The organism is Streptococcus mitis, assembly GCF_946190275.1.
Taxonomy (GTDB): domain Bacteria; phylum Bacillota; class Bacilli; order Lactobacillales; family Streptococcaceae; genus Streptococcus; species Streptococcus mitis_DC.
Window position 1 is genome coordinate 1 of the sequence record NZ_CAMHZQ010000007.1, and the last position, 89,722, is coordinate 89,722.

Consider the following 89,722-nt stretch of genomic DNA (forward strand, 5'->3'; position numbering starts at 1 on the left):
ATTTTGAACAATAAGCGTCAGCTGAGAAAGACCAAATACGAAAAATAAGTAAGAGAAGACTGCACTTATTTTGAATAGAAGTTGATACTTTTTCATAGAAATCTTTTCCAATATGACCTCCCCTTTCCAGACTCTACTGCTGCAAAATTAAGAGAACAGTTTGCTCTTTTTAAGGCTAACCCGACTACTAGATAATAGATATATTAAAGCATTAAAGACAATGAAAATATGTCCATAGAATAAAATCAATCTCGCATCCAAACCAAGATAAAGTTTGACCATCAAAAAGATGAGCAAAAGAATTTGAAACCATAAGGTTTTTCCAAAAATAAATTTAAAGCGATTTCGAATGTCTACTTCCTTGATTTTTACCGCCACCCCTTTATTAGCAAGAAGGAAAACTCCTGCTTCAAACAAGCCACTGTAGAGAACAAGCCACCCAATCGATACATTAGAGATTTGTAAAAATGTCCCTAAAAGAATATTCAACATACTACTCACGAAAATAACAAGAAATAATCTGTATTTCATATTATATATCTCCATTCATTTATTTCACGAACGGTTTAAATAGAAGCTTCTAATCAAAAATTCTATCAGAAGAGGAAGATAAACTACTTTTTATAATACTTCAAGCCCCAAATGAGCAAAAGCATGATAAGCAAGCAGAGAATAGCACCAATATAAGCGATTAGTTGTTGGTAGAATTCTCCTGCTGTGATACCTCTATACAAACAGATAATAGACATAAAACCTGTCAAGCCAATATACATGAGTTGATTGGTTCTAGGACTAACCAAATCATCGTCTTCAAACTCTCTTATCCTCATTTCTCTAGTGAGGTAAACAGTGACCAAAATAGAAGCCAAGTTAATAACCACTAAAAGAAATTGGAAAACCAAGGAAAAATTTAAAAACTGACGAGATAGAAATAGATAAGTGGAGACAAGTAAGGGCAACTGACCTAGGAACAATCTCGCAAGGAAGATGTTCCGTTTTTTAGCAAGAAAAGTTTTCATTTCTTTGCTCCTTTCTTTTTCATGATAGCCAAATAAATCATCACTGCAATCACATAGGCTATGGTATAAAATAGTTGATACCAAGCACTCTCCCTAAGCGGATATAGAAAGATGGACATGATTAGATACAAGATGAAAATGACAAGTATTTGTTTCTTCATAAGATTTCCTCCTGAATCTTTGTTGAGCTAGAACCTTTACACTGCTAGTATAGCACTCATTTTGACCTTGGATCACTGAAATCATAAATGGTCATCAAAACCTCTTGAATTGTTAAAAAATTTAAAAAGCAAGCATGGAAAACATACTTGCCCTGGGGGAACTTGACAATGTGAAAATACAAAATAGAAAACTACTCACCCTCACTTCCGTATGTTCTCATATATTCTCATGATCGCAACAAGGATAGCAGCTGTCCCACTTGCCAAAGCGATAAGGGTAATGATAATGTTGAGGATTTCAGGCGTACTCCCTATTCTGTTGATAAAACGAAGTAGGGATATAACTGTCAACTGAATCAGGAGTATTGATTCTACTCTTACCATTGAAGTAAGTCTGTTTTCAACTGCATATAAAAAGACTGGTAGCATAACACAGGCTATAGCAATCACAAACAGATTGCTCCTTGTTTCTTCTCCCTTGTTCACCACGGAAATCATGAGAAGATTCGATGCTATGATCAACGTAGAACAGATGATAAAAAAGGATTTCTTATTCATATAGGATACCTCAAATAATATAACATCCAACTTATTAAAAGTCAGGCTGGATAAAGAGAAAATTTATCTGTTAGCTTCTGCAAATTGAAACATTGTTTTTGTATTCACGAGGAATACTTTTTTTATTTTCGTCCTGTTAGAATATCGTATGCTTGTACTCCATCAAGCAACCCCATTCCATTAGATAGTATGTTGTCTAACTCCTCCATCTTTTCATCTGAAAATGTTATTTTTCAGCGTTGATTACTTTTTCATAGGTTGCTATCGTCCTTGACAGCACCATCTTCCATATTCTTCTCCAAGTGACTTCTTTTTCCTTGCCATTTCTTACCCCTTTATTTTACATTTTTTTAGTTCTGATTGTTGTTTTTCTTTCTCTTCGTCTTCTTTTATTTTGTTATGTCGTTCTTTCATAGTTTCTAAAATAAAGAATGTGAAGGATATAGTAAATGGAGCGCCTACATATTCTATAACATACTTCCAATTCCCGAAGCATTGACTAAAATAAGAAAAGAAAGATACAATTATCAAATAGGTAACTAAAACTGCTGTCATTCCACGTAATTCTTTCTTAAATATTGCACGTACTGTACGACTCATTTTCTTTCTCCTTTTACTGTTTTCTACTTCCGCTAATACTAACTACTTACCATACTTTTTTACCTATACATCAACTACTATTTAATTCTCTAAAAGTGGTTAGTTTTCTCCTCTATAAGAGTTGATATTCCACTTTCGACTACAACCTTAACAATGTTAGTATACTACTATTCTTTGAAATTTTCCATCCAAATCATAAATAGTCATCAAAACATCTTGAGGCGTTAAAATAATCGAAAAAGAAAGCATTTCGGAAATACTTGACCTTTTATCATTCAGTTCATATACAGTTATAATCTTTTATATATAAAATAAATACACCTATCTTCTCACTCTTGTCTATAGGCAAATGTTAGCTATATGTTATTACAAACAAATAATATCATTGCACCTGTTTACCATCTATTTTTATTTATGAATTTTTTGTTTCACTTTAATCATTATAGAAGCCATAAAAAACGCGACAGCTAGCCGAATCAGTTGGTAACTTTCTTCCTCTCCTGTTTTCGGTAATAATTTTTCATTCGAAGTAATAGATTCGCTTACATAATCAGTCCCCTTAACATCAGTTGAAGGAGTTTTATTTTCTTGAGCAGCATCAAAAATAGGTTTGGGAGTTTCCAATTGATTCTTATTGTCTAACATTGCTAAATTGTCAGATTGAGTAGTTTTAGCTTTAGTAGTTGAGTTTGTACTCTCCTCTTTCCCACTATTTTCACTATTAGAATTGGAATTAGCATTGGATATTTTCATTTCGGTTCTTTTTTCATCACTCATACCTTTGCTGTCGCTTACAACTTTATCACTAATACTCATGCTGTCATTTCTGGTTTTCTCATCACGGACACTTTCAGTTACTGTTTCCTCAGAAGATTTCACTGTCTCCGTTTGCTTAGGTGAGTTTCTCGAGTACATATAATCATACACCTGTTGTGCAGTTGCTCCGCCACCAACCCATCCAGATATCGGATGTCCATTTTTTAAATACAAAATTGTTGGTGTTCCTGGAATACCGACTTTTTTAAATAGAAACTCTCTCGCTTCCCCATCAAAATCCTTACCATCCAAATCATAATATTCTAACTTCTTTTCAATCAAGTTATTAAATTCTTTCAATTCAGGAGAAAATTGACGACAATGAGAGCAAGTTTTTCTACCAAAATAAATAGTATGTTCCAATTGATCCTCTGTAAAAGATTGACGAACGGCTTCAATATCTATCTTTTTAAAGTCCGTAACATTCTTCTCATACTCTTCTGGGGTTACAACAGAAGGCTTATGCTCCACCTTTTCCTTAGCCGATGGCAAATCTGGTGCCACAAGAGAACTATCATTCGCCCGAATAGATGAAGTAGTAGGCTGCTCTTCTGCATATACAACACCCGTAGTAATAGATGCAAATACAAGTGGTACAAGTAATAGCGATTTTATCTTTTGATTCTTCATAAGAATACTCCTTTACATTTGTTATCTTTATCTTACCTTATTTAAGATTACAAATTCATATAAATCTTAAATGGTCATCGAAACATCTTGAATTGCAAAAAAAATCATTATAAAAGGGTAAGTATTTCGAAAACACTTATCCCTTTATACTTCATTAAGCTCTACTTTTTATAATACTTCAAGCCCCACATAAGCAGAAGCATGATAAGCAAGCAGAGAATATCACCAATATAAGCGATTAATTGTTGGTATAATTTTCCTGCTGTGATACTTCTATACAAACAAATAATAGACATCAATCCTGTCAAGCCGATGAATATAAGTTGATTGGTTCTAGGACTAACCAAATCATCATCTTCAAACTCTCTTATCCTAACAGTAACTAAGATAAAAACCAAGTTGATAATCACTCAAAGAAATTGGAAAACTAAGGAAAAATTTAAAAACTGACGAAATAGAAACAAATAAGTAGAGACAAGCAAGGGCAACTACCCTAGTAGCACTCTCGCAAGGAAGATGTTCCGTATTTATCAAGAAAAGTTTTCATTTCTTTGTTCCTTTTCTATCTAACAGTTCAAAGCACTGTATATAACCTCTGTTACGTAGCTATGTGACGTTATTTAAAGATTAAATAGATAAGAAAAAGAGACACGTAATAGTAGCATTCATTAAGCCATGTACAACTACACAGGAATATAGATTTCTTTGCTTTATATAAAGACAACCCAATACAAGTCCTGTCACAAGATGCTGAGAAATAATCTCTCCATCATGAGCAAATCCAAAAAGAACAGCTGAAAGAAAGACAGCAAAAATAGGAGAATATTTTTCTAAAGTTCCTAAAATGATTCCTCTAAAGAGCATCTCCTCCAAAAGAGGTTGAGTAAAAGCAGTTGACAACCAAAATAGAACTGTATAAAAGAAACCACTAGTTTCCAAATGTTGAAAAAAGCTCAAAGAACTTGTATTATCATGGGCTTTTCCAAGGACGGTAGTAAAAAATATAAAACTAACTACTAAAATTAGATTAGCCAGATAAGCAAAAATAATCCATCTCAATTCTACCCACTTGATTGGTAAGCGATCTAAAGTAGTCTCATCCCCCCATCTCTTAACAAGATATACAATAATTGTTAAACATATAAAGAAAGATAAAAAGTAGACACCTACACCGAATACTTCTCCTATCACTCCGTCATAAAATCGTCTCACAACAGTTAATGGTACAACTTGAATAGCAAAAGTAAGTAAAAAGCAAGTAAGCACTTTTATAAAGATAAAACTTATGTTCTTCATAGTTTATCCTTTCTTTAATGTCTAGATGATTTTTTAGCATTGTCCCCTGTTTGTAGATTTGCTAATTCCATCTATGAAACCACAAATTGATCCAAGAAGTTGGTCGTAATTAGGAATTAAGGAAGTCCACCAAGGCATTCCACCTCCTTGAACTTGTATTAGTTTTTCTGCACTTAAAGTTTCAAAATATTTATTTTTCATGATATTATCTCCTTAGATACACAGTGGGCACATCGCATGCAATCTTCTTTGATTTTCAACATACAAATCAAATCCATCTCTTACTAAACTACCTACTCTATACCAGAATCCGTATGAATTATCTCCACCTTCAACGCAAGTAAGCATTTCAGTATCCATAACAGAAAATTGTGATATCATTTTTGTATCCATGACAAATACTCCTTTTTAAAAAAACTAAAATAAATCAGAATAGAATCCTCATAATTTTACTATAAGTCTTACCAACTTAGTCCCAATTTATCACCAACCATACCTCCTAAGCATGTTAATCCACCCCCAATTGCACCAATGTGTGCTCCAACAAATGCACCAGCAAGTCCAGCTACTCCTAAAGTGGCCAAACCTGCTCCAGTTCCACCAGTTATAGCTCCCGTAATGACTCCTCCAATCAGTGCATTTTGACAATCAGTGGAGCTATACCCCCCTTCAACTTTCGCAAGCATTTCAGTATCCATAACCTCTAACTGTGACAACATTTTTGTATTCATGATGAATACCTCCTTTTTATTTTCAATTTGTTACAAAGTCTTAAATTCAATAAACAAATAGATTTTTTATAGTATCTTTTTGATTTTCTTAAAAAAGTATATACGTCTACTATCTTCTTAAAGGTAGCAGTACCTATTTTTTAGTCTAAGATTTCAATAATCTTGAGTATCTAAAATATCTTAATTTCGTTATTCTCCTTGCAATAAAAAGTTTTACTATACTATTTATTAACTTGCAGAAAGCAAAAAATATTAGTAAATAATAGTTTATAGTTAAGTTTTTTATTCCTACCAATCCATCAACTAAGTAAAGCATCAACGATTACATAAACTATTGATAATATAATTAAAATTTTGCTAACTATCTTATTCTCATCATTCTTAGATAACTTTGATATTTTGTAAGTAAGTAAATAAGACAGTAAATTAATAGCGATAATAATACTATATTTAAGAATCATAATCTTACAAAGAGGACATAATTCCTGAACCTACACAAATAAGTGTTGCTGCTCCCCCAGTTATCGGACCAGTCGCAGCAGCTAATAGTACTGCTCCAATACAACCACCGATTGCAGACCCTAAATTGCCTCCTCCACTAACTATTTCGAGTTCTTCATTATCCATAACAGAAAATTGTGACATCATTTTTGTATCCATGACAAATACTCCTTTTTTATTTTTAATTTTTGTCCTGTTGCAACTTTGACAAGTTTAGTATATCATCGTTTTTTAAAGTTTTTCATCCAAATCTTGAATTGTCATCGAAACGTCTTAAATTAGCTTTTTTATTTCAAAATCATCTCTATTTTTTTAAAGAAAGATGTGCTCTAAACATTTTTTGACCATTCAGGAAGTTTCAATGACGATTCAAGATTTTATAAAGCATGAAATTGTTTTTATGTCATAATAGACCTATCCACTATATGAAAGGAATTGCCTATGACTTCTTATAAACGTACATTTGTTCCTCAAATAGATGCTAGAGACTGCGGTGTTGCTGCCTTAGCCTCGATTGCTAAATTCTATGGTTCAGATTTTTCTCTAGCTCACTTGAGAGAACTTGCAAAGACCAATAAAGAAGGGACGACTGCTCTTGGCATTGTAAAAGCCGCTGATGAAATGGGCTTTGAAACAAGACCTGTTCAAGCAGATAAAACTCTCTTTGACATGAGTGATGTCCCCTATCCATTTATCGTTCACGTTAACAAAGAAGGAAAACTCCAACATTACTATGTTGTCTATCAAACAAAGAAAGACTATCTGGTTATTGGTGATCCTGACCCTTCTGTAAAAATCACCAAAATGTCAAAAGAACGCTTTTTCTCTGAATGGACTGGAGTAGCTATTTTTATAGCTCCCAAACCTAGCTATCAACCCCATAAAGATAAAAAGAATGGTCTACTAAGCTTCCTTCCTCTGATTTTCAAACAAAAATCTCTCATTGCTTACATTGTTCTCTCAAGCTTATTGGTCACTATTATCAATATCGGTGGTTCTTATTATCTCCAAGGAATCTTGGATGAATACATTCCAAATCAGATGAAATCAACTTTAGGAATCATCTCAGTTGGTCTGGTTATAACCTATATCCTCCAGCAAGTCATGAGTTTCTCCCGAGATTATCTCCTAACTATTCTGAGTCAGAGATTAAGCATTGATGTGATTTTATCCTATATCCGCCATATTTTTGAACTTCCTATGTCTTTCTTTGCGACACGTCGTACAGGAGAAATCATTTCACGGTTCACAGATGCTAACTCTATTATAGATGCCTTGGCTTCTACCATTCTTTCTCTTTTTCTGGATGTTTCTATTCTGATTCTTGTAGGAGGCGTCTTACTGGCACAAAACCCTAATCTCTTCCTTCTTTCTCTTATTTCTATTCCTATATACATGTTCATCATCTTTTCTTTTATGAAGCCTTTCGAAAAAATGAACCATGATGTCATGCAAAGTAATTCTATGGTTAGCTCTGCCATCATTGAAGATATCAACGGGATTGAAACTATAAAGTCGCTCACGAGTGAAGAAAATCGCTATCAAAATATAGACAGTGAATTTGTAGATTATTTGGAAAAATCCTTTAAGCTCAGTAAATATTCTATTTTACAAACGAGTTTAAAGCAGGGAACAAAATTAGTTCTGAATATCCTTATCCTATGGTTTGGCGCTCAATTAGTCATGTCAAGTAAAATTTCTATCGGTCAGCTGATTACCTTTAACACACTTCTTTCTTACTTTACAACTCCTATGGAAAATATTATCAACCTCCAAACCAAACTCCAATCTGCGAAGGTCGCTAATAACCGTTTGAACGAAGTCTATCTAGTCGAATCTGAATTTCAAGTTCAAGAAAACCCTGTTCATTCACATTTTTTGATGGGCGATATTGAATTTGATGACCTTTCTTATAAGTATGGTTTTGGACGAGATACCTTAACAGATATTAATCTCACGATTAAACAAGGAGATAAGGTTAGCCTAGTTGGAGTTAGTGGTTCTGGCAAAACAACTTTAGCCAAAATGATTATCAATTTCTTTGAACCCTACAAAGGACATATTTCCATCAATCATCAGGATATTAAAAACATTGATAAAAAAGTCTTGCGCCGTCATATTAATTACCTACCCCAACAAGCCTATATCTTTAATGGATCTATTTTGGAAAACTTAACCTTGGGAGGAAATCATATGATTAGCCAAGAAGATATTCTAAGAGCTTGTGAATTAGCTGAAATCCGTCAAGATATTGAAAGAATGCCTATGGGCTATCAAACTCAGCTCTCTGATGGAGCTGGTCTATCAGGAGGACAAAAGCAACGAATCGCCCTCGCTCGTGCTCTTTTAACTAAAGCTCCTGTTTTAATACTAGATGAAGCTACTAGCGGTCTTGATGTCTTGACTGAGAAAAAAGTTATAGATAATCTTATGTCCCTAACTAATAAAACCATTCTCTTTGTAGCCCATCGTCTCAGTATAGCCGAACGAACCAACCGTGTCATTGTTCTTGACCAGGGGAAAATCATTGAAGTTGGTAGTCACCAAGAGTTAATGCAGGCGCAAGGCTTCTACCAGCATCTATTCAATAAATAAGGAGAATGTCATGAATCCTAATCTTTTTAGAAGCGTCGAGTTTTATCAGAGACGTTACCATAACTATGCGACAGTGTTAATTATACCTCTTTCATTACTGTTTACTTTCATCTTGATTTTCTCCCTTGTTGCCACAAAAGAAATTACTGTTACTTCCCAAGGAGAAATCGCCCCTACAAGTGTCATTGCGTCCATTCAGTCAACCAGTGATAATCCTATCCTTGCTAATCATTTAGTGGCAAATCAAGTAGTTGAAAAAGGGGACTTACTCATCAAATACTCTGAAACAATGGAAGAAAGTCAGAAAACTGCCTTAGAAACTCAATTACAAAGACTTGAGAAGCAAAAAGAAGGACTTGGAATTTTGAAACAAAGCTTAGAGAAAGCGACTGATCTTTTTTCTGGCGAGGATGAGTTTGGCTACCATAATACCTTTATGAATTTTACTAAACAATCCCATGATATTGAACTGGGTATAACAAAGACTAACACTGAGGTTTCAAATCAAGCTAATCTTGCCAATAGCAGTTCATCAGCCATCGAACAAGAAATTACAAAAGTTCAACAACAGATTGGAGAATATCAAGAGCTGAGAGATGCTATCATAAATAAAAGAGCACGCTTACCAACTGGCAATCCACACCAGTCAATTTTGAATCGTTACCTTGTTGCCTCACAAGGACAAACACAAGGAACTGCAGAAGAGCCATTTTTATCTCAAATTAATCAAAGTATTGCAGGTCTTGAATCATCTATCGCAAGCCTCAAAATTCAGCAAGCTGGGATTGGAAGTGTAGCAACTTATGATAATAGTTTAGCAACCAAAATTGAAGTACTCCGCACTCAGTTTTTACAGACAGCCTCACAACAGCAACTAACCGTAGAGAATCAATTAACAGAATTAAAAGTACAGCTAGATCAAGCGACACAGCGCTTGGAAAACAATACCTTAACCGCACCAAGTAAAGGTATCGTTCATCTGAACAGCGAATTTGAAGGTAAAAATAGAATTCCAACGGGTACAGAAATTGCTCAAATATTCCCTGTCATCACAGATACAAGAGAAGTACTAATCACTTACTACGTATCTTCTGACTATCTACCTCTACTAGATAAAGGACAAACTGTAAGATTAAAACTGGAGAAGATTGGAAATCACGGCATTACCATCATCGGTCAACTTCAGACAATTGATCAAACTCCTACCAGAACAGAGCAAGGAAATCTCTTTAAACTAAGCGCTCTTGCAAAACTATCTAATAGGGATAGTAAACTCATCCAATATGGCTTACAAGGTCGCGTCACTAGTGTAACTGCAAAGAAAACATATTTTGATTATTTCAAAGATAAAATTTTAACACATTCTGATTAATTTTCAGATAACACTCTATAACCATTTATTATCTTATCAAAAAGGAGAATCATAACATGGATAAGAATCAAAACCTAACTTCATTTCAAGAACTAACAACTACTGAACTCAATCAAATTACAGGTGGAGGATGGTGGGAAGATTTCTTATATAGATTTTATGTAGTTGAACAAAGCAATACAAAAGGATCTAATCAACCAGTGCAACTATAAAAAATAATACCGAGAAACAAGAACTCTCGGTATTATTTTTTATCATTCTGTATATATACAGTAAACACCTGACGAAAGACTTGATTTTGACAAGTGGTATTTAGACTGGTATTGGGATGACTTTCCACAATTTTCATTACAGTATAGAGACCAACCCCTCTCTCCTCCCCTTTAGAACTTGCTCCAAAGGAGAAGATTTCAGAAATATCTATGCTCTCTTCTTTGATGGAGTTTTCGATGATAAAGGTCTCCTGTGCTCCATTTTTTAAAAAGGCGATTGAAACATGAGGTTGACTGGCCTCTGCACTGGCTTCGATAGCATTGTCACAAAGGATAGACACAATGGTTAGAAAATCAAGTAGACTCATCCCCTCGACTTGAATCTCCTCTGGAACTTCGACATTAAAGACAATGTTCTGATTTCTAGCTTTTATAAATTTTCCTGCTAGAAGGCTTTTGAGGGCACGGTCACGAACATTTACCAATCTTCCCAGGTCATATTTATTGTCCTGCAATTTTTCACTAGAATCCTTTAAGACCGAGTCGTAGACCTCTTTTATCTGCTCCATATCCTCCTCTTCAATGCCCAGACGTAAGCTGGTCAAGAGGTTGGTGTAGTCATGGCGAAAACTCCGTACCTCCTTGTAAAGTTCCTCTATATGCCGACTATAGCGTTCCATATCCCTGTAGCGCAAGGTCTGCTCTTGGTCCAATCTCTCATGGAGTTTGCCCTTCAAATAGGTATCCAATTTCTTGATAATCCCCATAAAAAAGAGTAGGTAAAATACTAGGATGAGATGGCGAACAGTCGTTGATTGAATCCCCTGTTCATATTCAAAGTAAGACAGACTTTGCATGACTAGAAAGTAGGCACCCATTATCCAGTTAATCTTAGTCAGGGACTTTTGAAAACCTGTATCAAGAATCTCCTTTCTCAAACTAGTAAAATCATAATCCAACCATTTCAAAAAGGCTAGAGAAATGAAGAAATTGAAAATTATGATACATAATCCAGTAAATGAGTAGTCATTATATACTTGCTCTTGCCCCAAAAATGGAAGCACAAAATAGGAGACTCCTCTATAAAAGAGATTCACCAATATCATTGGAAAGAGACCATAAAAGAAAAGGAGTTTTTTAGGAAGTCCTCTTAACAATAAGAAAGATAGACCTATACCGAATAAGGGTTCTATAAAATATGACATATAGTCACTCACAGCTAAAAATTGAAAAGTCGCAAAGAACGCCCCTAGAAGAAATTTTAGAAGAAAGGCCTTAAAAATTCTATCGAAAGTGAGACTAATTCCATCTACTTTAAAGAATATAACAATTTTTAGTCCATTAATAAGAAGTGTATATAAAAATATCCAAGCAACAGCCATAAGTTCTCCTTAATCAGTGTAAGTTATTGATAGCTTCAGACACTTCCCTGACCTTATAACGCGCGATTAGACAGCTTCTCCCATTGGGAAAGAAAAGAAGTTTTTCTTTCTTATCCAAATGCACCACATTTGCAGGATTGATGAGAAAAGAGCGGTGGCACTGCAGGAAACGAGGCTCCTGCTTAAGAATCTCCTCTAAACTCGCTGTAAATTCCAGTCTGTCCGTCTCGGTATAGAGAATGACATGATGAGATTTGGGCGACGTTTCGAGATAGTAAACCTCTTTAAAAGGATACTGGAATTGAGCAAATCTTGATTTAAAATAAAAGCAATCTTCAGCTAGACTTTTACTGTCTTGACTATTGGCATAGAGAAGGGCTGTCTCGATACGAGATTCAAATTCCTCTGCCGAAAGGGCCTTATCAATGTAGTCCAAAGCAGACACTTGGTAGCGAAAGGACAAGGGCATAAACTCCGAGTGAGTCGTCACAAAAACAATCAGAGCATAGGGGTCCCGTTCCCGAATCTTTCTAGCCACCTCTAGCCCCTTCATCTCTTCGTTTCGAATCTCAATATCCAAAAAGAAAAGCTGATGCGCCCCCTTCTCATTCACCTCCGCCAGCAGTTGGTCTGGCTTACCAAAGACTTCAAAAGAGCTGGGAATGATACTCTGTTTTTTCAAAAGTTTTTCAATCGTCGTTTCAATTCTTGCTTGTTGGGAAAAATCATCTTCTAAAACAAATATTCTCATCTTCTTACTCTCCTTCTTTCAACCATTTTTGACGAATTTCTCTATAGCGACGTCTAGCATACTTGACAGCGTATTGACCTTCTTCTCCAAGAAAAAGGATTCTTTCTTGAAAATCAATCGATTTTAATTTATCAAGATTAACCAAACAATTTCGATGACATCTCATCAAGGTTTCTCCATATTGGTTCTCAAGATTACTTAAATTTTGAACCATATTAAAACTAGCTTCTTCTGTAACAATCTGTACGGTATGGGCTTTAGTTGGATGTGTTTGGATATAGTAGATATCGTCGACATTTACTTTATAGACTGTTTTCTGTGTCTGAATAATCATATGTTTCATTGGATTCTCCTCCTAATACTCTTCGAAAATCAAATTCAAACCACGTCAGCTTTACCTTGCCGTACTCAAGTACAGCCTGCGGCTAGCTTCCTAGTTTGCTCTTTGATTTTCATTGAGTATAAGAAAAGAATAACAGAAAAGTTCTTACACAAGCCCACCAAATCCTAAACAGGCCTTCAAGGCTCCTGAATGGTATCTTATTCCTCAAATAAGCATGATAATCTTACAACTATTTTATCATAAAATCTTAACAGTACCATTCAGGAAATTTCAAGTACAATTAAAGATTTGAATAAAAAAAAAGAGTTAAAAGTGATAGACTATGATTATAGAAAGACTATGTTTGCAATAACTTTAAAAATCATCAAAAAAGGAGGGGTGCATATGATTTATTCACATCCACCATGATTAACACCCTATACATATACTCTATTGCAATTGACGTAAATATAACAAGGAGAAAATTATGGCCAAGTCAAATAAAACAAAACAATTAACATCAATCGAACTTTCTCATATAAATGGCGGTAATATTCCATATGGATGGTATTCTCCGTTTCATATGATTAGCGATAATGTACTATGTAGAAATGGATATTCATATAATAAAGCTAATCTTGATAATGGTAAATGTATCATTGATTGGGGCAACATAGTTGGCAATGTTGCTAATAATATAGGTGCCTCACTAGGAGATTTACACAATCCCTTACCTTAAAATATAAATTATATAGGAGGTCACGTAAATGACAAATCCCATCAAAACAGCTCAGACTTTGATTACTGACTTAAACAAAGCCTATCAAGCATGCAAACAGGCAACCGCTGACGACGTCCGCTTTCAGGAGCAATTAGACTCTATTCTTGGTTTTCTAGCCAAGGCTGAGACAGTGGACAATCGAGTCTTGATTGAACTGGAAAAATTTTACCAGACTTCCAGTCTTCTCCTGGGACTCAGCGCTCTCGATCCAGATGCTCCTACTCGTGCCGCTTGGCGAGCCTATGACCGCTTCCACTTTGACCAAGTCAAGACCAAGTTGAGTCTCTACGGACCAACCATTATCTTGTAAAAAATAAAAGAAGCTGAGACAAACTGAACTCAACTTCTTTTTTAGTGTCATATAGGCAAGATTAATCCTGCATCTGACGTTTTACCTGATAAGGCAAATACAAGACTTGTAAAACCAAACCAGCACCCAGCAAGACTAGAAGGGCCAGTTTTTCTTGGAAGGTCACAAGGCCGACGACTAATTCCACAAGTAAGACCAAACTGGTCAATCCTCGGACTACCGCCTGCAAGCCTTTTTCCTTTTGCCCCTTGTCCAGTGGAAAGAGTTGGGTCAAATACTGGTAGTCAAAGGCATGATAGAGGGCCAACAACTGGAAGAGCAAGAGGTAGTTAAAGAGAACTACCACTGCTGTCGCAATCCAAGATTGCTCGATAAATACCTGCGCCAGCAAGGAAAGCAAGAGAAGACGAAGACTAAGGGCAAAGAGGTCTCCATTTCGCAAATAAGAACGCAGATAGAGATTTTGCCAAATCTTCCCAGGCACCTTCTGAACAGCCTTTAGGATAAAGTCCAGATAGGCACGACGCTTGACGCTGTTTGAAATTCCCTTTACCTGCGTAAAGAGGGCAAAGAAACGAAGCAAGACTTGCTTACGCTTGCTTTCTTGGGCAATGACATAGTCCCAGTTCAGTCCAGTTTCAGTGAAAAATTTGCTGGCCTTTTGACGAAAGAGGAAATATTTACCTACTCCCAATAAAAGCACATAGATCAGAAAAACAGGCAAGCCATAACCCATTGCTAAAAATAAGGGCGCAAATAACAGCAAGAAAAGGGTCTGGACAAAGAGCCAAAAGACTAGGGAAATGCTAGTCTGACGCTTGAGGTGAAGCTTAATTTCCTCTTCTCCAACTAAGAGAAAGAGCTTGTCTGGAGCCTCCATATAGGTGGCAATTCCTCCCCAAAGCAACAGTAAAACAGACGTAATTCCTACAAATAAAAGGATAGGCCAATGATTTTCAGGAAAATCTTGTAAGAGTTGACTGTACTGGTAGGCTAAAAACCCCAGCAAGACAAGCAGGAACAAGACAAAGTGGTCATTGAGAACATAACGCAGATAACCGACACACTCCTTACGAAAAACCTGCTTTCTCTTTAAAAACAAGTCTTTCATAGCTCCTCCTCTTTGGTCAGAGCCAAGTAAATATCATTCAAACTAGCCTCAGGCATGTCAAAGGCTTCGCGCAGTTGCAGGAGATTTCCCTTAGCACGCACTTCTCCCTTGTGAAGAATGACAAAGGCATCACACATCTTCTCAGCCGAATCCAGCACGTGAGTACTCATGAGAATAGACTTGCCCTTTTGCTTTTCCACTTCCAAAAGCTGAATCAAGTCTGCAATAGCTAGCGGATCAAGACCAAGGAAAGGCTCATCCACGATAAAGAGACTCGGATCCACCACAAAAGCACAGATAATCATGACTTTCTGCTTCATCCCTTTTGAAAAATGAACAGGGAACCAATCTAATTTCTGGTCCAGACGGAACATTTTTAACAAAGGTTCCACTCGATCAAAAGCCACTTTCTGGTCAATACCATAAGCCATAGCAACCGTTTCGATATGCTCTCTGAGAGTCAATTCCTCATACAGGCTGGGCGTTTCTGGAATGTAGCCAATTTGCTTGCGATAACTTGTCGCATCTTCTTGCAGGGTCAGGCCATTGATATTGATGGAGCCACTATAAGGTGTCAACAGACCGATAATCTCATTGATAGTCGTCGATTTACCAGCACCATTGAGACCAATCAAACCAACCAACTGCCCACTTTCAACAGTAAAAGACACATCTTTCAAGACAGGGACATGGACATAGCCACCTGTCAAGTTTTTAATTTCTAACATATTTTCTCCAAATCTGGTATAATGTAGCTATATTATATCAAAATTCAATACAGTAGAGGTAGATTTTATGTCAGATTGCATTTTTTGTAAAATCATCGCAGGGGAAATTCCTGCTTCAAAAGTATATGAAGATGAGCAGGTTCTTGCCTTTCTTGATATCTCTCAAGTGACACCAGGACATACCTTGATCGTGCCCAAAGAACACTATCGCAATCTTTTGGAAATGGACGCTACGAGCGCCAGCCAACTCTTTGCCCAAGTGCCAACAGTAGCTCAAAAAGTCATGAAAGCTACCAAAGCTGCTGGTATGAATATCATTGCCAACTGTGAAGAAATCGCAGGGCAAACAGTCTTTCATACCCACGTTCACCTCGTACCTCGCTACAGTTCAGACGATGACCTCAAGATTGATTTTATCGCCCACGAACCAGACTTTGACAAACTTGCTCAAGTCGCTGAAACTATCAAAAACGCCTAAGGAGTTGCCATGAAATTATCCAACCTACTGCTATTTGCAGGAGCTGCAGCCGGAAGTTATCTGGTCACAAAAAATCGCCAAACCATCACAGATGAAGTCTTGAATACCACTGACCGCGTTCAAACTATCAAGGACGATGTGGATATTATCCAAAATAGCCTGCAAATCATTGACCAGCAAAAAGAACTCATCAAGGAATACCAAGAAGACCTGACTTACAAGTTTAAGGTCTTGGAAAAGGATATCCAGACTAGACTAGCTGTTATCAAAGAAACACAGGAAACTGAAGATAAGTAAAAGAGCCCGACGGCTCTTTTTTAAAACGTAAACAAGTTATATCCCATCAACTATACATCATAATTTAGGCAACTCATTCACCATTTCACAACTAAATCGAAGACTTTCCTAGGCTTTCCACCGTAATGAAAACACCTGAAACAGCTTGGTTTCAGGTGTTCGGAAACTTTGAGACCTAGGCTCAAAGTTTAGGTATGGAACTTCGAAGAAGGTCGCTACCGTCCGTCATCACTTAAGGAAAGTCTTAAAAATCTACAAGTAAAAAGAGCCCGACGGCTCTTTTTGCTTTATTCACCTTCAAAGGCATCTTTTATATGGTCAAAGAAGCCTTTTTTCTTTGGATTTACTTTCAAGTCACCAGCAGCTGCGAATTCTTTAAGCGCTGCTTTTTGGCGGTCGTTCAAGCCTGTCGGTGTTACGACATTGACAGTAACGTATTGGTCCCCAACTGCACCGCCACGAAGGCTCGGAGCTCCCTTGCCACGTAGACGAAATTTCTTACCAGTCTGAGTTCCCTCTGGGATAACCAATTCAACATCACCGTGAACAGTTGGGATATCAACTGTATCACCAAGAGCTGCTTGGACAAAGTTAAGGTTCAGATTATAGAAGATAGTGGTTCCTTCACGTTCAAACTTGTCGCTGGCTTCCACAGAAACCACTACATACAAGTCACCATAAGGTCCACCGTTAAATCCAGCTTCACCTTGACCAGCTAGGCGAATTTGTTGACCAGTTTCTACACCAGCAGGAATTTTGACATGTACACTATGCGCTTGTTTTTCATGCCCTGTTCCGTGACAGGTTGTACATGGATCTTTGATTTCTTTTCCGCGACCATGACAGACATCACAGGTTACTTGGCGTCGCATCATACCAAGCGGAGTCTGCGTATCGACATTAATTACACCAGCGCCATGACAGCGTCCACAAGTGACTGGACTTGTTCCTGGTTTAGCACCTGAGCCATTACATGTACGACAGCTTGCTTCACGGTTATATTTGACTTCTTTTTCAGCTCCAAAAATAGCTTCTTCAAAGGTCAAGTTCACACGATACTGGAGATCATCCCCCTGACGAGGAGCATTTGGATTGCGTGAAGCACCGCCTCCGCCGAAGAAACTTGAGAAGATGTCCTCAAAACCACCGAAGCCACCTGCCCCATTGAAACCGCCGAAACCACCAGCACCACCAAAGCCACCGTTGGCTCCTGCAGCACCATATTGGTCATAGGCTGCACGTTTTTGGTCGTCACTCAAAGTCTCATAGGCTTCTTGAACTTCCTTGTACTTGTCCTCAGCACCAGGCTCCTTGTTGATATCTGGGTGATATTTTTTCGAAAGCTTGCGATAAGCCTTTTTGATCTCGTCTGCCGAAGCGTTTTTTGACACCCCCAGACGATCATAAAATTCAGTATTGTTCATAATTCAAGATACAAAGGGCGTCAAACGGACACAGGCAAAATAGGAGTTTTGACGACGGACGCTTGCGTCCTAGAAAAAACTATCTTTTTGGCACAGTCCGTAAGCCCGTGTTCAATTCCCTGAACACCCTTGTTCCTTTCTGTTATTGTTGCGGAACGAAACCTCGATTTAGGTCGGGTTCAATTCCTTTCTTTTATATTGAATAAGAAATTCTGGAACCCGTGTTCAGTTCCCTGAACACCCTTGTTCCTTTCTGTTATTGTTGCGGAACGAAACCTCAATCTAGGTCGGGTTCAATTCCTTTCTTTCAAATTAAGTAAGAAACTTTGGAACCCGTGTTCAGTTACGAACACTCTTTGTTCCTTTCTATAATTTTCATGTAAATATTTAGAGGGTATTTTCTATACTCTGTTTCACTTCATCAAACTCTTTGTCCGATAGAGTAAAAATCAAATCCTCTTCTGAATATTCATTCTGTTCTTTAAAATAGTTGTCCGTATTTTCTGCCAAACCTAGACCAAGAATCACTTTTCTTGCAAACTCTAGATGTGCAAAACCGATAGCCGTAATGATTTGTTTATCTTGGACAAAAACTTTCGGTTGGAAATTCTCACGTGGAAGAAATTCAAAATAGTCAAAGAAGTTTTGCCAAATTCCACCTGTAAATTTCGTGTCGTTCAACAGGCCTGCCTTCGCCAATAAAAGGGGCGCTGAAGAAATGGCTGCAATTAGGATATCTTGCTCATTAAGACTTCTCAAAAACGAGATCAATTTCTCATCTTGTAGAGCAGGACCTATATTTACCATTCCTGGCAAAATCACACAAGAATAATCTTCTATACGGATTTGATCCAATGTTTTCGTCGGTTGACAGGGCAAACCATCCTCAGAGACCACCATCGAATTCTCAGAAGCTACATAATCAATCGTGATATCAAAAGACAGAGCTAAAGTACTCGTTAAAGTGGTTATCTCATAAAGAGAAAAATTAGGATAAATGATACAAAGTACTTTTTTCATACGCAACATCCTCTATTTTATCGAAAAACAGAGGCTGGGTTGCAACCTCTGGATTTCTTCTTATCATTTAGTTATTAAGCTGAATTGAGCACGCCCTAACCTCTTGGTGAAAAAGATAAATCTTCCTAGAAACTAAAGTTTCTGCGTCAGATTTCCTATTTTCACTGTGAGGTTTTAACGGGCTTTGCATCTTACTTCTCAGTAAACTCTCCGTCTACGACGTCATCACCTGCGTTTCCTGTTGCTTGCGCGCCTTCTGCTCCTGCTTGAGCTTGTTGGGCTGCTGCTGCTTGTTCATAGAGTTTTACAGCAAGTCCTTGAGCTTTTTCGTTCAATGCTTCAAGTTTTGCTTTCATGTCGTCCAAGTTATTGTCTTCTTGAGCTTTCTTAAGGTCATCAAGGGCAGCTTGGGCAGCATCACGTTCTGCATCAAAGCCTTTGCCTTCAGTTTCCTTGATTGTCTTTTCAGTCGCAAAGATTGCTTGGTCTACTTCGTTACGAAGGTCAACTTCTTCTTTACGTTTCTTATCTGCTTCAGCGTTAGCTTCTGCATCTTTCATCATGCGGTCGATTTCTTCATCAGTCAAACCAGAGTTCGATTGGATGACAATAGTTTGTTCTTTTTGAGTTCCAAGGTCTTTAGCTTTAACAGATACGATACCGTTCTTGTCAATATCAAATGTTACTTCGATTTGTGGGATACCACGAGGTGCAGCTGGGATGTCAGTCAATTGGAAACGTCCAAGAGTCTTGTTATCTGCTGCCATTGGGCGTTCACCTTGAAGAACGTGGATATCAACGGCTGGTTGGTTGTCTGCTGCAGTTGAGAAGACTTGTGATTTAGATGTTGGAATAGTTGTGTTGCGATCGATAAGTTTTGTAAATACTCCACCCATTGTTTCGATACCAAGTGACAATGGTGTTACGTCAAGAAGGACAACGTCTTTGACATCACCAGTAATCACACCACCTTGGATAGCAGCACCCATGGCAACAACTTCGTCAGGGTTTACTGATTTGTTTGGTTCTTTACCAGTTTCAGCCTTAACAGCTTCTACAACGGCTGGGATACGAGTTGAACCACCAACAAGGATAACTTCGTCGATTTCTGACAAGCTCAAACCTGCATCTGAAAGGGCTTGACGAACTGGAACTTTTGTACGTTCAACAAGGTCACGAGTCAAATCGTCAAATTTCGCACGAGTCAAAGTCATTTCCAAGTGAAGAGGTCCAGCTTCACCAGCAGTGATGAATGGCAAGCTGATTTGAGTTGAAGTTACACCAGAAAGGTCTTTCTTAGCTTTTTCAGCCGCATCTTTCAAACGTTGCATTGCCATCTTGTCAGTAGACAAGTCAATACCGTTTTCTTTCTTGAATTCTGCTACCAAGTGGTCAATGATTTTTTGGTCAAAGTCATCACCACCAAGTTTGTTGTCCCCTGCAGTTGACAATACGTCAAAGACACCGTCACCCAATTCAAGGATAGAGACGTCGAATGTACCACCACCAAGGTCAAATACCAAGATTTTTTCTTCTTTGTCAGTCTTGTCCAAACCGTAAGCAAGAGCGGCTGCAGTTGGTTCGTTGACGATACGTTCTACTTCAAGGCCAGCGATTTTTCCTGCGTCTTTTGTTGCTTGACGTTGAGCATCGTTAAAGTAAGCTGGAACTGTGATAACTGCTTTGGTTACTTTTTCACCAAGATATTCTTCTGCATAACCTTTCAAGTATTGAAGAATCATAGCTGAAATTTCTTGTGGAGTGTATTCTTTTCCATTAGCAGAAACTTTTTCAGAAGTTCCCATTTTAGATTTGATAGAGATAACTGTATCTGGGTTTGTAACTGCTTGACGTTTTGCAGCATCACCAACGATGATTTCTCCGTTTTTGAATGAGACTACAGATGGAGTTGTGCGGTTTCCTTCTGGGTTTGCGATGATTTTGCTTTCAGTTCCTTCAAGAACTGCAACTGCTGAGTTTGTTGTACCTAAGTCAATACCGATAATTTTAGACATGTGTTTTTCTCCTTAAATTTATCTTCTTTTTTTCTTTTTGATATTTCCCTTAAGTGGTGGGGACGTGAGCAACTCCCTTCGGGATTTCATCACTTATTTTTGAGTCTATTGTCTCAAAAATCCCCTGTTTCAGTAGCAGAAGCTACTGAAACTTTCACCACAGCGGGAAATACCTTCCTTGCAAGCCTCCGGCTTGCCTCTTATCTTTCTTCATAGTTTATTGTCGTTTCGGACAAGTTTGCTATTATGTAAATTGCGACACGAGGAGTCGAAATCGATTTTATTTCGACGACGAGTTTAGTAAGGAGGCTAGGCAAACGCCATAGCGATTGCCGTTTTCTGACGAGTTGCTTTAGCTACCGTCAGAATTGCCTAATCGAACACGCCCTAAGCTCTGGGTAAAAAAGATAGATTTCCTTGTGTTCATCGAACACTTCGTCAATCTCCTATTTTTACTGTGAGCTTTTTACGGGCTTTGTATCCTAATTATAAACAACCACCATTGCTGGGCGTAGGATACGGTCATGGAGTTTGTAGCCTTTTTGGAAGACTTGGGCGATGGTATCTGCTGGGTGTTCATCGTCTGCTGGGAGAGTTTGGATGGCCATGTGGTAGTTATGGTCAAATTCTCCGTCAGCTGCGATTTCTTCAATTCCTTCTTCTTTCAAAGCGTGAATCAAGCTTTCTTGCACCATCTCTAATCCTTTTTTGACATCGTCTGTCAAACCTTCAACTGCTAATGCACGCTCAAGGTTATCTAAAGATGGGAGAATCGCTTTTGCCAAGTCCTGGCTACGATAACGTTGCAAGTTTTGACGCTCTTCATTGGCACGGCGTTGGATATTTTGCATTTCTGCATGAGCGCGAAGGTATTTGTTTTCGAACTCATCTGCACGTTCATTTGCCAAGTCCAATTCAGACTTCTCAGGAGTTGTTTCTTCAGCTGTTTCCACAACTTCCTCTTCTTGAACTTCTTCTACTTCTTCATTTTTTATATCTTGGGCCATTTTCGCCTCCTTTAATGATTTCAATCTTAATGTACTTCGTAATGATTACTGCTGAGGTAGCGGTAAAAATCTGTCAACTTCATGGTCAAAACACGGTTGACCACATTGACTTGGTTGATTAGCTGCTGATAATCCAGATTGACTGGACCGATAATGGCTAGAATTCCAACTCCCCGATAAGGAATGAGGAACTTACTACTAATCACCGCTAAATCAGCTAGACAGGATTCCTGACTGTCTGCAACACGGACATTTTGCATCTGATCTTCATGCAGACCCTCACGAATCTCCAAGGCCACCTTTTGCGGTTGATCAAAGAACTGATAGGCTGCCAGATTGGCAAAATTCAAGAGATTGACCTTCCCCGCCACCACAATGTTTTCGTTGAACATCTCCTTAAAGATGTGTTCAAAGAGATCAATGACATTATCCGTTGTTGTGAAATAACGCTGGATAATCTGCGGAATCTCCGTTCGAATCTTGTAGTGAATATCTAGAACAGTGTGACCGAGGAAACGTTCCTGAATGATTGCCTTCAGTTTCAACAAATCCTCCTGCAAGAAGTTCCTTGGAATCAGAAACTGACTGGTAACCGTTCGAGACTTGTCTAGGGTGAATACCGCCAAGGCTGTATGTTGCCCTAAAACCACGATATCAAAGGCTGTCAACCGTTGTCTGCTCGGCTCAACGTCCAGTGCCACTACCGTACAGCCACTCAAGTCTGTCAGTAGATTGGCAGCCTCTTGCAGAATGTCCTCTAGTTTGAAGAATTCCTGATCAAAGGCTTTGACAATCTCATATACCTCATTTTCAGCCAGTCGGTCAAAATCCAGTGAGTGTTTCACATAGTACTGAAAACCAGCAACACTTGGCATGCGACCGCTTGAAGTATGAGCCTTCTCAAGCAACCCTTGCTTTTCTAAAGCCGCCATATCATTACGAATGGTTGCACTACTAGAGTTAATAGACTCTTGCAAGGCTTTGGATCCGACAGGTTCGTGCGTTTTGGTAAAGATGTCAATAATCAGATTTAAAATATCCTGCTGACGCTCTGTAACCATCTCATCACTCCTCTCTGTCTGATCAATTAGCACTCAATACACTCAAGTGCTAACTCATGATTCTATTATACACCCTTAGAAGAGAATGTCAAGACAAAAACTCAAAAAATTAGCACTCTTTTGTCAAGAGTGCTAAAAATCAGTCTGAAGACCTAGAACCTTACTGTTTATCTACTCGGTATTTCCTTTTAAGTCTGAAAAAACCATGGATTAGATAAGAAATCAGAAAAGCATATAAAAGAAAAATAATAAAGAAAGACATAGAAAGTTCTTCTTTAAATAAACTCATACAAACAACAAGGCCACCTAAGAAAGTAGCTGTACAGGAACGGAGTCTAGATTGCATAACTTCCCATCCGAGACTCTTGCTCATATAAACTTGATCCTCTGAAAGTATATCAGAAGCCGATTTACGAAGAATCGAACAAGAACCTGCTCCTATCAATTCCCAACCTCTATCTCTAAAATCTTGCAGTTCATGCTTATATTTTTTAAGAAATCTAGAATCATAGATACGGTAGATGACATCGTCTGGTTGACATTGGTCAAAATAGAAAAAACCAAAACGACTAGTTCTATACTTCCAGCCTTTTAAGTGCATCTCATGTAAATATTCTTCTTCCTTGTCCAAATCAACAATGGTGAAAATCCGAAATTGCTTTTTATTGATCATGACTTCCCCTCCAATTTTGAGCATACCTACCCTATCATAAATCTGATAATTCCTTCTTTTTATGCCATAACTTCCAACTAATATAGACAACCATTAACAAAAGGATTAAAGACAAGAAAACATCTAGCCCGACCACAAGAAAACTCCATAGACCATACGCATTACTTCTATTGAGCAATTTAAGTAAGAATGGTATATGTATGGCTAGCAAAAGTAAAACAGGTACTAATCGTAGGCTTAAAATACGATTAACCATAGCTAACTTCCCAGTGGCATCATTATAGATTTCAAATTCTGCATCCGATTCAATTTCAGAATGCGCTTTTCTAAAATAGGAAAAACTATTAAAGTCTGTAATATGCTCCCAGCCACAGTCTTTAAATAGTTGTAAATAGGAGGATCTCTCTGATTTTTCCATTGGGTAAAAATCCAACTGATAAGACACTTGCTCAGGCTGACACTTTTCAAAGGTATACTTAACTGCAAACAATAAGATAGAGTAGCTTACTTCCCTAAGTTTCCAGCCCTTAGCATGCATTTCTCTAAAGTATAGAGCCTCCCTCTCATAATCCGCAATTGTAAAAATTCGGTAAACAATTTTCTTTTCCATCATCCTTCCTCCCGACTATTTCTGTAGAGCCGCTCAATACGCTTCAATTCAATATCTAAAACTTTTCGTCCCAAGTCTGTAATCTGATAGATTTTCCGTTTTTCCTCTTCGCGGATAAAGGAAATCAAACCATCCTTTTCCATTTTTGACAAGGTTCCATACATAGTTCCAGGACTAATCAAGATTTGCGAATCTGTAATCTCCTTGACCTTTTGCGTAATACTATAACCATGACGTTCTTTTTGCAGACAGAACAAGATATAAAAACCCGTTTCCGTCATCGGAAGATAAACACGACGAATCTTATCCGGTAATTCCATTTATATCCACCTCCTATTTAGTTCGATATATCGCACCTCGTTATATAAAACATATCACACCTCGATATAAAACACAAGAAAAAAGACTACCCTCAGGCAATCTTTCCTCTATATTAGTAAAGATCTAAATAGTTATCAATTTCCCATTGTGAAACGAAGGTTGCATAACTTGCCCATTCGATTCGTTTGGCTTCAAGGAAGCTAGTATAGATGTGTTCTCCGAGAGCTGCTCTGACAACCTCATCCTCTGTTAAAGCCTTCAAAGCGTTGTGAAGAGTTGATGGAAGGTCTGTAATACCAGCTTCCTTACGCTCTTCTGCTGTCATGATGTAGATATTTTCTTCGATAGGAGCTGGTGCTTCGATTTTATTTTCAATACCATGCAAACCGACTTCCAAAAGAACCGCCATAGCGATGTATGGGTTTGCCATTGGGTCCACTGAACGCAACTCTAGACGAGTTCCCATGCCACGTGAAGCAGGCACGCGCACAAGTGGCGAACGGTTACGGCCAGCCCAAGCAATATAAACAGGCGCTTCATAGCCTGGAACCAAACGTTTGTATGAGTTAACCGTTGGGTTCATGATAGCAGTATAGTTGTAGGCATGTTTGATCAAACCACCAAGGAAATGGTAGGCCGTTTCAGACAACTGCATTCCTTTTGGATCATTTGGATCAAAGAAGGCATTGTTTCCTTCTGCATCAAACAAGGACATATTACAGTGCATACCTGATCCAGCAATACCAAATTTTGGTTTAGCCATAAAGGTTGCGTAAAGCCCATGTTTGCGAGCAATGGTTTTAACAACAAGTTTAAAGATTTGAATCTTATCACAAGCACGGAGAACTTCATCATACTTAAAGTCAATCTCGTGTTGACCAACCGCAACTTCGTGGTGGCTTGCTTCTACTTCAAATCCCATTTTGGTCAAGACATTGACAATCTCACGACGTGTATTGTCCGCAAGGTCAGTAGGCGCCAAATCAAAGTAGCCACCCTTGTCATTCACTTCAAGCGTTGGGTCACCATTTTCATCCAACTTAAATAGGAAGAATTCTGGCTCTGGACCAAGGTTGAAAGATTTGAATCCTACTTCTTCCATGTGACGAAGAGCACGTTTCAAATTGCCACGAGGGTCACCCGCAAATGGTTCACCTTCTGTTGTATAGACATCACAGATCAAACCTGCAACACTTCCATTTTCATCTCCCCAAGGGAAGACTGTCCATGTATCCAAGTCTGGGTACAAGTACATATCTGACTCATTGATACGTACAAAACCTTCAATAGAAGATCCATCAAACATCGCCTTATTTGACAAGACTTTATCTAACTGTTCATCTGTAGCAGGAATTTCGACGTTTTTCATGGTTCCCAAAATATCTGAGAACATGAGACGGATAAAGGTAACATTTTTTTCCTTGACTTCACGACGAATATCTGCAGCTGTGATTGGCATGAGTTTTCTCCTTAATGTATGACTACTTGCGGTTGCCTAACCGCGACCAAAAGGTGACCGTACTGAAGCAAAGCGACCCTGTTGGAGGAGTTCATTGTGAAGTGCACGACGCACCTCAGTCTGACTCACCGCTTTCTTGGATTTCGCTTCACGTTCAGCATATTTTTTCTTAATGGCAGCGATATTATAACCTTCAGAGATATAATCTTTGATTTCAAGCAGACGATCCATGTCATTCAAGGAATACATGCGACGGTTTCCTTCGTTTCGATCAGGTTTAATCAACTCTTGATCTTCATAATAACGAATCTGACGCGCCGATAGATCGGTCAACTTCATAACACTGCCGATAGGAAAAACAGCCATATTTCGGCGAAATTCTTTTTCCTTCATTTACAATTTCCTTCTTTCTGTCTATTATAGTCTAAAAAAAGACAAACGTCAATTGATAATGTTATAAAATGTAACATTATTTTTCTTTTTTCTCTAAAAAGAGACGAATACGGTCAATATCGTAATTTACGAGAATTGCGACAAAAACTCCCATGAACGTTTCGGATACACGCGCAAACACGTACAAAATTGTCTCTCCACTCGGAATCGATAGAGTAATGATTAACATAGCCGCTACACCACCTATAACACCTGCTTTATTATTCATGGCTACGTTTGTCATAATGGTTAACATGGTGCAGATGGGGACAACTACCAAGGTCACCCAAAAAGCTTCGTGGAAAAAGGTATTTAATAGGAAGAAGAGGAGGGCATAGAGACCACCGATACTATTTCCTAGAATACGCGAAGTCCCAAAGTGGACACTCTTATCAAAACTCTCCCTCAGACTAAAAACGGCTGTCAAAGCACCGATTTGAAGACCTTTCCAGCCAAAAAAGCCAAAAATCAAGAGAACTAGAAAAACAGCAATACCTGTTTTAAAGGTTCGCATACCAAGTTTAAACTGGGATTTATCGAATTTATATTTTTTAAAATAACTCATAATCTCAACTTTCTATTTCCATTTTATCATAAATCGGTGATTTTTATGAGTAATAGTTGAGAGGAAGCGTTTTTATTTTAAGCAAAAGAAAAGAGGAATTTTCATCCCTCTCTTCTTTTATTTGTTTATAAAATCTTATTTTTCTGTCAAGGCTGCAAGTCCTGGAAGAACTTTACCTTCAAGAAGTTCCATTGAGGCTCCACCACCAGTAGAGATCCATGAGAACTTATCTGCACGTCCAAGGTTGATTGCTGCGGCAGCTGAGTCACCACCACCGATGATTGATTTAACGCCTGGTTGTTTCACGATAGCGTCCATCACACCGATTGTACCAGCTTGGAAGTCTGGGTTTTCAAATACACCCATAGGTCCGTTCCATACAACTGTTTTGGCACCAGTCAAAGCTTCGTCAAATTTAGCGATAGATTTTGGACCGATGTCAAGACCAAGGAAGCCTTCAGAAACTGCTTCACCTTCAGTGTCACGCACTTCAGTGTAGCCAGCAAATGCGTTAGCTTCTTTTGAGTCAACTGGCAAGATCAATTTGCCGTTTGCTTTTTCAAGAAGAGCTTTCGCAACATCCAATTTGTCTTCTTCTACAAGTGAGTTACCGATTTCGATACCTTGTGCTTTGTAGAATGTGTAAGTCATACCACCACCGATAAGGACTTTATCAGCTTTTTCAAGCAAGTTTTCGATAACACCGATCTTGTCTGAAACTTTTGAACCACCAAGAATCGCTACGAATGGACGTTCTGGAGTTTCAACTGCTTCTTGGATGTAGGCAATTTCGTTTTCAAGAAGGAAACCAGCAACTGCTTTTTCAACGTTTGCTGAGATACCAACGTTAGATGCGTGTGCACGGTGAGCTGTACCGAATGCATCGTTTACGAAGATACCATCTCCAAGTGATGCCCAGTATTTACCAAGTTCAGGATCATTTTTAGATTCTTTTTTGCCGTCAACATCTTCGTAACGAGTGTTTTCAACCAAAAGAACTTGTCCATCTTTAAGAGCGTTGATAGCTGCTTCCAATTCAGCACCACGAGTTACACCCGGGAACACAACATCTTGACCAAGTTTTGCTGCCAAATCTGCTGCTACAGGAGCAAGTGATTTACCAGCTTTATCAGCTTCTTCTTTCACACGTCCAAGGTGAGAGAAAAGAATTGCACGTCCACCTTGTTCGATAATGTACTTAATAGTTGGAAGAGCTGCTGTGATACGGTTGTCGTTAGTGATTACGCCATCTTTCAATGGTACGTTGAAGTCAACACGAACGAGGACTTTTTTACCTTTCAAGTCAACGTCTTTAACAGTAAGTTTTGCCATGTTACAAAAACCCCTTTATTTATTTTATTCGAAACTATTATATCACACTTTGGAAATATAAGGAAAGATTTCACAAGATTTTTCGATATTTAATCTTCATCTTCTTTTTTCTGTTTCAATGTCAAGGCTAAACTAGCAAGACCAAGACTTGCCAATCCTGCTATTAGGGCTTCATTGGCATCAGCAGTTCCTGTATTTGGCAATTGTTTGCCTGCTTCTTCTGATTTAACTGCTGTATTTTGGGCTAGTTTTTCTTGTGTAGGCGCTACTGCTGGTTCAGTTTTTACTTTTGTTCCAATTTCAACAATTTCTGGAATCGCCTCTTGGATGACTTCTGTTGAACGAAGACGACGCTGACCGTTTTCATCAACTTCAAAGACATGTCTCAACAGACCATCTCGTCCCTGTATGATGACTCGTTGTTCCCCAACTAGCATCTCAGCATTTTCATGCTCTTGACGGTCAAAGGCAACCTTTTCCTCTTGAACTTCCAATTTAGGAGCCTTTTGTTGATCAGAAGCCGGTTGATTAGTAGGTTTTGGAAGGTCTGTGTTTTGTGGTGCTGGATTGGCAGGAATGAGACCAGTACCTACTTCTACGATTTCAGGGCTTGCTTCTTTCAAAACTTCTGTAGCGCGAAGCGTACGATTGCCTTGACTATCTACTTCAATCAAACGGCGAATTTGCCCCTCAACTCCTGCTTGGACAAGTTGACGTTGACCGACTGGGAGATTTGGATTTGGACGTTCTTGGTGTTCGAAGGCAATACTTGTCTCTTCGACTTCTAATTTCGGAGTATCCACAACCAAATTCTTGACACCTTCAGCCGGTTCCTTGCTTGAAATAACTTTTTCTACCGGTTTAGCAGGTTGTGGTTTTTCAGCAGATTCATAAACAAAGGCATAATGAGTAAAGTGTGGTGCTGTAAAGATGACATGATTATCCGTTTGTTCAAAAGCCAATTCTACAGCTTCTTTACCTTCAGGTAAGAAGAAGACTTTCTTCACTTTTTTATCTTTTTCAATTGGAATTTTCACAATAGAAGCGTAAGAGAGATCAACGTCTTGGCCTTTTTCATCTAGACCTTCTATTTCAAAGACATGAGCATCTTCTCCAGCAAAGTATTTCTTCTCTTCAGCACTTGCTTGAACACGCTCTACTTTTAAGCCCTTGATAACAGTCTTCTCTTTATTTGAGAAGTGTACTTCAACACCTGTTTTACTATCAGAAAATACTGCTGGCTTGTCTTCTTTCAATAAAGCAACCAGATCTTTCAGACTCTGTTTTGCTGTTGCAAGCTCTTCTGGACTCAAATCTACTTTTTCAACCAAGGCCTTGTTTTTCTCAAGAAGCGGAGCTAGGGCAGAACCTGAAGGATGGTTTGGTTTGGCAGCCAAGAGTTCTTGAGCCTCACCTGTTAAGCGATCAAGTTCTGTCTTTTCTTCCGTAAATTTCTCTTGACCATTCAAGGCTTTATGAGCTTCTGTCAATTTATTAAGTCGGTCATTAACTTGATCTTGGGTGCTAGTTTCATGGTCTTTCAACACTTGTTCAGCCGCTTCAATTGCTTTCAAGAAGGCTTCTTTTACTTCTGGTGAAGCAAAGTTATAGACCACCTTGTTCTTAGCTGCTTCAACTTCTGCTAATTTTTGTTTGAGGTACTCATCGTTCAATGCTGCTTTTGGAGATACCAAAACATCAAAGTTGACTTCATGACCTTGGTAATGAAGCGTCAAGGTTTGACGACCAGTCTTTTGAGCATCATAACCAGTAATTTCAACTCCCTCATCAGTAAAGGAATGTTCTTCCATAGTGTCATTGCTATAAGCCACTGCAAAGCGTCCTTCAGACAAGTCTAAGCTATCACCAACTAGGTAATCTTTTTTCGGTTCCTGACTTACTTCAATTCCCAAAATAGTTTTCGGACTTGCTTCATCTTGACTAGTAACAGTCACTGATAAATTAGCATGTACCGGTTGCCCCAAATATTGTAAAGTAAGATTTTGTTCTCCCTTATGATGCGTATCAAAACCTGATACTGATACACCCGCGTGAGTTAGGCGAATAAGTTCGTCCTCAGCTCCACCTTCGTACTGAACTCGAAGAACACCACCTCTAAAGTCCAAATCCTCCCCTTCGGCGTAGCTTGTTTTCTTAGGTCCTGTTTCTAGGCTGACTGACTTGATTCTTCTGTCATCTTTTGGAACGGAAACTGCTAGGACATTACTAATTTCCTTGCCTGGCAACTGGGTACGATAGTAAAGAAGACCAGATTGATTTGTCAAATCCAATGGTGAACTTGCTAGCTCTCCTCCAACTTCACTCTTCAAGGTTGCAAGCGGAGTTTGAGAATTTGGATTGTCATAAACAGTAATGGTAGCTCCAGCTGGTACGTCTGCAAAGCCAACTTGTACCTTGTTATTGCCTAAAGTACGAGCTGCAGCCTTGGCCATCGGAATATTGACACTTTCTGTATCAAGCTTTTCATACATTTTCCAGTTATAGATACGAATAGCCTTCCATGGAGTTCCATTGTCAGATGTAACGACATTCAAGCGCCAATCTTGAGCTGTGATAGGTTTATCAAGGGTAATATCTGTAACATGGGCTTTATTGCCACGAACTTCCTTAGCCAACTTCCATTGACCATCCGCATCTTTATAATAAAGATCAAAGTCTTTGGTGTTCATCAAACCGTCGTTTACAGATTCTCCACCAGCTCCAGCATGGTCCATCACCCATCTAACAACTGTACGTGGCTGGGTCAAACGAATATCCACACTACCACTTAACTGTCCAGAAGACCACTTGTCTGAAAGACTGGTAATGGTACCATTCAACATACCTTCAATACCTTCTCCACCTTCAGTCTTAGGGAAAGTACTATCAATAACTGTTGCACCTGGAACGATATTTTCAGCTAGTGGTTTTGGTAGGCTGGTATCTTTTACAGTCATGCCCCAATCAAAGGTTGTAGTCGCAGCTTCTGAACGAACTCCATTTTTACCGACTGCTACAACCTTCAGTTCTTGAGTTGTACCTTGAGCACTTGCTGAGCGGCTAACTTTTGGTAGATAAATAGTTGTAGAAGATGAGCCAGTTAGTAATTTCCAGCTGTCTCCATCTTTTTCGTAAACTTCATAGAAATCTGCATCCTTGTTGCCTTTAAATTGCACAACTGCTTCCGCTTCTTGGGCATTTTTAAGGACTTGTTTGGCTACAGCTACTGTGGTTGGTGCCTGAGGAGCATCTTGATTATTGCTGATGGTCAATTGCCCCAGGTTAAATTGATAATATTTTAGGTCTTTATCATTTTCAAAATACAGTTTAATACCGTAAATTGTTTTACCTGCTAAGGCACTCAAATCAAAATCATCGGTAGTCCAGTTATCTGAAACTGTCAATTCTTTACGGGCAGCTTCATCACCGTAGGTATAATCTTTCTTGGTTGCAAATTCTACATAAACCTTGGTTCCTTTGCCTCCTTTATGGGCAACATGCAATTTGGTGGTATCTGTCACCTTCAAGCGAGTAGAGTACAAATTCACATCTTGCTTGGTCGCACCTGAAAGATCCCCTGCAAATTTGAGAGAAGTTCCACCATTATAAGCATCTTCAAAATCATAGCTTGCTTTCAACTTATCACCAGTTGATTTTTGCCACCAGCGCCATGTTGGAAGAACACCTGAAACTGAACGGTAATTCCACTCAGAATCCTTAGAAACCTTACCATCTACAAACCATTTTCTACCATGACCTGTATTAAAAGAGGTAGTAAAAGTATTACCTACTGCTGGCGTGCGGTCCGCAACTAGGTTAGCAATCCCATACCAATCTTTATCACCTGGTTTTTGGCCAGTAGGATCACCTTGGTAACCTGTAAAGAAAATATCTTCATTCTTATGATAATCTTCACCAGTTTTTCCTAAACTTGTAATGGTATCTGGGGCGAACAAACCAAGAGAAAGGCGTAATTTCCCATTTTCATCTAAAATGTCATTCCATTTGACCTTGGTCTTGTAGGAACCACCCTGTTGCAATTCCAAACCTGCAAATACGTCATAAGGATTACGGCCAATCCAGTTGGCAGTTGTAATAGTGTAATCATTCTTATCCTTATCCCAGTTAAAGTTAGCAAAGAAGTTATCTGCTGGAACCTTATCTCCTTCTGGTTGCATGAATTGGTAGTTGTATTCTCCCAAACCATCTTGGTGGTAACGTCCATAGTTATAAGTCATGGCATCGTACCAAGAATACTTGATTGGATGGTTTACCTTAGCAGCATATTCCTTGGTATAGAGCATAAACTGGCGCATCTTTTCTCCAAGAGGTTCAACCAAATCCCCAGTTGTTTCTTGGTTAATGAAATAGCCATCATAGCCATAATACTTAGCCATATCCACCAATTTACGGGCAATTGGGAAGCTACCATCTGGGTCTTGCTTCAAAGCTTCAGCGAATTTTTCTTGATCTGCAATACTATTAGACCAGTTAAAGAAGAGTGTACCATATACAGGCACCCCGTTACGGTGACCTGCATCAATAATGTCAGGAGTTGGTACGAGACCTTCCCAGAAGACCATTGAATCTAGATATTGCCAATAGTCAAAAGCATAGGCCTTGAACTCTTCTCCACCAACAGAAGCATGATCTTTTGCTTTAGAATTGGTGTTTGATAGGGCTTGAACTTTTGCTTCCTTGCTAGCTTTTTCATTGACCAAATGACCTGTCCGACGTGAAGCGAGGGCAACAGATCCGCGGTTAATAGCATCATCTTCACGAGCACCTGGTTCCCATTTTAACAATTCTTCCCAAGAATTAAATTTGATTTCCTTTGGTTTTAATGTTTTTTCTGTATTTTTAGGGACATCTGGCTGGACTTCTTTCTCAGTCTTATTAGCTTCTGCTGCTTGCTTAGACTCATCTCCTTGGCTAGTTGCTTCAGGTTTTGCTTCTATTTCCTTGTCAGACTTAGGTTTTGCTTCTGCAGATGGTGTTTCTGCAGCCACCTCACTTGCTTTTTCCTCTGGTTTAGCTGCGCTAGCTGCTTCTGCGGTTTCAGTAGTTGCAGCTTCATTGCTTGCTGGCGAAGCAGTTTCAGATGCTGTCGCTACTCCTTCTGCCTTTTCTGGCTTATTTTCTCTAGCATGTTCTCCTTCATGCTGCTTGTCAGCTTCATTAGTTGGATGCTCACTCTCTCCTGAAACAAGCGCTGTATTGGCTCCATTATTTTCAGGAACTACCGTTTCTTCAGCCAAGGCTGGACCAGCAAATAAAACAGCCCCAATCATCAGCGAGCAAGCTCCTACTGATAACTTACGAATACTGTAACGACAACGTCTTTCAAAAAATGGATTCTTCATTTTCTCCTCCTAAAAGATTGATTTTGTTGTACAAAAGAAAGCGCTTAACTTTCTTTATAAAATTTTTATCCCAATCACAGGGACCAAGATAATTCCTCCCTCATTTTAAAATATTTCTTTTAAATGTCAATATATAAAAGGAAATACCTATATCTAGGTTAGAAATTGGTAAAATTAATATAATTAAGGCCCATTCTAACGAATTTTCTTTCTAAAATCTTAGCTTAACACTTGTTAGATTTACTTTTATCCTTTAAAATAGAATAGGAGAAATTCCGTTATTATTTTTCGGAGGAAAAAGAAATGTCCATTAATTGGCAGGAAATTTTATTTCACTTTTTAGGTGGTCTGGGACTATTTTTATATAGTATCAAGACCATGGGAGACGGTTTGCAACAAGCTGCTGGAGATCGCCTTCGTTTTTACATCGACAAGTACACTAGCAATCCCTTTTTAGGTGTTCTAGTCGGAATTGTCGTTACTGCCCTGATTCAGTCAAGTACAGGGGTTACAGTTATCACGGTTGGACTGGTCAGTGCTAGTCTTCTCACTCTTAGACAGGCTATCGGAATTATCATGGGAGCCAACATCGGAACCACAGTTACTTCCTTTATCATCGGTTTCAAGCTTGGTGAGTATGCTTTACCCCTGATTTTCCTTGGAACCATGTTCCTATTCTTTACAAAAAACAGAACAGCAAACAATATCGGGCGCATCCTGTTTGGTGTAGGAGGAATCTTCTACGCCCTCAACCTCATCAGTGCCGGTATGAGCCCTCTTAAAGATTTACCACAATTCAAGGAATATATGGTAACCTTGGGACAAAATCCTGTGTTGGGAGTTTTTGCTGGTGCGGTGATTACCGTTCTCATCCAGGCCTCTTCTGCGACAATCGGGATTTTGCAAGGTCTCTATGCAGGTGGATTCCTTGACCTTAAAGGTTCTCTACCAGTTCTCTTCGGGGATAATATCGGGACAACCCTAACCGTTATCATCGCGGCAGCTGGAGCCAATGTCTCTGCGAAACGCGTTGCTGCAACCCACGTTACCTTTAACGTTTTAGGAACTATTCTTTGCTTAATCTTATTAGGTCCATTTACGTCTATGATTGAGTACTTCCAGGCACTCCTTCACCTCTCACCTGAGATGACCATCGCCTTCTCGCACGGTGCCTTTAACGTAAGTAATACCATTGTACAATTTCCATTCATCGGAGCCTTGGCTTTCTTTGTAACCAAGCTCATCCCTGGTGAAGACGAAGTTGTCAAGTACGAGCCGCTTTACCTTGATGAGCATTTGATCAAACAAGCTCCATCAATCGCTCTCGGAAATGCGAAAAAAGAACTCCTTCACTTGGGAAATTATGCTTCCAAAGCCTTTGACCTTTCATACAACTACATCATTGACCTCAATGAAAAGGTTGCTGAAAAAGGACACAAGACAGAAGAAGCCATCAATACCATTGATGAAAAATTGACTCGTTACCTCATTACTCTTTCAAGTGAAGCCCTTAGCCAGAAAGAAAGTGAAGTGCTCACCAACATCCTTGATTCATCCCGTGATTTGGAACGGATTGGGGACCACGCAGAAGCGCTAATCAATCTAACTGACTATCTTCAACGTAAAAATGTTGAGTTCTCTGAAGCTGCTTTGCAGGAATTGGCTGATATCTATCAAAAGACCACTGGCTTTATCAAGGATGCCCTTGATAGCGTGGAAAACAATGATATCGAAAAAGCTCAAAGTCTGATTGAACGCCATAAAGAAATCAACAATATGGAACGTGTTCTCAGAAAGACTCACATCAAACGCCTCAACAAGGGCGAGTGTTCAACACAAGCTGGGGTCAACTTTATCGACATTGTTTCCCACTACACTCGTGTGTCTGACCACGCTATGAATTTAGCTGAAAAGGTCATCGCTGAACAAATCTAAGAACCAAGAAGCTATCCAAATACTCAATGAAAATTAAAGAGCAAACTAAGAAACTAGCCATAGGCTGTACTTGAGTACGGCAAGGCGACGTTGACGTGGTTTGAAGAGATTTTCGAAGAGTATAAATGGGATGGCTTTTTTCTTCTCCTAATCAAGAATAGCCTTTCCGCCATATAAAAAAATGCTTTGATTCACAATGGAATCAAAGCATTTTAAAGAGCTCCCCATACATAAGCGCAGAAGCTGCAGTTCCTCTGTACTTGGCTTCTTCTCTTTTGATAAAACGAGCTAAGTCGAGCAACTCAGGTGCTGGATGTTTGGGATTTAAGAGCAATTCTCGATTGACCAGTCCTGAGAGACGGACTGCCAGCAATTGCTCATTTGTAGCAGGCAGTTTTTTAGCAGTCTCTAGGAGAGCAGCAACTAAATCTTCACTCAAATCATGTCGAGCATGATTGTAAAGATCTTTTATAAGGCTTTCTAGGTTTGGTTCCACCATCCCTACCACCTCCTTATGTTTAATAATTTTTAATCAAATCAACTGTTGAACGATCCAATTTCTTCACCAAAGCTTGTAAGAAAGCTTGAGCTTCTAGAAAGTCATCCATAGCGTATAGGGTTTGGTGAGAGTGGATATAACGAGCGCAGACACCGATTGTTGTGGATGGCACACCACCATTTTTCAGATGAGCTGCACCAGCGTCTGTTCCACCTTTCCCACAGTAGTATTGGTACTTGATACCAGCTTCTTCAGCAGTTGTCAAAAGGAAGTCCTTCATTCCTGGGAGAAGCAAGTGACCTGGGTCGTAGAAACGAATCAAGGTTCCATCTCCAATCTTGCCTTGACCACCATAGACATCACCTGCTGGTGAACAGTCAACTGCTAGGAAGACTTCTGGGTCAAATTTAGTTGTGGAAGTATGAGCCCCACGAAGTCCAACCTCTTCTTGGACATTAGAGCCAAGATAGAGTTCATTTCCCAGTTTTTGCCCTGACAAGGCCTCTGCCAGCTCGCTCACCATAAGGACACCGTAGCGGTTATCCCAAGCTTTTGAGATGATATTTTTTTCGTTGGCTGTCAAGATAGCGGAACTATCTGGGACAATGGTGTCTCCAGGACGGATGCCAAAGCTTTCTGCCTCAGCCTTGTCCGCAAACCCACCATCAAAGACGATATCTGCAATAGCAGGCATGGTTGGTCCGCCCTTACCACGAGTCAAATGTGGAGGAACAGAACCTGAAATCACTGGGATTTCACGACCGTCACGAGTCAAGAGTTTAAAACGTTGGCTGCTCACTACCATAGGATTCCAACCACCAATTTCAACCACACGGAATGTACCATCTGGCTTGATTTCGCTGACCATAAAACCAACTTCATCCATGTGAGAAGCGACCAAGACACGCGGTGCATCCACAGCTTCTGAATGTTTAATCCCGAAAATACCACCCAAGCCATCTGTCACCACTTCATCCACATGCGGTGTCAATTTTTCACGAAGATAAGCACGGACAGGCGCTTCATGACCTGAGATCGCAGCAAGTTCTGTTACTTCTTTGATTTTTGAAAATAATGTTGTCATTTCAGTTCCTTCTTTCTTTCATCCATTTTACCACTTTTTATAGGAGAAGGATAGCGGAAAGGTGGATTTCTAAATTAGTATCGTAGTCTTACTATATCTTAGAAAAAGATTGTATTTTCTTGCATGTGAGGTGAAATCTAAGAACTATTCCAAGATTAACCTGATCTTTAATTTCCAAACAAAAAAACAATTCAATACTATATTTGTTCAGTTTTTTCATGGAATTTACAGAAAATAGTTGACTTTCCTTTACTCTTTCTTTAAAATAGTACAAAACTAGGAAAAGGAAAAAATCATGACCAAAACAATTCTTGTTACAGGTGGAGCTGGCTATATTGGCTCCCATACCGTTAAAGCTCTTTTAAATGCTGGCTATCAGGTGCATGTCCTCGATAATCTCTCTACAGGAAATCGTTCGGCTGTGGATAGTCGTGCTAGCTTTAAGCAACTAGATGTTTATGATGCTAGTGCCCTAAGAGCTTACTTGGAAGAAAATCAAATTGATGCTGTTTTGCATTGTGCAGGTGAAATTGTTGTGAGCGAAAGCATTGAAAATCCAAGCAAATACTTCACTGCCAATGTTGCTGGTATGAACCAAGTTCTCAAAGTCTTATCTGAAGTTGGCATTCAAAAAATCATGTTCTCTTCAACCGCTTCTCTCTATGGTAATAACTGTATTGACAAGCCAGCAACTGAAGATACCTTGCTCGACCCTGTCAACCCTTATGCAGAGACAAAACTGATGGGTGAACGAATGATTTACTGGATGGCCAATCGCTACGACTGGAAATATGTCATTTTCCGTTACTTTAATGTTGCTGGGGCTGAAATGGATGCTTCAAACGGCCTGCGTGTGAAAAATCCAACTCATATTATTCCAAATATCAACAAGACCGCATTGGGACAAAATGATAGCCTGAAAATATTTGGAGATGACTACGATACACGTGATGGTTCATGTATTCGAGATTACATTCATGTCTTGGACCTTGCACAGGCTCATGTTAAAGGGATGAATTACCTCTTCCAAGAAAACAGTTCTTCTCAAATCTTTAACTTAGGAACCGAAAAAGGCTATACCGTCAAAGAAATCTTTAAAACTGCTGAAGAATTACTGAATCAAAAAATACCACACGAAATTGTTGCTCGTCGTGCTGGTGACCCAGCTAGCGTCCTAGCAGACGCATCAAAAGCTAAAAAATATCTTGATTGGAAGGCTAGCTACTCCCTCGAAGATATTATTTTATCAGATTATCGTTGGCGTGTTAAAGAAGGCAAAAACATTTTGGAATAGGATAACAAAGGAGAAAGCCTTGGCGCTCTCTCCTTGTTTTATTCATTAAATTGTCAGAAAATTTATTGACAGATTAAAGAAATCGTGTTACAGTAATATCCGCGGGTATCTTTCGATACCAAATCTATTTGAAAGGATGGGGTATGAAACTTTCTTATTATTTAATTGGCTTACTTCTACTCCTAGTCTTTCTCTCTATTAGCATTGGGACCAGTGATTTTTCATGGGGAAAGCTCTTTGCTTTCGACCAGCAGACCTGGCTTCTCTTTCAAGAGTCCCGTCTTCCAAGGACCATTAGCATTCTCCTGACTGCCTCTAGTATGAGTATGGCAGGACTTCTCATGCAGACTATCACTCAAAATCAGTTTGCTGCTCCGAGTACAGTTGGAACCACTGAAGCCGCCAAACTGGGAATGGTATTAAGCCTCTTTGTCTTTCCGTCGGCTAGTCTGACTCAAAAGATGCTCTTTGCTTTTGTTTCATCCATCGTATTTACTCTCTTCTTCCTAGCCTTTATGACTATTTTTACTGTAAAGGAAAGGTGGATGCTACCCTTGATTGGGATCATCTATAGCGGGATTATCGGTTCTGTGACAGAAGTTATCGCCTATCGTTTCAATCTGGTTCAGAGTATGACTGCTTGGACCCAGGGCTCCTTCTCCATGATTCAGACTCATCAGTATGAATGGCTCTTCTTAGGCCTCATTATCCTGATATCCGTTTGGAAATTATCTCAAACTTTTACCATCATGAATCTGGGAAAGGAAACCAGTGAGAGTTTGGGGATTTCCTACTCCCTGCTTGAAAAACTGGCCCTCTTTCTGGTTGCGCTAACGACTAGTGTCACCATGATTACCGTGGGTGGCTTACCTTTCCTCGGAGTTATTGTTCCCAATCTTGTTCGCAAGCACTATGGAGATAATCTAAGTCAAACCAAACTCATGGTCGCACTGGTCGGTACCAATCTGGTCCTAGCCTGCGACATCCTCTCTCGAATCTTGATTCGGCCCTATGAGCTGTCTGTCAGTCTCTTGCTAGGAATCATCGGTAGCCTCGTCTTTATCCTACTTCTCTGGAGAGGGGGACGAAAAGATGCAGTTTAAAAGTAAACATAGCAAACTCTTCTGCCTTCTCATTATTCTGGCCATCGGAGCTTGTCTCCTCTATTTTTGGCCCATCGCTCACTTGTCAGCCTTTGCTTGGAAGTTGCGTTCCCAAAAGATCATCGTTTATCTCTTGGTAGCTATCGCGACTGGGATTTCGACCATTAGTTTTCAAACCTTGACGGAAAATCGTTTCCTGACGCCAAGTATTTTAGGAATCGAATCCTTCTACGTCCTACTGCAAACTCTACTACTAGTTTTTGAAAGCAAGTTTCTTCAACTTGGCAAGTCCCCTATCTTAGAATTCCTAGTTTTGCTTCTGCTTCAATCCCTCTTCTTTCTTGCCTTACAAGGCTACTTGAAGACACTGATGAAACAAGACCTGGTCTTCATCCTGCTAATCTGTCTAGCCCTCGGAAGTCTCTTTCGAAATATCAGTACCTTCCTCCAAGTCCTGATGGATCCAAATGAATACGATAAACTGCAGAACAGTCTCTTTGCCTCCTTTCAGCATCTCAACACTTCCATCCTAGCCATTGGTTCTCTGATTATCCTTGCTTTGACCATCTTTTTCTTTCGAAAAGCAGTCATTCTGGATGTCTTGCATCTGCAAAGAGAAACAGCTCAGATATTGGGACTCGATGTTGAAAAAGAACAGAAAGAGCTCCTCTGGGGCATCGTACTTTTGACCTCAACGGCCACTGCCTTGGTAGGCCCTATGGCCTTCTTCGGCTTTATGCTGGCCAATCTCACCTACCTGATTGTCAAAGATTATCGGCACAAGTTGCTCTTTATCGTGGCTATTCTGATTGGATTTATCAGTTTGACCTTGGGGCAAGCCCTGATTGAAAGAGTCTTTGCACTAGAAATTCGCATCAGCATGATCATCGAGAGCGTGGGTGGTCTCTTATTCTTTATCTTACTATACAGGAGGGCGCGTCAGTGAAACTAGAAAACATTGACAAATCCATTCAAAAACAGGATATTTTGCAAGACATTACCCTTGAAGTCAGTCCTCAGAAACTGACAGCCTTCATTGGTCCAAATGGTGCTGGAAAATCAACTCTCCTCTCCATCATGAGCAGACTGTCCAAGAAGGATCAGGGAATACTCAGTGTTAAAGGCCGTGAAATCGAAAGCTGGAATTCCCAAGAACTGGCCAAAGAACTGACCATCCTAAAGCAGAAGATCAATTACCAAGCCAAATTAACCGTTGAAGAATTAGTCAGTTTTGGACGTTTTCCCTACAGTAGAGGACGTCTGAGAGTAGAAGATTGGGAAAAAATCCGAGAAACTCTGGACTATCTGGAACTGATCAACTTAAAGGACCGCTACATCGATAGTCTGTCTGGCGGACAGCTCCAACGTGTCTTTATCGCTATGGTACTGGCCCAAGATACAGACTTTATCTTGCTAGACGAACCGCTTAACAATCTCGATATCAAGCAAAGCGTCAGCATGATGCAGATTCTCAAGAGACTGGTGGAGGAACTTGGCAAAACCATTATCATCGTCCTCCACGATATTAACATGGCCAGCCAGTATGCGGATGAAATTGTCGCCTTCAAAGACGGCCAAGTCTTTAGCAAGGGAAGAACCGATCAAATCATGCAGGCTGAGCTTCTCAGTCAACTCTATGAAATTCCCATCACGCTGGCGGATATCAATGGAAAAAAGATCTGTATCTATAGCTAGTAACATAGAAACTCGAGTTAGAGAACCCTCTGTCTCTTAACTAATAAGCCCATCTAAGAGACCCCTACATCGTTATCACATTTTAAAAAGGAGAAATCATGAAAATATCCCTTAAATTTTATCTCACTGCCCTAGCGGCCAGCTTCTTGCTCCTACTTGGTGCATGTAGTACAAACTCAAGCACTAGTCAGACGGAGTCAAGTAGCTCTGCTCCAACAGAGGTGACCATTAAAAATTCACTAGATGAGGTCAAACTTCCAAAGGTTCCTGAAAAGATTGTGACCTTTGACCTCGGTGCTGCGGATACTATTCGCGCTTTAGGTTTTGAAAAGAATATCGTCGGAATGCCTACAAAAACTGTTCCGACTTATCTTAAAGACCTAGCTGGAAAAGTTAAAAATGTTGGTTCTATGGTTGAGCCAGACTTAGAAGCCCTTGCTGCTCTTGAACCAGACCTAATTATCGCTTCACCACGTACCCAAAAATTCGTAGATAAGTTCAACGAAATCGCTCCGACTGTTCTCTTCCAAGCAGGCAAGGACGACTACTGGACTTCTACCAAGGCTAATATCGAATCCTTAGCAAGCGCCTTTGGTGAAACTGGTACACAGAAAGCCAAAGAAGAATTGGCCAAGCTAGACAAGAGCATCCAAGAAGTCGCAACTAAAAACGAAAGTTCTGACAAAAAAGCCCTTGCTATCCTCCTCAATGAAGGAAAAATGGCAGCCTTTGGTGCCCAATCTCGTTTCTCTTTCTTGTACCAAACCTTGAAATTCAAGCCAACAGATACTCAATTTGAAGACTCTCGCCACGGACAGGAAGTCAGCTTTGAAAGTGTCAAAGAAATCAATCCTGACATCCTCTTTGTTATCAACCGTACCCTTGCCATCGGTGGAGACAACTCCAGCAACGACGGTGTCCTAGAAAATGCCCTTATCGCTGAAACTCCTGCCGCTAAAAATGGTAAGATTATCCAACTAACACCAGACCTCTGGTATCTAAGTGGTGGCGGGCTTGAATCAACTAAACTCATGATTGAAGACGCTCAAAAAGCTTTGAAATAAGCTGTTTCAAACTCAATTTAAGTAAAATTTTGACATTCTAAAACGCATCCTATCAAGCTCACTCAAACCTGATAGGATGCGTTTTTATCATTTTGAAATCTGTTTACCCAGCCTCATTTTCCTTCTTGATTCCGTTTAAGGGAAAAGTGGTCTGGGACGGGGTCCTTACCTGTTTTCGACCAGGGATGGCAACGTAAAATCCGAGACAAGCCCATCAAGACACCCTTAAAGCCATGTTTTTCAATAGCCTGAACCATATAGTTGGAACAAGTCGGCTCAAAGCGACAAGAGGGTGGAAAGGCTGGCGAGATAAAACGTTGGTAAAAGCGTACTGGCGCTATTAAGATTCGTTTCATTATTTCTTGGTTACAGCCATGGTGTGTAGTTGGCTGATTTCTTTTTTATTCAGACGACGGGATTCACCTGGACGAAGGCCTGTCAAGTCTAGGTGCCCAAAACGTGTCCGAGACAACTTGTCCACTTGAAGACCAACAGCTTCAAACATTTTTTTAACCTGATGGTTACGCCCTTCATGGATGGTCAACTGTACTACTGAGCGATTTTTAACTGGGTCCACTTTGAGAATTTCATAAACAGCTGGCTTGGTTTTCTTGCCCTCAATCTCCACTCCACGAGTCAAGGGGCGAAGATTTTCCTTATTAGCCACACCTTTAACACGCGCAACATAAACCTTGTCAATCTCATTACGAGGGTGAATCATTTCATCCGTAAAATCCCCATCATTGGTCAAAATCAAGACTCCTGATGTATCCCAGTCCAAACGACCAACTGGGTAAATACGCTCTTTGACATTGGGCAAGAGGTCGACAACAGTCTTGCGCCCCTTGTCATCTGTCACACTGGAAATGACACCGCGTGGTTTGTTAAGCAGATAATAGACCTTTTCTTCGTTGTAGATAGGTTGACCTTCCACTTCGACCTTGTCGCCTGACTTGATAGTGGTTGCTAGTTCACGTACCACTTGGCCGTTAACCGTCACCAAACCTTGCTTGATCAACTCTTCTGCTTTTCTCCTACTGGCCACACCTGCGTGGGCAATATACTTATTGATTCTCATCTTCTTCTATCCTTTCACCAAATAATTGGCTTTCTTGGGCCTGAATCTCAAGCTCATCAATCACTGGTAATTCTTCCAAATGGTTAATTCCCATGTAATCTAGGAAATAATCCGTAGTCACATAGAGGTTGGGGCGACCCAACACTTCTTTTTTCCCGTCTTCTTTAATCAAGTCAAAAGCCTGCAACTTTGCCAAGGCTCCACTCGAGTTAACCCCACGAATGGCATCAATTTCTATCCGTGTGATGGGCTGCTTGTAGGCAATGATGGACAAGGTCTCAAGGGCAGCCCGAGACAAGCTCTGGTTGATAGGCGCCTTGGAGTATTCCTTCAAAATCTCTGAAAACTGAGGCTTGGTCACCAATCTATAAGCCCCACCTGTCTCAATCAGAGCCAAACTGGAATCAGTGTCCTTTTCATACTTCTGGACTAATTTTTCTAAACTCTGTTGGATGCCTGTCGGTGGCAGAGAGAGGAGTTCAGCTAACTGGCGGACTCTAATCCCATCTTCACCCGCTACAAACAAGAGCGCTTCTATTTTTGCTAAAGTACTCATCTTTCCTCTCTATCAAGTCTAGCTTTGGGCCACTTGACTTTCTTCCTTCTTTTCCATGAGATAGATATCTCCGAAACTCTCCTCTTGCACAAGTATCAGCTCCTGAGTTTTGATTAACTCTAGGGTTGCCAAAAAGAGGGTGATGACCTCTTGGAGATTCTGGGCTTCCTTAAACAAATCCTGCAAGCGCAATTGATCTCGTCCAGTCAAGGACTCTTTCACGATAACCATCATGTCCTCAATCTTATACTCATCCCGCAAGATAGTCGTGTGATTTTGTGCAAACTCCTCTTTTTTCTTGGCTAGGATATTTGAAAAAGCCAAAAAGAGGTCAATGGTCGTCTTGTCATGCACAAGCTCCGCATCTTCGTAAATCAACTCTGTCGGCGCTTTGGAATAGTGCTGGGCCCGTTCTTGGTGCTTGGCTTCCAAGTGCTCCCCCAAGAGCTTGAACTTGCGGTATTCTTCAATTTGAGAGAGAAGATCCTGCTCCAGGTCATCCTCTAAGTCTGTCACTTCTGCTACCTTTGGAAGGAGTTTACGACTCTTAATCAGCATGAGCTGACTGGCCATAACCATGTACTCCCCCGTCACTTCCAGACGCATGGCCTGCAGGGTTGAGACATAAGCTAGATACTGTTCAATGACTTCCGTAATGGGCACATCGTAGATATCCATCTGGTACTTAGAAACCAGGTGCAAAAGCAAGTCCAGGGGCCCTTCAAAATCTTTTAATTTAATATCCATTATCTATATTTTTCTAAGGTCAGGACTGTTTTTAATCCTAATTTTTTTGCAATTTCGTACAAATCGACCTTGTTTTCAATTTGTCGTAGAATGAACTGTTCCCGCAGGGCTTGAGCTGATAGTGCTGGAAAACCTTTCTCCTTGACAAAAGCTTCTAACTGACGGAAGGCCCATTGACGAGAATAGGCTTTCCCTCCCCTTTCAAAGAGATAGTTCTGGCCCATCAAGGGTTCCAATTCTGAAAGTAAGGTCGTAGGAATGGTGACAATTCTCTGTTGGGAAGCCTTCTTGATTCGCAACACCTGAAAGTCCAGATTGATGTCCGCAACCTTGAGAGCTAAAATCTCACTGGGCAAGAGCCCCATTTCCAAGATAAGTAGAGCCAGTAAACGCCCCTCTGGATAATTACTTTCCTGCCAAAAAGAGTCTAGGTTTAACAGTTCTGGTTTTGCGGTCTTCTTTTCAGCTTGTTTGGCTAATTCCAAACGATAAAAGCTATCCACTTCTCCTTTTTGATAGAGAAAGTAGAGAAATTGGTTACAGGCCGAAATCTTTCGCTTCTGAGCGCTGATTTTTAGACTGGCTAGTTGGGCTTGGTAAATCTTGAGACTGGTCTCAGAAATCCGCTCGCCCACAATGTCTAAAAATTGCTCCAAATCATACTTATAGGACTGCTTGGAATTGGCAGACAGACCCTGCTTTTCCTCTAAAAAGGCTGAAATCCTGTCTCTCATTTGCATCGAATCTCAAATTCCTTACTAAAGTCATGCAAGAGGGCATTGACTGCCTTGAGGATAGACTTGCGCGTGATAATCCCTTGGAAAATACCTTCTGCGTCCACAACCGGTAAGAAAGACTCATCTACCAGCTTGTGCAAGACCTCCGTAATAGTAAAATCAGGCGAAACAACCGCTACGTCCCTTTTCGTCATGTGGACAATGTCCGTATCTGCCATGATTTCTTGACTCAGGTCATGCTCCATCTGATAAGCCATAATATCTCTGAGCCCAATCGTCCCAACAAACTGCTTTTCATCTGTCACAACGGGAACACGAGTATAGGTCATCTGACTAAGCAAGAGGGTTGCATGATCCGCATTGTGGGTATCAATCAAAACAGCTAGATTTTCAGCAGGGGTCAAAAAAGTTTCCTCCTGCCCCAACAAGAAAGTCTCAAACTCCTTGGCAATCATCGGCTAAACTCCTTGGACAAGCCCGGATACACCTCATGGTCTCGTGTCAAAAAGTCGACTTTGAAGTAACTATCATCAATCTCCACACGAGCATAGAGACATTCTCTGATGGTACCACGTGGTTGACTGATAGAGCCTGGATTTAGAAAAAGAGTCTTTCCTTCCATCCAAGCACTTGGCACATGTAAGTGACCATAGAGGCAGATATCGGCTTCTTCTTCCTGAGCCCAGTAGTCCAACTTTTGAAAATTGAAATTAATGTCGAACAGGTGTCCGTGAGTTTGGATAATCTTGGTCGAACCAAGCTCAGTCACCAAACGTTCTGGGTAACCTGCATAAAAGTCCATGTTCCCTTTAACAACACGGATTCCCTCCCAAAGTGGAGAATCGGGACGCAATTCAGAATCTCCGTTATGAAAAACGGCGTCAACTTTGCCCACATAGCGATCACGGATTTCTTCCACAATCAAGCTATCGCCATGAGAATCGCTCATTACAATGATGGTTTGCTTTGCCATGATGGAAATACCTCCAAAAGTTTCTTAACGGCTAAGGCACGGTGAGATTGACTATTTTTTTCTTCAAGGGTTAATTCAGCTGAGGACTTGCCTGTCTCTCCTACAAGGAAGAGAGGGTCATAGCCAAAGCCATTTTCACCCTTAGGTTCAAAGTTAATGTAGCCAGGCCAATCTGCTTCAACAACCAAGCTTTCCTTGTTTGGACTGGCTACGACTAGGGTTGTATGGAATTGAGCCGAGCGGTCCTTGAGTTCAAAGACCATGGCCAATTCGTGCAAGAGCTTGGCATTGTTTTCACGGTCAGTAGCTCCCACACCTGCGAAACGAGCTGACCAGACACCTGGCAAGCCACCAAGGACATCAACTTTAAGTCCAGAATCATCTGCCAGAACCATCTTGCCCGTTAATTGAGAAATGGTTTCTGCCTTGAGGCGGGCATTTTCTTCAAAGGTCATGCCTGTTTCTGCTACTTCAGGTAAGTCAGGATAGTCATTAAGATTTTCCACATCGTATCCTAACTTGTCAAAGATAGCTCGAAATTCCTTGGTCTTGCCCTCGTTACGAGTCGCAATCAACAAGGTTTCTCTAACCTTGTTTGTCTCAAAGAAATCATGAACATTGACCCCTTCTTTGGGCAATTCCACATACAAGAGTTGCCCATTTTCAACCAAGAGCAAAGTCCCCTGACGTTGGATAACTTCCAAGCTACGTCCTGCTTCTTGGTTGAGGATATCCACCACAAAAGACAATAAACGGTAGAGAGAACCATAGCGTAAAACAATCACAGAAACAGGAAAACCTTGTTCCTCATCTCGAAATCTTTGGGCAAACTCCAATAGAGGAAAATCCAAGTCATCACCATTCAAAGTCCGGACACCACCAAAAATACTATAGTTTCCAACATACCAGTCCTGGTCATCCTTGTATTCATAAATTTTATTTGTCATAATTCTACATGCTCCACATGAATTTCTTTTTCCAGCCATTCTTCACCTATTTGGGCAAAACTTTGGCTGCTAGCTGTTGTGTAAAAACGGTGATGGAGTGGTCCAGCATCGCGACCACGATTGATTTCAAAATAATTGAGTAAGACTGAGATATCCCGTACGCACTCTGCCCCACTATCGATGAGCTGAACCTTTGGCCCCATGACATTTTGAATAATGGGTCTGAGCAGTGGATAATGGGTACAGCCCAAAATCAGGCTATCCACCTTTCCTACCAAGGGACGCAGGGTTTCATAAACTACTTTCTTGGTGACACTGGTTGACAGGGCCCCAGACTCCACCAAGGGAGCAAACTTGGGACAGGCCAAACTCTCCACCTGTAAGTCCGGATCCAGATCATGAATTTTCTGACGGTAGATGTCTGATTGTACAGTCATGGGTGTTCCAATCACCCCGATTTTCCCACCTTGGCTAGACTTGATGGCTGCCGAAGCTCCTGGTAAAATCACACCCAAGACAGGAATGTTGAGTTGAGCCTTGATTTCTTCCCAAACGACCGCAGTCGCAGTGTTACAAGCAATAACGATCATCTTGACATCCTTGGTCAAGAGAAAGTTGACCAACTGCCAAGTATATTCACGAATTTGCTCAGCAGGACGGGGACCATAAGGCGCCCGTGCCGAATCTCCAATATAGACGATTTCTTCATGGGGAAGCTGGCGCATGAGCTCGCGCACAACAGTCAAGCCCCCGACACCCGAATCCAAAAAACCAATTGGTCGATTATCCATACAGTCTTCTTTCTAGTCTTTTTTCTGATTGATAGTTCATTATGATTATTTATCCTTATGAACTGAAGGACAGCTTCAACAACTACTATCTCTCTTAATCATAATCAAATATCAATAGAATGCAAGGAAAAAGTCTCATCCCTAAACCATAGCCAACATAGTGAGAAGTCTGGAATTTTCATCCCAGACTTTTCCTTATTTATTTTTTCTTTTTATTGTTAGCAAGGGCTGCCTTTTGTTGGCGGATGATTTGGTGGTAAACTTGTTGTACCTTGGCTTCGCTTGGTTTTTGACCATTTGCACTCAAAAGAGTACGAACTGCTTCAGCATTCAAACGTGGGTTGTCAGCGAATTCTTTTTCGATTTGCTTACGAACCAAGTACATTCCTCCAAGAGCTCCTCCTAGAAAAGCTAGCACAATCAATACAATTGCTAATAGTAAATCCATCATTTTTCTCCTGTTTCTTTTTGAGTCCCTTTCATTATACCACAAACTAGCCACCCTGACTAGTTTGTTTTACGCTTTCAGGGATGGAATAGACAGCAAAAAGAACCCTGCTTTTCTGCAAAAGAGGGCTCCTTACTAAGTTTATACTCAATGAAAATCAAAGAGCAAACTAGGAAGCTAGCCGCAGGTTGCTCAAAGCACTGTTTTAAGATTGCAGATAGAACTAACACGGTTTGAAGAGATTTTCGAAGAGTATTAATTTCATATTTCTGCCTATCCATTTGTACTAATAAAAGACTGAAACACTAGATTTCAGCCTTTTTCTTTATCCTAAAACCAATTCATCACTGACCAGACTTTGGCCACTATTTTTCTGGAAGAGATGCATGAGGTCTTCAACTGTCAGATTCTTTTTCTCTTCTCCCTTGACATCCACCACTATCTTGCCTTGATAAAGCATAATGAGACGATTGCCGTATTCAATCGCATGGTTCATATCGTGGGTAATCATCAGAGTAGTCAACTGATGATGCTCCACAATCTTTTGCGTCAAGTCCATCACCATTTGACTGGTTTTCGGGTCAAGTGCCGCAGTGTGTTCATCCAAAAGCAAGAGCTTAGGTTTCACCAAGGCTGCCATGACTAGGGTCAAGGCCTGTCTTTGTCCTCCTGAAAGGTATTGAGTATCCACTTTCAAACGATTTTCAAGGCCGATATTCAACTCCTTCAAGGCCTCTTGGAACTGGATTCTGTCCTTTTCCTTCACGCCCCAGCCAAGTCCTCTTTTTTGTCCACGTCTCAAGGCAATGGCCATATTCTCCTCAATCGTCAAACGAGAAGCTGTCCCCATCTTAGGATCTTGAAAAACACGGGCAATATCCTTGGCTCTCTTTCGTACACTCAGATTTTTAATGGATTTCCCTTCCAACAAAAGGTCTCCTTCGTCCACAGATAAATTGCCAGCCAAGATATTCATCAAAGTGGATTTCCCTGCGCCATTTCCACCAATCACAGAGATAAAATCTCCCTCTTCAACCTCTAAATCTAATCCTTTGAGGACATGGTTTTCATTGACCGTCCCTGCTTCAAATGTTTTGTGAATATTTTCAAGTGTTAACAAACTTGCCATAACTTTCTCCTCCTATTCATTTCTCAGTTTCAAACCACGAATCTTTAATCTCTTTTGCAATTCTGGTGCAAATAAAACCAAGGCTAGCAAGATTGCATTAAAGAGACGGACCAGATTTTGATCTAGATTTGGAATTTCATAGATATTTAAAATAATCAAACGGTAAACAATAGCACCGATTCCGATGGATAACAAGCGACCTCCTATGGTCAAGTCGTGTATCAAGACTTCTGCAATAATGACTGCACTCAAACCAACAACGATGGTTCCTGTCCCAGAAGTTACATCTGAAAATCCATCATTCTGAGCAAATAAGGAACCACACAGAGCAATCAGACCATTTGAAATCATATAACCAACAATCTTCATGGTGTCTACATTGACCCCATTAGCCTCACTCATCGGAATATTGTCCCCAGTCGAACGCAAGACCAAGCCAATCTCCGTTTTCATCAAAAGAGTCAAGACCAAACAAACAAGTAAGAGACAGGCCAAACTGAATGAGAAAACAGCTTCTTCAGTTGTTAGCCCCAAGCTCGCTAATTGCTTAAAGACAGTTGAAGAATCTCCCAAGGAAAGATTGGGCACACTTCCCATGATTTTAATATTGATTGAATAAAGACCTGTCAAGGTCACAATCCCTGTCAAGAGAGCTGGGATTTTCATCTTGGTGTGGAGCATTCCTGATACAAGACCAGCTACCATACCTGCCAGCAAAGCAAGTAAGGTCGCAATCCAAGGATTTGTCCCTGCCTGTATCTGTGATACGACGACAGCTGCACCTAGAGGAAAGGCTCCTTCAGCAGTCATATCCGCAATATCCAAAATACGGAAAGTCAAGTAGACCCCAATGGCCATAATCGACCACAACAAACCTTCTGATAAACTAGATAATACAAAACTCATCTTAAACCTCCTATTCCTTGCCCTCTAATTTACTAATATCAATTCCTAGTGCATCTGCCATTTCTTTATTGGTATGCAATTCCAGTTTTTCAGGCAACTCAACTGCTATATTTTCTGGCTTCTCACCTTTTAAAACACGAATCAACATGCGGGCTGTCTGCCGTCCCAATTCTTCATAATTGGTACCGTAGTTATACAAGCCACCAACAGCAATCATTTCTGTTGAACCACCAAATACTGGAACTTTGTGTTTAATAGAAACCTGCTTGACTGTTTCCATGGTTGACGAAATGATATTATCCGTTGGTACAAAAACCATATCCACTTCAGCCATCAAGCTCTCTGCTGCCGCCTTGACGTTGTTACTGTCCAAGATTGTTTTTTCAACAACGGTAAATCCTTTTTCTTCCAGAAGTCGCTTAGCTTCATCCTTTTGGACAACTGAGTTTGGCTCGCTCTGAGTATAGAGAATTCCAATTGTTTTAGCCTTTGGCAACACTTTCTTTATCAAATTGATTTGGGTTGAAATGGCATCTGATGACTGGTCGCTTGTTCCAGTTACATTGCCCCCAGGGTGTTCTCTTGACTCAACCAGCTTGGCACTGACAGGGTCTGTTACAGCTGAAAAGATAACCGGTGTCGTTTGTGTTGTATTAGCCAAGCTCTGAGCAGAAGGCGTTGCGATGGCTAGAACGACATCACTAGATTCTGCTAGCTGCTGGGAAATCGTTTTTAGATTTCTTTGTTCTCCCTGTGCATTTTGCAAATCAATCTCGATATTTTTCCCTTCCACATAGCCTTGTTTGGCCAGCTCATCCACAAAACCTTCTCTAGTAGCGTCTAAGGACTGGTGGGTAATAAATTGCGAAATACCGATACGAAAAACATCTTTTTTCTTGTCTGCCTTCAACTGATGCAAACTGATCAGAGAGGTCAAGAGGATCCCCACTACCAAGAGGGGGGCTAGTAATTTTCGAACAACTTTCATAATGAAACTCCTTCTCAGAAAAGATAAAACAAAAAACCGCCTAGATACTATCTAAACGGATGCTTGAAATAATCTAACAAGTTATAACTTAGCTAGTCCATTTAGATATTCATCTATATGGACCGCAATCAAAAATCTTAGCCACATAGATACAAACAAATTGCTTGAACTGTTTGCATCCATGGTGACATGTCTACAAACACTATCTAAAGTAGCTAAAGTAAAAGTTTTGATTCATTGTTACAGCTTGTCTTTTATTCATTTCTTTTTCTGCTTTCTTTTTTGATGTTTCCTATCTTACCACCTTTTTCATCAGCTGTCAAGAATATTTCAGAATTTTTTAAAATTTTTCGAAAATTCTTTCAGGATGCTTTCAAAGATTTTTTCAAATCAGTCCAACAAAAAAAGGTTTATAATTTCCATAAAAATTGACATGGAAATTATAAAACCACTATTAGTTTAATCCTTGTTGATAACGTGCCAATTCGGCTTCGTTTGCCCAAACATAGTGACCTGGACGGATTTCTACCATGGATGGCTTATCAGTCTCATAATCATGTTGACTTGGGTCGTAAACCTTCAAGACCTTCTTACGTTCCAAGATTGGATCTGGAATTGGTACAGCTGAAAGCAAGGCTTGAGTATATGGGTGAATTGGATTGTTAAACAATTCTTCTGTTTCTGCAACCTCTACAATAACACCCTTGTAAATAACTGCGATACGATCTGAAATAAAGCGAACGACCGACAAGTCATGGGCGATGAAGAGATAGGTCAAACCAAGTTCTTTTTGGAATTTTTTGAGCAAGTTCAAGACTTGGGCACGTACAGAAACATCCAAGGCTGAAATTGGCTCATCTGCAATAACAAAATCTGGTTGCATGACTAAAGCACGGGCAATACCGATACGTTGGCGTTGACCACCTGAAAACTCATGAGGATAACGAGTCAAGTGCTCAGCAAGAAGCCCCACTTCACGGATAATATTTTTAACTTTCTCTTTACGTTCCTCTTCATCCTTAAATAGACGGTGATTGTAAAGACCTTCAGAAATAATATAATCAACAGTCGCACGTTCATTCAAACTTGCGGCAGGGTCTTGGAAAATCATCTGGATACGACGAATCAATTCCGCAGCTTGTTCACGCGATTTTTTACCATTGATCTTTTGACCATCAAAAATGATATCTCCATTACTTGTGTCATTGAGACCGATTATCGCACGACCAATAGTTGTTTTCCCACTACCTGACTCACCTACAAGCGAGAAAGTTTCTCCCTTATTGATAAAGAAGTTGGCATTTTTAACCGCGACAAACTTCTTACTTCCTTCACCGAAGGAAATTTCTAAATCTTTGATTTCTACTAATTTTTCAGACATTTCCTTCCTCCTAGTCTGCCAGATGGGCAAATCCCATTTTTTCACGGATCTTATCGTGAAGATTTGCAATCACAGCTGGTTTTTCTACTTTTGGAGCATCCTCATGAAGAAGCCAAGTTTTAGCCCAATGTGTCTCTGATACTGAGAATTGAGGAGCTTTTTGTTCGAAGTCAATTTGCATTGCATAGTCTGAACGCAAGGCAAAGGCATCCCCTTTCAGATCAGTATAAAGTGACGGAGGTGTTCCTGGGATTGAGTAAAGATCCCCTTTATCATCAGCAAGCTGAGGCAAGCTAGACAAGAGACTCCATGTATATGGATGGCGAGGGTCATAGAAGACTTCCTCAACAGTTCCATATTCAACGATTTCTCCTGCATACATAACCGCTACCTTATCCGCAATACTTGCTACCACACCAAGGTCGTGGGTAATAAAGATTGTTGTGAAATGGTACTCGTTTTGTAATGATTTGAGCAAATCAATAATCTGTGCTTGAATGGTCACATCCAAGGCAGTTGTTGGCTCATCACAGATCAAGACATCAGGTCGGCAGGCAAGGGCAATAGCAATAACGATACGTTGACGCATTCCTCCAGAATATTGGAATGGGTATTCATCAAAACGTCTATCTGCGTCTGGAATCCCAACCTTATTCATGTAGTCAATAGCCAATTCTTTTGCTTCCTTGGCTGTTTTTCCTTGGTGTTTTACAATAACTTCTGTAATCTGACTACCAATTGTTTTAATTGGGTCCAAACTAGTCATTGGATCCTGGAAGATGGTTGCAATCTTAGCACCCCGAATTTGTTCCCAATCCTTGTGAGAAGACAAGGCTGTCAAATCCTGCCCACGGTAGTCAATGCTACCTTGAGCAATGCGACCATTTTCTTCGAGCATACCTGTGAAGGTTTTTGTCAAAACAGATTTCCCTGATCCTGACTCACCTACCAAGGCCAATACTTCACCTTCAACTAATTCAAGGGAAACGCCGCGAATGGCTGTCAATACTTTGTCACGAACGTCAAATTCCACGACAATATCGCGAGCAGTCAAAATTACATTTTTTTCTGTTGTCATTTCTACTCCTATCTATGTGTACGTGGATCACTAGCATCCGCTAAGTTTTGACCAACTACGAAAAGGGACAAGGATACCAAGACAAGAGTTGTCAATGGAATCCAGAACAAGTAAGCATTGGTTGTTACGTTTTGTGAATAATCCGAAATCAAACGACCCAAACTTGGCACTGTAATCGGTAATCCAAGACCGAAGAATGACAAGAAGGCTTCGTATGAGATAAAGCTTGGAAGCATCTGAGTCATCGTTGTCACAATAACAGATACCAATTGTGGCATGATGTTTTTAGCAACAATCTTCAAGGTTGGTGTTCCCAAAGTACGTGACGCCAAGTTGTATTCCAAGTCACGATAACGCAAGATTTGCACACGAATCATGAAGGCAATCCCGATCCATGTTGTCACACTCATGGCAAAAATCAGATTCCAGAATCCAGCTCCGATTGAGTAAGTCAAGACAATGACAATCAAGAGAGATGGGATGTTTGAGATGACGTTGTAAACTTCCATCATGACACGGTCAACTGATTTTGAAATTCCCCAAATACCGCCGACAAAAACACCGATAACCAAGTTAATCACTGTCGCAATCACAGAAATGAGGATAGAGTTACGAGCTCCGAACCAGACACCGTCAAAGAGCGATTTACCGTTACTGTCTGTACCGAACCAATGCTCTGCATTTGGCTTGATATAACGAGCACTAAAGTCGTTTACCTTGCTGACATCATTAAAATCAAACTTAGAAAACATCGGGTAGATGAAACTCATCAAAATGATAGCTACCAAGATTCCCAACATGACTACAGTTGATTTTTTCTTCATAAATTGTCTAAACACTGATCCCCAGTAAGAATAGGCTGGCGCATCAATGGCTTCAGAGGCAAAATCGTCACGTTTTACGAACTGAAATTTTTCTTTATCGATTGTAGACATTATTTGCCTCCTTTCTCAGTCAATTTAATACGTGGGTCAATAATGGTCATCCAAATATCTCCTAAAAGAAGTGAGAAGATAGAAATACATGTAAAGATGAAGACAAGACCAACGACCATAGAGTTATTAGATGCTTTTACAGAGTCAATCAACATTTTACCCATACCTGGGAAGGCGAAGACTGTTTCAGTAAGGGTTGCACCACCGATAACCCCGATAACAGCACCAGGAATTCCTGAAACAAGCGGAACCATGGCATTTTTAAAGATGTGTTTGTTTGAAATTTCTTTTTCAGACAAACCTTTGGCACGAGCAAAACGTACAAAATCTTGTGATTGCAAGTCAATCATATAACGACGAATCCAAATAGCTGTACCAGGAGCCCCCAACAAACCAAGGATAACTGCTGGTAAAACGTAAGAACGCCAATCTCCAGCACCCAAGATAGGGAATGAATCTGGCAAGCCGATTGAAGAACCAGCCAAACGAACGATATAAACCAAGGCAATTGTTGGAAGAGCCATCAAGAAGGTCAAAGCCCCTGTTGAGAAGCTATCAATCCAAGTGTTCTTGAAGCGAGCCATAGCTGAACCAAGTGGCACGGCAATCGCATAAGAAATCACCAAACCAATCAATCCAACGACAGCAGAGCTGGCAATCATAGAAGGATATTGGTAGTTGCTTTCAGTAGCTGTATAAGGATCATCTTTTCCGTAGTTGGCTACTTCACGAGAATCAGCCTGACTAGGTGATTTGTAGGTTCTTGAGTAAATATTTACAGAAGAAGTTTTCTTACCTGTTGGGAACTGAACTTGAGCAGTTTTTGTTTGTCCTTGTCCCTGAGTAATAACCTGTAAAACAGGGCTATTAGCATAGGTTGGATAAGAGTCACCTAAATTGATGTTCACAAAGTTTTGATGCACAAATGGAAACTGACTGTTGAAGTACAAGAGATATTTGTGTTTAGTTCCTGAACCGACCAATGACCATCCGATCGCTGGATCATTTTCAAAACGAAGGTAACGTTTCAAATCTGGGTTTTCAGGGTCTTGAATTTTATTAGTATGGTCAATGTCAATCAAGTTAGCATAGAAGTGAAAAACACGTTCAAAAATTGGGATTTCACGAGTAGCGTAGAATTGACCACTTTCAGTAAATTCTCCCAAGGTCCAACCATGACCGATTTGTTTGATGTATTTTTCATAGATAGCCTTGTTGGTGTCATTAGCTTCAACTGTTACAGAAGCATCCATCTGGCTAGCTTTTTCTTGCAACTCTTTGGTATCGTAGTACTCGATATAGCCCATACGCTCATAAACTGTATTTTCATAGTTATCACGTTTATCAGCAGTTGTCGCAATCTTGTTATAGTTGGTATCCTGTTTGAAAATCAATTTTCGAGGAACCATTGTATAGATAATCGTGTAAGTCAAGGTTGTTACTAAGAAGATAGAAACCAATGACCGCAAAACACGCATAAAAATATATTTTTTCATATCATTTCCTTTAAAAATCCCAAAAGAACCTTCTCCTCATGGAGAGAAAGTTCTATTGAAAATTATTTACTTCACATGACTTGCCAATTCTTTTTGAGCTTTCTCGTTTGACTCAGTCTTTTCTTTCAACCATTTTTCACGAGCTTTTTCATACTCTTCTTTGGTGATTGCTTTTTCACCAACTTCAGTATACTTCAAGTATCCTGCATTTTCACCTTTAAGACCAGCTACAGAATATGAAGAGCTAAATGGTAGAACTTTTGAAACATATGAAACGGCTGTTTCTTTAGGAGAAGCCATTACTGGAATTGTCAAAGCATTGTCAGTCAACCAAGCTTGTGCTACTGCATATTTTTCATAACGTTTTTGAACGTCTTGGTTTTCGCTGTTTGCGTCATCAAGTAATTTTCCATAGTCAGCTAAACCAAGTTTACTTAATACTGATGCATCAGTGTTTTGGTCAATACCAAGGTAAAGACGAGTACTTCCTCCCTTAAGGACGAACTGATCCAAGAAAGTAGAAGGATCTTGATAGTCAGGGTTCCATCCTAGCAAAGTATGGATATCCCAGTCTTGCTCTTTAGCTGTTGGAGCACTAAATGAAATTGGTAAAGCTTCTGCTTGAGTCATTTGTTGCAAATCTACAACAACATTATCTGAACCCAATACTTTTTCAATTGATTGCTTCAATGATTGCACACGGTTTACAACCGCTGTTGATTCTTGGATAACCAAGGCATCCAAGTGGATTGGGAATTCAACACCTTCAGCTTGTAGGCTTGATTTAGCTTTAGCAAATGCTTCTTTCGCTTTTTCTTCATTGTAAAGACCATTTTGAGAATCTGCTAGAGATACGTTTGACCAAGTAGAAGAATTTGTCTTAGCCAAGCTATCTTGTACCAATTCACCAAATGTTTTCTTACCAACTTGAAGATTATAAGGTGCGAATGTATTACGGATGGCTACTGCAGCTCCATCAGTACCATTTGTTTGAGCTGAATAAGAACTGCGATCTACCGCAAAGTTCAAGGCTTGACGGAATTCCTTGTTTAACAAAGCTTTCTTAGTAGATGTCTTTTGGGCATCACTTGTCTTAGCAGTGTGGTTATAAGTTGTACGGCCATAGTTCAAGCTGACAGTCGCAACACCCGCACCTGGTTCGTTAAAGTAAATGTTATCTTTGAAGTCAGCCGCATATTTTTCATATGTAGAACTTGTAGGGAAGATACGCGCCTTGCTATATTGACCATCAGAAAAACCTTTGGCAATTACATCTTGATCCTTACCATCCCAGAAAGTGAACTTAACGTTCTCAATTTTTACATTTTCTTTATCCCAATAAGCGTCATTTTTAGCCATCTCGATAGATGATTTAGGAGTTACAGCCTTCAAGACAAATGGACCGTTATAAAGAATAGAGTTAGCATCTGTCGGGGCACCAAAACCTTCCCCTTTTGAAGTTAAGAATTCTTCATTAACCGGCATCAAAACACCACTAGTTGTCTTGTCATTCCAGAAAGTTTCTGGCTGGTTCAAAGTATATTCTAGTGTTTGATCATCAAGTGCTTTTATTCCAACGGTTGAAAAATCGCTTGTTTCACCCTTGATATAGGCTTCTAATCCCTTAATAGAAGAGCTAACGATTGAAAGTCCTTTTGATTTTCCATCTACGGCATGTTTCAAACCAGTAACGAAGTCTTTAGCAGTTACAGGAGCATATTCTTCTCCCTCTGCTGTCACCCATTTAGCATCCTTACGGATTTTATAGGTATAAGTCAAACCATCTTTTGAAACTGTCCATGATTCAGCAATAGAAGGAACCAGATTACCATATTTATCGTTAGCCAACAAACCATCTACTGCATTTGTTGTGACGAATGATGTTGAATCAATATTGCTAACGATATAATCCAAGGTTTCTGGATCTGTTTGATAAACATATTGGTAATCTTTTGCTAGTTTAGCATTATTTGAACTAGTGTTTGAACACGCAGCTAGAACTCCTGACGCTAATAAGGTAGCTCCTGCTACAGCAAGCACTTGACTTTTTTTCATTTCTTTACTCCTCTTATAAAGTATAGGTTATCATCAATTATACCATAGATTTCAAGAAAAGTAAACGAATTTTCAGAATATTTAGGCTTATTGACACAAAAAATCTGAAAAAGCTATTGACTGAAAATCATTTTCAAGGTATAATAATAAACGTTAAGGCGGTATAGCCAAGTGGTAAGGCACGGCTCTGCAAAAGCTTGATCGTCGGTTCAAATCCGTCTACCGCCTTTCAATACCGAATTAATCGGAATTTATCAAGACAAAAAGCCCGTAAAATAGGGCTTTTTTTATTTTTTCTTCGGATAAATACGGATAGATTTTAAAAACTTTTGGGCAGATTTGGGGGCTGAGTTTTTCGAGGATACTATTCCCTTTTAAAATCAACTGAAAAAAGCTTTGTCACTCATGATGACAAAAGCCTCTAATTTACTCTGTTTCTTCTTCAATTTCTACTTCTGTGATTTGGACTTTTACCTTGGTAACACGTCCATTTTTCACTTTATCATTGGTTAGGATAAGCTGTTTGTTTTGGCTGACTAATTCATAACTGAGTTTCTCAGTCGTTGGAATGGTCCCAACTCCTGTCAAATAGTAACCAGCGATGGTATCAACGTCATCACTTGCCAGTTCAACATCAAAGTAGTCATTAAAATCATTGAGATTCATAGTACCTTGAACAATATAAGTATCTTCTCCAATTTGATGAACTTCGATTTCAGCCTTATCTGTTTCGTCATCGATTTCCCCAACGATTTCCTCTAGGAGGTCTTCAAGTGTCACTAAACCAGCCATCCCACCGTATTCATCCAGCAAGATCGCCATTTGTCTTTGGGTATTGCGCAGTTCTTTTAACAAGTCATCCACAAAAATGGTTTCAGGAACAAAAAGTGGATCTTGTAAGATTTTCTTCCAAACAATATTGTCAAAACCATCCACAAAGCCCGCCTTAAGGAGACTCTTGGTGTGAATGATCCCAATCACATTGTCCTTATCCCCATCATAGACAGGGATACGAGAATAATTTTGTTTTAAAATACTTTGGATAATGGCTTGACTATCATCCTGAATATCCACCATAAAGGCATCCGTCCGAGGAACCATGACTTCTCTGGCCATTAATTCGTCCAGTGAAAAGATTCCTTGTAACATTTCAATTTCGTCAGCATCTAGTGTTTCTTCACTATTTGTCAGCATGTACTCAATTTCATCACGGGTCATTTTTTCGTCAGCATCGTCAAAGGTCATAGGAGTCAAGCGACTCAAGAGATTGGTAGATGCAGACAAGAGCCAAACAAAGGGACTAACTAGTTTCCCCAATCCAATAATAACCGGCGCTGTACGAATTGCCAAGGCATCCTTTAGATTAAGGGCGATTCTCTTAGGATATAATTCCCCAAAAACGATGGAAATATAGGTCAAAAATGCCAAGGATAGAAAAGTTGCCACGGCTTGTGCTGTTTCGCCATTCCCAAGCCAAGAGGAAATCACACGTCCTAGAGTATCGGCTAAACTCGCCCCTGATAAGATTGTAATCAGGGTGATTCCTACCTGAATGGTTGATAAAAAGTGGTTAGGATTTTCTAGTACCTTCAGCAGGCGGATGTAGCGTCTATCTCCTTCTTCTGCCTTTTGTTCAACCCGCGCACGATTAAGTGAAACCATGGCCATTTCTGTGGCTGAGAAAAAGGCATTTAACACCGTCAAGATAAACAATAAAACAAATTGTAGCAACAAATTCTGACTACTTGGGTCTTCCATAGTTCTTCTCCTAAAATAGTATCTTATCCTCTATTATATCACAAAATATAGTCCAGTACATATTATTTTTTCTCAGTATCTATTCTAGTTCTACTTAAATTGTCCAAAAAAGAGCCCCTATATCCACAAGTGACATAGGAGTTTATCTTATCTTTTACTGAGTTACAGTTACTTCTCCAGTTCGGTAATCCAGTTGAAGTCCCTTTTGAACATTTGGAACTAGAACATTGAATTCCAATTCTCCGTCTGAAGACTTGGCTTCAATCTGTGAAGCTGAAGGAACTAAATCCTCGTTTGAAGCATAATAAAGAGTTACACGGTAACGGACACGCTTGTTTTTATCCAAGGCCTTACGTACCATGCTTTCATAGTAGTTTTGACCAGTCGAATCCTCAGCTTGAGCCTGATTTGCCCAGGCTGTTTGAACAGCAATGTTTTTAGGATTGCTTGTCGAGGCATCAAAACCATCCAAGCCACCGATTAAGGCATAGCCTAACAAGTGACCTCTATCGACCGCATGGGTATAAGTACCCTTTAGATTCTTAACCTGATGCCAGCCTGGAGGAGTCCATGAAGTCGAACCATTCCCAGTTTCTTCACGATTCTTGTACTGACGAGTAGCCTTAGACAAGAGGGCATTAGCTACGGTTGGTACCGTTTCCTTACCCACTGTCTTTGTTTTATTATCAGCGTAGGGCTTACTTGAAACCTTGGCATCTAGATTTGTTTTATTACCATTGACGATAAAAGCACCTGAGCCATTCCACTCCAGGCTCCCTTTTATTTGACTCTTGACTGCGTCTGTTAAGACACTTTCTGCCAATTCTTGACCAGGCGCGTCTGGTGATTGACTTTTCTGACTCATTTTTGTCTTAGCAGCCTGATTGCCTAGTTCAGTCTGCTTGATATAGTAGCTCCCTGCAGATAAAAGCAATAACACTAGCAGTCCGATTAGTGTCTGTCTTGTTTTTTTGTTCATATTTCTCCTTATCTTTATAAAAAGGCTGGTCTCCCAGCCTAATTTCCTGTAAATTTATGAATCAATTCCTGCCATTTTGCTGGAGACAGGATAGCCCACGAATCTTGACCCTTGCCCAAGATTCCATAACCTACCATTAAGCCGATTCCTAGGGCTAGAGCACCTAAAATCAGTACCAGGATGACTAAAAGTAAACGCTTGATTACGTAGCTTGATTTCTTATTCATCTTCATCACTTGCCTCAATCCGCTGAATCTTAGCACCTAGCTGCGCCAACTTCTCATGGAAACGGTAGTAACCTCTATCCAAGTGAACCAATTTACCAACTACAGTTTCTCCTTGTGCTACCAAACCTGTCAAAATCAAGGCCGCACTGGCACGAAGGTCAGTTGAAAGAACTTCTGCCCCCTGCAAAGGTTGACCACCAACAATACGAGCTGTATCACGGATAATCTCAGAGTGCAAGCCCATGCGACGCATTTCTTCTAGATGTTGGAAACGATTTTCGAATACCGTCTCCACCATAGTTGATTCCCCTTTTGCGACAGTCATCAAAGCTGTAAATTGAGCCTGCATATCTGTTGGAAATCCTGGGTGGGGCAAGGTTTTCACATGAACAGCTTTTAGATTTTCTAGTTGAGAGCGAACTCGAATTCCTTCAGTCTCCTCCGTCACTTCCACTCCCATTTCAAGCAATTTGGCAATCAAGGGACGATTGTGCTCCCAAACAGCATCTTTAATCAAGACATCACCACCAGTCATAGCAGCAGCTACCATAAAGGTTCCTGCTTCGATACGGTCTTGGACTACATTGTGAATCGTACCATGAAGTTTCTCAACACCGGTAATGGTAATGGTCTCTGTACCAGCACCCTTAACCTTAGCTCCCATTTCATTGAGGAGAATGGCTAGGTCAACAATCTCAGGCTCACGCGCAGCATTTTCAATCACTGTCACCCCATCAGCTAAAGTCGCTGCCATCATCAAGTTCTGTGTAGCACCAACACTTGGGAAGTCCATGTAGATATGAGCTCCATGTAAGCGATCAGCCTTGGCTTCGATGTAACCAGCTGTCTGACTAATCTTAGCCCCCATAGCTTCTAGACCTTTCAAATGAAGATCAATAGGACGGCTACCAATCGTACAACCGCCTGGCATGGATACCTTGGCATGACCTACACGGGCAAGAATTGGTCCCAAGACAACGATAGATGCACGCATCTTGCTGACATACTTGTAGGGAGCTTCCTCAGTGATGTCTCCAGTCGCATCCACCTCGACAAGATGAGCTTCTTCATCAAAATCCACCTTGGCATTCAAACCACGAACCACCTGATTCATAGTGAAAACATCTGACAAAATCGGAACATTCTGCAAGACGGTCTTCCCTTCACTTGCTAGAATAGTCGCTGCCAACAAGGGCAAGACTGCATTCTTTGCTCCTTCAATCGTAACACTTCCTACCAGACGATTATCGCCACCTTGAACCACAATTTTTTCCATACTTATTTCCTTTACATTTGATTTTATAATAATCCTCTAAGCGCTTCTTGCCACAACTGATATAGGCTGATAAAGAAAGAACTCATGATATAGCCCATTACAATACTGAAAAAGGCTACTAGTAAACGAACTTTTCCTGTATTCTCAGTTGTCACTTTTAAAACCTTTTCCCATCTAACAAGATTCTTTAAAAGGTAAAAACTCACATAAATAAAGAGCATGTGACTGCTTAGAGTGAATAATAATTGAACCATTTGACTATTATACCATCTTCTCTGTTTGTGCGCTAGTTTGGAAACTTCACTCAAAAACTAGGGATTGTTTTTCAAGTAATCAATTGCATCTTGTAGGGTTTTAACTGGCACGATTTTCATATCTGTCTTGATTGTTTTGGCTGTATCTAGGGCCGTTTGGTAGTTGTTTTTCGCATCAGGATGCGCTTTTTGTTCTTCTTCGCTAACAGGGTTATCAGGGGCAAAGAAAATCGCGGCACCTTCTCTAGCCGAAGCTACAACTTTCTTATCAATACCTCCAATGTCTCCCACATTACCATCGCGGTCAATGGTTCCTGTACCGGCAACGATACGGCCATTACGAAGGCCAGGGTCAGCTATTTGGGTATAGATGGCCAGACTAAACATGAGACCTGCACTTGGACCACCGATACCAGCTGTTGAAAAGCGAATTGGGACATCACTGGTTACTTCTGTACGGTCAATCAAGCCGATTCCAATTCCATTTTTGCCATTTTCCAAGGTGATAATCTTACCTTCTGCAGACTTGGTTTGCCCATCCTCTTCATAGGTGACCTTGACGGAGTCCCCTAGTTTTTGAGAATTGACGTAATCAATCAAGTCTTTGGAACTGTCAAAGGTTTGATCATTGACTGCTGTGACCGTATCAGAGATGTTGAGAATCCCTTTAAAGGTCGAATTATCCGTCACAGTCAAGACATAAACCCCAAGGTACTTAAGTTCAATATCCTTACCAGCTGTTTTTAGCCCTTGATACTTGGCCATATTTTGCGATGTTTGCATGTAGAATTGATTGATCCGCATAAATTCAACATCGGAAGATCCACCTGTAGTCTCCTGAGCACTACGAATATCTGTAAAAGGCGTCAACCACGCATAAATCATATGGGCTAAAGTGGCATGTTGGACACCAACCGTAACGAATTGATAGGCACCAGCTTCCTTATCTTCTGTGTCATTTACTTTAAGGACTTGGCGAATATCTTCCGAACCACCTGGAACTTCTATATAGTAGGGCAAGGGCACTACAAATGCCAAGAAAGTCACAATCAAGGCCGCAATGACATATAAGGGCCATCTAATCTTTTTTTTCATTTCTTATTTCCTCCAAAATACTATCAGGAACATAGCCGGCAATATCCTGACCAAACTTCAAAAGCTCTCTAACACCGGATGAACTGAGATAGAGATGTTCAGGTCGACTATGTAAATAAATGGTCTCTATATTAGGAGACAGCTGATGATTGTAGTAATCAAAACTGGCTTCATATTGCAAATCAGACGCATTCCTCAAACCACGCACTAGACAAGTAGCCCCCAGTCTTTTCGCGACATCGACCACCAATTCATCATGAGAAGACACGACTTTAACATTTCCCAAATGTTTCAAAGCCTTTTCTAACCCCCGTTTACGATTTTCGATAGGAAGAAATCCTTGTTTGTGGGGATTAAAAAAAATACCGACATAGAGCTTATCAAAGAGTCTGCTCGCCCGTTCAATGATATCCAGATGCCCATTTGTCATCGGATCAAATGAGCCTGTGAATAAGCCAATCTTATCTGACATAGACTGTCACCTTACTAATTCCATACATTTTTTCCTTCCAGATGCCAAGACAGGCAATTTCTTCTGGAAGTTCAACGGCCTTATCCGTCTCACACACGACCATGACATCTTCAGAAAAAAGCTCCCTCTCAGCCATTTTTTCAATATCTGCTACGATTTGTTCCTTGGCATACGGAGGGTCTAAGAAAACGAGGGCAAATTCCCCAGAGATCTGTTCCAACGCCCTCTCTGCATCCATCTTGAGGAGTTGAAATTTTCCAACTTCCTTGGTCATCTGAATATTTTCAGCCACGATAGCCTGAGCCTTACGGTCTCGCTCCACCAAAACAGCGCTGGACATGCCACGCGATACTGCCTCGATAGATAAACCACCACTACCTGCATACAGGTCCAAGACTCGTCCCCCTTCAAAGTAGGGACCAATCATGTTAAAAATGGCTCCCCTAACCTTATCCGAAGTAGGTCTTGTCGTCTTTCCTTCTAGTGTCTTGAGGGGACGTCCCCCATAGATTCCTGATACGATTTTCATACCGTTTATTATACCAAATTATGGGCGAAAAGAGAAAGAAAACCGAACCTTGCGGTTCGATTCTCTACAAAATATTTTCGTAAGTATCGCGGACTTCTTGAGGCCAAACACTTGTTTGCACTTCTCCGATGTGTTTCTTGCGAAGTAGGAACATGGCCATCCGAGATTGTCCAATTCCTCCACCGATTGTCAATGGGAATAGGCCATTCAACAAAGCCTTGTGCCATTCCAATTCCAAGCGGTCTTCATCACCGGTGATTTCTACCTGACGGCGAAGGGTTTCTTCATCTACACGAATCCCCATAGAAGACAACTCAAAGGCTCCACCTAAAGACTCATTCCAAACAAGAATATCGCCATTTAGACCCTTGTAGCCATTTTCAGACTCGCTTGTCCAATCATCATAGTCTGGTGCACGCCCATCGTGCGGTTTACCGTCTGGTAATTCACCACCGATACCAATCAAGAAGACTGCTCCAAATTCTTTACAAATAGCATTTTCACGTTCTTTCGGTGTCAAGTCTGGGTAGCGTTCTACCAACTCTTCTGTGTGGATAAAAGTGATTTGTTTTGGCAAGATAGACTCGATGTCATAGCGAGCTTCAACAGCTAGTTCTGTCAAACGAATGGCCTTGTAAATCTTCTCAACTGTTTCTTTTAGATAAGCGATGTTCCGTTTACCATTTGGGATAACTTTCTCCCAGTCCCACTGGTCAACATAAACAGAGTGGGTTGCATCCAGCGAGTCTTCGTCTGGACGAAGGGCTTTCATGTGGACGAAAAGACCTTCACCCTCACCGAAACCAAAGCGAGCTAGAGTATGGCGTTTCCATTTAGCAAGTGAATGCACCACTTCATAAGTAGCATCAGGGATTTGGAGAACCTTGACCGATACGGCATTCTCAACACCTGATAAGTTGTCCTGCATCCCGTCACCGACCCTACTCAAGATAGGACCTTGAACTTCGACAACTTCTAGCTTGTCTTTCAAATACTGAGTAAAAGTGTTTTTGACAAAGGAAATTTCTTCTTGTTGGTGGATAAAACTTTTCTTCATAAACTACTCCTCAAAAAATTAATTAAAAGCATTATACACCTATTTCCAAGAAAAGAAAAGAGAAATTTTAAAAAAAAATCAGTGTCATTCAAAACACTGATTTCATAGACCTTTAGTCATTACGACCAAAGATACGTAAAATACTTAGGAAAAGATTAATAAAATCAAGATAAATACTGAGAGCCATTGACACAACCCAACCTGTCGCTACACGACCTTGTGATTGCTCATAAGCAAGGCGAATCCTTTGGTTGTCCCAAGCAATCAGCCCAGAGAAGACCAAAACCATGGCTACGCTAATCATATAATCAAAGAAACCACTAGCCAAAAAAATATTGACTACCATGGCAATCAGTAAACCGATAAGAGCCGCCATCATAGCCCGACCAAGGCCACTCAAATCTTTCTTAGTGAACATGCCAACTGCCGCCATGACAAAGAAGAGAAGGGCGCTAGACACAAAGGCGGATACAACTGTACCCGGAGTATAGAAGGCCACCACAAAACTAAGGGTAAAGCCGTTTAAAACAGAGTAAAGTAAAAATACTGGAAGAGCCGCTGGACTATTCTTTAAGGCCATGTTACTAGCAACAAAAACCAAGGCCAACTCCGCAAAGGTTGCAATGGTCAACCAGAGACGCCCCTGCATCAAAAAGTAAACCAACTGAGATTGAAAGACCGTCAACATAAGGCCTGATACCAAAGCAGATAGTCCGATCCCCAGACCAACAAAGGCATAGACTTTAGCGTAAAATTGATTGAGACCTGCGCGGTCATGAATAATAGTGTGATTCATCTTTTCTCCTTTTCTATGAACATCTTTCCTTGATTATAACAAAGAAAGTTAAAATTAGCTTAAATGGAAAATTAAAATACCTGCTGCAACGGCAACATTCAGACTCTCAGCCTGCCCCTTCATGCTAATATGGACCAATTGATCTGCACTTTCAGCCATGAGGGGACTAATTCCTTGCCCCTCATTTCCCATGACTAGTACAAAATTTTCTATAGGAGGCAGTTCTCTGTAATCAACAGAATCTTTAGATAAGGTTGTTGCCAGCACTGGGATACCTGCCTTTTTAGCTTCCTCGAGAAGCCTTTGACTAGACATTCGATAAATGGGCAGATGAAAATGACTGCCTTGCATGGAACGTAAGGTCTTGAGACTGTAGATGTCTGCCGACTTATCTGAAACAATCACTCCAGTAAAACCTGCTGCATCTGCAGTCCGAATGATGGTTCCCACATTACCAGGATCTTGCACATCTTCCAAAAACAAGAATTTACCCTGACTAAAGTCAGCTTCTCCTACTTCTTCTTTTTGAACCACCGCAACAATTCCCTGCGGAGTCTGAGAATCCGCTAAATCTAGCAAAATATCCTCTGACACCCAGACAGTTTGCGGAAACGAGGCTAACTGATCTCGGTAATTTTCTAGGGCAAAGATTTTCTCAATCGTCACTCCAGCTTGAACAGCTTCTTCAAACAAGTGCCAGCCTTCAATCAAATAAGCAGACTTGCGGTATTTTTTTTGGTGTAATTTCTTGGCATTTTTTACCACGGAATTGGCTTTTGAGGTTATAATAGTCATAGAAATATTATAACACAATCAAAGGGGTTTGGTATGCAAAAGGTTAGAATGATTGCCCAAGGTAGGGTACAGGGAGTCGGCTTTCGTTGGGGTGTTTACAGCCTAGCACTTGAAATCGGTGGCATCACAGGCCGAGTATGGAATAACGACGATGGCACAGTGGAAATCTTAGCCCAAGCAGACTCATCCTCTACCATGGCGAAATTTATCCAAGAAATCCGCAAAGGACCCACACCTTTTTCAAAAGTCAGCTACTTAGATGTCAAACTGAGCAACTTTCCTCCCTATCCTGACTTCAAAATCGCAAATTAGGTCTCTAGAACTATTGTATATTTTGTAAAAAAACAGTAGAATAGAAAGGTATAATTTTTAAAGAAGGAATAAAAACAGTGAAATCTATTAAACGTTTTGCACTCTCGGCTATGGGAGTGGCTATGTTGCTTGTCTTGACTGGCTGTGTTAGCGTCGATAAAGCCACAGGAAAGCCAATAGGATTTATTTGGAATACTATCGGAGCGCCTATGGCTGAAGCTATCAAGTACTTCGCTACTGATCAAGGTCTAGGCTTTGGTGTCGCTATCATCATCGTAACCATTATCGTGCGCTTGATTATCTTGCCACTTGGTATCTACCAATCATGGAAGGCAACGCTTCACTCTGAAAAGATGAACGCCCTCAAGCACGTCCTTGAGCCACACCAAACACGTCTCAAGGAAGCGACTACTCAAGAAGAAAAACTCGAAGCCCAACAAGCTCTCTTTGCCGCTCAAAAAGAACACGGCATCAGCATGTTTGGTGGTGTAGGATGTTTCCCTATCCTCCTTCAAATGCCTTTCTTCTCTGCAATTTACTTTGCTGCCCAACATACTGAAGGTGTTGCTCAAGCAAGTTACCTAGGAATTCCTCTAGGCTCTCCAAGTATGATTTTAGCTGCCTGCGCTGGTGTCCTTTACTATCTTCAATCACTCCTTTCACTTCACGGAGTAGAAGATGAAACGCAAAGAGATCAAATCAAGAAAATGGCTTACGTGAGCCCAGTCATGATTGCCGGCTTCTCCCTCATTTCACCAGCCAGTGTCACACTTTACTGGGTTGTCGGTGGTTTCATGATGATTCTCCAACAGTTTATCGTCAACTATATCGTTCGTCCAAAACTTCGCAAAAAAGTCCGTGAAGAACTAGCCAAGAACCCACCAAAAGCACGTGCTTTCTCTACACCAAGTGGACGAAAAGACGTTACTCCTGAACAACCAACTGCTATCACAAGCAAGAAAAAACACAAAAATCGCAACGCTGGAAAACAACGTTCGAGATAAGAAGAAAAAGGCTTAGCTAGTTTGCTAAGTCTTTTTGCAAGTCATACTCTTCGAAAATCTCTTCAAACCACGTCAGCTTCGCCTTGCCGTATATATGTTACTGACTTCGTCAGCTCTATCTACAACCTCAAAGCAGTGCTTTGAGCAACCTGCGGCTAGCTTCATAGTTTGCTCTTTGATTTTCATTGAGTATCAAAAGCCCGATGTTTCCATCAGGCTTCTTTTTTATCCATGTACACGTTTCATATAGTCTTGGTAACTTTCGGTATCCATGAGTTTTTTAGCGTTCTTGACGCGATCTGCTGTTGGTGGTTTGACTCCTTCGAGGGAATAAGGAATTCCAAGTTCACGCCACTTGAACTCACCCATGGTGTGATAAGGTAGAATTTCAAACTTATCAACATTTTTAAGGGTCTTGACGAACTTACCAAGTTCAATCAAGTCATCATCTCTGTCTGTCAATCCCGGAACTAGCACGTGGCGAATCCAGACAGGTTTTCCAATATCTGATAGATACTGGGCACAAGCCAAGATATTTTTATTGGTTTGGCTAGTGACAATCTTGTGCTGTTCTTCGTTGATTTCCTTGATATCCAAGAGAACCAAGTCAGTGACAGCCATGAGTTTGTCAAACTTTTCAAGGTAACGTGGTTTATTACGGAAAGGCAGCGCACAGGTATCCAAGGTACAGTGGATTCCTTGTTCCTTAGCCTTGGTGAAGAGGGCAATCAGGAAATCAATCTGCAAGAGGGCTTCTCCTCCACTGACTGTAATACCGCCCTTATTTCCCCAGAAACCGCGGTAGCGCAAGGCCTCTGTCAAGACATCATCTACCGTCCGTTCACGTGACTTATTGGACTCCATAGCCCAAGTGTCTGGATTGTGGCAATACTGGCAACGCATGTGACAGCCCTGCAAAAAGACAATAAAGCGAATACCAGGGCCATCTACCGCCCCAAAACTTTCTGTCGAATGCACCATTCCTGTCACTTGTCCATAATCAATTGTTTCTTCAGACATATCGTTACCTTCCTTGAAAACGTTTTATAGTTTTATTATATCACGACTTGAAGGAAAAACAAGATTTTTGCCTATTTTTTAGAAAGCAATCTGTTTTTCAATTTCATTTTCAATGAATTATCATTTTATTCTTCAAAATCAAAGCCATACAAGGTTGCAAAGTAGTCCTCAGGGCGCTCTGCACGGCGGATTTGGCGGGCTTTACCTTCTTCGGTATAAAGGATTTCCGCAGAACGAAGTTTGGCGTTGTACTGGTAGCCCATTGAAAAACCGTGGGCACCTGTATCATGAATGACCAGCAAATCACCGATTTCTGTATGAGGCAGTTCGCGATTCACTGCAAATTTATCATTGTTTTCACAGAGTGAACCAACCACATCTACCACTTCAGCTGGTCCATCTGGATGGGTCACGTTAGTAATATGATGGTAAGCTCCGTACATAGCTGGACGCATGAGGTTGACTGCTGATGCATCCACACCTAGATAGGTACGGTAGGTTTTCTTCTTATGAGTGACTCTTGTAACCAAAGCACCGTGAGGGGCTAACATAAAACGACCTAATTCGGTAAAAATCTTGACCTGACCAAGACCTGCTGGCGTAAGGACCTCTTCATAAACCTTACGAACCCCCTCACCAATCAAGGCAATATCGTTCGGCTCTTGGTCTGGACGATAGTTGACACCAATACCGCCAGAAAGATTGATAAAGTCTAGCGAAATGCCCAACTTTTCCTTGATTTCAACAGCCAATTCAAAAAGCTGACGCGCCAACTCTGGATAATAGAGATGGGTCACGGTATTGGACGCTAGGAAGGAGTGAATCCCAAAAGTCTTGGCTCCTTTTTCCTTCAAGATGGCAAAAGCTTCAAAGAGCTGGTCCTTGGTCATACCAAACTTGGCTTCTCCAGGATTGTCCATAATGTCTGTCCCAAGTTCAAAAACGCCTCCAGGATTGTAACGACAAGAGATAATTTCTGGAATGCCTGCTGCACGCTCTAGATGTTCAATATCTTCAAAGGCATCCAAGTTAATGGTCGCACCCAATTCACGTGCATAGGCGTATTCCTTGTCTGGCGTGTTGTTTGAAGAGAACATAATCTCAGAACCAGGGAAATTCAGTTTATGACTCATTAAAAGCTCTACATAACTAGAGCAGTCCACACCGCAGCCTTCCTCTTGGAGGATTTTCAAGATAGCTGGTGTTGGAGTAGCCTTAACTGCAAAATATTCCTTAAAGCCCTTATTCCACGAAAAGGCTCGGTTGACAGCTCTTGCCTTCTCACGAATCCCCTTCTCATCATACAAGTGAAAGGGAGTTGGGAACTCGGCAACAATCGCTTCTAAGTCTTCTTTATTGATAAATGGTGTTTTCATAAACTTCCTTCTATTCTATTTGCAAAGAAAGGCTGGGACAATCGTTCCAACCTTTAGTTCTATCTCTTATTTATCTTCGTCAAAGATATTGCCAACCTCAACATCGATGGCTTGGTTCTTGACATCAATATTGGTTACCTTCAAGAGTGACTTGTAGTCAAACTGCTTTTCGCGTTCTTCTTGAGCATTATCCGCAAAGACGGCTACACCTGCTAATTCTGAATCAAACTCACGCAAGAGACTGATCATCCCGTTGACCGTTCCGCCACCTTTCAAGAAGTCATCCACAATCAAGACACGGCTTCCTGCCTTGAGACTGCGTTTTGAAAGGAACATTTTCTCAATACGGTCACCACTTGAACCTGATACATAGTTGACGCTAACCGTTGAACCTTCGGTAATTTTCAAGTCACGGCGCACAATGACAAAGGGAACATTGAGGACATTGGCAACTGCATTTGCAAGTGGAACACCCTTAGTCGCTACTGTCATAACCGCATCAATTTTTTGGTCCATAAAGCTCTTGGCAATAATGCGACCAATATTTTTCAAAATAGCTGGTGTGCTAAGCAAATCAGACAGGTAGATATAACCACCTGGCAAGATACGGTCACTTTCTGACAACTTGGCACGCAAGTCTTCAACCATTTCCTTAGCATCCTGATTCGAAATAGACGGTGTAAAGATCACACCTCCGCCAGCCCCAGTTACAGTCTGGATGTGACCAATTTCGATTTCCTCAAAGGCTCGTTTGATAATCACGATATCCTCTGAGATGGATGATTTAGCAGATTCATACTTTTCAGCAAAAGTATTGAGGCTAGTTAGTTTATAAGGATTATTAATCAAATAGTTGGAAATGACAACCATCCGATCACTTCTTCTTAATTTCATTTCTATTTCCTATTCTATTTTTATTCAAAAAATCAAAAAGCAAACTAGAAAGCTGGTCGCTGGTGGTTCAAAACACTGTTTTGAGGTTGTCGATAGAACTGACAAAGTCTGTAATATACCTACATATACGACAAGGCGATGTTACCCTAGTTTGAAGAGATTTTAGAAGAGTATTCATTTTTGTCTTTTACTTATTATACCATATTCACATAAAAAAACGAACATTCTTGTCCTAAAAAATGCTCATTTTTCTTAAATTATTAATCTAAATCTGGTTTATAGAAGGAACGATTGTCCATAGCGAAGATTTTATTGGTCATCTCTCCTTTATCCACCAAAGCCAGAGCTGTTGACATCATCATCATGCTGGCATCCAGATTGTCAATCATATGGATAATCTCTGCTTCCATAATGCGTGGACGGACTGGGCTTCCATACTCAAGCAAGCCGTGGTGACTAAGGATGACGTGACGAAGCAGAACGACTTCTTCCTTGGTATCATCAATGCCAAGTTCCATCACTGTCTTGGTAATTTCACTATCAATCAGAGCAATATGCCCAAGGAGATTGCCTCTGACCGTGTACTCGGTCTGGTCTGGTCCCGTCAACTCGATAACTTTGGCCAAGTCATGCAGCATAATCCCCGCATAGAGCAGGCTCTTATTGAGCTGAGGATAGACTTCGCTAATAGCATCTGCCAAACGCACCATGGTCGCCGTATGATAGGCCAAGCCCGTTTCAAAGGCATGATGGTTTGTCTTGGCAGCGGGATAGGAGTAAAATTCCTTATCATACTTGGTGTAGAGCTTTCGGACAATCCGTTGCCAAACAGGATTTTCAATTTTAAAAATCATTTGCGACATATAGTCGCGGATTTCCTTGACATCAACTGGTGACTTGACCTTGAAATCAGCTGGGTCATTTGGTTCGCCAGGTTGAGGCAAGCGTAGGGTGATTTGATTGACCTGTGGAGTGTTGTTATAAACTTCTCGGCGCCCTTTCATGTGGACAACCTTACCTGCGGTAAAGGCCTCAACGTTATGAGGTTGGGCATCCCAGAGTTTTCCTTCAATCTCGCCACTATCATCTTGGAAGGTAAAGGCTAGGTAGTTTTTCCCAGCTCGAGTTTGCCTCAGGTCAGCTGACTTGATTAGGTAAAAGCCTTCAAATAGCTCATCTTTTTTCATGTGACTAATCTTCATATTCTTCCTCATTTTCTTGGAAATGGAGTAGATCAAGCGCAGGCTCACCTTCTGATAACTCAATGTGACGGAGCGTCCGCTCGATAGCTGTGGTACGACGGTTTAATAATTCATCAATATTGCCAGAGGCATGTTGGAGGTGTTTTTGTGCCTTAACCAGAATGCCACCAAACTTGCCAAACTCGGTCTTGACATTAGCAAGGGTCTTGCTGATATGGTCGGCACTCTTCTGGATATTGAGAGTCTTGAAGCCAACTGATAGGGAATTGAGGAGGGCTGATAGGGTACTTGGACCTGCGACAATAATCTGCTCCTCCCGTCTCAAATCATCAAAGAAGACCGGATTGCGGACAATTTCCGAGTAGAGACCTTCTGTCGGAACAAATAAAACTCCAAAATTGGTCGTCCGAGGTGGTGCTATGTACTTGTTCTTGATATCCTTGGCAAAGCGCTTGACGCTTGCTAGGAGTGACTTACGACAACGTTCGATTTCGTCCTTATCACCCACTTCATAGGCTTCTTCTAAGCGGTAATAATCCGCCAGTGGAAACTTGGAGTCAATCGGCAAATAGACATATTCCTGGTCACCCTGTCCAGGCAACTTGATGGCATACTCCACTCTTTCGCTAGAGTTTTCAACCGTTGCAAATTCTCGTTCGTACTGGGCTGGTGTCATGATGTCTTCAATGATTTGCCCCAGTTGCAATTCGCCCAGAATTCCTCGCGTCTTGGTTCCAGAGAGAACCTTGTTGAGAGCACCGACATCACGCGCAACTGTCTGCATTTCTCCCAGACCACGATTGACCGACTCCAGTTGTTTGGAAACTGTCTCAAAGGAAGCCTGTAAACGTGTCTGCAAGGTCTTTTCTAGTTTTTCCTCGACCGTCTGACGCATTTGTTCCAAGCGTTGCTCATTTGATTCCTGCAGGGCTTGGAGGCGTTGGTCAGTCTTATCTCTAGTTTGGAGGAGATTATCTGTCATTTCTTGACGGACCTGAGTCAGACCTTGGTGCAATTCGATTCTCACTTCTTGCAGGCGATCGCTGACAGCCACTTCTAAATCTTTTTGATCCAGCTGGCTGGCTTGTCTGGCTTGTTCAAAGCGATAATCTAACTGGTCTGACAGATGATCTGCCTGATCCTCCAAGCTCTTGCTTAAACGTTTTTCCTGCTTATCCTGCCTTTGCCAAATGAGAAAAAGTCCAGCTAGGTTGGCAATTAATAATAGAACAAGTAAACTTTCCATCCTACCTCCTATCCTTGCTATGCAAGACAACCACATAGCCATCTGGGCAAGTCACCGACACTTCCCTATCTATATATTCGTTAGAAGCGTACACTTTTTTAAAGAAAAAATTTTCCTCTGTCAACTCATACTTGGCACCAAGAATGGTCAGCTGGCTATCCCGAACTGGCATAAAAGCTAGATAATCGTAATCCGAACGTGGTTCAAGCTGACTGGTCCCTTCTGGACAATAGGCAATCAAATTTTGCCCATCCTCAATTGCTATCTGGCGCATAAAGGGTGCCAACTTGGGATTGCTAGGCAGAAAGACATTGGCCAACATATGGTCAATACGGCCACCAAGAGCACCGAAAACAGTGACCTGAGCCTGAGGATTTTGCTCAAAGATGGTTAAGAGAGCCAATTCCAAATCTGTATCATCTTTTTCCGGTTGGGCTTGGACAAAATGCTGAGCTCGTTTTTGAATCACCTGTCGCTCTTCTGCGGTTACAGAATCAAAATCTCCAACTGCTAGGGCGAGAGGAAGCCCTTCTTCCAAGACCCAGAGCGAGCCTCGATCCACACCGACAAAGCAATCAAAATCCGTCCGGTAGTGACCTCGGTCTCCGCCTGCAAAAACGGCAATCCTAGTCCAGTTGTTTTCTGAGAGTTTGTACTCGCTCATTGACATCTCCCTTAAAGACATAGGAACCTGCTACAAAAACAGTCGCACCAGCTTCTTTGGCTTGAGCAATAGTTTGGTCATCAATCCCGCCATCCACTTCGATTTCAAAATTCAAGCCTTTTTCATCACGAAGAGCAACCAACTCACGGACCTTATCCATGGTCTCTGGTAGAAAGGCTTGTCCACCAAAGCCTGGGTTAACCGTCATGACTAAGACTTGGTCAACTAGGTGAAGAACGTGCTTAATGGCTTCAACAGGCGTACCAGGATTGATAACAACCGAAGGTTTGACACCGAGCGAACGAATCTTTTGGAGAGCTCCGTGGATATGGGGCGTTGCTTCCACATGGATGCTAATGATATCTGCCCCTGCACGCGCAAAATCTTCTAAATGATGCTCAGGGTTTGACACCATCAAGTGGCAATCAAAGACCATCTTGCTATGAGGGCGAAGAGCTTCGACCACACCTGCACCAAAACTAATTTGTGGTACAAAGTGACCATCCATGATATCGATATGGGCATATTCTGCACCAGTTGCTTCTAGGCGTTTGATTTCACGTTCAAAGTTGGCATAATCTGCTGCCAGAATTGACGGAGCAATCTTGTATTGAGACATAGGTTTCTCCTTATTTTGGAATTTTTTTGCTGACTTTTTTATAGGTTTCTCTGCGATTTTCAATTTCACTGAGGAATTGTAGGTAGTTGTCAAAACGGAAGGACGCAATGACACCCTCTTCAACAGCTGGCTTAACCGCACAAGAAGGCTCATGAGTATGGGTACAGCTACGGAACTTACAGTCTCGACTGACACTAGCAAGCTCTGGAAAGGCCTGATTAAGGTCTTCAGCCGTTGACACTTCATAATCCAGTGATGAAAAACCTGGTGTGTCCGCAATCTTACCCCCATTGAGGTTGTAAAAACTAACAGCTCGAGTGGTATGACGACCGCGACCTAGACTATCTGAGATTTCTCCTGTTTCAAGATTGAGGTCTGGTGCGATTTTATTGAGAAGGGTTGATTTCCCAACACCTGTCTGGCCCATAAAGACTGTAACCTTGCCTGTTAACAAAGGCAGGAGTCCTTCTTTACTGGTCACAAAGTCATAGCCGATGTCACCATAAGCCTGTTCATAAAAATCCAATTCTGATCTATCTTCCAGTAGGTCCATCTTGGAAATATAGACGATGGGATGGATGCCCTTGTGTTCCAAAAGAACTAAGAAACGATCCAACAAATTGCTGTTAAAATCAGGTTCCTTGACGGACATGATTACTACAGCTTGGTCAATATTGACAATGGGCGGACGGACCAGACTGTTTTTCCGTTCGTGAATCTTGAGAATATAGCCTTCTGAATTTTCCTCCGCAGAGAAATCTACCCAGTCCCCAACGTAGGGAGTATGGCCTTTTTTACGGAAATTCCCACGCGCGCGTGTTTGATAGACCTGGCCATCACTCTCTACATAGTAGAAGCCTGCCAAGGCTTTAATGATTTGTCCCTGCATCTTAGAGTCCTTGCCCTTTAAGTGCATCTGCTAGGCTGGCAAACTCTTCCAAGCTGAGAGCTTCCCCACGCACACTTGGTGACAAGCCTGCTTGGTCCAAAGCCTTGGTCAGCTTGTCCTTGACTTCCTCAGTCTTGCCAAAGTAACCTGTCAGGTTATTCCACAAGGTCTTGCGGCGATGGGTAAAACTAGCCTTGGAAACCTTAAAGAAGAAGTTCTCATCTTCCACTGCTACAGCTGGCTCTGGACGACGCACCATTTTCAAAATGGCCGAATCCACATTTGGCGCTGGCACAAATACCGTACGAGGCACGATGAAGGCAACCTTGGCAGTCATGTAATACTGCACAGCGATTGACAAACTGCCATAAGCCTTGGTGTTAGGCTGGGCTGAAATGCGGTCCGCCACTTCTTTCTGCATCATAACGACAAACTCACTAAAAGGAATGCCACTTTCAATCAAGTGCATGAGAATAGGCGTTGTGATGTAGTAAGGCAAATTAGCCACTACCTTGATTGGCAGGTCAGGATTTTTAAAATTCTGGATATGCTGCGCCAAATCGACCTTGAGAATGTCCTCGTTAACCACTGTCACATTGTCAAAATCACGTAGGGTATCTGCCAAAATCGGTACCAAACGGTGGTCGATCTCAAAGGCCATAACTTCTGCTGCACACTCAGCCAAAAACTCCGTCAAGGCACCAATCCCTGGCCCGATTTCGATGACATTAACCTTGTCATCAATCTCAGCCGTATCCACGATTTTTTGAAGAATATTGGTATCCGTCAAGAAATTTTGCCCGAAGGACTTTTTAAAGGTAAAACCGTGACGCTCCAGCACTGCCTTGGTCACGCTGTAATCTGCAATTCTCATCTATTCTCTTTTCTATTATCTGTTACTACTATTGTAACACATTCCCCTTGTATTTTGGGGGTGAAAATCATACCAAAAAACTATCTTTCCTCATGAAGAAAGATAGTCTTGAAAATCTTTAAAGGGGGACTTAGCGCTTCTCTCGAAACATCCGTTCGAAAAAATCAGCTTCTTTATAACTTCGATTTTCAGGTAGGGTCAAATCTACATCCTCCTCCACGTCGTCCACTGTCAGTTCAACCGTTTGAGGTAAATTTTTCAAACGATAATGCTTTTGCCTTTGACCTTCAATGCTAGCAAAATCAAGCAAATAGCCATTCACTCGGATTTGAACCAAAAGGAGATGATTGGTCATATTTTCCATGATGAGAATATCTTCTAAACCACCTCTGGCACTAGGATAATCAGATACCCTGCGAATACGGATTTTTTCACACATGAGCAAGCTCCCTCATATCAATGATTTCATCGGCCTTATTCCAGACTAGGGGATTATGGGTCGCAATGATGATCATTCGATTTTCATCTTTCAAGCCCACCAAGAGATTCATAACCTCCTCTGAATTTTCAGGATCAAGAGCTGCTGTTGGTTCATCTGCCAAAATCAAGGGTGGATTTTTCAAAATAGTCTTCGCAAGGGCAACTCGTTGAGCTTCTCCCCCAGATAAAGTATAAATTTTTTGTTCCAAATCCAAATATCCTAGATTAACTTTTTCTAAAGCCTCCACTTGCCTTTCCAAACGTTCTACTTTTGAAATTTTTTGACCGACAAAGCCCAAATCCAAGTTCTCTTTGATTGATTGGTTTTCTAAGAGGCCAAAATTTTGAAAGAGATAGCCCATCTGGTCTCGAAAATACTCACGAGTGGGTATGGTTTTTAAATCTTTCCCCTGATAAAGAACCCTTCCTCCATCTATCTTTTCTAGCTTTCCTAAGATATTAAGCAAAGTCGTCTTTCCGCTCCCACTCTTCCCGATTAAGGCATAGACCTTGCCCTTCTCCAACTTGAGATTTAAACCAGAGAAAATCGCGCGGTCATTAAACTTCTTTTCCAATCCTTGAATATCAATCATCTTATTTTCCTTTCAATACTGCCATGCTACCAGCTTCTTCCTTTTTATCCTGCCTTACTAAAATCAACAGAGCGTTAAGCGTAAACAAAGCTACAACTAGAGCGCTAATCAAGCTATCTCCTGTCAAAACACTAGATAGGATTAGCCCAAGTAAGAGAACTCCTCCTTGCGCCAGTAAGTACTTGCCATGAAGCTCATAGATTGTCATACCAGAAAGACGTTTAATCATGATCTCCCGTCTAAACTGCTCAAAATAGAGAAGATTCATGGAATCAAATAACAAGATAGCCGTAGACAGGGTCAAAATAGTCCCAATAAGGAGAGAGTAGAACTCCATCCGTTTGTCATTTAGTACCTTGGCAAAAAACAGCTGGCTCTTTACCAAATAAGAGACCTTGTGATACAGACCTTGCTCTTTTAGAGCTGTGATGCTGTCTTGATATTGATCTAATTTCAAGGCACTATTAGCCGTAGTTCCCCATAACATCCCTGCAACAGGTCTTGTTCCAGTCGCTTGCGGCGTTAAAACTACAATAATCGGATCTTTTAGGTACTGGCGTGTCGTCTTGTACCCATCGTTATAGAGGAAGCGTTCCTGTCCTGTTTCTGTAAAAGCTAGCCTTACATGTGGGAGGTAGTGTTTCTGACTCGTCACTTCTACACTTTCAGATGAAAAGTTTTGCAGGTAATCTGTAAATAATTCTTGATAGTAGGCAGACTGCTCTCGCAAGCTCTCAGGCAAGATCAGCCCAAACTCTCCCTCAGACAAGTTTTGCATCTTGTCCATAAACTCTGAAGAAACGGTAATCTTTTCTTCTATCAGATAGCGCGGTGAGACATAGATAACATTCCCTGACGGTGTGTAGTCACTGAGACGATTGCCATCTAGGTCCACCTCTGCTCCATCTGAGAAATTGTCAACATTGCTCATGATATAAAAAGAGTCTGTATTGGCTAACCGTTCTTCAGTAAATGTCTGCCACTCACGATTATCCTTACGCATTCCTTCTTCATCGGCAAATGCACTAGACCAACCAAAGGATAGACGGTAACGGTCTGAGGACTGGATCCATTTATCGCTAGCCTTCTCCATCTCATGCATTTCACGGTAGTGGGGTAGGAGAGCAGTCGCACTCGAGCCGACCACCAGCACGGCCAAGAGTTGCCCCACCATCATCAATGTCATCATACGTTTGAGAGGGAGTTTCCCTTTCAAGAGATCCACCAGACTATTTTCCTGTAAACCAAGTAGATACACGACACTTAGTAAGGTAGAAATCCCTGCCAAGGTCAATCCATAAAGTAGAAGAGCAATGATGACAAGTTGCACCGTTGCCATAAACAAGGCACCTTGATACCAGAGAATCCCCAATCCCAAAAGACTGGATACCAGTACCGAGAAAATAAGTTGTCTCACATCTTCTAACACCGGTCTGAGAGCAACCCCAAACAAGCTCTCACCAGCTATTAAGCGAATCCCTGCTTGACGAAGGGACTTGATCCGATAAATCAGAGTCAAACTCATAAAGGTCAGCAGAAAAATAGCTAAACTCAGTAGCACCATAGGGGTGGCCGCCAATAATAAGACTATCGAAAATGGATCTTCTCCATTCGAAACAAAGCCTTGATAGCCAAGTTCTTGCAGGGTGTTCTGTAAGCTCACTCCATCCAAACTTCCTGACACAATCAAGTAAGACCCTAATAAATCACTCGTTTCTGCACTCTCCTTGGAGGAAATGGTCAGACCTTCTGGAAGCTCTCCCTGGCCATAAGTGGCATAGGTAAAGTGTGTTTCTCCAGCTTCATTTGGCTCAACAATCCGACGGGCGATGAGACTATTATGCTCTACCGCCAAGTGACTCAAAGCCTCTGTCACCTTTTCGCGACTAGCTACTGATTGATTTATCACCACTCCTGTCACATCAACAGAAGGATAGTTACCAAATAAAATCTCTTCTTGATGGTCAACGGAAGTTATCACCATATAAAGCGATACCAATACCATTGAAATCAAAATAAATAAACGTTTCATCATTTCCTCCAAAAAGTTACTTGGTCACTTAGTGAGAAGATGACCAAGTAAAGCTAAACAATAGGGCTATACCATTCTAAACATTATAGTAGAATGCAACTTTCTCTCCCCAAGAAGTACGAATCCATGCACGAGAAGTCCCTCCAGCACTAGCATATCCCTTATCAGATGAACCAGTTTTTCTACTAACAACTGTTGAGCTATGATATTCTGAAGAGTGATAGTAGTTTGAGTAAGCACCTCCGTCACCTGAACCATACGTCCAGACACCACCATCTGGATACTTAACCGCGGCCGATACTACTGCTACACTTCCACCTAATGTTGCTGCAATGCTCGCTACAAGGGCTAATTTTTTAACTGTTTGTTTCATATTGATACTCCTCTATTTTTGATTACAAGATTGTTGAGTTATTTGCTCCTCTTTCCATTATCAACGTTGATACTATTATATTACCAAATGATATTCTAAAATTATTTGTTTTTCTCTAAATTGTCAAAATAACACCCTGAAATGAACTTTTATAGTCATTATACTCCATCTTTATCACACTACCAAGGACATCAACGTCCTTAAAATAGAACCATTTCGTGTCATTTTTAGCTTATATATAAAAAAACAATCCCAAAGACGAACTTTAGAACTGTTTTGATACAAGAACAAGGACATTTTTGTCATTGTTTCACGATATTCATAAATATTTTTTTACATCCTCTTGCCATTCCTCTGTCAATTTCTTTACTAGAAATTCATCTCCAATTAGCTGCGCAAATGTTTTAGAAGACTGATAAAATGATTCAGCTAAACTAAAATCTCTTTTTTCTCTTAATGCTTGCTTCCACAAAAACATAAATACAAGAGGTTTCTTTTGATAATCTTGAGTTTTATCCATAATTTCTTGTAAACACGATAGATAATCATTAAAGCAATCAGTTACTCCTACCTTTTCAAGACAACACATTCCTGAAATAAGAGTATCTCTAATTATAAAGAAGTTTTCTAATTGAGTTACCTTCTTCTGTTCTAAAAGAAAGAACATTAGCTTTTCGATTTGATTCACAAATTTGGCAAGATCTTTTCTAATAAGCATTTGATAAAAAAACAAACGAATCAACAACATATCATTTATTGAATAAGCTTCTTTTTCTATAATCTGAGGCATATGTTCCTCAAGTATTAACTCTGCGTATTCAGGCCTTCTAGTTCTAGAAGTATCTAAACTCGCCTGCAATACTTCACATGCTAATTGTTCCTCTTTAGGAAGATTATCAAAGTATGTTTTATAAATCTCTTCCAAACACGCTTCTTTCTTATCGTATTCCTCTTCTTTACCATAGATTGGTTCACGTAAAATCTGGTATTTCAATTCTAAATAAGCAGAAGGAAGAGCTGAAAAATCCGGCATAAGGCTATAAGCTGGAACTCCTAACCGGCGAGCAATATAGTCTAACTTGGGCAAACTCGGTTGCGAAGCTCCACTTTCAATTCGCGACAGTTGACGAACTGTCAGTTCTTGCTCATCTCCACAAAAATCTGGACGACTAATTCCTTTTTCTATCCGAATCTCTTTAATTTTTTGACCAATTAACATCAGACGTCTCCTCTTCTACCTGCTTCGAAAAATACTGTGAAACTTAAAAAATTGTAACGGCTACATCTTCCCTACTCATAAGATTTCATAGCTTCTTCCACTTCTGCCAAGGTGACCCCAAACAACTCTAGGCGTTTGAGGAGTTGCTTGCCGTTGGAATAGCCAATTCGGAGAGCCTCTCCTAAATATTCTCTTCGCTTACGGCTATCTGCTCCTGCTAGAAAACCAAGGCGAATCAAGTCGCTACGGCTGATGTCAAACTGACTCTCATATTCAAATTGTTCCGTCACCTGAGCTAGAGCCGTTTTCAGGTCTTCATAGCTGGCATGCTCAATTCCCAGAGACCGTCCCTTGGTTTTGGACTTGGGAACAGCTTCATCTCGTTTGAGGAAGGCATGTTGAACTGTTGGAATAGCCGTCATGATCATGCGCCGAATCCGCTCCCCATTAAAATCCGGGTCTGTAAAGACAATGACTCCATGACGTTGGTGCAGGCGCTGAATCCGCTCTATATCCTTGTCATTGATGGCAGAACCTCGAGTCTCATAGGTCTCCACATCGAAATAACGCTTGAGATTGGCCGTATCATCGCGACCTTCAACCACGATGACTTGGGAAATTTTTTCTTTCATTACTTGTTGTCCAATCCAAAAATGCGCTCTGCATTTGCAGTCGTTGCCACCGCTAGCTCTTCTGTCGTCATGCCACGCAAATCCGCGATAAAATCTACTACATAGCGAGTATAGGCTGTTTTGTTTTCGCGACCACGTTTAGGAACAGGAGCCAAATAAGGCGCATCCGTTTCTACCAAAATCTTGTCCAAAGGAAGTTCTCTAGCCGCCTCTTGGATATCGGTTGCCTTCTTAAAAGTCACCACTCCTGAGAAGGAAATAGTCATACCAAGCGCGACAAACTTCTCTGCCCATTCAAGAGTTCCTGAGAAAGAATGCATGATACCACCTCGAGGACCAACGCCCTCGCTTTTGATAATCTCATAGGTATCTTCCAGCGCATCACGGGTATGGACAACAAAAGGCAAATCCAAGTCCTTAGATAACTGAATCTGACGGCGAAAAACCTGCTCCTGCACTTCCTTAGGCGCTGTCATCCAATGGTAGTCCAAACCAATCTCACCCAAGGCAACTACTTTGGGATGCTTGAGCTTGTCAAGCAAGTAGGCTTCAATCTCCTCTGTATAAGTACCAGCTTCTGTAGGATGCCAACCAATAGTTGCATAGAGTTGGTCATATTCATCCACCAACTCTAAAGCACGCTCAATCGTCGGTTTATCAAAACCAACAATATTCATCTGTGTCACACCCATCTCAGCAGCCAAAGCAATTTCTTCTGCCTCACGACCTGCAAATTCTTCTACATTCAAGTGTGTATGTGTATCAAAAATCATCTCTTCTAACCTCGTTTTCTATCTTCTATTATACCAAAAAAGAGGAGGGGCACCCAATTTTTCGGTTTCCCTCCTCTCTTTAATAGAGAGCTATTCTGCTATCTTTTCTATCCGATATTGCCCATCTTCTATTCCACAGTTAGAGACAGAAGAGACTGGTTATATTGATAGAATATCCCTTTTCAGCTAAAGTGTGTGATTATCTTGGGTTCTCGCTTTGCTCACCCATCACTAGGATTGATGATTTCTCAAAATCCCCCTTATAATCTCACTTTAAGTAGAGAATAGAATTTTCTAGCTGTCCTATTTTCTACGTCTAGCCTTTCTTCCTAGCAAAGCAAAACCACTGGTTGCCGCCACTAGACCAAGACTAGCAAGTGCTGCACTTGATGCTGAACCTGTGTTAGGTAATTGTTTTCTAGCAGGTGACTGGTAGGTAACATCTTGCATTGTTCCTGCAGTTGCTTGCGGTGCACTTGTTGCCTGAGGAGCAGCATTAGGAGCCACTGGTCTCTTAGGAACTGTAACCATGGCAATGGCTTGCACTCCAATCGTTTCTGCTTCCTTCACATCTTCCACAGTTTTCGCATTTTCAATCTCTTTGAGAGCTGCTTGTTTTTCTGCTTCCACTCTTGCTAAAAGTTCTGCTTTTTCTTTATCAGAAAGCGGTGAGCCTTTGATTTCATCCTGCTTGTCCTTGGCAGCTTTTTCAATGGCCTTTTTAGCTGATTCTTTTTCAGTAGCTAATTGCTTAGAAGCTTGTGATTGAGCTGGGTTTTGTGAACCTGTGTGAGCTTGTCCGTCTGCCTGGCTATCACCGCCTGCATTCGCATTAGCATCTGAGCTTCCAGTATTGCCCCCATTATCTCCACCTGGTGTAGTTTCTGGCTTATACTCTGGTGTAACTTCTTGAGTTACAGATTCACCTTTCGCAGATTGTTGAACTGTATCTTTCCCTAGAATCGTCACTACTGAACCATCTGGGAATGTGATTGTTGCTGTACCATCTCCAGCTACAGTGATTGTCGCTCCGTCTAATGCTGAACCATTTGCTTGTAAAATAGCAACCTTAACTTTTTCTTTTTCTTCATCTGTTAAATGAGTTATATCTTTTACATCTACTCTTTGAGCAGGCGCTTTAACCGTTGATTTTTCAGCAGTCGGTTTAGTGCTATCTTGTGCTTTTGGATCTTGTGCTACCAATTGATTTCCTGGAATTGTAATAGCTGAACCATCTTTAAAGACGATTGTCGCTGTGCCATCTCCAGCTACTTCAACTTTAACATCGCTTCCGAATCCATTTGCATCTACTATAGCTTTTTTAACAGCTTCTTTTTCTTCATCTGTTAATCTTGTAGCTTCTGCTACTTTTGTAGGGTTAGCTGGGATGATTACTTTTGTCTTCTCTGCGATTGTTGGTTGCTCTTGTGTTGAAGTTTCCTCTTTTTGAACTACTAGACTGGTTCCTGGAATTGTATTGACTGAACCATCTGAGTATGTCAATGTCGCTGTTCCGTCTTTAGATACCTTAACATCTGTAGCAGTCGGATTTGCTTGTTTCACTTTCGTAGCTACTGCAGCTTGTTCCTCAGGTGTTAAGCTATGAGCATTTCCAACTTCTGTAGTTGCTGGCACCACTGCTGGATTTTGCGCGGCTTGTGTTGAAGCTTCATTGTCAGTATCTTTGGCTACTACTAGACTGGTTCCTGGAATTGTGTTTACTGAACCATCTCCATATGTTAGCGTTGCTGTTCCATCTTTAGATACCTTAACATCTTTCGCCGCTGGATTTGCTTCTTTAACCTTAGCTGCTACAGTATCTTGCTCCGTCTGTGTCAAGTTGTGAGTATTTTCAACAGGTACAAAGTTTCCTGGAACTTGCGCTGGGTTCTTCTCTGCATCTGTCTGAACTTTTGGAGTTTCTTGTTTACTTCCTTTTTCAACAAGTTTATCCCCTGTTATTGTATCTACAGATTTATCTGGATAGGTAATGACTACTGTTCCATCAGGTCTTACTTCTACCGTAGTTCCTGCTGGGAAGTTGTTCGCTTCCTCAACCGCTTTTTTAACCGTAGCTTGTTCTGCAGGTGTTAACTTCGTAGTATTTCCTACTTGTGTTTTTCCTGGGATAACCGGCTCGGTTCTTGACGCGATTGTTCCTGTCTCTTTGTTAGCTGGTGCTACTAATTTATCTTTGGAAATCGTATCACTTGAACCATCTTTATATGTGATAACAGCTGTTCCATCTGGTTTTACTTCTACTGTTGTTCCATCTGGGAATGTGTTCGCACCTTCAATGTTTTGACGAACTTGTTCTCTTTCTTCATCTGAAAGTTTTGCTGGATTTCCCACTTCCACTTTGTTTTCAGGAACTTTCGGTTCGAATTTAGATGCAATAGAGCCATCTGGTTGAACTTCATTTATCTTATGAATACCAGCTTCTTTCGCCGCGTTGATTTCATCTTTAGATTGACCTTTGTTGATGTCTTCAATCGCTTTATCTTTGGCCTTATTGATTTCTTCGATAGCTTTTTGTTTCGCTTCGTCTGATAAATCTTTATTGTTCTTGATTTCGTTAATGCGTTTTTGAGCTTCTTCTAGTATCTCAGCTTTTGCTTTCGCTTTTTCTTCATCAAGGTTTGTTACATCTGGTTTCTTAACTTCTGCATCAGCTTTTGGATTATATTTTTCAATATTTTCTTTTGCTTGATCTGCAATTTGCTTAGCTGTTCCTGCTGATGATGCTTCGTCAATAGCTTTGTTAGCTTCATCTTTAGCTTTATTGATTGCTTCTTCAGCTTTTTGTTTTTGTTCAGCCGTTAAATCTTTATCTTTCTTGATTTCATCAAGTTTTTTCTTAGCAGCGTCTTCTACTTGTTTTTTAGCATCTTCTTTCGCCTTAGCAAGATCGTTATCTTTATCAGCTGTGCCTAAGGAATCAACTACTTCAACCGGTACTTTTACAGTTACTTTAGTACCATCAGCTAGGGTTACTTCCACTTCTGCTTCTTTAGTTCCCGTTTCTGTTGTAGTTGGTTTAGAAATAACTTTCGCTGTCACTCCATCAGCTAGTGCTAATTGTTTTAGGATTTCTTCGTCAGTTAAGTCTTTACCTTTTTCTACAGTTGCTTTGCCTGATACTAAAGCAGTTTGTAAGTCTAACCCTGGTTTGAAGACATTTGTTGATTGACCTTTAGCAGTTTGTACTACTACATCTTCTTTTGGTAGATTTCCTTTTGGTGTTTCAACATTTCCTTGACCATCAACCTTGACATCGTCCTTGTTTAAGCCTGGATTTGCTTCAACAATAGCTTTCTTAACATCTTCTTTTTCTTTGTCTGTTAAGTTATTCGAATCTTTAACTTCTACAGGTGTGACAGGTTTCTTCAAAGCTGGAGTGACTACATCTTTTGCTGGTAAATCACCTTTTGATGTTTCAACATTGCCTTGACCATCAACCTTAACATCATCCTTGTTTAAGCCTGGATTTGCAGCTACAACAGCATCCTTAACAGCATCTTTTTCTGCATCTGTTAAGTTTTTAGGATCTTTAACTTCTACAGGTGTAACAGGTTTCTTCAAGGCTGGAGTTACAACTTCTCCTGCTAGTAAATTACCTCTTGGCGTTTCAACATTTCCTTGACCATCAACCTTGACATCGTCCTTGTTTAAGCCTGGATTTGCAGCTACAACAGCATCCTTAACAGCGTCTTTTTCTGCATCTGATAAGTTATTGACATCTTTAACAGGGACAAGATTTGTCGGTTTTTTCAAGGCTGGTGTCACTACATCCTCTGCTGGTAAATTACCTTTTGGTGTTTCAACATTTCCTTGGTCATCGACTTTGATATCTTTATCTGTTAAACCTGGATTATTTTTAATAATCTCTTCTACAACTTTAGCTTTTTCTGTGTCTGTCAGTTTAGATGGATTAACAACTTCAACTGGTGTTGTTGGCTTCTTCAAGGTAGAAGTTACAACATCTTTTGCTGGCAAGTTACCTTGTGGTGTTGTGACATTTCCTTGATCATCGACTTTGACTTTATCCTCAGTTAAACCTGGATTTGCCTCTACAACAGCTTTCTTAACCGCTTCTTTTTCTTTAACTGTTAGGCTATTTGGATTTTCTACTTCAACAAGTTTATTTGGTTTATTTAAGACTGTCGTTACAACATCTTCTTTTGGTAGATTTCCTTTTGGAGTTGTTACACTGCCATCAGGATTTACTGTAACATCACCTTTGTTTAAGCCTGGATTTGCAGCTGCGACAGCATCCTTAATGTCTTCTTTTTCTTTATCTGTTAAAGCATTAGGATTTCCAACTACAACTGGTGTTGTTGGTCTCTTCAGGGCTGGAGTTACTACATCTTTTGCTAGTAATTTATCACCATTCTTAGTTGTTACATTACCTTTGTCATCGACTGTAATATCATCTTTGTTTAGACCAGGATTTGCGTCAGCCACAGCTTTCTTAACTGCTTCTTTTTCTTCATCTGTTAAATGATTTGGATCAGCTACTACGACTGGTGTCGCTGGTTTATTCAGAGCTTGAGTAACAACTTTTTCTGCTTCCAAGTATCCTTTAGGAGAAGCTACATTTCCTTGATCATCCACATAAACTTCAGATTCTTCTAGTTGAGGGTTAGTCGCCACAATCGCTTTTTTAACAGCTTCTTTCTCTTCATCTGTTAAATGATTGATATCTGTAACCTTAACCTTTTCTTTTGGTGGAGTTAACTTTCTCTTAGCTGTTTCTGTAATATCTTGTGGAGTATGAACAGCAGCAATTTCTTGTCTACCTTTTTCTGTTGCCGATGCTATATCTTCTGGCGAAGTTGCATTATTGATGTTTTCTTCGTGTTTTGCTTTAAGGTCATCAACTTGTTTCTTCAATGCTTCTTTTTCTTTTTTAGATAATGCATTGTCTTCATCAATTTCAGCTTTTTCAGCATCTGCAGCTTTTGTTAGATCAGCTTTTGCTTTTTCCTTATCAGTTGCTTTTCTTACAGGTACTTCGATTTCATCTTTTGATCCGTCACCATAAGTAACTGCTACTACAACTACTTTCTTACCTACATTTGCTCCTGTTCCTTCCACAATTGCTCCGTCATTTTTGACTTGTTTGTCTGTCGGTTGTGGTTGTCCTTCTGGTACTACTACAGCGTCTGTAATTGCTTTTTTATCTGCTTCCGCTACTTTTTTATCTGTAGCTGGATCGACACTTACTGGTACTTCTCCTGCTGTAACTGTTGGAGTTGATTTATCCGCATCTGTTTGGTGCACTTCATCGATTGCTTTCTTACCGTCTTCTGTTGCTTTCGCTACTTCGTCAGTTGTTCCAGTTTTATCGATGTTTTCTTCTTGAGCTTTCTTAACCTTATCTACTTCTGCTTTCTTATCTGCTTTTTGTTGATCTGTTAAGTTTTTATC

At 40.6% G+C, this 89,722-nt stretch carries 92 protein-coding genes, 1 tRNA gene and 2 pseudogenes; 16 read left to right on the forward strand and 79 right to left on the reverse strand.

Annotated elements, in window-relative coordinates; translation table 11 throughout:
* Positions 1 to 147 precede the first annotated feature (147 nt).
* The 12 genes and pseudogenes from N8M20_RS05085 to blpI all read right to left on the reverse strand — a co-directional run bounded on the left by N8M20_RS05085 (position 148) and on the right by blpI (position 6,471).
* Complete coding sequence (locus tag N8M20_RS05085) at positions 148 to 531, reverse strand: immunity protein (RefSeq protein WP_261079315.1); 384 nt, start codon at positions 529 to 531, stop codon at positions 148 to 150.
* Between the two features lie 83 nt (positions 532 to 614).
* Complete coding sequence (locus N8M20_RS05090; RefSeq protein ID WP_164226411.1) at positions 615 to 1,019, reverse strand: immunity protein; 405 nt, start codon at positions 1,017 to 1,019, stop codon at positions 615 to 617.
* The gene (locus tag N8M20_RS05095) at positions 1,016 to 1,180 is read right to left on the reverse strand and encodes a hypothetical protein (RefSeq protein WP_261079316.1); all 165 of its coding nucleotides are present in this window, start codon (positions 1,178 to 1,180) and stop codon (positions 1,016 to 1,018) included. The genes N8M20_RS05090 and N8M20_RS05095 overlap by 4 nt, the downstream gene beginning before the upstream one ends.
* An 885-nt stretch (positions 1,181 to 2,065) precedes the next feature.
* The gene (locus N8M20_RS05100) at positions 2,066 to 2,338 is read right to left on the reverse strand and encodes a hypothetical protein (protein WP_049533701.1); all 273 of its coding nucleotides are present in this window, start codon (positions 2,336 to 2,338) and stop codon (positions 2,066 to 2,068) included.
* Positions 2,339 to 2,746: 408 nt separating this feature from the next.
* Positions 2,747 to 3,784, reverse strand: a complete 1,038-nt coding sequence (locus N8M20_RS05105) for a DUF6568 family protein (protein WP_049533700.1) — start codon at positions 3,782 to 3,784, stop codon at positions 2,747 to 2,749.
* 161 nt (positions 3,785 to 3,945) lie between these two features.
* A pseudogene (locus N8M20_RS10565) lies at positions 3,946 to 4,331 on the reverse strand (immunity protein).
* Between the two features lie 80 nt (positions 4,332 to 4,411).
* Positions 4,412 to 5,080 (reverse strand): CPBP family intramembrane glutamic endopeptidase, encoded by a 669-nt coding sequence (locus tag N8M20_RS05110; protein ID WP_049533698.1) that lies wholly within the window; start codon positions 5,078 to 5,080, stop codon positions 4,412 to 4,414.
* 33 nt (positions 5,081 to 5,113) lie between these two features.
* Positions 5,114 to 5,281: a hypothetical protein gene (locus N8M20_RS05115; protein ID WP_153226613.1), complete on the reverse strand. Its 168-nt coding sequence runs from the start codon at positions 5,279 to 5,281 to the stop codon at positions 5,114 to 5,116.
* 12 nt (positions 5,282 to 5,293) lie between these two features.
* On the reverse strand, positions 5,294 to 5,473 hold the full coding sequence (locus tag N8M20_RS10570; RefSeq protein WP_314726179.1) for a bacteriocin class II family protein: 180 nt from the start codon (positions 5,471 to 5,473) through the stop codon (positions 5,294 to 5,296).
* 68 nt (positions 5,474 to 5,541) lie between these two features.
* On the reverse strand, positions 5,542 to 5,811 hold the full coding sequence (gene blpJ / locus N8M20_RS05125) for a bacteriocin-like peptide BlpJ (RefSeq protein ID WP_049533694.1): 270 nt from the start codon (positions 5,809 to 5,811) through the stop codon (positions 5,542 to 5,544).
* Positions 5,812 to 6,110: 299 nt separating this feature from the next.
* Positions 6,111 to 6,272: a Gip family bacteriocin immunity protein gene (locus tag N8M20_RS10790; RefSeq protein ID WP_014632401.1), complete on the reverse strand. Its 162-nt coding sequence runs from the start codon at positions 6,270 to 6,272 to the stop codon at positions 6,111 to 6,113.
* A 4-nt stretch (positions 6,273 to 6,276) separates the two neighbouring features.
* Complete coding sequence (blpI, locus tag N8M20_RS05130; RefSeq protein WP_049533692.1) at positions 6,277 to 6,471, reverse strand: bacteriocin-like peptide BlpI; 195 nt, start codon at positions 6,469 to 6,471, stop codon at positions 6,277 to 6,279.
* 282 nt (positions 6,472 to 6,753) lie between these two features.
* Between blpI and blpA the strand changes: the two genes are divergently transcribed.
* Genes blpA through blpC form a run of 3 tightly spaced genes read left to right on the forward strand, consistent with a single transcriptional unit; the run spans position 6,754 to position 10,491 of the window.
* Positions 6,754 to 8,907, forward strand: a complete 2,154-nt coding sequence (blpA, locus tag N8M20_RS05135) for a peptide cleavage/export ABC transporter BlpA (RefSeq protein WP_261079317.1) — start codon at positions 6,754 to 6,756, stop codon at positions 8,905 to 8,907.
* Positions 8,908 to 8,917: 10 nt separating this feature from the next.
* The gene (blpB, locus tag N8M20_RS05140; protein ID WP_261079318.1) at positions 8,918 to 10,279 is read left to right on the forward strand and encodes a peptide export ABC transport accessory protein BlpB; all 1,362 of its coding nucleotides are present in this window, start codon (positions 8,918 to 8,920) and stop codon (positions 10,277 to 10,279) included.
* Between the two features lie 56 nt (positions 10,280 to 10,335).
* The gene (gene blpC / locus N8M20_RS05145; RefSeq protein WP_261079319.1) at positions 10,336 to 10,491 is read left to right on the forward strand and encodes a quorum-sensing system pheromone BlpC; all 156 of its coding nucleotides are present in this window, start codon (positions 10,336 to 10,338) and stop codon (positions 10,489 to 10,491) included.
* 32 nt (positions 10,492 to 10,523) lie between these two features.
* On the opposite strand, the gene N8M20_RS05150 is transcribed toward blpC, so the two are convergent.
* Genes N8M20_RS05150 through N8M20_RS05160 form a run of 3 tightly spaced genes read right to left on the reverse strand, consistent with a single transcriptional unit; the run spans position 10,524 to position 12,967 of the window.
* Positions 10,524 to 11,873, reverse strand: coding sequence for a sensor histidine kinase (locus N8M20_RS05150; RefSeq protein ID WP_261079320.1), 1,350 nt, complete (start codon positions 11,871 to 11,873; stop codon positions 10,524 to 10,526).
* A 13-nt stretch (positions 11,874 to 11,886) separates the two neighbouring features.
* Positions 11,887 to 12,624, reverse strand: a complete 738-nt coding sequence (locus tag N8M20_RS05155; protein WP_261079321.1) for a response regulator transcription factor — start codon at positions 12,622 to 12,624, stop codon at positions 11,887 to 11,889.
* Between the two features lie 4 nt (positions 12,625 to 12,628).
* Positions 12,629 to 12,967: a LytTR family DNA-binding domain-containing protein gene (locus N8M20_RS05160; RefSeq protein WP_049521288.1), complete on the reverse strand. Its 339-nt coding sequence runs from the start codon at positions 12,965 to 12,967 to the stop codon at positions 12,629 to 12,631.
* A 466-nt stretch (positions 12,968 to 13,433) separates the two neighbouring features.
* Between N8M20_RS05160 and N8M20_RS05165 the strand changes: the two genes are divergently transcribed.
* On the forward strand, positions 13,434 to 13,685 hold the full coding sequence (locus N8M20_RS05165) for a hypothetical protein (RefSeq protein ID WP_057487500.1): 252 nt from the start codon (positions 13,434 to 13,436) through the stop codon (positions 13,683 to 13,685).
* Positions 13,686 to 13,713: 28 nt separating this feature from the next.
* Positions 13,714 to 14,037 carry a helicase BlpT gene (locus N8M20_RS05170; RefSeq protein ID WP_261079322.1) on the forward strand — a complete coding sequence of 108 codons (324 nt, stop codon included), beginning with the start codon at positions 13,714 to 13,716 and terminating at the stop codon, positions 14,035 to 14,037.
* A gap of 61 nt (positions 14,038 to 14,098) precedes the next feature.
* Here the strand turns inward: N8M20_RS05170 and N8M20_RS05175 are convergent, their stop codons facing one another.
* Positions 14,099 to 15,148, reverse strand: coding sequence for an ABC transporter permease (locus N8M20_RS05175; RefSeq protein WP_261079323.1), 1,050 nt, complete (start codon positions 15,146 to 15,148; stop codon positions 14,099 to 14,101).
* Entirely contained in the window at positions 15,145 to 15,876 is a 732-nt protein-coding gene (locus N8M20_RS05180; protein ID WP_261079324.1) for an ABC transporter ATP-binding protein, read from the reverse strand. The genes N8M20_RS05175 and N8M20_RS05180 overlap by 4 nt, the downstream gene beginning before the upstream one ends.
* Before the next feature lie 67 nt (positions 15,877 to 15,943).
* Here N8M20_RS05180 and N8M20_RS05185 point away from each other — a divergent pair, with 67 nt between their 5' ends.
* A complete protein-coding gene (locus tag N8M20_RS05185) occupies positions 15,944 to 16,354 on the forward strand; it encodes an HIT family protein (RefSeq protein WP_261079325.1) in 411 nt (136 codons plus the stop codon).
* Between the two features lie 9 nt (positions 16,355 to 16,363).
* A complete protein-coding gene (locus N8M20_RS05190) occupies positions 16,364 to 16,651 on the forward strand; it encodes a hypothetical protein (protein ID WP_261037811.1) in 288 nt (95 codons plus the stop codon).
* A 287-nt stretch (positions 16,652 to 16,938) separates the two neighbouring features.
* On the opposite strand, the gene dnaJ is transcribed toward N8M20_RS05190, so the two are convergent.
* From dnaJ to N8M20_RS10760, 14 genes and pseudogenes are all read right to left on the reverse strand, one after another.
* Positions 16,939 to 18,075: a molecular chaperone DnaJ gene (dnaJ, locus tag N8M20_RS05195; RefSeq protein WP_050895735.1), complete on the reverse strand. Its 1,137-nt coding sequence runs from the start codon at positions 18,073 to 18,075 to the stop codon at positions 16,939 to 16,941.
* 387 nt (positions 18,076 to 18,462) lie between these two features.
* The gene (locus N8M20_RS05200) at positions 18,463 to 19,095 is read right to left on the reverse strand and encodes a DJ-1/PfpI family protein (protein ID WP_224219130.1); all 633 of its coding nucleotides are present in this window, start codon (positions 19,093 to 19,095) and stop codon (positions 18,463 to 18,465) included.
* Positions 19,096 to 19,286: 191 nt separating this feature from the next.
* A complete protein-coding gene (gene dnaK / locus N8M20_RS05205; RefSeq protein ID WP_261079326.1) occupies positions 19,287 to 21,110 on the reverse strand; it encodes a molecular chaperone DnaK in 1,824 nt (607 codons plus the stop codon).
* A gap of 482 nt (positions 21,111 to 21,592) precedes the next feature.
* Entirely contained in the window at positions 21,593 to 22,117 is a 525-nt protein-coding gene (gene grpE / locus N8M20_RS05210) for a nucleotide exchange factor GrpE (protein WP_000046029.1), read from the reverse strand.
* A 26-nt stretch (positions 22,118 to 22,143) separates the two neighbouring features.
* Positions 22,144 to 23,178, reverse strand: a complete 1,035-nt coding sequence (gene hrcA, locus N8M20_RS05215) for a heat-inducible transcriptional repressor HrcA (protein ID WP_261079327.1) — start codon at positions 23,176 to 23,178, stop codon at positions 22,144 to 22,146.
* A 160-nt stretch (positions 23,179 to 23,338) separates the two neighbouring features.
* A complete protein-coding gene (locus tag N8M20_RS05220; protein ID WP_261079328.1) occupies positions 23,339 to 23,851 on the reverse strand; it encodes a DUF2812 domain-containing protein in 513 nt (170 codons plus the stop codon).
* A gap of 34 nt (positions 23,852 to 23,885) precedes the next feature.
* The gene (locus tag N8M20_RS05225; RefSeq protein WP_261079329.1) at positions 23,886 to 24,461 is read right to left on the reverse strand and encodes a DUF2812 domain-containing protein; all 576 of its coding nucleotides are present in this window, start codon (positions 24,459 to 24,461) and stop codon (positions 23,886 to 23,888) included.
* Positions 24,461 to 24,781 (reverse strand): PadR family transcriptional regulator, encoded by a 321-nt coding sequence (locus N8M20_RS05230; RefSeq protein ID WP_261079330.1) that lies wholly within the window; start codon positions 24,779 to 24,781, stop codon positions 24,461 to 24,463. Before N8M20_RS05230 ends, N8M20_RS05225 begins: the two co-directional genes overlap by 1 nt.
* A 113-nt stretch (positions 24,782 to 24,894) precedes the next feature.
* On the reverse strand, positions 24,895 to 26,241 hold the full coding sequence (gene glnA, locus N8M20_RS05235) for a type I glutamate--ammonia ligase (RefSeq protein ID WP_001122886.1): 1,347 nt from the start codon (positions 26,239 to 26,241) through the stop codon (positions 24,895 to 24,897).
* A 36-nt stretch (positions 26,242 to 26,277) separates the two neighbouring features.
* A complete protein-coding gene (gene glnR / locus N8M20_RS05240; RefSeq protein WP_000659548.1) occupies positions 26,278 to 26,634 on the reverse strand; it encodes a transcriptional repressor GlnR in 357 nt (118 codons plus the stop codon).
* Between the two features lie 76 nt (positions 26,635 to 26,710).
* On the reverse strand, positions 26,711 to 27,238 hold the full coding sequence (locus tag N8M20_RS05245) for an FUSC family protein (protein ID WP_084947380.1): 528 nt from the start codon (positions 27,236 to 27,238) through the stop codon (positions 26,711 to 26,713).
* Between the two features lie 135 nt (positions 27,239 to 27,373).
* Positions 27,374 to 28,570 (reverse strand): phosphoglycerate kinase, encoded by a 1,197-nt coding sequence (locus N8M20_RS05250; RefSeq protein ID WP_261079331.1) that lies wholly within the window; start codon positions 28,568 to 28,570, stop codon positions 27,374 to 27,376.
* 89 nt (positions 28,571 to 28,659) lie between these two features.
* Positions 28,660 to 33,579: an endo-beta-N-acetylglucosaminidase gene (locus N8M20_RS05255; RefSeq protein WP_419991752.1), complete on the reverse strand. Its 4,920-nt coding sequence runs from the start codon at positions 33,577 to 33,579 to the stop codon at positions 28,660 to 28,662.
* A 291-nt stretch (positions 33,580 to 33,870) separates the two neighbouring features.
* A pseudogene (locus tag N8M20_RS10760) lies at positions 33,871 to 33,933 on the reverse strand (YSIRK-type signal peptide-containing protein); the annotation flags it as partial.
* Positions 33,934 to 34,236: 303 nt separating this feature from the next.
* Between N8M20_RS10760 and N8M20_RS05260 the strand changes: the two are divergent.
* Positions 34,237 to 35,868, forward strand: coding sequence for a Na/Pi cotransporter family protein (locus tag N8M20_RS05260; RefSeq protein WP_261079333.1), 1,632 nt, complete (start codon positions 34,237 to 34,239; stop codon positions 35,866 to 35,868).
* A 202-nt stretch (positions 35,869 to 36,070) separates the two neighbouring features.
* On the opposite strand, the gene N8M20_RS05265 is transcribed toward N8M20_RS05260, so the two are convergent.
* Together N8M20_RS05265 and pepA are read right to left on the reverse strand one after the other, a co-directional pair.
* The gene (locus tag N8M20_RS05265; RefSeq protein WP_261079334.1) at positions 36,071 to 36,367 is read right to left on the reverse strand and encodes a bacteriocin immunity family protein; all 297 of its coding nucleotides are present in this window, start codon (positions 36,365 to 36,367) and stop codon (positions 36,071 to 36,073) included.
* A 19-nt stretch (positions 36,368 to 36,386) separates the two neighbouring features.
* Positions 36,387 to 37,451: a glutamyl aminopeptidase gene (pepA, locus tag N8M20_RS05270; protein ID WP_138337954.1), complete on the reverse strand. Its 1,065-nt coding sequence runs from the start codon at positions 37,449 to 37,451 to the stop codon at positions 36,387 to 36,389.
* A 295-nt stretch (positions 37,452 to 37,746) separates the two neighbouring features.
* Between pepA and galE the strand changes: the two genes are divergently transcribed.
* The 5 genes from galE (at position 37,747) to N8M20_RS05295 (ending at position 42,607) form a co-directional block, all read left to right on the forward strand.
* On the forward strand, positions 37,747 to 38,745 hold the full coding sequence (gene galE / locus N8M20_RS05275) for a UDP-glucose 4-epimerase GalE (RefSeq protein ID WP_261079335.1): 999 nt from the start codon (positions 37,747 to 37,749) through the stop codon (positions 38,743 to 38,745).
* Positions 38,746 to 38,888: 143 nt separating this feature from the next.
* Complete coding sequence (locus N8M20_RS05280) at positions 38,889 to 39,848, forward strand: ABC transporter permease (protein ID WP_261079336.1); 960 nt, start codon at positions 38,889 to 38,891, stop codon at positions 39,846 to 39,848.
* Positions 39,838 to 40,794: an iron chelate uptake ABC transporter family permease subunit gene (locus N8M20_RS05285; RefSeq protein ID WP_261079337.1), complete on the forward strand. Its 957-nt coding sequence runs from the start codon at positions 39,838 to 39,840 to the stop codon at positions 40,792 to 40,794. The genes N8M20_RS05280 and N8M20_RS05285 overlap by 11 nt, the downstream gene beginning before the upstream one ends.
* Positions 40,791 to 41,543 carry an iron ABC transporter ATP-binding protein gene (locus N8M20_RS05290; protein WP_261079338.1) on the forward strand — a complete coding sequence of 251 codons (753 nt, stop codon included), beginning with the start codon at positions 40,791 to 40,793 and terminating at the stop codon, positions 41,541 to 41,543. The genes N8M20_RS05285 and N8M20_RS05290 overlap by 4 nt, the downstream gene beginning before the upstream one ends.
* 98 nt (positions 41,544 to 41,641) lie before the next feature.
* Positions 41,642 to 42,607 (forward strand): siderophore ABC transporter substrate-binding protein, encoded by a 966-nt coding sequence (locus N8M20_RS05295; RefSeq protein ID WP_261079339.1) that lies wholly within the window; start codon positions 41,642 to 41,644, stop codon positions 42,605 to 42,607.
* Between the two features lie 113 nt (positions 42,608 to 42,720).
* Here the strand turns inward: N8M20_RS05295 and yidD are convergent, their stop codons facing one another.
* From yidD to N8M20_RS05385, 18 genes are all read right to left on the reverse strand, one after another.
* Positions 42,721 to 42,963 carry a membrane protein insertion efficiency factor YidD gene (gene yidD, locus N8M20_RS05300; protein ID WP_084932784.1) on the reverse strand — a complete coding sequence of 81 codons (243 nt, stop codon included), beginning with the start codon at positions 42,961 to 42,963 and terminating at the stop codon, positions 42,721 to 42,723.
* Positions 42,963 to 43,685, reverse strand: coding sequence for a pseudouridine synthase (locus tag N8M20_RS05305; RefSeq protein WP_261012932.1), 723 nt, complete (start codon positions 43,683 to 43,685; stop codon positions 42,963 to 42,965). The genes yidD and N8M20_RS05305 overlap by 1 nt, the downstream gene beginning before the upstream one ends.
* Complete coding sequence (scpB, locus tag N8M20_RS05310; RefSeq protein WP_261079340.1) at positions 43,672 to 44,241, reverse strand: SMC-Scp complex subunit ScpB; 570 nt, start codon at positions 44,239 to 44,241, stop codon at positions 43,672 to 43,674. Before scpB ends, N8M20_RS05305 begins: the two co-directional genes overlap by 14 nt.
* An 18-nt stretch (positions 44,242 to 44,259) precedes the next feature.
* A complete protein-coding gene (locus tag N8M20_RS05315) occupies positions 44,260 to 44,988 on the reverse strand; it encodes a segregation/condensation protein A (protein WP_049510484.1) in 729 nt (242 codons plus the stop codon).
* Complete coding sequence (gene xerD / locus N8M20_RS05320; RefSeq protein ID WP_314726180.1) at positions 44,988 to 45,722, reverse strand: site-specific tyrosine recombinase XerD; 735 nt, start codon at positions 45,720 to 45,722, stop codon at positions 44,988 to 44,990. Before xerD ends, N8M20_RS05315 begins: the two co-directional genes overlap by 1 nt.
* A complete protein-coding gene (gene cbpB, locus N8M20_RS05325; protein WP_261079342.1) occupies positions 45,719 to 46,180 on the reverse strand; it encodes a cyclic-di-AMP-binding protein CbpB in 462 nt (153 codons plus the stop codon). The genes xerD and cbpB overlap by 4 nt, the downstream gene beginning before the upstream one ends.
* A complete protein-coding gene (locus N8M20_RS05330) occupies positions 46,177 to 46,698 on the reverse strand; it encodes a metallophosphoesterase (protein ID WP_001118952.1) in 522 nt (173 codons plus the stop codon). Before N8M20_RS05330 ends, cbpB begins: the two co-directional genes overlap by 4 nt.
* A complete protein-coding gene (locus N8M20_RS05335; protein WP_261079343.1) occupies positions 46,674 to 47,645 on the reverse strand; it encodes a nucleoside-triphosphate diphosphatase in 972 nt (323 codons plus the stop codon). The genes N8M20_RS05330 and N8M20_RS05335 overlap by 25 nt, the downstream gene beginning before the upstream one ends.
* Positions 47,642 to 48,436 (reverse strand): glutamate racemase, encoded by a 795-nt coding sequence (racE, locus tag N8M20_RS05340; RefSeq protein WP_033679670.1) that lies wholly within the window; start codon positions 48,434 to 48,436, stop codon positions 47,642 to 47,644. The genes N8M20_RS05335 and racE overlap by 4 nt, the downstream gene beginning before the upstream one ends.
* Before the next feature lie 199 nt (positions 48,437 to 48,635).
* On the reverse strand, positions 48,636 to 48,884 hold the full coding sequence (locus tag N8M20_RS05345; RefSeq protein WP_000364990.1) for a YneF family protein: 249 nt from the start codon (positions 48,882 to 48,884) through the stop codon (positions 48,636 to 48,638).
* Positions 48,885 to 49,209: 325 nt separating this feature from the next.
* Entirely contained in the window at positions 49,210 to 50,013 is an 804-nt protein-coding gene (locus N8M20_RS05350) for an ABC transporter ATP-binding protein (protein ID WP_261079344.1), read from the reverse strand.
* A gap of 12 nt (positions 50,014 to 50,025) precedes the next feature.
* Positions 50,026 to 50,919, reverse strand: a complete 894-nt coding sequence (locus tag N8M20_RS05355) for an ABC transporter permease (protein WP_261079345.1) — start codon at positions 50,917 to 50,919, stop codon at positions 50,026 to 50,028.
* 10 nt (positions 50,920 to 50,929) lie between these two features.
* Positions 50,930 to 51,907: an ABC transporter substrate binding protein gene (locus N8M20_RS05360; RefSeq protein WP_261079346.1), complete on the reverse strand. Its 978-nt coding sequence runs from the start codon at positions 51,905 to 51,907 to the stop codon at positions 50,930 to 50,932.
* A gap of 454 nt (positions 51,908 to 52,361) precedes the next feature.
* On the reverse strand, positions 52,362 to 53,288 hold the full coding sequence (locus N8M20_RS05365) for an ATP-binding cassette domain-containing protein (protein ID WP_261079347.1): 927 nt from the start codon (positions 53,286 to 53,288) through the stop codon (positions 52,362 to 52,364).
* A gap of 10 nt (positions 53,289 to 53,298) precedes the next feature.
* Positions 53,299 to 54,366 (reverse strand): ABC transporter ATP-binding protein, encoded by a 1,068-nt coding sequence (locus N8M20_RS05370; RefSeq protein ID WP_261079348.1) that lies wholly within the window; start codon positions 54,364 to 54,366, stop codon positions 53,299 to 53,301.
* Positions 54,367 to 54,374: 8 nt separating this feature from the next.
* A complete protein-coding gene (gene oppC, locus N8M20_RS05375) occupies positions 54,375 to 55,301 on the reverse strand; it encodes an oligopeptide ABC transporter permease OppC (protein ID WP_000103691.1) in 927 nt (308 codons plus the stop codon).
* On the reverse strand, positions 55,301 to 56,797 hold the full coding sequence (locus tag N8M20_RS05380) for an ABC transporter permease (RefSeq protein ID WP_060806096.1): 1,497 nt from the start codon (positions 56,795 to 56,797) through the stop codon (positions 55,301 to 55,303). The genes oppC and N8M20_RS05380 overlap by 1 nt, the downstream gene beginning before the upstream one ends.
* A 66-nt stretch (positions 56,798 to 56,863) precedes the next feature.
* Positions 56,864 to 58,852: a peptide ABC transporter substrate-binding protein gene (locus tag N8M20_RS05385; protein WP_261079349.1), complete on the reverse strand. Its 1,989-nt coding sequence runs from the start codon at positions 58,850 to 58,852 to the stop codon at positions 56,864 to 56,866.
* A gap of 157 nt (positions 58,853 to 59,009) precedes the next feature.
* On the opposite strand from N8M20_RS05385, the gene N8M20_RS05390 reads away from it, so the two are divergent.
* A tRNA-Cys gene (locus N8M20_RS05390) sits at positions 59,010 to 59,080 on the forward strand.
* Between the two features lie 198 nt (positions 59,081 to 59,278).
* Here N8M20_RS05390 and N8M20_RS05395 read toward each other — a convergent pair.
* From N8M20_RS05395 to N8M20_RS05445, 11 genes are all read right to left on the reverse strand, one after another.
* Positions 59,279 to 60,610, reverse strand: a complete 1,332-nt coding sequence (locus N8M20_RS05395; protein WP_261079350.1) for a hemolysin family protein — start codon at positions 60,608 to 60,610, stop codon at positions 59,279 to 59,281.
* A 154-nt stretch (positions 60,611 to 60,764) separates the two neighbouring features.
* Positions 60,765 to 61,589, reverse strand: a complete 825-nt coding sequence (locus N8M20_RS05400; protein WP_261079351.1) for a DNA/RNA non-specific endonuclease — start codon at positions 61,587 to 61,589, stop codon at positions 60,765 to 60,767.
* 38 nt (positions 61,590 to 61,627) lie between these two features.
* Complete coding sequence (locus N8M20_RS05405) at positions 61,628 to 61,816, reverse strand: DNA-directed RNA polymerase subunit beta (RefSeq protein WP_261079352.1); 189 nt, start codon at positions 61,814 to 61,816, stop codon at positions 61,628 to 61,630.
* Positions 61,809 to 63,092, reverse strand: a complete 1,284-nt coding sequence (murA, locus tag N8M20_RS05410; RefSeq protein WP_261079353.1) for a UDP-N-acetylglucosamine 1-carboxyvinyltransferase — start codon at positions 63,090 to 63,092, stop codon at positions 61,809 to 61,811. The genes N8M20_RS05405 and murA overlap by 8 nt, the downstream gene beginning before the upstream one ends.
* Before the next feature lie 23 nt (positions 63,093 to 63,115).
* On the reverse strand, positions 63,116 to 63,346 hold the full coding sequence (locus tag N8M20_RS05415; protein ID WP_004260552.1) for a DUF1146 family protein: 231 nt from the start codon (positions 63,344 to 63,346) through the stop codon (positions 63,116 to 63,118).
* 57 nt (positions 63,347 to 63,403) lie between these two features.
* The gene (locus N8M20_RS05420; protein ID WP_261079354.1) at positions 63,404 to 64,441 is read right to left on the reverse strand and encodes a SepM family pheromone-processing serine protease; all 1,038 of its coding nucleotides are present in this window, start codon (positions 64,439 to 64,441) and stop codon (positions 63,404 to 63,406) included.
* Positions 64,425 to 64,913 carry a pantetheine-phosphate adenylyltransferase gene (gene coaD, locus N8M20_RS05425; RefSeq protein WP_031227778.1) on the reverse strand — a complete coding sequence of 163 codons (489 nt, stop codon included), beginning with the start codon at positions 64,911 to 64,913 and terminating at the stop codon, positions 64,425 to 64,427. The genes N8M20_RS05420 and coaD overlap by 17 nt, the downstream gene beginning before the upstream one ends.
* On the reverse strand, positions 64,903 to 65,442 hold the full coding sequence (rsmD, locus tag N8M20_RS05430; RefSeq protein WP_261079355.1) for a 16S rRNA (guanine(966)-N(2))-methyltransferase RsmD: 540 nt from the start codon (positions 65,440 to 65,442) through the stop codon (positions 64,903 to 64,905). The genes coaD and rsmD overlap by 11 nt, the downstream gene beginning before the upstream one ends.
* 64 nt (positions 65,443 to 65,506) lie before the next feature.
* Positions 65,507 to 66,499: an aspartate--ammonia ligase gene (gene asnA, locus N8M20_RS05435; protein WP_000748005.1), complete on the reverse strand. Its 993-nt coding sequence runs from the start codon at positions 66,497 to 66,499 to the stop codon at positions 65,507 to 65,509.
* Positions 66,500 to 66,611: 112 nt separating this feature from the next.
* Entirely contained in the window at positions 66,612 to 67,295 is a 684-nt protein-coding gene (locus N8M20_RS05440; protein ID WP_261079356.1) for a Bax inhibitor-1/YccA family protein, read from the reverse strand.
* 54 nt (positions 67,296 to 67,349) lie between these two features.
* Complete coding sequence (locus N8M20_RS05445; protein ID WP_261079357.1) at positions 67,350 to 68,090, reverse strand: TrmH family RNA methyltransferase; 741 nt, start codon at positions 68,088 to 68,090, stop codon at positions 67,350 to 67,352.
* Positions 68,091 to 68,123: 33 nt separating this feature from the next.
* Here N8M20_RS05445 and N8M20_RS05450 point away from each other — a divergent pair, with 33 nt between their 5' ends.
* Both N8M20_RS05450 and yidC read left to right on the forward strand, forming a co-directional pair.
* On the forward strand, positions 68,124 to 68,402 hold the full coding sequence (locus tag N8M20_RS05450; protein ID WP_261026277.1) for an acylphosphatase: 279 nt from the start codon (positions 68,124 to 68,126) through the stop codon (positions 68,400 to 68,402).
* A 77-nt stretch (positions 68,403 to 68,479) separates the two neighbouring features.
* Positions 68,480 to 69,406: a membrane protein insertase YidC gene (gene yidC / locus N8M20_RS05455; RefSeq protein WP_261079358.1), complete on the forward strand. Its 927-nt coding sequence runs from the start codon at positions 68,480 to 68,482 to the stop codon at positions 69,404 to 69,406.
* A gap of 225 nt (positions 69,407 to 69,631) precedes the next feature.
* Here the strand turns inward: yidC and pflA are convergent, their stop codons facing one another.
* The 17 genes from pflA to N8M20_RS05545 all read right to left on the reverse strand — a co-directional run.
* Positions 69,632 to 70,426 carry a pyruvate formate-lyase-activating protein gene (gene pflA, locus N8M20_RS05460; RefSeq protein ID WP_004255837.1) on the reverse strand — a complete coding sequence of 265 codons (795 nt, stop codon included), beginning with the start codon at positions 70,424 to 70,426 and terminating at the stop codon, positions 69,632 to 69,634.
* A gap of 125 nt (positions 70,427 to 70,551) precedes the next feature.
* A complete protein-coding gene (locus N8M20_RS05465) occupies positions 70,552 to 71,802 on the reverse strand; it encodes a diaminopimelate decarboxylase (protein WP_261079359.1) in 1,251 nt (416 codons plus the stop codon).
* Between the two features lie 66 nt (positions 71,803 to 71,868).
* Positions 71,869 to 72,696: a pur operon repressor gene (gene purR / locus N8M20_RS05470; protein WP_004242125.1), complete on the reverse strand. Its 828-nt coding sequence runs from the start codon at positions 72,694 to 72,696 to the stop codon at positions 71,869 to 71,871.
* A 260-nt stretch (positions 72,697 to 72,956) separates the two neighbouring features.
* On the reverse strand, positions 72,957 to 73,898 hold the full coding sequence (locus N8M20_RS05475; RefSeq protein ID WP_000703198.1) for a 3'-5' exoribonuclease YhaM family protein: 942 nt from the start codon (positions 73,896 to 73,898) through the stop codon (positions 72,957 to 72,959).
* Complete coding sequence (locus N8M20_RS05480; protein ID WP_261079360.1) at positions 73,888 to 75,144, reverse strand: DNA recombination protein RmuC; 1,257 nt, start codon at positions 75,142 to 75,144, stop codon at positions 73,888 to 73,890. Before N8M20_RS05480 ends, N8M20_RS05475 begins: the two co-directional genes overlap by 11 nt.
* Position 75,145: 1 nt before the next feature.
* On the reverse strand, positions 75,146 to 75,808 hold the full coding sequence (locus tag N8M20_RS05485) for a thiamine diphosphokinase (protein ID WP_261079361.1): 663 nt from the start codon (positions 75,806 to 75,808) through the stop codon (positions 75,146 to 75,148).
* Positions 75,771 to 76,427: a ribulose-phosphate 3-epimerase gene (gene rpe / locus N8M20_RS05490; RefSeq protein WP_115904638.1), complete on the reverse strand. Its 657-nt coding sequence runs from the start codon at positions 76,425 to 76,427 to the stop codon at positions 75,771 to 75,773. Before rpe ends, N8M20_RS05485 begins: the two co-directional genes overlap by 38 nt.
* 10 nt (positions 76,428 to 76,437) lie before the next feature.
* Positions 76,438 to 77,316 carry a ribosome small subunit-dependent GTPase A gene (gene rsgA, locus N8M20_RS05495; RefSeq protein WP_261079368.1) on the reverse strand — a complete coding sequence of 293 codons (879 nt, stop codon included), beginning with the start codon at positions 77,314 to 77,316 and terminating at the stop codon, positions 76,438 to 76,440.
* Between the two features lies 1 nt (position 77,317).
* The gene (gene rsmA, locus N8M20_RS05500) at positions 77,318 to 78,190 is read right to left on the reverse strand and encodes a 16S rRNA (adenine(1518)-N(6)/adenine(1519)-N(6))-dimethyltransferase RsmA (protein WP_261079362.1); all 873 of its coding nucleotides are present in this window, start codon (positions 78,188 to 78,190) and stop codon (positions 77,318 to 77,320) included.
* Positions 78,191 to 78,320: 130 nt separating this feature from the next.
* Positions 78,321 to 78,629, reverse strand: coding sequence for a hypothetical protein (locus N8M20_RS05505; RefSeq protein WP_000333260.1), 309 nt, complete (start codon positions 78,627 to 78,629; stop codon positions 78,321 to 78,323).
* The gene (locus N8M20_RS05510) at positions 78,622 to 79,263 is read right to left on the reverse strand and encodes an ABC transporter ATP-binding protein (RefSeq protein ID WP_000565529.1); all 642 of its coding nucleotides are present in this window, start codon (positions 79,261 to 79,263) and stop codon (positions 78,622 to 78,624) included. Before N8M20_RS05510 ends, N8M20_RS05505 begins: the two co-directional genes overlap by 8 nt.
* 1 nt (position 79,264) lies before the next feature.
* The gene (locus N8M20_RS05515) at positions 79,265 to 81,295 is read right to left on the reverse strand and encodes a bacteriocin-associated integral membrane family protein (RefSeq protein ID WP_261079363.1); all 2,031 of its coding nucleotides are present in this window, start codon (positions 81,293 to 81,295) and stop codon (positions 79,265 to 79,267) included.
* Positions 81,296 to 81,371: 76 nt separating this feature from the next.
* A complete protein-coding gene (locus tag N8M20_RS05520; protein ID WP_261079364.1) occupies positions 81,372 to 81,668 on the reverse strand; it encodes a lactococcin 972 family bacteriocin in 297 nt (98 codons plus the stop codon).
* Positions 81,669 to 81,987: 319 nt separating this feature from the next.
* A complete protein-coding gene (locus tag N8M20_RS05525) occupies positions 81,988 to 82,887 on the reverse strand; it encodes an XRE family transcriptional regulator (RefSeq protein ID WP_261079365.1) in 900 nt (299 codons plus the stop codon).
* A 71-nt stretch (positions 82,888 to 82,958) separates the two neighbouring features.
* On the reverse strand, positions 82,959 to 83,519 hold the full coding sequence (rnmV, locus tag N8M20_RS05530) for a ribonuclease M5 (RefSeq protein WP_261079366.1): 561 nt from the start codon (positions 83,517 to 83,519) through the stop codon (positions 82,959 to 82,961).
* A complete protein-coding gene (locus tag N8M20_RS05535) occupies positions 83,519 to 84,292 on the reverse strand; it encodes a TatD family hydrolase (RefSeq protein ID WP_261079367.1) in 774 nt (257 codons plus the stop codon). Before N8M20_RS05535 ends, rnmV begins: the two co-directional genes overlap by 1 nt.
* Before the next feature lie 303 nt (positions 84,293 to 84,595).
* The coding region (locus tag N8M20_RS05545) for a MiiA motif-containing surface protein (RefSeq protein WP_369010936.1) at positions 84,596 to 89,722 on the reverse strand (5,127 nt) is incomplete at its 5' end.

Bases quoted from the DNA above. Each gene is read 5' to 3' on its own strand.
- N8M20_RS05085 (WP_261079315.1), bottom strand. From the start codon at position 531: ATGAAATACAGATTATTTCTTGTTATTTTCGTGAGTAGTATGTTGAAT.
- N8M20_RS05090 (WP_164226411.1), bottom strand. From the start codon at position 1,019: ATGAAAACTTTTCTTGCTAAAAAACGGAACATCTTCCTTGCGAGATTG.
- N8M20_RS05095 (WP_261079316.1), bottom strand. From the start codon at position 1,180: ATGAAGAAACAAATACTTGTCATTTTCATCTTGTATCTAATCATGTCC.
- N8M20_RS05100 (WP_049533701.1), bottom strand. From the start codon at position 2,338: ATGAGTCGTACAGTACGTGCAATATTTAAGAAAGAATTACGTGGAATG.
- N8M20_RS05105 (WP_049533700.1), bottom strand. From the start codon at position 3,784: ATGAAGAATCAAAAGATAAAATCGCTATTACTTGTACCACTTGTATTT.
- N8M20_RS05110 (WP_049533698.1), bottom strand. From the start codon at position 5,080: ATGAAGAACATAAGTTTTATCTTTATAAAAGTGCTTACTTGCTTTTTA.
- N8M20_RS05115 (WP_153226613.1), bottom strand. From the start codon at position 5,281: ATGAAAAATAAATATTTTGAAACTTTAAGTGCAGAAAAACTAATACAA.
- N8M20_RS10570 (WP_314726179.1), bottom strand. From the start codon at position 5,473: ATGGATACAAAAATGATATCACAATTTTCTGTTATGGATACTGAAATG.
- blpJ (WP_049533694.1), bottom strand. From the start codon at position 5,811: ATGAATACAAAAATGTTGTCACAGTTAGAGGTTATGGATACTGAAATG.
- N8M20_RS10790 (WP_014632401.1), bottom strand. From the start codon at position 6,272: ATGATTCTTAAATATAGTATTATTATCGCTATTAATTTACTGTCTTAT.
- blpI (WP_049533692.1), bottom strand. From the start codon at position 6,471: ATGGATACAAAAATGATGTCACAATTTTCTGTTATGGATAATGAAGAA.
- blpA (WP_261079317.1), top strand. From the start codon at position 6,754: ATGACTTCTTATAAACGTACATTTGTTCCTCAAATAGATGCTAGAGAC.
- blpB (WP_261079318.1), top strand. From the start codon at position 8,918: ATGAATCCTAATCTTTTTAGAAGCGTCGAGTTTTATCAGAGACGTTAC.
- blpC (WP_261079319.1), top strand. From the start codon at position 10,336: ATGGATAAGAATCAAAACCTAACTTCATTTCAAGAACTAACAACTACT.
- N8M20_RS05150 (WP_261079320.1), bottom strand. From the start codon at position 11,873: ATGGCTGTTGCTTGGATATTTTTATATACACTTCTTATTAATGGACTA.
- N8M20_RS05155 (WP_261079321.1), bottom strand. From the start codon at position 12,624: ATGAGAATATTTGTTTTAGAAGATGATTTTTCCCAACAAGCAAGAATT.
- N8M20_RS05160 (WP_049521288.1), bottom strand. From the start codon at position 12,967: ATGAAACATATGATTATTCAGACACAGAAAACAGTCTATAAAGTAAAT.
- N8M20_RS05165 (WP_057487500.1), top strand. From the start codon at position 13,434: ATGGCCAAGTCAAATAAAACAAAACAATTAACATCAATCGAACTTTCT.
- N8M20_RS05170 (WP_261079322.1), top strand. From the start codon at position 13,714: ATGACAAATCCCATCAAAACAGCTCAGACTTTGATTACTGACTTAAAC.
- N8M20_RS05175 (WP_261079323.1), bottom strand. From the start codon at position 15,148: ATGAAAGACTTGTTTTTAAAGAGAAAGCAGGTTTTTCGTAAGGAGTGT.
- N8M20_RS05180 (WP_261079324.1), bottom strand. From the start codon at position 15,876: ATGTTAGAAATTAAAAACTTGACAGGTGGCTATGTCCATGTCCCTGTC.
- N8M20_RS05185 (WP_261079325.1), top strand. From the start codon at position 15,944: ATGTCAGATTGCATTTTTTGTAAAATCATCGCAGGGGAAATTCCTGCT.
- N8M20_RS05190 (WP_261037811.1), top strand. From the start codon at position 16,364: ATGAAATTATCCAACCTACTGCTATTTGCAGGAGCTGCAGCCGGAAGT.
- dnaJ (WP_050895735.1), bottom strand. From the start codon at position 18,075: ATGAACAATACTGAATTTTATGATCGTCTGGGGGTGTCAAAAAACGCT.
- N8M20_RS05200 (WP_224219130.1), bottom strand. From the start codon at position 19,095: ATGAAAAAAGTACTTTGTATCATTTATCCTAATTTTTCTCTTTATGAG.
- dnaK (WP_261079326.1), bottom strand. From the start codon at position 21,110: ATGTCTAAAATTATCGGTATTGACTTAGGTACAACAAACTCAGCAGTT.
- grpE (WP_000046029.1), bottom strand. From the start codon at position 22,117: ATGGCCCAAGATATAAAAAATGAAGAAGTAGAAGAAGTTCAAGAAGAG.
- hrcA (WP_261079327.1), bottom strand. From the start codon at position 23,178: ATGGTTACAGAGCGTCAGCAGGATATTTTAAATCTGATTATTGACATC.
- N8M20_RS05220 (WP_261079328.1), bottom strand. From the start codon at position 23,851: ATGATCAATAAAAAGCAATTTCGGATTTTCACCATTGTTGATTTGGAC.
- N8M20_RS05225 (WP_261079329.1), bottom strand. From the start codon at position 24,461: ATGGAAAAGAAAATTGTTTACCGAATTTTTACAATTGCGGATTATGAG.
- N8M20_RS05230 (WP_261079330.1), bottom strand. From the start codon at position 24,781: ATGGAATTACCGGATAAGATTCGTCGTGTTTATCTTCCGATGACGGAA.
- glnA (WP_001122886.1), bottom strand. From the start codon at position 26,241: ATGCCAATCACAGCTGCAGATATTCGTCGTGAAGTCAAGGAAAAAAAT.
- glnR (WP_000659548.1), bottom strand. From the start codon at position 26,634: ATGAAGGAAAAAGAATTTCGCCGAAATATGGCTGTTTTTCCTATCGGC.
- N8M20_RS05245 (WP_084947380.1), bottom strand. From the start codon at position 27,238: ATGAGTTATTTTAAAAAATATAAATTCGATAAATCCCAGTTTAAACTT.
- N8M20_RS05250 (WP_261079331.1), bottom strand. From the start codon at position 28,570: ATGGCAAAACTTACTGTTAAAGACGTTGACTTGAAAGGTAAAAAAGTC.
- N8M20_RS05260 (WP_261079333.1), top strand. From the start codon at position 34,237: ATGTCCATTAATTGGCAGGAAATTTTATTTCACTTTTTAGGTGGTCTG.
- N8M20_RS05265 (WP_261079334.1), bottom strand. From the start codon at position 36,367: ATGGTGGAACCAAACCTAGAAAGCCTTATAAAAGATCTTTACAATCAT.
- pepA (WP_138337954.1), bottom strand. From the start codon at position 37,451: ATGACAACATTATTTTCAAAAATCAAAGAAGTAACAGAACTTGCTGCG.
- galE (WP_261079335.1), top strand. From the start codon at position 37,747: ATGACCAAAACAATTCTTGTTACAGGTGGAGCTGGCTATATTGGCTCC.
- N8M20_RS05280 (WP_261079336.1), top strand. From the start codon at position 38,889: ATGAAACTTTCTTATTATTTAATTGGCTTACTTCTACTCCTAGTCTTT.
- N8M20_RS05285 (WP_261079337.1), top strand. From the start codon at position 39,838: ATGCAGTTTAAAAGTAAACATAGCAAACTCTTCTGCCTTCTCATTATT.
- N8M20_RS05295 (WP_261079339.1), top strand. From the start codon at position 41,642: ATGAAAATATCCCTTAAATTTTATCTCACTGCCCTAGCGGCCAGCTTC.
- yidD (WP_084932784.1), bottom strand. From the start codon at position 42,963: ATGAAACGAATCTTAATAGCGCCAGTACGCTTTTACCAACGTTTTATC.
- N8M20_RS05305 (WP_261012932.1), bottom strand. From the start codon at position 43,685: ATGAGAATCAATAAGTATATTGCCCACGCAGGTGTGGCCAGTAGGAGA.
- scpB (WP_261079340.1), bottom strand. From the start codon at position 44,241: ATGAGTACTTTAGCAAAAATAGAAGCGCTCTTGTTTGTAGCGGGTGAA.
- N8M20_RS05315 (WP_049510484.1), bottom strand. From the start codon at position 44,988: ATGGATATTAAATTAAAAGATTTTGAAGGGCCCCTGGACTTGCTTTTG.
- xerD (WP_314726180.1), bottom strand. From the start codon at position 45,722: ATGAGAGACAGGATTTCAGCCTTTTTAGAGGAAAAGCAGGGTCTGTCT.
- cbpB (WP_261079342.1), bottom strand. From the start codon at position 46,180: ATGATTGCCAAGGAGTTTGAGACTTTCTTGTTGGGGCAGGAGGAAACT.
- N8M20_RS05330 (WP_001118952.1), bottom strand. From the start codon at position 46,698: ATGGCAAAGCAAACCATCATTGTAATGAGCGATTCTCATGGCGATAGC.
- N8M20_RS05335 (WP_261079343.1), bottom strand. From the start codon at position 47,645: ATGACAAATAAAATTTATGAATACAAGGATGACCAGGACTGGTATGTT.
- racE (WP_033679670.1), bottom strand. From the start codon at position 48,436: ATGGATAATCGACCAATTGGTTTTTTGGATTCGGGTGTCGGGGGCTTG.
- N8M20_RS05345 (WP_000364990.1), bottom strand. From the start codon at position 48,884: ATGGATTTACTATTAGCAATTGTATTGATTGTGCTAGCTTTTCTAGGA.
- N8M20_RS05350 (WP_261079344.1), bottom strand. From the start codon at position 50,013: ATGGCAAGTTTGTTAACACTTGAAAATATTCACAAAACATTTGAAGCA.
- N8M20_RS05355 (WP_261079345.1), bottom strand. From the start codon at position 50,919: ATGAGTTTTGTATTATCTAGTTTATCAGAAGGTTTGTTGTGGTCGATT.
- N8M20_RS05360 (WP_261079346.1), bottom strand. From the start codon at position 51,907: ATGAAAGTTGTTCGAAAATTACTAGCCCCCCTCTTGGTAGTGGGGATC.
- N8M20_RS05365 (WP_261079347.1), bottom strand. From the start codon at position 53,288: ATGTCTGAAAAATTAGTAGAAATCAAAGATTTAGAAATTTCCTTCGGT.
- N8M20_RS05370 (WP_261079348.1), bottom strand. From the start codon at position 54,366: ATGACAACAGAAAAAAATGTAATTTTGACTGCTCGCGATATTGTCGTG.
- oppC (WP_000103691.1), bottom strand. From the start codon at position 55,301: ATGTCTACAATCGATAAAGAAAAATTTCAGTTCGTAAAACGTGACGAT.
- N8M20_RS05380 (WP_060806096.1), bottom strand. From the start codon at position 56,797: ATGAAAAAATATATTTTTATGCGTGTTTTGCGGTCATTGGTTTCTATC.
- N8M20_RS05385 (WP_261079349.1), bottom strand. From the start codon at position 58,852: ATGAAAAAAAGTCAAGTGCTTGCTGTAGCAGGAGCTACCTTATTAGCG.
- N8M20_RS05395 (WP_261079350.1), bottom strand. From the start codon at position 60,610: ATGGAAGACCCAAGTAGTCAGAATTTGTTGCTACAATTTGTTTTATTG.
- N8M20_RS05400 (WP_261079351.1), bottom strand. From the start codon at position 61,589: ATGAACAAAAAAACAAGACAGACACTAATCGGACTGCTAGTGTTATTG.
- N8M20_RS05405 (WP_261079352.1), bottom strand. From the start codon at position 61,816: ATGAATAAGAAATCAAGCTACGTAATCAAGCGTTTACTTTTAGTCATC.
- murA (WP_261079353.1), bottom strand. From the start codon at position 63,092: ATGGAAAAAATTGTGGTTCAAGGTGGCGATAATCGTCTGGTAGGAAGT.
- N8M20_RS05415 (WP_004260552.1), bottom strand. From the start codon at position 63,346: ATGGTTCAATTATTATTCACTCTAAGCAGTCACATGCTCTTTATTTAT.
- N8M20_RS05420 (WP_261079354.1), bottom strand. From the start codon at position 64,441: ATGAAAAAAAAGATTAGATGGCCCTTATATGTCATTGCGGCCTTGATT.
- coaD (WP_031227778.1), bottom strand. From the start codon at position 64,913: ATGTCAGATAAGATTGGCTTATTCACAGGCTCATTTGATCCGATGACA.
- rsmD (WP_261079355.1), bottom strand. From the start codon at position 65,442: ATGAAAATCGTATCAGGAATCTATGGGGGACGTCCCCTCAAGACACTA.
- asnA (WP_000748005.1), bottom strand. From the start codon at position 66,499: ATGAAGAAAAGTTTTATCCACCAACAAGAAGAAATTTCCTTTGTCAAA.
- N8M20_RS05440 (WP_261079356.1), bottom strand. From the start codon at position 67,295: ATGAATCACACTATTATTCATGACCGCGCAGGTCTCAATCAATTTTAC.
- N8M20_RS05445 (WP_261079357.1), bottom strand. From the start codon at position 68,090: ATGACTATTATAACCTCAAAAGCCAATTCCGTGGTAAAAAATGCCAAG.
- N8M20_RS05450 (WP_261026277.1), top strand. From the start codon at position 68,124: ATGCAAAAGGTTAGAATGATTGCCCAAGGTAGGGTACAGGGAGTCGGC.
- pflA (WP_004255837.1), bottom strand. From the start codon at position 70,426: ATGTCTGAAGAAACAATTGATTATGGACAAGTGACAGGAATGGTGCAT.
- N8M20_RS05465 (WP_261079359.1), bottom strand. From the start codon at position 71,802: ATGAAAACACCATTTATCAATAAAGAAGACTTAGAAGCGATTGTTGCC.
- purR (WP_004242125.1), bottom strand. From the start codon at position 72,696: ATGAAATTAAGAAGAAGTGATCGGATGGTTGTCATTTCCAACTATTTG.
- N8M20_RS05475 (WP_000703198.1), bottom strand. From the start codon at position 73,898: ATGAAGATTAGTCACATGAAAAAAGATGAGCTATTTGAAGGCTTTTAC.
- N8M20_RS05480 (WP_261079360.1), bottom strand. From the start codon at position 75,144: ATGGAAAGTTTACTTGTTCTATTATTAATTGCCAACCTAGCTGGACTT.
- N8M20_RS05485 (WP_261079361.1), bottom strand. From the start codon at position 75,808: ATGAGCGAGTACAAACTCTCAGAAAACAACTGGACTAGGATTGCCGTT.
- rpe (WP_115904638.1), bottom strand. From the start codon at position 76,427: ATGTCTCAATACAAGATTGCTCCGTCAATTCTGGCAGCAGATTATGCC.
- rsgA (WP_261079368.1), bottom strand. From the start codon at position 77,316: ATGCAGGGACAAATCATTAAAGCCTTGGCAGGCTTCTACTATGTAGAG.
- rsmA (WP_261079362.1), bottom strand. From the start codon at position 78,190: ATGAGAATTGCAGATTACAGCGTGACCAAGGCAGTGCTGGAGCGTCAC.
- N8M20_RS05505 (WP_000333260.1), bottom strand. From the start codon at position 78,629: ATGTGTGAAAAAATCCGTATTCGCAGGGTATCTGATTATCCTAGTGCC.
- N8M20_RS05510 (WP_000565529.1), bottom strand. From the start codon at position 79,263: ATGATTGATATTCAAGGATTGGAAAAGAAGTTTAATGACCGCGCGATT.
- N8M20_RS05515 (WP_261079363.1), bottom strand. From the start codon at position 81,295: ATGAAACGTTTATTTATTTTGATTTCAATGGTATTGGTATCGCTTTAT.
- N8M20_RS05520 (WP_261079364.1), bottom strand. From the start codon at position 81,668: ATGAAACAAACAGTTAAAAAATTAGCCCTTGTAGCGAGCATTGCAGCA.
- N8M20_RS05525 (WP_261079365.1), bottom strand. From the start codon at position 82,887: ATGTTAATTGGTCAAAAAATTAAAGAGATTCGGATAGAAAAAGGAATT.
- rnmV (WP_261079366.1), bottom strand. From the start codon at position 83,519: ATGAAAGAAAAAATTTCCCAAGTCATCGTGGTTGAAGGTCGCGATGAT.
- N8M20_RS05535 (WP_261079367.1), bottom strand. From the start codon at position 84,292: ATGATTTTTGATACACATACACACTTGAATGTAGAAGAATTTGCAGGT.